This window comes from Roseateles microcysteis (assembly GCF_036880965.1).
In the GTDB taxonomy this organism is placed as follows: Bacteria; Pseudomonadota; Gammaproteobacteria; order Burkholderiales; family Burkholderiaceae_C; genus JAUASW01.
This window is the reverse complement of the sequence record NZ_JBAJMV010000002.1, coordinates 223695-336532: the sequence shown is the minus strand read 5'-3', so window position 1 is coordinate 336532 and position 112838 is coordinate 223695. Positions and strand designations below refer to the sequence as shown.

The 112838-nt window shown below is 66.3% G+C and carries 107 protein-coding genes and 1 riboswitch (2 of these 108 cut by a window edge); of the genes, 46 read left to right on the top strand and 61 right to left on the bottom strand.

Annotated elements, in window-relative coordinates; translation table 11 throughout:
* On the top strand, positions 1-447 hold the 3' portion of the coding sequence (ligA, locus tag V3596_RS06545; protein WP_334276880.1) for an NAD-dependent DNA ligase LigA. Its footprint begins 1602 nt before the window's first position; the window shows 447 of its 2049 coding nt (coding positions 1603-2049); its start codon lies beyond the left edge, outside the window; it ends in the stop codon at positions 445-447.
* A 22-nt stretch (positions 448-469) separates the two neighbouring features.
* Here ligA and V3596_RS06540 read toward each other — a convergent pair whose 3' ends face one another.
* The 6 genes from V3596_RS06540 to V3596_RS06515 are packed head-to-tail and all read right to left on the bottom strand — an operon-like array spanning position 470 to position 6037.
* Positions 470-1360 carry a DMT family transporter gene (locus tag V3596_RS06540; protein ID WP_334276879.1) on the bottom strand — a complete coding sequence of 297 codons (891 nt, stop codon included), beginning with the start codon at positions 1358-1360 and terminating at the stop codon, positions 470-472.
* The gene (locus tag V3596_RS06535; protein WP_334276878.1) at positions 1357-1836 is read right to left on the bottom strand and encodes a methylated-DNA--[protein]-cysteine S-methyltransferase; all 480 of its coding nucleotides are present in this window, start codon (positions 1834-1836) and stop codon (positions 1357-1359) included. The genes V3596_RS06540 and V3596_RS06535 overlap by 4 nt, the downstream gene beginning before the upstream one ends.
* A 17-nt stretch (positions 1837-1853) precedes the next feature.
* On the bottom strand, positions 1854-3299 hold the full coding sequence (locus tag V3596_RS06530) for a DNA-3-methyladenine glycosylase 2 family protein (RefSeq protein ID WP_334276877.1): 1446 nt from the start codon (positions 3297-3299) through the stop codon (positions 1854-1856).
* Between the two features lie 28 nt (positions 3300-3327).
* Positions 3328-4110, bottom strand: a complete 783-nt coding sequence (locus tag V3596_RS06525; RefSeq protein ID WP_334276876.1) for a substrate-binding periplasmic protein — start codon at positions 4108-4110, stop codon at positions 3328-3330.
* 26 nt (positions 4111-4136) lie between these two features.
* Positions 4137-4904 carry a LytR/AlgR family response regulator transcription factor gene (locus V3596_RS06520; protein WP_334276875.1) on the bottom strand — a complete coding sequence of 256 codons (768 nt, stop codon included), beginning with the start codon at positions 4902-4904 and terminating at the stop codon, positions 4137-4139.
* Positions 4901-6037 carry a sensor histidine kinase gene (locus V3596_RS06515; protein WP_334276874.1) on the bottom strand — a complete coding sequence of 379 codons (1137 nt, stop codon included), beginning with the start codon at positions 6035-6037 and terminating at the stop codon, positions 4901-4903. The genes V3596_RS06520 and V3596_RS06515 overlap by 4 nt, the downstream gene beginning before the upstream one ends.
* A 198-nt stretch (positions 6038-6235) precedes the next feature.
* On the opposite strand from V3596_RS06515, the gene V3596_RS06510 reads away from it, so the two are divergent.
* Both V3596_RS06510 and V3596_RS06505 read left to right on the top strand, forming a co-directional pair.
* Positions 6236-7624 (top strand): phosphomannomutase/phosphoglucomutase, encoded by a 1389-nt coding sequence (locus V3596_RS06510; RefSeq protein ID WP_334276873.1) that lies wholly within the window; start codon positions 6236-6238, stop codon positions 7622-7624.
* Entirely contained in the window at positions 7621-8889 is a 1269-nt protein-coding gene (locus V3596_RS06505; protein WP_334276872.1) for a 3-deoxy-D-manno-octulosonic acid transferase, read from the top strand. The genes V3596_RS06510 and V3596_RS06505 overlap by 4 nt, the downstream gene beginning before the upstream one ends.
* Positions 8890-8893: 4 nt before the next feature.
* On the opposite strand, the gene V3596_RS06500 is transcribed toward V3596_RS06505, so the two are convergent.
* Both V3596_RS06500 and V3596_RS06495 read right to left on the bottom strand, forming a co-directional pair.
* Positions 8894-10036 (bottom strand): sigma-54-dependent Fis family transcriptional regulator, encoded by a 1143-nt coding sequence (locus tag V3596_RS06500; protein WP_334276871.1) that lies wholly within the window; start codon positions 10034-10036, stop codon positions 8894-8896.
* A gap of 108 nt (positions 10037-10144) precedes the next feature.
* Positions 10145-12685 (bottom strand): GspE/PulE family protein, encoded by a 2541-nt coding sequence (locus V3596_RS06495; RefSeq protein WP_395386165.1) that lies wholly within the window; start codon positions 12683-12685, stop codon positions 10145-10147.
* A 152-nt stretch (positions 12686-12837) separates the two neighbouring features.
* Here V3596_RS06495 and V3596_RS06490 point away from each other — a divergent pair, with 152 nt between their 5' ends.
* Entirely contained in the window at positions 12838-16455 is a 3618-nt protein-coding gene (locus V3596_RS06490; RefSeq protein ID WP_334276870.1) for a hydantoinase B/oxoprolinase family protein, read from the top strand.
* Here the strand turns inward: V3596_RS06490 and V3596_RS06485 are convergent.
* Together V3596_RS06485 and V3596_RS06480 are read right to left on the bottom strand one after the other, a co-directional pair.
* On the bottom strand, positions 16428-16631 hold the full coding sequence (locus V3596_RS06485; protein ID WP_334276869.1) for an anti-sigma factor family protein: 204 nt from the start codon (positions 16629-16631) through the stop codon (positions 16428-16430). The genes V3596_RS06490 and V3596_RS06485 overlap by 28 nt on opposite strands.
* Positions 16628-17209, bottom strand: coding sequence for a sigma-70 family RNA polymerase sigma factor (locus V3596_RS06480; RefSeq protein WP_334276868.1), 582 nt, complete (start codon positions 17207-17209; stop codon positions 16628-16630). Before V3596_RS06480 ends, V3596_RS06485 begins: the two co-directional genes overlap by 4 nt.
* A gap of 93 nt (positions 17210-17302) precedes the next feature.
* On the opposite strand from V3596_RS06480, the gene V3596_RS06475 reads away from it, so the two are divergent.
* From V3596_RS06475 to V3596_RS06460, 4 genes are all read left to right on the top strand, one after another.
* A complete protein-coding gene (locus V3596_RS06475) occupies positions 17303-17596 on the top strand; it encodes a BufA1 family periplasmic bufferin-type metallophore (protein ID WP_334276867.1) in 294 nt (97 codons plus the stop codon).
* A gap of 12 nt (positions 17597-17608) precedes the next feature.
* Positions 17609-18457 (top strand): MNIO family bufferin maturase, encoded by an 849-nt coding sequence (bufB, locus tag V3596_RS06470; RefSeq protein ID WP_334276866.1) that lies wholly within the window; start codon positions 17609-17611, stop codon positions 18455-18457.
* The gene (locus V3596_RS06465; protein ID WP_334276865.1) at positions 18454-19137 is read left to right on the top strand and encodes an HvfC/BufC N-terminal domain-containing protein; all 684 of its coding nucleotides are present in this window, start codon (positions 18454-18456) and stop codon (positions 19135-19137) included. The genes bufB and V3596_RS06465 overlap by 4 nt, the downstream gene beginning before the upstream one ends.
* An 80-nt stretch (positions 19138-19217) precedes the next feature.
* Positions 19218-19622, top strand: coding sequence for a DoxX family protein (locus V3596_RS06460; RefSeq protein WP_334277357.1), 405 nt, complete (start codon positions 19218-19220; stop codon positions 19620-19622).
* 9 nt (positions 19623-19631) lie between these two features.
* On the opposite strand, the gene tolA is transcribed toward V3596_RS06460, so the two are convergent.
* The 18 genes from tolA to V3596_RS06370 form a co-directional block, all read right to left on the bottom strand.
* Positions 19632-20549, bottom strand: a complete 918-nt coding sequence (gene tolA / locus V3596_RS06455) for a cell envelope integrity protein TolA (protein ID WP_334276864.1) — start codon at positions 20547-20549, stop codon at positions 19632-19634.
* A 3-nt stretch (positions 20550-20552) separates the two neighbouring features.
* Positions 20553-20987: a protein TolR gene (tolR, locus tag V3596_RS06450; protein WP_334276863.1), complete on the bottom strand. Its 435-nt coding sequence runs from the start codon at positions 20985-20987 to the stop codon at positions 20553-20555.
* Between the two features lie 3 nt (positions 20988-20990).
* Complete coding sequence (tolQ, locus tag V3596_RS06445; RefSeq protein ID WP_334276862.1) at positions 20991-21677, bottom strand: protein TolQ; 687 nt, start codon at positions 21675-21677, stop codon at positions 20991-20993.
* A complete protein-coding gene (gene ybgC / locus V3596_RS06440) occupies positions 21674-22081 on the bottom strand; it encodes a tol-pal system-associated acyl-CoA thioesterase (RefSeq protein ID WP_334276861.1) in 408 nt (135 codons plus the stop codon). The genes tolQ and ybgC overlap by 4 nt, the downstream gene beginning before the upstream one ends.
* The gene (locus tag V3596_RS06435) at positions 22078-23262 is read right to left on the bottom strand and encodes a pyridoxal phosphate-dependent aminotransferase (protein WP_334276860.1); all 1185 of its coding nucleotides are present in this window, start codon (positions 23260-23262) and stop codon (positions 22078-22080) included. Before V3596_RS06435 ends, ybgC begins: the two co-directional genes overlap by 4 nt.
* Positions 23259-23741, bottom strand: a complete 483-nt coding sequence (gene nusB, locus V3596_RS06430; protein WP_334277356.1) for a transcription antitermination factor NusB — start codon at positions 23739-23741, stop codon at positions 23259-23261. The genes V3596_RS06435 and nusB overlap by 4 nt, the downstream gene beginning before the upstream one ends.
* A gap of 23 nt (positions 23742-23764) precedes the next feature.
* Positions 23765-24229: a 6,7-dimethyl-8-ribityllumazine synthase gene (gene ribH, locus V3596_RS06425; RefSeq protein ID WP_334276859.1), complete on the bottom strand. Its 465-nt coding sequence runs from the start codon at positions 24227-24229 to the stop codon at positions 23765-23767.
* Positions 24230-24235: 6 nt separating this feature from the next.
* The gene (gene ribBA / locus V3596_RS06420; RefSeq protein ID WP_334276858.1) at positions 24236-25327 is read right to left on the bottom strand and encodes a bifunctional 3,4-dihydroxy-2-butanone-4-phosphate synthase/GTP cyclohydrolase II; all 1092 of its coding nucleotides are present in this window, start codon (positions 25325-25327) and stop codon (positions 24236-24238) included.
* A 40-nt stretch (positions 25328-25367) separates the two neighbouring features.
* Positions 25368-26543 (bottom strand): bifunctional diaminohydroxyphosphoribosylaminopyrimidine deaminase/5-amino-6-(5-phosphoribosylamino)uracil reductase RibD, encoded by a 1176-nt coding sequence (ribD, locus tag V3596_RS06415; protein ID WP_334276857.1) that lies wholly within the window; start codon positions 26541-26543, stop codon positions 25368-25370.
* 25 nt (positions 26544-26568) lie between these two features.
* Entirely contained in the window at positions 26569-27765 is a 1197-nt protein-coding gene (locus V3596_RS06410) for a type IV pilus modification PilV family protein (RefSeq protein ID WP_334276856.1), read from the bottom strand.
* On the bottom strand, positions 27762-29081 hold the full coding sequence (locus tag V3596_RS06405; protein WP_334276855.1) for a pilus assembly PilX family protein: 1320 nt from the start codon (positions 29079-29081) through the stop codon (positions 27762-27764). The genes V3596_RS06410 and V3596_RS06405 overlap by 4 nt, the downstream gene beginning before the upstream one ends.
* Positions 29078-29779: a PilW family protein gene (locus V3596_RS06400; protein WP_334276854.1), complete on the bottom strand. Its 702-nt coding sequence runs from the start codon at positions 29777-29779 to the stop codon at positions 29078-29080. Before V3596_RS06400 ends, V3596_RS06405 begins: the two co-directional genes overlap by 4 nt.
* Positions 29779-30321, bottom strand: coding sequence for a GspH/FimT family pseudopilin (locus tag V3596_RS06395; RefSeq protein WP_334276853.1), 543 nt, complete (start codon positions 30319-30321; stop codon positions 29779-29781). The genes V3596_RS06400 and V3596_RS06395 overlap by 1 nt, the downstream gene beginning before the upstream one ends.
* A complete protein-coding gene (locus tag V3596_RS06390) occupies positions 30318-30797 on the bottom strand; it encodes a type IV pilin protein (RefSeq protein WP_334276852.1) in 480 nt (159 codons plus the stop codon). Before V3596_RS06390 ends, V3596_RS06395 begins: the two co-directional genes overlap by 4 nt.
* 126 nt (positions 30798-30923) lie before the next feature.
* On the bottom strand, positions 30924-31469 hold the full coding sequence (locus V3596_RS06385) for a GspH/FimT family pseudopilin (protein ID WP_334276851.1): 546 nt from the start codon (positions 31467-31469) through the stop codon (positions 30924-30926).
* A gap of 111 nt (positions 31470-31580) precedes the next feature.
* Positions 31581-32024 (bottom strand): transcriptional regulator NrdR, encoded by a 444-nt coding sequence (gene nrdR / locus V3596_RS06380; protein ID WP_334276850.1) that lies wholly within the window; start codon positions 32022-32024, stop codon positions 31581-31583.
* Between the two features lie 15 nt (positions 32025-32039).
* Positions 32040-33290 (bottom strand): serine hydroxymethyltransferase, encoded by a 1251-nt coding sequence (gene glyA / locus V3596_RS06375; RefSeq protein ID WP_334276849.1) that lies wholly within the window; start codon positions 33288-33290, stop codon positions 32040-32042.
* 62 nt (positions 33291-33352) lie between these two features.
* A riboswitch (ZMP/ZTP riboswitch) is annotated at positions 33353-33476 on the bottom strand.
* Positions 33477-33513: 37 nt separating this feature from the next.
* On the bottom strand, positions 33514-34329 hold the full coding sequence (locus V3596_RS06370) for a lytic transglycosylase domain-containing protein (protein WP_334276848.1): 816 nt from the start codon (positions 34327-34329) through the stop codon (positions 33514-33516).
* Positions 34330-34606: 277 nt separating this feature from the next.
* Here V3596_RS06370 and ubiD point away from each other — a divergent pair, with 277 nt between their 5' ends.
* Entirely contained in the window at positions 34607-36169 is a 1563-nt protein-coding gene (gene ubiD, locus V3596_RS06365) for a 4-hydroxy-3-polyprenylbenzoate decarboxylase (protein ID WP_334276847.1), read from the top strand.
* A 219-nt stretch (positions 36170-36388) separates the two neighbouring features.
* Here ubiD and V3596_RS06360 read toward each other — a convergent pair whose 3' ends face one another.
* Positions 36389-37183, bottom strand: coding sequence for a YdcF family protein (locus V3596_RS06360; protein ID WP_334276846.1), 795 nt, complete (start codon positions 37181-37183; stop codon positions 36389-36391).
* A 54-nt stretch (positions 37184-37237) separates the two neighbouring features.
* Here V3596_RS06360 and V3596_RS06355 point away from each other — a divergent pair, with 54 nt between their 5' ends.
* From V3596_RS06355 to V3596_RS06340, 4 genes are all read left to right on the top strand, one after another.
* On the top strand, positions 37238-40669 hold the full coding sequence (locus tag V3596_RS06355; protein ID WP_334276845.1) for a DUF748 domain-containing protein: 3432 nt from the start codon (positions 37238-37240) through the stop codon (positions 40667-40669).
* A gap of 52 nt (positions 40670-40721) precedes the next feature.
* Positions 40722-41264, top strand: a complete 543-nt coding sequence (gene msrA, locus V3596_RS06350) for a peptide-methionine (S)-S-oxide reductase MsrA (RefSeq protein ID WP_334276844.1) — start codon at positions 40722-40724, stop codon at positions 41262-41264.
* Positions 41265-41294: 30 nt separating this feature from the next.
* Positions 41295-41636 (top strand): hypothetical protein, encoded by a 342-nt coding sequence (locus V3596_RS06345; protein ID WP_334276843.1) that lies wholly within the window; start codon positions 41295-41297, stop codon positions 41634-41636.
* Positions 41637-41738: 102 nt separating this feature from the next.
* Positions 41739-43781, top strand: coding sequence for a TonB-dependent receptor (locus V3596_RS06340; protein ID WP_334276842.1), 2043 nt, complete (start codon positions 41739-41741; stop codon positions 43779-43781).
* Positions 43782-43791: 10 nt separating this feature from the next.
* On the opposite strand, the gene pdxH is transcribed toward V3596_RS06340, so the two are convergent.
* On the bottom strand, positions 43792-44457 hold the full coding sequence (gene pdxH / locus V3596_RS06335) for a pyridoxamine 5'-phosphate oxidase (protein WP_416383970.1): 666 nt from the start codon (positions 44455-44457) through the stop codon (positions 43792-43794).
* A 131-nt stretch (positions 44458-44588) separates the two neighbouring features.
* Between pdxH and V3596_RS06330 the strand changes: the two genes are divergently transcribed.
* The 3 genes from V3596_RS06330 to V3596_RS06320 all read left to right on the top strand — a co-directional run bounded on the left by V3596_RS06330 (position 44589) and on the right by V3596_RS06320 (position 47769).
* The gene (locus V3596_RS06330; RefSeq protein ID WP_334276840.1) at positions 44589-45218 is read left to right on the top strand and encodes a nucleotidyltransferase family protein; all 630 of its coding nucleotides are present in this window, start codon (positions 44589-44591) and stop codon (positions 45216-45218) included.
* 101 nt (positions 45219-45319) lie between these two features.
* Positions 45320-47137, top strand: coding sequence for a phosphogluconate dehydratase (gene edd, locus V3596_RS06325; RefSeq protein ID WP_334276839.1), 1818 nt, complete (start codon positions 45320-45322; stop codon positions 47135-47137).
* A 5-nt stretch (positions 47138-47142) separates the two neighbouring features.
* The gene (locus V3596_RS06320) at positions 47143-47769 is read left to right on the top strand and encodes a bifunctional 4-hydroxy-2-oxoglutarate aldolase/2-dehydro-3-deoxy-phosphogluconate aldolase (RefSeq protein WP_334276838.1); all 627 of its coding nucleotides are present in this window, start codon (positions 47143-47145) and stop codon (positions 47767-47769) included.
* On the opposite strand, the gene V3596_RS06315 is transcribed toward V3596_RS06320, so the two are convergent.
* The gene (locus tag V3596_RS06315) at positions 47755-48258 is read right to left on the bottom strand and encodes a PaaI family thioesterase (RefSeq protein WP_334277355.1); all 504 of its coding nucleotides are present in this window, start codon (positions 48256-48258) and stop codon (positions 47755-47757) included. The two genes, V3596_RS06320 and V3596_RS06315, sit on opposite strands and share 15 nt — an antisense overlap.
* A 93-nt stretch (positions 48259-48351) precedes the next feature.
* On the opposite strand from V3596_RS06315, the gene V3596_RS06310 reads away from it, so the two are divergent.
* Together V3596_RS06310 and V3596_RS06305 are read left to right on the top strand one after the other, a co-directional pair.
* A complete protein-coding gene (locus V3596_RS06310; protein ID WP_334276837.1) occupies positions 48352-48810 on the top strand; it encodes a MarR family winged helix-turn-helix transcriptional regulator in 459 nt (152 codons plus the stop codon).
* A gap of 4 nt (positions 48811-48814) precedes the next feature.
* Complete coding sequence (locus V3596_RS06305; RefSeq protein WP_334276836.1) at positions 48815-50128, top strand: NAD(P)/FAD-dependent oxidoreductase; 1314 nt, start codon at positions 48815-48817, stop codon at positions 50126-50128.
* On the opposite strand, the gene xth is transcribed toward V3596_RS06305, so the two are convergent.
* From xth to V3596_RS06260, 9 genes are all read right to left on the bottom strand, one after another.
* Positions 50129-50896, bottom strand: a complete 768-nt coding sequence (gene xth, locus V3596_RS06300) for an exodeoxyribonuclease III (RefSeq protein ID WP_334276835.1) — start codon at positions 50894-50896, stop codon at positions 50129-50131.
* 13 nt (positions 50897-50909) lie between these two features.
* A complete protein-coding gene (locus V3596_RS06295; RefSeq protein WP_334276834.1) occupies positions 50910-51488 on the bottom strand; it encodes a DUF4337 domain-containing protein in 579 nt (192 codons plus the stop codon).
* A 1-nt stretch (position 51489) separates the two neighbouring features.
* Positions 51490-52005, bottom strand: a complete 516-nt coding sequence (locus V3596_RS06290; RefSeq protein WP_334276833.1) for a dihydrofolate reductase — start codon at positions 52003-52005, stop codon at positions 51490-51492.
* A complete protein-coding gene (locus V3596_RS06285; RefSeq protein WP_334276832.1) occupies positions 52002-52808 on the bottom strand; it encodes a thymidylate synthase in 807 nt (268 codons plus the stop codon). The genes V3596_RS06290 and V3596_RS06285 overlap by 4 nt, the downstream gene beginning before the upstream one ends.
* A gap of 11 nt (positions 52809-52819) precedes the next feature.
* Positions 52820-53779 carry a DedA family protein/thiosulfate sulfurtransferase GlpE gene (locus V3596_RS06280; protein ID WP_334276831.1) on the bottom strand — a complete coding sequence of 320 codons (960 nt, stop codon included), beginning with the start codon at positions 53777-53779 and terminating at the stop codon, positions 52820-52822.
* Positions 53780-53843: 64 nt separating this feature from the next.
* Entirely contained in the window at positions 53844-54356 is a 513-nt protein-coding gene (gene yfiB, locus V3596_RS06275) for an outer membrane lipoprotein YfiB (RefSeq protein WP_334276830.1), read from the bottom strand.
* 48 nt (positions 54357-54404) lie between these two features.
* Positions 54405-55682: a diguanylate cyclase DgcN/YfiN gene (gene dgcN / locus V3596_RS06270; protein WP_334276829.1), complete on the bottom strand. Its 1278-nt coding sequence runs from the start codon at positions 55680-55682 to the stop codon at positions 54405-54407.
* Positions 55679-56209 (bottom strand): regulatory sequestration protein YfiR, encoded by a 531-nt coding sequence (gene yfiR, locus V3596_RS06265; protein WP_334276828.1) that lies wholly within the window; start codon positions 56207-56209, stop codon positions 55679-55681. Before yfiR ends, dgcN begins: the two co-directional genes overlap by 4 nt.
* 168 nt (positions 56210-56377) lie before the next feature.
* The gene (locus V3596_RS06260) at positions 56378-58162 is read right to left on the bottom strand and encodes an ABC transporter transmembrane domain-containing protein (protein WP_334276827.1); all 1785 of its coding nucleotides are present in this window, start codon (positions 58160-58162) and stop codon (positions 56378-56380) included.
* A 104-nt stretch (positions 58163-58266) separates the two neighbouring features.
* Between V3596_RS06260 and V3596_RS06255 the strand changes: the two genes are divergently transcribed.
* The 5 genes from V3596_RS06255 (at position 58267) to V3596_RS06235 (ending at position 64040) form a co-directional block, all read left to right on the top strand.
* On the top strand, positions 58267-58776 hold the full coding sequence (locus V3596_RS06255) for a MarR family winged helix-turn-helix transcriptional regulator (RefSeq protein WP_334276826.1): 510 nt from the start codon (positions 58267-58269) through the stop codon (positions 58774-58776).
* On the top strand, positions 58773-60176 hold the full coding sequence (locus V3596_RS06250; RefSeq protein ID WP_334276825.1) for an efflux transporter outer membrane subunit: 1404 nt from the start codon (positions 58773-58775) through the stop codon (positions 60174-60176). The genes V3596_RS06255 and V3596_RS06250 overlap by 4 nt, the downstream gene beginning before the upstream one ends.
* A gap of 18 nt (positions 60177-60194) precedes the next feature.
* The gene (locus V3596_RS06245; protein WP_334276824.1) at positions 60195-61469 is read left to right on the top strand and encodes an HlyD family secretion protein; all 1275 of its coding nucleotides are present in this window, start codon (positions 60195-60197) and stop codon (positions 61467-61469) included.
* Complete coding sequence (locus V3596_RS06240) at positions 61466-63121, top strand: DHA2 family efflux MFS transporter permease subunit (RefSeq protein ID WP_395386136.1); 1656 nt, start codon at positions 61466-61468, stop codon at positions 63119-63121. The genes V3596_RS06245 and V3596_RS06240 overlap by 4 nt, the downstream gene beginning before the upstream one ends.
* Positions 63122-63230: 109 nt before the next feature.
* On the top strand, positions 63231-64040 hold the full coding sequence (locus tag V3596_RS06235; RefSeq protein WP_334276822.1) for a GGDEF domain-containing protein: 810 nt from the start codon (positions 63231-63233) through the stop codon (positions 64038-64040).
* On the opposite strand, the gene V3596_RS06230 is transcribed toward V3596_RS06235, so the two are convergent.
* The 8 genes from V3596_RS06230 to V3596_RS06195 form a co-directional block, all read right to left on the bottom strand.
* Positions 64041-65075 (bottom strand): lipocalin-like domain-containing protein, encoded by a 1035-nt coding sequence (locus V3596_RS06230; RefSeq protein WP_334276821.1) that lies wholly within the window; start codon positions 65073-65075, stop codon positions 64041-64043.
* A complete protein-coding gene (locus tag V3596_RS06225) occupies positions 65075-67561 on the bottom strand; it encodes an FtsX-like permease family protein (protein ID WP_334276820.1) in 2487 nt (828 codons plus the stop codon). Before V3596_RS06225 ends, V3596_RS06230 begins: the two co-directional genes overlap by 1 nt.
* Positions 67558-68217 (bottom strand): ABC transporter ATP-binding protein, encoded by a 660-nt coding sequence (locus V3596_RS06220; RefSeq protein WP_334276819.1) that lies wholly within the window; start codon positions 68215-68217, stop codon positions 67558-67560. The genes V3596_RS06225 and V3596_RS06220 overlap by 4 nt, the downstream gene beginning before the upstream one ends.
* Positions 68201-69157, bottom strand: coding sequence for a tRNA (adenosine(37)-N6)-dimethylallyltransferase MiaA (gene miaA / locus V3596_RS06215; protein ID WP_334276818.1), 957 nt, complete (start codon positions 69155-69157; stop codon positions 68201-68203). Before miaA ends, V3596_RS06220 begins: the two co-directional genes overlap by 17 nt.
* 61 nt (positions 69158-69218) lie before the next feature.
* Positions 69219-70451, bottom strand: a complete 1233-nt coding sequence (locus tag V3596_RS06210) for a pseudouridine synthase (RefSeq protein ID WP_334276817.1) — start codon at positions 70449-70451, stop codon at positions 69219-69221.
* A 36-nt stretch (positions 70452-70487) separates the two neighbouring features.
* The gene (locus V3596_RS06205; protein WP_334276816.1) at positions 70488-71279 is read right to left on the bottom strand and encodes a substrate-binding periplasmic protein; all 792 of its coding nucleotides are present in this window, start codon (positions 71277-71279) and stop codon (positions 70488-70490) included.
* A 14-nt stretch (positions 71280-71293) separates the two neighbouring features.
* Positions 71294-73150, bottom strand: coding sequence for a DNA mismatch repair endonuclease MutL (mutL, locus tag V3596_RS06200; RefSeq protein ID WP_334276815.1), 1857 nt, complete (start codon positions 73148-73150; stop codon positions 71294-71296).
* 34 nt (positions 73151-73184) lie between these two features.
* Complete coding sequence (locus V3596_RS06195) at positions 73185-74006, bottom strand: alpha/beta fold hydrolase (RefSeq protein ID WP_334276814.1); 822 nt, start codon at positions 74004-74006, stop codon at positions 73185-73187.
* A gap of 135 nt (positions 74007-74141) precedes the next feature.
* Between V3596_RS06195 and V3596_RS06190 the strand changes: the two genes are divergently transcribed.
* Positions 74142-74798 (top strand): DedA family protein, encoded by a 657-nt coding sequence (locus tag V3596_RS06190; protein WP_334276813.1) that lies wholly within the window; start codon positions 74142-74144, stop codon positions 74796-74798.
* Positions 74798-78136 carry a S41 family peptidase gene (locus V3596_RS06185; protein ID WP_334276812.1) on the top strand — a complete coding sequence of 1113 codons (3339 nt, stop codon included), beginning with the start codon at positions 74798-74800 and terminating at the stop codon, positions 78134-78136. Before V3596_RS06190 ends, V3596_RS06185 begins: the two co-directional genes overlap by 1 nt.
* Positions 78137-78260: 124 nt before the next feature.
* Here the strand turns inward: V3596_RS06185 and V3596_RS06180 are convergent, their stop codons facing one another.
* A complete protein-coding gene (locus V3596_RS06180; RefSeq protein WP_334276811.1) occupies positions 78261-79658 on the bottom strand; it encodes an N-acetylmuramoyl-L-alanine amidase in 1398 nt (465 codons plus the stop codon).
* The gene (gene tsaE, locus V3596_RS06175; RefSeq protein WP_334276810.1) at positions 79655-80137 is read right to left on the bottom strand and encodes a tRNA (adenosine(37)-N6)-threonylcarbamoyltransferase complex ATPase subunit type 1 TsaE; all 483 of its coding nucleotides are present in this window, start codon (positions 80135-80137) and stop codon (positions 79655-79657) included. Before tsaE ends, V3596_RS06180 begins: the two co-directional genes overlap by 4 nt.
* On the opposite strand from tsaE, the gene queG reads away from it, so the two are divergent.
* The 4 genes from queG (at position 80138) to V3596_RS06155 (ending at position 85313) form a co-directional block, all read left to right on the top strand.
* Positions 80138-81241: a tRNA epoxyqueuosine(34) reductase QueG gene (queG, locus tag V3596_RS06170; protein ID WP_334276809.1), complete on the top strand. Its 1104-nt coding sequence runs from the start codon at positions 80138-80140 to the stop codon at positions 81239-81241. It begins immediately after the preceding gene.
* 49 nt (positions 81242-81290) lie between these two features.
* Positions 81291-81872 (top strand): chalcone isomerase family protein, encoded by a 582-nt coding sequence (locus V3596_RS06165; RefSeq protein ID WP_334276808.1) that lies wholly within the window; start codon positions 81291-81293, stop codon positions 81870-81872.
* On the top strand, positions 81872-82780 hold the full coding sequence (xerD, locus tag V3596_RS06160) for a site-specific tyrosine recombinase XerD (RefSeq protein WP_334276807.1): 909 nt from the start codon (positions 81872-81874) through the stop codon (positions 82778-82780). The genes V3596_RS06165 and xerD overlap by 1 nt, the downstream gene beginning before the upstream one ends.
* A 163-nt stretch (positions 82781-82943) precedes the next feature.
* Positions 82944-85313, top strand: a complete 2370-nt coding sequence (locus tag V3596_RS06155; protein WP_334276806.1) for a TonB-dependent receptor — start codon at positions 82944-82946, stop codon at positions 85311-85313.
* Positions 85314-85320: 7 nt separating this feature from the next.
* On the opposite strand, the gene V3596_RS06150 is transcribed toward V3596_RS06155, so the two are convergent.
* On the bottom strand, positions 85321-86784 hold the full coding sequence (locus V3596_RS06150; protein ID WP_334276805.1) for a GGDEF domain-containing protein: 1464 nt from the start codon (positions 86782-86784) through the stop codon (positions 85321-85323).
* A 128-nt stretch (positions 86785-86912) separates the two neighbouring features.
* On the opposite strand from V3596_RS06150, the gene V3596_RS06145 reads away from it, so the two are divergent.
* Positions 86913-87515 (top strand): MarC family protein, encoded by a 603-nt coding sequence (locus V3596_RS06145; RefSeq protein WP_334276804.1) that lies wholly within the window; start codon positions 86913-86915, stop codon positions 87513-87515.
* On the opposite strand, the gene V3596_RS06140 is transcribed toward V3596_RS06145, so the two are convergent.
* The gene (locus tag V3596_RS06140; protein WP_334276803.1) at positions 87494-88045 is read right to left on the bottom strand and encodes a GNAT family N-acetyltransferase; all 552 of its coding nucleotides are present in this window, start codon (positions 88043-88045) and stop codon (positions 87494-87496) included. The genes V3596_RS06145 and V3596_RS06140 overlap by 22 nt on opposite strands.
* Positions 88046-88449: 404 nt before the next feature.
* Between V3596_RS06140 and aceA the strand changes: the two genes are divergently transcribed.
* Complete coding sequence (aceA, locus tag V3596_RS06135; protein ID WP_395386122.1) at positions 88450-89748, top strand: isocitrate lyase; 1299 nt, start codon at positions 88450-88452, stop codon at positions 89746-89748.
* Between the two features lie 78 nt (positions 89749-89826).
* Here aceA and V3596_RS06130 read toward each other — a convergent pair whose 3' ends face one another.
* Positions 89827-90975: an iron-containing alcohol dehydrogenase gene (locus V3596_RS06130; protein WP_334276802.1), complete on the bottom strand. Its 1149-nt coding sequence runs from the start codon at positions 90973-90975 to the stop codon at positions 89827-89829.
* 91 nt (positions 90976-91066) lie between these two features.
* Here V3596_RS06130 and V3596_RS06125 point away from each other — a divergent pair, with 91 nt between their 5' ends.
* The gene (locus V3596_RS06125; protein WP_334277354.1) at positions 91067-91975 is read left to right on the top strand and encodes an alpha/beta hydrolase; all 909 of its coding nucleotides are present in this window, start codon (positions 91067-91069) and stop codon (positions 91973-91975) included.
* Positions 91972-92847 carry a YbgC/FadM family acyl-CoA thioesterase gene (locus V3596_RS06120; protein ID WP_334276801.1) on the top strand — a complete coding sequence of 292 codons (876 nt, stop codon included), beginning with the start codon at positions 91972-91974 and terminating at the stop codon, positions 92845-92847. The genes V3596_RS06125 and V3596_RS06120 overlap by 4 nt, the downstream gene beginning before the upstream one ends.
* Before the next feature lie 36 nt (positions 92848-92883).
* On the opposite strand, the gene V3596_RS06115 is transcribed toward V3596_RS06120, so the two are convergent.
* From V3596_RS06115 to ygfZ, 6 genes are all read right to left on the bottom strand, one after another.
* On the bottom strand, positions 92884-93324 hold the full coding sequence (locus V3596_RS06115) for an acyl-CoA thioesterase (protein WP_334276800.1): 441 nt from the start codon (positions 93322-93324) through the stop codon (positions 92884-92886).
* Positions 93325-93362: 38 nt separating this feature from the next.
* Entirely contained in the window at positions 93363-94961 is a 1599-nt protein-coding gene (locus V3596_RS06110; protein ID WP_334276799.1) for a ShlB/FhaC/HecB family hemolysin secretion/activation protein, read from the bottom strand.
* Positions 94958-98143, bottom strand: coding sequence for a two-partner secretion domain-containing protein (locus tag V3596_RS06105; protein WP_334276798.1), 3186 nt, complete (start codon positions 98141-98143; stop codon positions 94958-94960). The genes V3596_RS06110 and V3596_RS06105 overlap by 4 nt, the downstream gene beginning before the upstream one ends.
* Positions 98143-100314 (bottom strand): CHAT domain-containing protein, encoded by a 2172-nt coding sequence (locus tag V3596_RS06100; RefSeq protein ID WP_334276797.1) that lies wholly within the window; start codon positions 100312-100314, stop codon positions 98143-98145. Before V3596_RS06100 ends, V3596_RS06105 begins: the two co-directional genes overlap by 1 nt.
* A gap of 85 nt (positions 100315-100399) precedes the next feature.
* The gene (locus tag V3596_RS06095; RefSeq protein WP_334276796.1) at positions 100400-100651 is read right to left on the bottom strand and encodes a DUF4936 family protein; all 252 of its coding nucleotides are present in this window, start codon (positions 100649-100651) and stop codon (positions 100400-100402) included.
* 7 nt (positions 100652-100658) lie between these two features.
* The gene (ygfZ, locus tag V3596_RS06090; protein WP_334276795.1) at positions 100659-101606 is read right to left on the bottom strand and encodes a CAF17-like 4Fe-4S cluster assembly/insertion protein YgfZ; all 948 of its coding nucleotides are present in this window, start codon (positions 101604-101606) and stop codon (positions 100659-100661) included.
* A gap of 104 nt (positions 101607-101710) precedes the next feature.
* Between ygfZ and mltG the strand changes: the two genes are divergently transcribed.
* From mltG to V3596_RS06055, 7 genes are all read left to right on the top strand, one after another.
* Positions 101711-102694, top strand: a complete 984-nt coding sequence (gene mltG / locus V3596_RS06085; protein ID WP_416383969.1) for an endolytic transglycosylase MltG — start codon at positions 101711-101713, stop codon at positions 102692-102694.
* On the top strand, positions 102691-103326 hold the full coding sequence (gene tmk, locus V3596_RS06080) for a dTMP kinase (protein WP_334276794.1): 636 nt from the start codon (positions 102691-102693) through the stop codon (positions 103324-103326). The genes mltG and tmk overlap by 4 nt, the downstream gene beginning before the upstream one ends.
* Positions 103320-104336: a DNA polymerase III subunit delta' gene (gene holB, locus V3596_RS06075; protein ID WP_334276793.1), complete on the top strand. Its 1017-nt coding sequence runs from the start codon at positions 103320-103322 to the stop codon at positions 104334-104336. Before tmk ends, holB begins: the two co-directional genes overlap by 7 nt.
* Positions 104333-104710, top strand: a complete 378-nt coding sequence (locus V3596_RS06070; protein ID WP_334276792.1) for a PilZ domain-containing protein — start codon at positions 104333-104335, stop codon at positions 104708-104710. The genes holB and V3596_RS06070 overlap by 4 nt, the downstream gene beginning before the upstream one ends.
* A gap of 38 nt (positions 104711-104748) precedes the next feature.
* Positions 104749-105528, top strand: coding sequence for a TatD family hydrolase (locus V3596_RS06065; RefSeq protein WP_334276791.1), 780 nt, complete (start codon positions 104749-104751; stop codon positions 105526-105528).
* A complete protein-coding gene (locus V3596_RS06060; RefSeq protein WP_334276790.1) occupies positions 105525-106163 on the top strand; it encodes an ankyrin repeat domain-containing protein in 639 nt (212 codons plus the stop codon). Before V3596_RS06065 ends, V3596_RS06060 begins: the two co-directional genes overlap by 4 nt.
* A 186-nt stretch (positions 106164-106349) precedes the next feature.
* Entirely contained in the window at positions 106350-106562 is a 213-nt protein-coding gene (locus tag V3596_RS06055) for a hypothetical protein (RefSeq protein ID WP_334276789.1), read from the top strand.
* A gap of 21 nt (positions 106563-106583) precedes the next feature.
* Here V3596_RS06055 and V3596_RS06050 read toward each other — a convergent pair whose 3' ends face one another.
* Complete coding sequence (locus tag V3596_RS06050) at positions 106584-108011, bottom strand: aminotransferase-like domain-containing protein (protein ID WP_334277352.1); 1428 nt, start codon at positions 108009-108011, stop codon at positions 106584-106586.
* A 176-nt stretch (positions 108012-108187) separates the two neighbouring features.
* On the opposite strand from V3596_RS06050, the gene V3596_RS06045 reads away from it, so the two are divergent.
* A complete protein-coding gene (locus V3596_RS06045) occupies positions 108188-108913 on the top strand; it encodes a c-type cytochrome (protein WP_334276788.1) in 726 nt (241 codons plus the stop codon).
* A complete protein-coding gene (locus V3596_RS06040; RefSeq protein WP_334276787.1) occupies positions 108910-110187 on the top strand; it encodes a cytochrome c in 1278 nt (425 codons plus the stop codon). Before V3596_RS06045 ends, V3596_RS06040 begins: the two co-directional genes overlap by 4 nt.
* A gap of 208 nt (positions 110188-110395) precedes the next feature.
* On the opposite strand, the gene V3596_RS06035 is transcribed toward V3596_RS06040, so the two are convergent.
* Positions 110396-110692 (bottom strand): hypothetical protein, encoded by a 297-nt coding sequence (locus tag V3596_RS06035; protein ID WP_334276786.1) that lies wholly within the window; start codon positions 110690-110692, stop codon positions 110396-110398.
* Positions 110693-110976: 284 nt separating this feature from the next.
* Between V3596_RS06035 and V3596_RS06030 the strand changes: the two genes are divergently transcribed.
* The 4 genes from V3596_RS06030 to V3596_RS06015 all read left to right on the top strand — a co-directional run.
* Positions 110977-111171 (top strand): hypothetical protein, encoded by a 195-nt coding sequence (locus V3596_RS06030; protein WP_334276785.1) that lies wholly within the window; start codon positions 110977-110979, stop codon positions 111169-111171.
* Positions 111172-111174: 3 nt separating this feature from the next.
* On the top strand, positions 111175-111363 hold the full coding sequence (locus tag V3596_RS06025; protein WP_334276784.1) for a hypothetical protein: 189 nt from the start codon (positions 111175-111177) through the stop codon (positions 111361-111363).
* Entirely contained in the window at positions 111360-111701 is a 342-nt protein-coding gene (locus tag V3596_RS06020) for a hypothetical protein (protein ID WP_334276783.1), read from the top strand. Before V3596_RS06025 ends, V3596_RS06020 begins: the two co-directional genes overlap by 4 nt.
* A 198-nt stretch (positions 111702-111899) precedes the next feature.
* A protein-coding gene (locus V3596_RS06015) for a replication endonuclease (RefSeq protein ID WP_334276782.1) crosses the window boundary here: on the top strand, positions 111900-112838 show its start. The gene runs 1047 nt beyond the window's last position; 939 of the gene's 1986 nt are visible here — the first part of the coding sequence; the start codon lies at positions 111900-111902; its stop codon lies off the right edge, out of view.

Sequence of the window (112838 nt, the reverse complement as noted above, 5' to 3'; positions counted from 1 at the left end):
CTGGCCCGACATTTCGGCAATATCGATGCCTTGATGAATGCCTCCATCGAGCAGCTTCTGCAGGTGCGCGATGTGGGGCCCATCGTGGCCCAGAGCATCCACACCTTCTTCGCGCAGCCGCACAACCGCGAGGTCGTAGAACAGCTGCGCGCTGCCGGCGTGACTTGGCCCGAAGGCGAGGGTGCGGCAGCGGCGCAAGGGCCGCAGCCACTGCTGGGCAAGACGCTGGTGTTGACCGGCACGCTGCCTACGCTGGGTCGCGACGCGGCCAAGGACCTGATCGAGGCGGCAGGCGGCAAGGTCAGCGGCTCGGTCTCCAAGAAGACTCACTACGTCGTGGCCGGCGCGGAAGCGGGTTCCAAGCTCGACAAGGCGCGCGAGCTGGGCGTGCCGGTGCTGGATGAAGCCGCACTGCAAGCGCTGCTGGCCGGCGAAACAGCGCCATGACCTGAGGCGCGGCCGCCGCCCCTCAGGGGGCTGCCGTGCTGCCGCGCTGCGCCCGCTTGATCAGGCCCACGACCAACGCCGTGCCCAGAAACACGATGGCGCAGCCCGCCAGCATGTGCATCGTCAGGGCCTCGCCGAGGAAGAGCCCGCCCCACAAGAGCGCGAACACCGGGATCAGAAAGGTCACCGCCAGCGCATTGGTCGGGCCGACCCGCTGCAGCAGCCGGAAATAGAGGATGTAGGCCAGGCCCGAGCACAGCAGGGCCAGGCCGGCCACGCTGATCCAGGCACGGGTCTCAGGCATCTGGCTGGGCCAGAACCAGAGTGCAAACGGCATCAGCCAGACGGCGGCAGCGAGCTGGCTGCCCGCAGCCTGGGTCATCGCCGAAACGCCGCTCAGGTAGCGCTTGGTGAAGCTGGCCGACATGCCATAGCTCAGCGTGGCCGCCAGGCAAGCCAGGATGGCCCAGCCGCTGCCGCCGGGCTTGAACGAAGCCTGGTCCCAGGCCAGGAAGACCACGCCGCCGAAACCGATGAGCAGGCCCAGCACGCGCATCGCGTCCAGGCGTTGGCTCAGCCACACGAAGGCCACGAGCGCACCCCACAGCGGCGTCGTGGCGTTCAGGATGCTGGACAGGCCTGCCGAGATCGACAGGGCCGCGTAGGAAAACAGCACGAAAGGAATGGCGCTGGTCAAGAGGCCCAGGCCCAGCATCTGGCGCCAGCACCTGCGCAGCTCGCCCAGGCCCTGCTGGTGGACCAGGATGGGCAGCAGAAAGAGCGCGGCACCCAGCACGCGCAGGCCGGCCAGCGTCATCGGGCCAAAGGCCGGGGCGCCCCAGCGCAGGAACAAAAAGCTGGCGCCCCAGACGGCCGCCAGCAGCACCAGCTCGGCAAGGTCAGAGGCCTTCAAGGGCGGTGTCCTTCCAATCTCAGGAGCGCTTCCTTGCGCTCCAGGCCACCGGCGTAGCCGGTCAGCGAGCCATTGGCACCCAGTACGCGGTGGCAGGGAATCAGGATCGTGACCGGGTTGCGCCCGACGGCAGCACCCACGGCCCGAGCGCTGCCGGGCTTGCCCAGCTGCGCCGCCAGTTCTCCATAGCTGCGGCTCTCGCCAGCGGGAATGGCCAGCAGGGCCTGCCAGACGGCGCGCTGGAAGGGCGTGCCTTGCGGATCAAGAGGCAAGTCCCGAGGCAAGACCTGTCCCTTGAAATAGCCTTGCAGGCATTGCTCGATCTGGATGAAAAGCGGGTCCGCCTCGACTTCAGGCGCATCGAGCGTGCCGGGATGGTGCTTCTGGCCGTCGAACCACAGGCCCACGAGGCCCTCGTCATTGCGCAGGGCTGTCAGAGGCCCCAGCGGCGTGTTGATGCGTTGTTGTGCAAGCATGGTGCTTCCTTCATTCCTCACTTGGGTGCGGAGGCGGCTTCGCGCCACAGCTGCAGCACGGCATAGCTGCGGTAAGGCTGCCAGGCGGTGGTATCGGGCAACGGGTCTTTGCTGGCGAGCATTTTCTTCAGGACCACATCGCCCGGCGGAAATGCATCCGGCCAGCTCCAGCCGCGCATCAGCATGTAGCTGGCGGTCCAGGGGCCGATGCCGGGCAGGGCCTCCAGACCGGCCAGGGCCTCGGCCACCCCGCCTTCGCCCTGGGCAAACGCGAGCGTGGGCCAGGCCTGGCCGAGCGCAATCAAGGACTCGGCGCGGCGCCGGATGATGCCCAGCTCGGCGATGGATTCCACGCTCGCCTGGGCGATGCGTTCGGGCCTCGGGAACAAGCGGTCCATGCCGGGTGCCGCTTGCGCTTCGTCCAGCGGTTCGCCAAAGCGTTCGACAAAACGACCGCCTATGGTGCGCGCCGCCGCAACGGTGATCTGCTGCCCGAGCACGGCACGCACCGCGAGTTCGAAGCGGTCGGTGCAGCCTGGCAGGCGCAGCCCCGGCGCGCCTGCGGACAGCGGGCCCAGTTTTTCGTCGATGGCGGCGGGCTCGGCATCCAGGTCCAGCCAGCGGCGCACGATGGGTATCAAGGCTGCGACACCCGACCAGACCGATGAACAGGGCGAGAGCAGGACGACCGGCTGCTTGGCGTCGAAGCGCACGACGATGCGGCCAGCCAGGTCGCGGCCGCCATGGCGCAGTCTCAAGGTACGGCTGACTGTGCGCTCGGCAAAGTCCACGGTCTCGATACCCGGCAGAGCGCGGGCGGCGATGAACTGCAGGATCGCATCCACGGCGTAGGGCGGCCGGTAGCCCAGGCGCAAGGCGGGCTCGCCGCATGCCGAGACCGGCAATCCGCGCCGCAGGGAAGAGGGCTGCATGCGGTAGTGCTCGACAAAGGCGGCGTTGAAGCGGCGCAAGCTGCCAAAGCCCGAGGCGGCAGCCACTTCGGTGATGGGCATGCTGCTGTCGGCCAGCAGTTGCTTGGCCAGCAGCAGCCGGCGTGTCTGCAGGTATTGCAGGGGGCTCACGCCATGCTCGGCAGCGAAGATGCGTCGCAGGTGGCGGTCGGTGATGCCCAGGCGCTGGGCCAGGGCGTCTACGTTCTCCATCTCGCCTTTGTCCATCAGCTCGGCCGCCTGGCGCGCCAGGGTGCTGGAGGCATCCATCACGCTCCAGGCCTGCCCTGGCGCCAGCTCGGGCCGGCACTTCAGGCAGGGACGGAAGCGTTGGGCCTCGGCCTGGGCCGCGCTGGCGAAGAATCGGCAGTTGGCGGCCTTGGGCGTGCGCACCCGGCAGACCGGCCGGCAGTAGATGCCGGTGGACGTGACACCGACGAAGAAGCGGCCGTCAAAGCGCGCATCGCGGGCCAGGAGGGCGGGGTAGCAGTGCAAGGCGTCTAGCGTGGACATGCAGCCATCTTAGGCCGCTGCCGGGAACTTACTCGCCGTTTCCGGACATGTGCCCACCAGCTCGCGAGAGCTGATATTTCTTTTGCAGGCGGGCGACGATGCCGTCCTGCTCCAGGGTGCGGTAGGCCTCAATCCAGAGCTGCGCCTCGCCCAGGTCCAGGCGCAGCGAGGTGCCCATGTAGAGGTCGGCATTGCCCAGCGTGGCCACCAGCTTGTAGTCGCTCGCCTTGAAGCCGAACTCCTGCATGGCCGACTGCATCATCGGCGCGCCTGCGTAGGCCGCCACGACGACACCGATGCTGACCATGCGCAGCATGTCGCGGTAGTCCTTGGCCTCGATGATTTGGGTGAAGCCTTGCACCTGCAGGTTCTTGATGATGGGCGAGCCGCGCAGCACGACGATCTTTTGCGTACGCAATTGCTCCAGTCCCAGCGGCCCGGTGGTCGAGCTGGCGGCAAAGAAGCTGTAGTGCACATGGGCCAGCGGAATCAGCCAGCGGAATTGGGCCTCGCGGTCCGGCGTGCGGGCCAGCGGGAAAACGCCGTAGTTGTCGCCTTCGATGGTCTGCTTGACCGCGCGCGCCCAGGGGTAGAAGGCCACGTCGGGCTTGCGCCCCAGCTTTTGCGCCATCAGCGTCAGCAACTCATGGGCGTAGCCCTGGGGGCCGTTGCTGGACTGCCAGACAAAGGGCGGCAGGTCGCCGCCCAGCCAGCGCAGTCGCTCATTGCCCTGAGCCTGCGCAGAGCCGCCCAGTGACACGGCGGCGCAGAGGCCAGATACGGCGAGAACAGCAAGAATCGACCGGCGCATGGGCCAACTCTAGCAGCGCCGGCCGGCTACATGGCCTTGAACAGGTGGACGTAAGCCCGGCTGACCGGCAGTTCGCGATCAAAGCCCTTGATGCGCAGGAACAGGCGACTGGCTTCATCCCGCCGCGTGCCGGCCAGGTGGGCGAGGTTGATGACGGTGGAGCGATGGACCTGCCAGAACTCCTCCGGGTCGAGTTGCGACACCAGCTCGGCGATCGGCGTGCGGATCAGGTACTCGGCGTCGGCCGTCTGCACACAGGTGTACTTGTCGTCGGCATGGAAGAAACGCACCTCGCGCACATCGATCTGGTGCATCAGCTCGCCCTGGCTGGCGCGCACGTAGCGCAAGCGATTGACGCTGGGGGCAAGTGTGGCCGGCGTCGAGCTGAGCTTGCGCAAAGCCTCGGCCAGGCCGGCGTCGGGCTCGGGTTCGGGGGCTGCCAGCGCGGCGCGGACACGCTCCACGGTTTTGGCCAGGCGATCGGTCTTGATGGGCTTGAGAACATAGTCGAGTGCCGCATGCTCGAAGGCCTCGACCGCGTACTCGTCGAACGCGGTCACGAAGACCACCCGGGTCGGGCCCTCGATGCCTTCGGCTACCTCGAGACCGGTGAGACCTGGCATCTGGATGTCGAGGAAGGCAATGTCGGGGGACAGCTCTGCGATGCGGGCGGCGGCTTCGGTGCCGTTGCGGGCCAGTGCCACGACCTCGAGCTCGGGCCACAGGGCTTTCAGTTGCTGGCGCAGGTAGTCGGCCAGGTGAACTTCGTCGTCGGCAATCAGGGCGCGTGTCATGGGGTCTTCTTGTCGTCCAGGGGCAGGATGAGCTCGGCCACGCAGCCTTGCTCGCTCGGGGTGACGCTCAGACTGGCTTCCTCGCCATGGCGGGCAGCCAGTCGTTCACGGATGTTCTTGAGGGCGAGGCCATGGCCCGGTCGAGCGCGGCGTTGGCTGGCAGCGAGGCCGAGGCCGTCGTCGACGACGCGCAGGCGCAAGCAACCGTCCACCAGCGCGCCCTCGATGCGCACGTGACCGCCCTCGGCCTTGGCTTCGAGGCCGTGCATCACGGCGTTCTCGACCAGCGGCTGCAGCAGCAGCGGCGGCAGCTTCAGCTTTGCCAGAGCAGCCGGCACCTCGATGCTGAACTGCAGCCTTTCCTCGCCCATGCGGATCTGCATGAGCATGAGATAGCTCTGCACGGCCTGCAGTTCCTGCTCAAGCTGGCAGGTCTCCAGCCGCAGCGTGGCAAGGCTGGCGCGCAGGTAGTCGGTGAAGCATTCCAGCATCTGCTTGGCACGCTCTGGCGCCGGGTCGATCAGGCTTTGCACGGCGGCCAGGCTGTTGAAAAGGAAGTGCGGTTCGATCTGGGCCTGCAGGCGCAGCAACTGGGCCTCGGTGGCCTGCAGTTGCAGGGCCTTGCGCTTGTTGCTCTGCCAGGCCACATAGATGCTTGCCAGGGCGAACATCAGGCTGATGAACAAAAACTGGCTGGCCGCACGCACCGAGTCGAACGGCGATCCCCGGACCTCGATGTCGGCCACGACGCGCAGCAGCCAGGTGAAGACCGAGAAACTGAGCGCCATGATCACCATGGGCACGCCGGCAAAGAACAGGCTGCCGCCCCAGCCACCCGCGTTGAGCCGGGCCAGTCGCTTTTCCGAGGCCAGCAGTTCGACGGTGCGGTAGGCACCGTGGATCGAGAAGGCGATGAAGAAGCCGAGCAGGAAGGAGACCAGCACGGAGGCAAGGCTGAGCTGCGCCCGGCCGAACACCACGCCGAGGCTCATGAAGAAGCTGGGGAAAAACAGCGCAAAGGCACTGCTGATCAGCAAGCGGGCCCACAGCTTCTCGTCGCGGTGTTTATGCAACTTGAAGTAGCGGCTGCGGGCATAGCCGAAGTCCTGCAGCAGGGAGGTCAGAGGAGGCATGGCGCGAGAGTGTCCGTGTGACGATGGGCGAAGCCTAGAGGGATGGCCCCAGGGCAGAGGCGCCGTTGGCGACGAATCGACAGCCGGCCCGACGAATCGCCAGTTACCAGCCGGGCACAGAAGGGCTCGGTCGGCCTGCCTACAATCCGCGCCTGTCGTATTGTTCACGTCTGCGTTTCACGTCAGAGGAAAGCCTCCATGAAAGTTCAAGCGTCCGCCTTCAAGGCCTATGACATCCGCGGCATCGTCGGCGAGAGTCTGAACGAGGAAATGGCCGAGCACCTGGGCCGGGCCTTCGGCACCGAAGCCAAGCTGATCGGTGAAAAGGCGGTCGCGGTTGGCCGCGATGGTCGCCTGTCGGGCCCCTCCCTGGTGGCAGCCCTGATCCGCGGCCTGGCCTCGACCGGCCTGGACGTGGTAGACATCGGCGCGGTCACGACCCCGATGCTGTACTACGTGGCTGCCACGCGCGGCAAGCATGGCTGCAACTCCGGCATCATGGTCACCGGCAGCCACAACCCCAAGGACTACAACGGCTTCAAGATGGTGCTGGGCGGCGCGGCTGTCTATGGCGAGCAGATCCAGGGCATCCGCCGCCGCATCGAAGCCGAGGACTATGCGACAGGCAAAGGTCGGGTCGGAAAGATGGACGTCGGCGCCGAATACCAGCACCGCGTGGTCTCGGACTGCAAGCTTTCGCGCCCGATGAAGATCGTGGTCGACTCCGGCAACGGCATTCCCGGTGCCAATGCCCCCGCCATCCTGCGCGCGCTGGGTTGCGAGGTGATCGACATCTTCAGCAAGGTCGATGGCGACTTCCCCAACCACCATCCCGATCCTTCGCGGCCCGAGAACCTCGAAGACCTGAAGCGCATCGTGCACGCCTGTGACGCCGAGCTGGGCCTCGCCTTCGACGGCGATGGCGACCGTCTGGGCATTGTCACCAAGGACGGCAAGATGATCATGCCGGACCGCCAGATCATGCTGCTGGCCGCCGACATCCTCAAGCGCAACAAGGGCGCGCAGATCATCTTCGACGTGAAGTGCACGCAGCGCCTGGCGCCGTGGATCCGCGAGCACGGCGGCCAGCCGCTGATGTGGCTGACCGGCCACTCGCTGGCCAAGGCCAAGCTGAAGGAAACCGGCGCACCGATGGCTGGCGAGCTGTCGGGCCACATCTTCTTCAATGAGCGCTGGTATGGCTTCGACGATGCCATGTACACCGCCGGCCGCATGCTGGAGATCCTCTCGCGCTCCAAGGACCCGAGCGCCGTCTTGAACGGCCTGCCGGATAGCTTTGCCACGCCGGAGATCAACGTGCCTTGCGCCGAGGGCGAGCACCATGAGGTCGTGAAGAAGCTCAAGGAGATCGCCGAGTTCCCCGGCTCGCTCGAGGTGATCACCATCGATGGGCTGCGCGTCGAGTACGCCGACGGCTTCGGCCTGATCCGGCCGTCCAACACCACGCCGGTGCTGGTCTTGCGCTTCGAAGGCCACACGCCCGAAGCGCTGGAGCGCATCCAGCATGACGTGGTGGCGCAGCTCAAGCGCGTCAAGCCGGACGCTGTCTTCGCGGCGGGCCATTGAAAGAGCTGATCAGCCGCTGGCTCTATGAGAGCCTTCTGCGGCTGGCCACGCCGCTGTACCTGCTGCGCCTGTGGCGCCGCGGGGCGGCGGAGGCGCCTTACCGGCAACACCTGGGCGAGCGCCTGGGCTTGTACGACAAGGCGAGCGAAGCAGGGCGGGTTTGGGTGCATGCCGTGTCTCTCGGTGAGACGCTGGCAGCCAAGGCCCTGGTTTATGAGCTTCGCCTCCTGAAGCCCGGCCTTCGCCTGCTCCTGACCCACAGCACCGCCACCGGTCGCGAGGCCGGTGCGGCACTCCTGCAGGAAGGCGATGCGCAGGCCTGGCTGCCCTACGACACGCCAGGCGCCGTGCGCCGTTTCCTTCGTCATTGGCAGCCCTCGATGGGCGTGCTGATGGAGACCGAGATCTGGCCCGTGCTGCAGCATGAGTCCGCACGGGTCAGGTTGCCATTGGTGCTGGCCAATGCGCGGCTGTCCGAGAAAAGCTTCCGCCAGGGGCGGCGCCTGCGCTGGTTGATGGAACCGGCCGCTGCCGCGCTGAAGATGGCGCTGGCGCAGACCGAAGCCGATGCGCGCCGCTTGCGTGATAGCGGCGTGCGCAACGTCCAGGTCTGCGGCAACCTGAAGTTCGACCTGCATCCTGATGAGAGCTTGCTGGCCCGGGGGCGGGCCTGGCATGCGGCGCTGAAGCGACCGGTGCTGCTCTTCGCCGTCAGCCGTGAGGGCGAAGAGGCGATGCTCCTGAGCGCATTCACTGCACTGCCGCCAGCCAGCCGCCCGCTGCTCCTGATCGTGCCCCGCCATCCGCAGCGGTTTGACGAAGTGGCGGGCCTGATCGAAGCCGCCGGCCTGAAGCTTGCGCGACGCAGCAGCTTCGGTGGAGAGCCGACTGCAGAGGCCTTGTCAGCCGACGCATGGCTCGGCGACAGCCTGCGCGAGATGGCGCTCTATTACGGCATGGCCGACGCGGCGTTGCTGGGCGGCAGCTTCCTGCCGCTCGGCGGCCAGAACCTGATCGAGGCTGCCGCCTGCGGCTGCCCACTGCTGATGGGACCTCACACCTTCAACTTTGCCCAGGCGGCCGAGCTGGCGCTGGAGGCAGGTGCTGCGCTGAGAGTGGTCGACATGAGTGAGGGGCTCGGCCAGGCCCGGGCCCTGATTGCCGACGCCTCCCGACGCGAGGCCATGGCAGGGCGGGCCGAACTTTTCGCCGCAGTCCATCGCGGCGCGGCCAGGCGTATGGCTCAGGCCCTGATGAGTCGCTGAAGGCTCAGGCGTTCATCGCCCGCAGCTTGCGATACAGCGTGCTTCGGCCAATGCCCAGGGCCCGCGCGGCCAGTGAGAGGTTGCCGCCGCTGGCTTGCACGGCCGCCTGGATGGCCTGGCTTTCGGTCTGGCGCAGGCTGTGCAGGGCCACAGTGGGCGGTGCAATGAGCGGCCCGGACGGCATCAGGGGCTCGTTGCTGGTCTGGCGATGCATGCCCGGCTCGCTCAAGGCGGTGCGGTGGGACAAGGGCTGGTTCAGTTGCACGCTCAGCTTGGCATGCAGCACGCGTTCACCGCGCAGCACTTGCAAGGTGGCGTCGCCGCGCGAGCGGTCCACCGCGTCTGCATAAGCCAGGCCGAAGAGACTTGCCAGGTTTTCGCGCCTCAGCACCGTGGCGGGCAGGCCAAGCAGCTCCAGCGCGCGGCGGTTGGCGCCCAGCACATGGCCCTCTTCGTCGAGCGCCAGCTGGCCTTCGTTGAGTGTGCCCAGGCCGGCAATGCTGGTGTGGAACTGCAGGCGCGTGCTGTGGCGGAAGCGGTCGCCAAACCATTGGTCCTCGATCAGCCGTGCCGACATCGTGGCCAGCGCGAGCGTATGAGGATGGTAGGAGCGGCGGTCGCCCGAGACGTCGATGACGCCCAGCAGAGCGCCCTTGTGGTCAAAGATGGGCGCGGCCGAGCAGGTCAGGAACTGCATGCTGCGCAGGAAATGCTCCTGGCCGTGAACCACCGTCGGCGCCTCGGTCATCAGTGCGGTGCCGACGGCGTTCGTGCCCTTGTCGGCCTCGGACCACAGTGCACCCGGCGCCAGCGCGACATGCTGCGCGCGCTGCAGAAAGCCCGGGTCGCCCAGCGAATGCAGGATCACGCCACTGGCGTCGGTGAGCAGCACCATGCTTTGCGCATGGGTCAGTTGCTCATAGAGCATCTCCATCACCGGCAGGGCCTGGGCGCAGAGCCTGGCATTGCGGTGTTGCAGGTCTTGCAGGCCGGCGGTGGAGAGCAGGCCGAGGTCTGCCTCGGCGCTGGCATTCAGGCCGAAGGCGACGCAGCGCTCATGCGAGCTGGCGATGTCTTGCGCATGCTTGGCATCCGCCGTCGCGCGGGGCTGCCCCACCAAGCCCTGCAGACCCTGCGCTTGCGCCATCGAAACACTCCTGCTGCGTACTTAAGCAGCATCGACTATCGCCGATGACCGCGCTCGCGCAAGCAGGACAAGCCCCAGCGCCCGGGCACGGCCTCTGACAGCCTGGTGTCAGCTATTGCTGGTGGCGCGCACCTCGGCCATGTTGGTCACGCCGGCCAGCACCTTGGCAATGCCGTCCTGGCGCAGCGTGCGCAAGCCCTCGGCCAGGGCCGCATGCTGGATCTCTTCGGCGCGGGCGCCGGTCTGGATCAGGCGGCGCACATTGCGCGAGACCATCAAGAGTTCATGCAGGCCGGCGCGGCCCTTGAAACCGGTGTGCTCGCACTGACCGCAGCCAGGGCTGTGATAGTGCTGCAGCTGACCCTTGACGCCGTGCTGCGAGACCCATTCCTTCAGCAGCGTCGCGCGCGACAGGCGTTGATCAACCGGGAAGACATGCAGGTAGTCGTCCAGCCATTCCTGCTGGTCGGCTTCGCTCAAGGGCTCGGCAATCCGGCAGCTGGGGCAGAGGCGGCGCACCAGGCGCTGGGCCAGCACGGCCAGCAGCGAATCGGCGAAGTTGAACGGGTCGCAACCCATGTCCAGCAGGCGGGTGATCGTTTCTGCGGCGCTGTTGGTGTGCAGCGTGGACATCACCATGTGGCCGGTCAGCGAGGCCTCGATGGCGATCTGCGCCGTCTCCTGGTCGCGGATTTCGCCGACCATGATCACGTCCGGATCGGCGCGCAGGAAGGCGCGCAGGGCTTTCGCAAACGTCCAGTCGATCTTGGGGTTCACCTGCACCTGGCGCAGGCCGTTCTGGGTGATTTCGATCGGGTCCTCGGCAGTCCAGATCTTGCGCTCGGCGGTGTTGATGTGCGCCAGTGCCGAGTGCAGGGTGGTGGTCTTGCCGGAGCCTGTCGGGCCCACGCACAGCACCATGCCGTAGGGCCGCGCCACTGCTTCGCTCAGTTGGCTCAGATTGCTGGCCGAGAGGCCCAGCTTGGCCAGCGGAATCGGCTTTGCGGAAGACAGGATGCGCATCACCACATCCTCGAGACCATTGTTGGTCGGGATCGTGGCCACGCGCAGCTCCAGCCGGTGCTGGGCCGAGAAGCGCGCGAAATTGATCTTGCCGTCCTGGGGCTTGCGGCGCTCGGAGATGTCGAGGTCGCACATGATCTTGATGCGCGCGATCATGGCGTTGCGATAAGTGTGCGGAAGCTCCAGGTAAGGCCTCAGTTGCCCGTCCTTGCGGAAGCGGATCTTGAGCTTCTCGCGGCCAGGCAAGGTCTCGATATGGATGTCGGAGACGTTCTGGCTGTGCGCCTCGATGATCATGGTGTTGATCAGGCGCACCAGCGAGTTGTCGCTCTGCTCGATCTGCGATTCATCGTCGCGGCTGCTGCCACGCTCCAGGCCCTCGCGCTCCAGCGTCTCGATCAGCTTGTCGGCGTTGTCGAGCTCGAAGTCGGGCTGGAAGGAGGGCAGGTTCAGGTCGCCCCGCGGCACCGAGTCGCCACCGAAGCGGTCATAGACGCCGGGCAGCGCGAACTGCAGGCTGCCGACCTTGGCCAGCGTCGGCACCACCTTGACCTGGGTGATGAACTCGGCCTCGTCGATGGCGTCGCGCCGGGTCGGGTCTTCCATGGCCACGACCAGGCGACTCTCGCGCATCATCAGCGGCATCATTTCGAGCCGCTTGGCGATGGCGAACGGCAGCTTGCGCACCGCGTCGGGCTCGACCGGGAAGTTCTCCACATCCACCAGCGGATAGCCCATCTTGCGCGCCAGTGCCGATTGCAGGGCCTGGCGATTCACCACGCGCTTGCGCACCAGCAGTTCGCCCAGCGGCACCGAGCGGTCCTGGCGTTGCTGGATCAGCGCCTCCTCGAGCTGCTCGGGCGTGACCAGTTCCAGCGCCAGCAGTGCTTCGCCGATGCGCACCATCGGCATCTTGGCCTGCTGTTCGATGGCCAGCAGCAACTGTTCGGGCGTGACGATCTGCTTGGCGACCAGGATTTCGCCGACGCGGCGCGAGCGCAGGTCTTCCTGCTCGCGCGCAACGGCCTCGACCTGTTCCAGCGTGGCGGCCTGCGCGCTGACCAGCAGGTCGCCAATGCGCTCGCCGACGTCGAACTCCGCCAGCGCCTCGCGCGGCACAAAGAGGCGCTGCACCTCGTCGGTGTCCTCGCTCAGCGGGACGAACAGGAAAAGGCCCAGGCCGTCATGGTGATGGCCTATGGTCAGGCCGTTGAGGTCGCCGCCGCCAACGAACTGCAGGCGAAAGGGCGCGCGCGGCCGGTGGTCCAGCGACAGCGGGTTGTGTATCGAAGACGGGTCGCGCGGCGCGGCCGGCAGAGGCGCCAGCAACTTGAGCACCCGGAACTGGCCGAACTTCAAGGGCATGGCAGCGCGGGCCGGCGGCACCTTGATCTGCAGCAAGCGGTCGGCGCCGGAGAAGCGGATCAGATGGCCATTGCTGCGGCTGTTGTTGAGGCCCTGGATCTCGCAGGCCTCCGGCACCTTCTGCGGCACCGGCTGCGGATAGGCCGCATAAGGCGGCGTGGGCCAGATGAAGGGCGGTTGCGCCGAAGCGCTGGCCATCTCCTCAAGATCGGACCTGACCGTGTCGTGGGGCCAGGGAATCGAGGCGGACGGATCGGACATGCGAGGGGTCTCCAGCGGGCTACTACTTCTTTTGGCGGTAGGCTGAATGCTAAGCGCAAAGCGGGGCCAAGGCAGTTCGAATGAACGCCGGGCAGGTCGCTGATGAAAGCCACAATGGCGCCGAGCCAACACAAGAGCAAACGCGACAGGCAATGACCCCGGCACGCTGGCAGTTCTGGATCGATCGAGGCGGCACCTTCACCGACGTGGTGGCGCGTGCGCCCGATGGCGCTTTGCGTACGCTGAAGCTGCTCAGCGAATGTCCCGAACAGTACGAGGACGCGGCGCTGGCAGGCATGCGCCGCCTCTTGGGCCTGGGGCCGCAAGAGCGCATCACGCCGGCCCTGGTCGAGTGCGTGCGCATGGGCACGACGGTGGCCACCAATGCCTTGCTGGAGCGCAAGGGCGAGCCCTTGCTGCTGGTGACGACGCGCGGTTTTCGCGATGCGCTGCGCATTGCCTACCAGGCCCGGCCGCGGCTGTTCGACCGGGAGATCGTGCTGCCGGAGCAGCTCTATGCCCGGGTGATCGAGGCGCAGGAACGCATGGCGGCGGACGGCAGCCTGGTCGAGGCCCTGGACCTGCAGGCCCTGGAGGGCGAGATGCGCACGGCGTTGGCGAGCGGCTTGCGCGCCTGCGCCATCGTCTTCATCCACGGCTGGCGCTATCCAGCGCATGAGCTCGCGGCGGCGGCGCTGGCACGGCGCATCGGCTATACCCAGGTGTCGGTCTCGCATCAGGTCAGCCCCTTGATGAAGCTGGTCGGCCGCGGCGACACCACGGTGGTGGACGCCTACCTTTCGCCCATCCTGCGCCGTTATGTAGACCGGCTCTCACACCACATGCCCGGCGTGCCCTTGCTCTTCATGCAGTCCGGCGGCGGCCTGGCGGAGGGCGCTCGCTTCCAGGGCAAGGATGCGGTGCTCTCCGGCCCGGCCGGTGGCATTGTCGGCATGGCGCGAACCGGCGAAGCGTCGGGATGCAGCAAGCTGATCGGCTTCGACATGGGCGGTACCTCCACCGACGTCTCTCACTATGCCGGCGAGCTGGAGCGCCAGTTCGACACCCAGGTGGCCGGCGTGCGCCTGCGCGCGCCAATGCTGGCCATCCATACGGTGGCAGCCGGCGGTGGCTCCATCATCCGCTTCGATGGCGAGCGGCTGCGCGTGGGCCCCGAAAGCGCTGGCGCCAAGCCGGGGCCGGCCAGCTACCGGCGTGGCGGGCCCCTGACGGTGACCGATGCGAATGTGCTCCTCGGCCGCCTGTCACCGGCTCACTTCCCGCACCTGTTCGGGCCCGAAGGCAATCAGCCGCTGGACAAGTCGGTCGTCGAGGCAGGCTTTGTCGCACTGGCCCAGCAGGCCGGCATGGCTTCTGCGCAAGCGGCTGCCGAGGGCGTGCTGCAAATCGCCGTGGCCCACATGGCGCATGCCATCAAGAAGATCTCGGTGGCGCGTGGCCATGACCTGTCGAACTACACCTTGCAATGCTTTGGCGGCGCTGGCGGCCAGCATGCCTGCCAGGTGGCGGATGCGCTGGGCATGGACGAAGTGCTGATCCATCCGCTGGCAGGGCTCTTGAGCGCCTACGGCATGGGCCTGGCGGAACGCACCGCTTCGCGAGAGCGTGCGCTTGAAGCGGTGCTTGATGGGCAGGGCCTGTTGCAGGCAAGGGCTTGCCTGGGTGAACTCGCTGAAGCCGCGAGGCAGGAACTGATCGAGCAGGGCCTCCCGGCGCAAGCGCTGAGGCTCGAGCCCAGCCTGCAGCTGCGCTACCAGGGAAGCGACACCGCCCTGTCGCTGCCGTGCCCGCTGCAGCCGATGCTGGCCAATCTGCAAGCTGACTTCGAGGCCGCCTACCGCCGTCGCTTTGCGTTCCTGATGCCGGGCCGGCCTTTGGTGATCGAATCAGCCAGCGTGCAGGCCGTGGCAGCCGGAGCGGCCTTGCCCATGGCGCGGCCGGCTGGTGCAGTGCACCCGGCCGAGGCCGAGCAGTCAATGCCGCTCTACGCCGAGGGTCGCTGGCAGGACGCGGCGGTCTACCGGCGCGAGCGCCTGCAAAGCGGCGCCTGGCTGCAAGGCCCGGCCCTGATCACCGAGGCCAATGCCTGCACGGTGCTGGAGCCGGGCTGGCGCGCCAGCGTCGATGGCGACGGCTCTCTGCGCCTGCGTCGGTCCGAAGCTCGTTCAGCGGCCATTGAGGAGAGTGCAGGCGTGGACCCGGTGCGTCTGGAGCTCTACAACCGCCAGTTCATGAACATCGCCGAGCAGATGGGCCTGCGCCTGCAGAACACGGCGCATTCGGTGAACATCAAGGAGCGGCTGGACTTTTCCTGCGCGATCTTCGACGCCGAGGGCGCGCTGATCGCCAATGCGCCGCACATGCCGGTGCACCTGGGCTCGATGAGCGAGTCGATACGGACGGTGATCGAGCGAAATCCGGAGATGCGGCCGGGCGATGTGTTCATGCTCAATGATCCGTACCACGGCGGCACGCATCTGCCGGATGTGACCGTCACCACACCGGTCTTTCTTGGAGGCCACGCGCGGCCCGCATTCTTCGTGGCCTCACGGGGCCACCATGCCGACATCGGCGGCATCACGCCCGGTTCGATGCCGCCGTTCTCGCGGCACATCGAAGAGGAGGGTGTGCTGTTCGACAACTTCCTGCTTTGCCGTGACGGCCGGATGCACGAAGCCGAGCTGCGCGAATGCCTGGCTGAAGGACCCTGGCCGGCGCGCCAGCCAGACCAGAACATCGCCGACCTGCGGGCCCAAGTCGCAGCGAACGAAAAGGGTGCGCAGGAGCTGCAAGCCCTGGTGGCAGAGCGCGGACTGGCCGAAGTGCAGGCCTATATGGGCCATGTGCAGGCCAACGCGGAAAGCGCGGTGCGTCGCGCCATCGGGCAGCTGCGCGATGGCAGCTTCAGCCTCGACCTGGACAACGGCGCGCGCATCGAAGTGGCGGTGCGTGTGGATGCCGCGAGCCGCAGCGCGGTGATCGACTTCACGGGCAGCAGTGCGCAGCAGACGACGAACAACTTCAACGCGCCGCGTTCGGTGACGATGGCCGCCGTGCTCTATGTCTTTCGCACGCTGGTGGACGACGATATACCGCTCAATGCCGGCTGTCTGCGACCTTTGCAGCTCATCGTGCCCGAGGGCAGTCTATTGAATCCGCGGTCGCCGGCCGCCGTGGTGGCCGGCAATGTCGAGACATCCAGCTGCGTGACCAATGCGCTCTATGGCGCGCTGGGCGTGATGGCCGCCAGCCAGTGCACGATGAACAACCTCAGCTTTGGCAACGAATGCCACCAGTACTACGAGACGATCTCGGGCGGCTCGGGAGCCGGGCCGGGCTTCCATGGCACGGCCGTGGTGCAGACCCACATGACCAATTCGCGGCTGACCGATCCCGAGGTGCTGGAATGGCGCTTCCCGGTGCGGCTGGAGAGCTACGAGATCGCCGCTGGCACCGGTGGTTCCGGTCAATGGCGCGGCGGTGATGGCGGCCTGCGCCGCATCCGCTTTCTTGAGCCGATGAGCGCGAGCATCCTGAGCAATGGCCGCGCAGTCCCTGCCTTCGGGCTGGCCGGCGGCGAGGCTGGCGCACCGGGCCGGAACTGGCTGCAGCGAGCGGACGGCAGCGTCGAGACACTGGGCCATCTGGGCACGGTGCTGATGGCGCCAGGCGACCAGATCTGCATTCAGACGCCGGGCGGCGGCGGCTTTGGTGCCCGGGCTCAGTCGCCCGAAGAGTCGTCGCCGTAGTGGCGCCAGCGGGCCGTGGCCTGCCGCATCAGCCTGACCTGGGATGAGAAGCGGGTGCAGGCCGTGCAGGCCCACAGGTGCAGGCGCAGGGCCAGCTTTTCCTTGATCGGCAGTACTGTGTCCTCCGCCTGGAGGACCAGGTGGCTTGCCTGCTTGCAGGTTCGTCTCAGTATCAAGCCTTGCTCCCCGTCACCTTGTTGCCAACAAACCAGTTCAGCTCCAGACATTCGCGCAGCCGCAGCCGGGCGCGGTGCAACATCACCCAGAGGTTGGTCGGGCTGATCTCCAAAGTCTTACAGATTTCGTCCGTGTCCAGCTCCAGCCACTCACGCATCATGAAGAGGCGGCCCTGCTGACCGGGCAGCTTGTCTACACAGGCTTCGAGCACCTTCATGAACTCAAACTGGCGCAGCGTGTGCTCCGGGTCGCCCCAGTCGGGTGGGGCATCGCGCCAATGGCCGTCGGCCTGAAACAGATCGTCTTCGATGTTCTGCTCGTCGTCGTCCGTGGTGGTCGACAACTCCTTGCAGTTGCGTCGGATCTGGTCGACCAGCTTGTGCTTCAGGATGCCGATCAGCCAGGTCTTCAACTGACTTTGCCGGTTGAAGGCTTGCGGCTTTTCCAGGGCAGCGAGCAGGGTTTCAGAGACCGCATCCTCCGCCCAGGCGGCATTGCGGAGCTGCAAGAGCGCAAACTTGATCAGCTGCGGGCGCAGCTTCTCAAGGCTCGGGGCGATGTCGGATGCTTCAGTCATTTCGACGCGCAGTGTAAGGACTTGGCCAGGTCTTGCGACACTAGGGCTGTGGCGCCAACCGGCCCATAAGCAAACCCCTAGACGGAGCAAGCAATGCAGACCAAGCAAATCCTGTCCTCGGCCCTGGCCGCCGCCTTGAGCCTCGGCCTGGCTCAAACCGCCTCGGCCCATGATGCCAAGGACACCAAGACCAAGGAGAAGTGCTACGGCATCGCCAAGGCCGGCCAGAACGACTGTGCGAACCTGAGCGGCAGCCACTCCTGCGCCGGCCTGGCCAAGGCCGATGCTTCGACCGAGGAGTGGATCTACGTCGACAAGGGCAGTTGCAAGGGCAAGGGCGGCCTGAGCGCCGACGAGGCCAAGGCCAAGGTCAAGGGCAAGAAGTAATTCAAGCACCCGATGAAACCCGACGCCATCGGCATCGGCTGGCGCCAGCCGCACTATGCGAGCCTGATGGAGCGCCGGCCTGAGCTGGACTTCTTGGAGGTCCACTCGGAGAACTTCTTTGCCGATGGCGGCGCGGCCTTGCAACTGCTGGCTGAAGCCCGCGAGCATTACCCGATCAGCCTGCATGGCGTCGGGCTCTCGCTGGGCTCGGCCGCCGGGCTGGATGCCTGGCATCTGGACCGGCTGGCTCGGCTGGTCGAACGGGTCGATCCGGTGCTGGTGTCGGACCACGCCAGCTTTGCGCGTGCGCCGACGCCGGGTGGCGTGCTCATGCATGCGAACGATCTGCTGCCGGTCGCCTTCAACGAGGCCAGTCTCGCCTTGATGGTGGCCCATGTGCAGCGGGTGCAGGAGCGGCTCAAGCGCGCCATCGCGGTCGAAAACCTCAGCGCCTATCTGGGCTGGCAGGGCCAGGCCGGCGACCTGGCCGAACCAGAGTTCCTGATGGAACTCTGCCGTCGCAGCGGCTGTTCGCTGCTGCTGGACGTGAACAACCTGATGGTCAACGCCTTGAACAGCGAAGCGGATGAATCTGCAGCGCTGGAGCAGGCGATTGACTGGATCCGCAGCATCGCGCCGGGCCAGGTGGCCGAGATCCATCTGGCCGGGCATGCGGACCTGGGCGACATCGTCATCGACGACCATGGCAGCCGCGTCAGCCCGACGGTCTGGCGTCTGTATGAAGAGGCCCTGAACCACTGCGGCCCGGTGCCGACGCTGATCGAATGGGACACCGACATTCCGGCACTCGACGTGCTGCTGGACGAGGCCGCGCAAGCCCGTGCGCGGATGCGGCAATGAGCGAGCTGGAACGCCAAACGGCGCTGCTGCAATCGCTGATCAGTGGCGCACCCGCCGAGGGCCTTGCGGCCGCAACACATGGCGTGGCGCGCGGCTTGCAGGCCTACCGGGTCAACGCCCAGGCCGTCGCTGAGCGCGCCTTGGCAGCGGTCTATGCGCCGCTGCAGGATGAATTGGGCGAAGCGCAGTTTGCCGCCATGGCCTGGGCCTTCTGGCGCCGCCATCCACCCGAACGTGGCGATCTGGCTTGCTGGGGCGCAGGGCTGCCGGACTTCATGGCAGATCAGGCGCAGATGCCGCGCAGCCTCATCGAGCTGGCCCGTCTGCAATGGGCGCTGCATGAGGCTGAACGTGCGGCCGACGCAGCGCTGGATGCCGATTCCTTGCAACTGCTCGATGGCCGGCATGACGCCGCCTTGCTTTCGCTTCGGCTGATGCCGGGCCTGAGCCTCGTGAGTGCAGGGACTGACGTGATTGCCGTGTGGCGCAATGGCTGGCGTGCCGTCAGCGAACCACTGGCGGAGGACTGGGCCTTCTTCATGGCCGCACTGCTCAATGGGCAGGCACTTGGTCCGGCGCTTGAAGCCAGCCTGGCAAGACACCCGAGCTTTGATTTTTCTGCCTGGTTGCAGCGCGCCTTGCGCGAGCCCTGGCTGCAATCCGCAGGAGTGATCCGATGAACATCCCGACACCGGTCCGCACGCTGCTGTGCTTCTTGAGCGACCCCGGCCAGCCGCCCACAGGAGCCGCCTGGTATCAAATGCCGCTGGGCTGGCTGCAGTCGCTGGCCCTGTTGGCCGCGCGCCTGTATGTGGCCCAGGTGTTCTTCCAGTCGGGCCTGAGCAAATTGCGGGACTGGTCCAGCACGCTGGCCCTGTTCCAGGACGAGTACCACGTGCCGCTGTTGCCGCCCGAGCTGGCCGCCTACATGGGCACAGGCGGCGAGCTGGTGTTGCCCGTGCTGTTGGTCCTGGGTCTCGGTGGGCGCTTCGCAGCGTTGGGCCTCACGATGGTGAACATCATGGCGGTGCTGAGCCTCGAAGAAATCGCGCCGGCCGCCCTGGCGGGCCATCAGCTCTGGGGCGCGCTGCTGGTGCTGGTGGCGCTTTGGGGCGCCGGCAGCTTGTCGGCCGACGCCTGGTGGCGCCGGCGGTCCTCGCGCTGAGGCTTCAGGCTACTCGCGAGGCCTGAGGCTCAACACGATCACCGGAGGCACGCTGCCGTCGGTATCGCGGGGCAGGCGTTCGGTCTTGTCGATGGCGCGCTCCACCGCACGGTCCCAATCCGCGTCGCCGCTGGACTTGAGCAGTCGCTTGGAGATGATCCGGCCATCGGGTGCCAGGCGCACCTCGATCTCGGCCACCGGGTTGGTGGCACCGACCTCGAAGATGATGTTGGGCCGGATCTGCGCCTTGATGCGGCCGGCGTATCCGGCAGAGGGACCGCTGCTCTTGAGCGCCGTGCCGGTGGACTCGGCGCTGCCGCTGCCGCCCGCCAGGCCCTGGAGGCGCTTCAAGGCGTCCTTGCGGGCATTCTCCTGCCGTGCCTGGGCTTCCCGGGCGGCCTTGTCCTTCTGCGCCTTGTCCTGTTTCTCCTGCTGCCTGACCTTGTCGAGCTTGTCCTGCTTTTCCTTCTCGGCCTTCTCGGCTTTTTCCTTGGCCAGCTGCTTGTCGCGTTCGATCTTTTCCTTCAGCTGTTTGATCTTGAGTTCCTTCTCGCGGATCTCGGCCAGCCGCAGCTCTTCCTTCTTTTCTTCGGCCCGCTTCTTGGCCCGGGCGATAGCGATGTCGGCCTCGCGCTGGGCCTGCAACTCCTCGGCACTGGGCTGCGGCGGCTGTGGCTTCTCCTCGACCACCGGCTTCGGAGCTTCCGGTTCCGGCTCGACAGCCGCGGGCGCCGCGGCCTGAGGCACGGCTGACCACAGCTCGGCCTCGAATGCCTCCGGTGTGGCGCTGTGCCACTGCACATTGAGCGTGAGGGCCACCAGCAGCAGGGCGTGCGCCAACAGGGCCACGGCAAAGCCACGGCCCATGGCTATCGGTTGCGGCGGTCGCAGCGAAAGACCGGGCATCTGCAGCGTGCTGTTCTGCATCGATCAGTTCTCGCTCGTAGATCCTTGGCGCACCGCCAGGCCCACGCGCTGCACGCCGGCGGCCTGCAGCTTGTCCATGGCCTTGACCACAGCCTCGTAGCGCACCGCCTTGTCGGCCGAAATCACGACCGGTGTCTTCGGGTCACCATCCTGGGCCTGCTTGACGCGCTCTGCGAGCCCACTCAGCGAGATGGGTTGCGGCTCCTGGCTGTCGACACGGACCTTCAGTTTCTCGTCGGCACCGACGATCACATGCACCACATGCTGCGGCTGCTGGCTGGAGCGGCCGACACTGGGCAGGTCCACGACGCCCGTGGTTATCAGCGGCGCGCTGACCATGAAGATGATCAGGAGCACCAGCATCACGTCAATGAAGGGCACCATATTGATCTCGTTGATCGTGCGGCGGCGGCCGCCACGCGAGCTCATCGCGGGCATGGCTTACTTCCCCGCGACCGGCTGGCCGGCATTGCGCTGCAGGATGTTGGAGAACTCCTCGATGAAGGTCTCCAGCGTGATCGCGCTGCGGTCGATCTGGCGCGCGAAACGGTTGTAGGCCAGCACGGCAGGGATGGCGGCGAACAGGCCGATGGCCGTGGCGACCAGTGCTTCGGCAATGCCGGGGGCGACGGTGGCCAGCGTCACCTGCGTGAGGTTGGAGAGGCCGACGAAGGCATGCATGATCCCCCAGATCGTGCCGAACAGGCCCACATAGGGCGAGACCGAACCGACCGAGGCCAGAAAGCTCAAGTGCGATTCCATCGCGTCGAGCTCGCGCTGGAAGCTGGCCCGCATCGCGCGGCGGGCGCCGTCCAGCAGCGCGCTGGGCTCGGCCACACGGCGCTCGCGCAGCTTCAGGAACTCGCGCATGCCGGCCACGAAGATGCGCTCCAGCGGCGCGCCGTTCTGCTTGGCCGAGACGGTGGAGAAGAGCTCGTTCAGGTTCTTGCCCGACCAGAACTCCTGCTCGAAGGCTTCATTGCTGGTCTTGATCTTGGACAGCGAGATCAGCTTGCTGAAGATGACGCTCCAGCTGGCCAGCGAGACCGCCAGCAAGGCCGCGATCACCAGCTTGACCGTGAAGCTGGCGTGGAGGATCAGGGAGACGATGGACAGGTCTTGATTCATTGCTTTTGCAGGGCCTGCAGGAGGAAAGAAGGAATTCTTGAGGGACGGAAAGTGGCGGCATCCACGCAGCCGATGCGGATCTCACCTTCGGCCAGCAACCGCTCGCCACAGCGCGCCTGCTGGAACAACGTCATGCTGGCGCGGCCGCTCTCGCGCAGCTCGACCGACACGTCGAGCCAGTCATCAAGACGGGCAGGCGAGAGGTAGCGGATGCGTGTTTCGCTGACGACGAAGATCAGCCCTTGCTCGTCGCGCAGCGCCTGCTGCTCCATGCCCAGCTTGCGCAGCCATTCGGTGCGCGCGCGTTCGAAGAACTTCAGGTAGTTCGCATAGAAGACGATACCGCCGGCATCGGTGTCTTCCCAGTAGATGCGCAGGCCGAGCTGAAACAATGTGTCTCTCATGGTCTGAGCAGCGCCTTCAGTCGCGCCAGCGCTTCGCGCAGGTCGGCCTCGCTGCTGGCGAACGAGAGGCGCAGCCAGCGCTCGGGGTCGGCGCGGCCGAAGTCGCGACCCGGCGTCAGCGCCACTTGTGCCTCGCGCATCAGGCGGTGGGCGAAGTCCCAGCTGTCTGCGGAGTACGCCGAGCAATCGATCCAGGCGTAGAAGGCGCCATCGGGTTCGACCGGCACCGTGAGGCCCATGTCGTTCAATGCCGGGACCACGAAGTCGCGGCGGGCCTTGAAGGCCGCGCGGCGGCGCTCGTATTCATCAATCGCGGCCGGCTCGAAGCAGGCGAGCGCCGCGTGCTGGGCCACTGTTGAGGCGCAGATGAAGAGGTTCTGCGCGAGCTTTTCAACCGCACCCACCATGGCGGGCGGCAGTACCAGCCAACCCAGGCGCCAGCCGGTCATGCCGAAGTACTTGCTGAAGCTGTTGACCGAGATGACGTCGTCGCCACAGGCCAGCGCGCTGTGGCCATAGCGCGCCTCGAAGCTCAGCCCCAGATAGATCTCGTCCACGATGCTGACGCCGCCGCGGGTGCGCACGGTCTCGACCAGCGCCTGCATCTCGGCAGGGTCGATCGAGGTGCCCGTCGGGTTGCTTGGGGAAGCCAGCACGATGCCACGGGTGTGCTCGTTCCAGGCCGCGGCCACTTGAGCCGCGGTGAGCTGATAGCGGCTCGCCGCGTCGGTGGTCAAGAGCACGGCTTGCGCATCCGCTGCCGCCACGAAATGGCGGTTGCAGGGGTAGCTGGGATCAGGCATCAGCACCTGGTCGCCGCGCTGGAACAAGGCCAGGCAGGCCAGTTGCAAGGCTGCCGAAGCGCCCGCCGTGATGACGATGCGCTCCGGTGCAATCTCGAGGCCGAAGCGCTGCTGATACCAGCCACTCAGCTTCTGTCGCAGCGCGAGCAGGCCGGTGGCTTGCGTGTACTGCGTGCGGCCGCTTTCGATGCAGGCTTGCGCCGCCTGCTGCACCGCGGCCGGCGCCACGAAGTCGGGTTCGCCGATGTTCAGGTAGATCATGCGCCGACCGCCAGCGGCCGGGTCGCACAACGGGCCACGGGCGATTTCGTCCGCGGCCTTGGCGCATTCCATGACGTAGAAGGGCTCGATGTGATCGAGCCGATCAGCGAGTCTCATCGTGCGGCGCGCACCGCCGTGACTTCGGTGGGGCGCAGGTCCACGGCAGCGCGGTCCAGCACGCCGTTGACGTACTTGTGGCCGTCGGTGCCGCCGAAGCCCTTGGCCAGTTCAACGGCTTCGTTGATGGCGACCTTGTAGGGAATGTCGACGCAGTGCTTGAGCTCGTAGGCGCCGATCATCAGCACGGCATGCTCGATGGGCGAGAGCTCGGTGGTTTCGCGGTCCACATGGCGGGAGAGCACGGCGTCCAGGTCGGCGGCTTCAAGAATGCAGCCATGCAGCAAGGCGTCGTAGTGTGCGCGGTCGGCCTTGTCGAAGCCGTCCTGCTCGCGCATGTGGGCGTCGATGGCGCCGGCGTCATCGCCGGTCAGCAGCCATTGATACAGGCCCTGCAAGGCGGCCTCGCGCGAGCGGCGGCGAGCCGACTTGGCACCCGGCTTCTTGACCAGGTTCTTCGGCTTGCCCGGCTTGGGCAGAGGTTTTTCGTTGCTGGGGGTGCTCACTGCAGTTCTTTCAAAAGTAGGGCCATCTCGACGGCCACACGGCCGGCATCGCGGCCTTTTTCTTCAGCACGGGCCCAGGCCTGGGCCTCGTTCTCAACGGTCAGGATCGCGTTGGCGATGGGGATCTGGTGGTCCAGCGAGATGCGCGTCACGCCAGCGCCGCTCTCGTTGGCGACCAGCTCGAAGTGATAGGTCTCGCCGCGGATGATGCAGCCCAGCGCCACCAGCGCTTCGTAGTCGCCGCTGTCGGCCATCGCTTGCAAGGCGATGGGCACTTCCAGCGCGCCAGGCACGGTGACGTGGCGGATGTGGCGTTCGGTCACCCCCAGCGCCAGCAGCTCGGTCTTGCAGGATTCAGCCAGCTTGTCGGTCAGCGCCGCGTTGAAGCGTGCCTGCACGATGCCCACCCGCAGATGGGTGCCGTCCAGCTTCAGCTCGGTGCCCTTGTCAGCGTCTTGCATCTGCTCTTACTCCTTGGCGGCCACGAAGCCGGTGACTTCAAGGCCATAGCCGGTCATGCTGGGCATGCGGCGCGGGCTGCCCAGCAGCTTCATCTTGTGGATGCCGAGCTCGCGCAGGATCTGGGCACCAACGCCGTAGGTGCGCAGGTCCATGGCCGAGGCCGGCGGTGTGTTGCGCTCGCCTTGCAGGCGGCCCAGCAGCGCTTCGGCTTCTTCACCGCAGTTCAGGAGGAGCAGGGCGCCGTGCGACTCGGCCTTGATCGCGGCCAGGGCCGAGGGCAGGGGCCAGGAATGGCTGCAGGGGCCGGCATCAAGAAGGTCGAGCACCGACAACGGCTCGTGCACGCGCACCAGCACTTCGTCGCTCGGGCTCCAACGGCCATGGCTCAGCGCCAGATGCACGGCACCGGTACGGTCGCGGAACACGCGGCAATCGAATTCACCTTGCGCCGTGTTGAGCTTGCGCTCGGCCACTTGCTTGACCAGTGATTCATTGCGGCTGCGGTACTCGATCAGGTCGGCGATGGTGCCGATCTTCAGGCCGTGCTCCTGGGCGAAGAGCTCCAGGTCCGGCAAGCGCGCCATGGTGCCGTCGTCCTTCATGATCTCGCAGATCACGGAGGCCGGGCTCAGGCCGGCCATCTGCGACAGGTCGCAGCCAGCTTCGGTATGGCCTGCGCGCATCAGCACGCCGCCGTCCTGCGCCTGCAAGGGGAAGATGTGGCCTGGCTGGACGAGGTCGCTGGACTTGGCGCCCTTGGCGACAGCAGCCTGAACGGTGCGCGCACGGTCTGCCGCCGAGATGCCGGTGGTGACGCCAGTGGCAGCCTCGATGGAGACGGTGAAGGCCGTGCCGTGCTTGGTGCCGTTGCGCGGCGCCATGGGCGGCAGTTGCAAGGCTTCGCAGCGCTCGCGAGTGAGGGTCAGGCAGATCAGTCCACGGCCGAACTTGGCCATGAAATTGATTGCTTCGGGCGTCACGTGGTCGGCGGCCAGGACGAGGTCACCCTCGTTCTCACGATCTTCTTCGTCAACCAGGATGACCATGCGGCCGGCGGCCAGCTCGGCGACCAGCTCGGGAACAGGAGATATGGGCATGGGCGCGATTGTAGGCGGGCAGGGCCCACCCTCGAACCGCTCAGGCCTTGTCGGAAGGCAACCAGGAGCCCAGTCGGCCCTGGGGCCTCGCACGCAGGCGCAGGTCGGCGCCCATTGGCACGTGGTCCAGCCAGTCGAGCTGCACCGCCTGGTCCAGGCTTGCCAGCGGGCCGAACGTGGCGATCTCGCGGCCCAGGCCCAGCAGCTTGGGCGCCAGGTAGAGCAGCAGTTCGTCGACCAGGCCCTCGCGAATGAAGGAACCGTTGAGCTTGTGGCCGGCCTCGACGTGCAGTTCATTGATGCCGCGCCGGCCCAGGTCGTCCAGTACCGCAGCCAGGTCCACCTTGCCGTCCGGGTTGGGCAGCAGGGCGATCTCCGCACCCTTCTGGCGCAGTGCGGCGGCCTTGGTCTCGTCGGCTTGGGCCGCATAGATGAGAACCTGGCCGGGTGGCTGCAAGAGCTTGGCGCCAGGTGGCGTTTGAAGGCGCGAATCGATCACGACGCGCAGCGGCTGCATCGCCGTATCGACCAGGCGCACATCAAGGCGCGGATCATCGTCCAGCAAGGTGCCGATGCCGGTCAACACTGCACCAGAGCGCTTGCGCCAGGCGTGGCCATCGCGGCGGGCTGCCTCGGCCGTGATCCATTGGCTGCTGCCATCGGGCAGGGCGGTGCGGCCGTCCAGCGAGGCGGCAGCCTTCATTCGCACATAGGGCCGGCCGCGCAGCATGCGGGAGAAAAAGCCGATATTCAGTTCCCGGGCCTGATCACCGAGACCACCAGAATCGAGGAGCTCGGCCTTGATGCCCGCGGCACGCAGGCGCGCCAGGCCTTGGCCGCTGACGACAGGGTTGGGGTCCACACAGGCCGCCACGACGCGCGCGATGCCCGCGGCGATCAAGGCTTCGCAGCAGGGGGGCGTCCGGCCATGGTGGGAGCAGGGCTCCAGCGTCACGTAAGCGGTGGCGCCCTGTACCTGCTCGCCGTGTTCAGCCGCATCACGCAAGGCCATGACCTCGGCGTGAGCCTGGCCGGCGGCTTGCGTGTGGCCCCGGCCCAGCAGCCTGCCGTTGGCATCAACGATCACGCAGCCGACGCGGGGGTTGGGGTCGCACAGGCCGACGGCGAAATGCGCCAGATCAAGCGCCCGGCGCATCGCGCTCAAGTCATCTGTAAAGGGCTCGGTGGCCAGGGGCCGGGCAGGCAGTGCAGGCATGGCAGCAGTCTAGCCGCCTGTCTCATCACGGCAGGGGCTGATGCAGAACGGTGGCCGTGTTCGTGAACACACCGGTGCTGGGCGATGCCGCGTGGCCGGCCGGGCAACTGTCGATTGCACGAATCACCAGGAAGTTCTGCCGGGTCAGGGCACCGCCCACCTTGGTGTAGCTGGCAGGATGTTCGCCATTGGAGATGCTGCCATTGCCGTCGTAGTCGGCTGAATAGCGGCAGACCTTGTAGGAGGACAACGAGATGCCGCTCAGCTCCAGGCGCCCGCCCCAGGTGTTGAGCGGCCGACTCGTGGCGTCGCCTGTGCTGCTGCGGGGGTAGACGACGCAGTAGTAGCTACCCACGGTAGCGGTGGGCAAGCGGCTGAAGCATTGGTAGGTGGGGGTGAGCAGGTACTCGGCCGCAACGTCAACCGTCAGGTCCAGGCCAAAGCTCAGGGCGCCGCTGCTCGGCAGGTCAGGGTCGGGTGGCGAGGCCAATGAGTAACGGACATAGCCGCTCAAGAGATAGCCCTTGGCAAGGCCGCAGGCGCTGATGTCGATGTCGGCCACCGGCGTCGCGGCCAACAGGCCCGTGCAGATGTTCGCGATCTCGCCGGTGATGTTGTTGAACACCCAGGCCACGGTACCGCTGGGGTCGGGCTTGAATACGCTCTTGCCTGTGCCCGTGTCCGTCGCAATGACCGGAATGGCAGGGTTGCGGCCTTGCGGGCGTCGGCTGGAAATGCCGTCCGGCGGCGGAATCATCAGGGAGCCGCTGAGCCCCGGATCAACCTTGGCGATGAAGGTCGCCAGGCGCACCACCTGCGATTCACCGGCGCGATCCAGCCACTCCAGGGAGAGATCGACCGCGCTCATCGGCGGGTTGTCGATGGCGAGCACCCGGCGGGTCAGGGCAAAGGTGGCATTGCTGTCGGTGCGGCCGGCGCTGTTGACCGATGCGGCCGCGAGCGCATCAAAGGCAGTCACACCGACGGGCGCACTGGCCGTCTCCAGGGCAGCAAATGCCCGCGATCCTTCCATATTGACTTGTGCCAGCTTGGTGGCTTCGCTGCGCTGCTTGGCCACGTCTGCACTGCGGCGCAGGTTGGCCTGCAGGCCGACCAGGGCCAGCATGCCGAAGGACATGATCAGCAAGGCGACCATGGCTTCGACCAGGGTCACCCCGCGGGCACGAAGCCGGGCTTGGCGGGAGACGTGACGGCGGCTCATCGCGCCTGATCCCATGCACTGCCGGGCACGCGCACGAAGCTGCCCCGCTGGTTGTTCAAGATCTGCATCAAGGTCGCGTCATAGACCATATTGATCGCGCCCGTGCCGCTCGCCATAACATTGCCCTCGACCACGACGGCGCCGGTCACTGTCGCTGGCAAGGCGCTGCCGTTGCTCCAGCTCAGGTTGCCGCGGACATAGAGCAGGCCATAGATCTGAATGGGTTCGCTGATGGTCAGGTCGCCGTTGACGATGATGACCACCGGATTGGTCGGGCCACCCAGGTTCACGTTGGCGGCAAACGTGGCCGGAGCGTCCAGCCAGAACATCTGTCCGCCAGCAGCCAACTTCTCTACCAGTGGCACCGTGCAGTCGCCGCCACAGCTGGCGGCAACGTCAATCTTGCGCATCTTGGGCTGGCCACGGTAGTAATCACTGTTCATGCCGAAAAAGCTGGCAAAGAACAGTTCGGCCGCCTGGCTGCGAATCGTGGTGTCGTCGGCAATGACATGGTCGCTGGCCAGGCTGCCGGGCAGTCCTTCGGCGTGGGCCAGGTCTGCAATTGCCAGCGCATGGCCGGTTTGGGCGAGCAGGCCGGAACCGGACGGCGCCGTGTTGAACAGGCCCAGCGCGGCCGGACTTCCAGGCGACACCGTGCCCCTGGCCACCAGCGGGCTGACGGGAGGCATCTTCAGCGCGCTGACCAAGGCGATATCGACGGCGCGGTCAACCCTGCTCAGCGAGTTGGCTGCAGCAATGAAGTTGTTTCCGCATTCATTGAGGTTGAGGCCGGTGCAGCCGGACACTGTCAGCCGTGCAGTGCCGGGTCGACCGCCGACCTTGAAGCCGACGCTGAACGTCGGCTGCAAGCCGACGCCCGCCACCGCCGCGGGAATCACAAACGTGCTGGCACTTGTGGGGTGGGGCGTCGGGCATTGGCATGCCCAGCTGTTGGCACCATTGTTGAAGCAGGCGAGCATTGCCGATTCGCTGGTCGAAGCCTTGGTGACCACGCGGGTGCTCTGGTTGATGCGCAGGTAGCGGTCGCGCAAACTGGTGCCTGCGCTGCTGTTCTGGCAAGCGGCATCGACATTGTCTCCGTTGACCATGGCCAGCGCCCATTCGACACCCGCCTCTGCCGCTTCATAGGCTACTCCTGTGCGGTAGTAGTTGCTGGCGATGCGTTGCTCATAGACCATGTTCCGGCTGGCGAATGCCGCCAGCATGGCCACGATCAGGAACAGGGACATCACGACCACGAGGGTGGCCGCGCCAGCTTGCCGCTGCCGCAGTGAAGTGTGCATGCGATGCGTCATGCGCAGCTCCCGACGATGCGGTCATTGCGCAGGCGGGTGCTGACCTCCACATTGCGAACGACAACGGGCTTGCTTACCGATTCGCCGGTGATCGAAACCACGATCCGACGCACTTCCTGCACCGGGCAGGTGCCTGCCACGCAGGGCACGTTGCAGAAGCTGTCCAAGGGCACGCTCTGCACCAGAAGCTTCACCTTGAAGTCGGTGATCTTCAGCGAGTTGGGGTCAGTCAGGGGCTGCGCTGCGACATCAGCGTCAGCGGTCAGGCGGTAATAAAGCGTAGTGCCGGACAAGAAGAAACTGCGCTCCTCGGCGGCGCTGACGATGTTGTCTTCTGCTGGCGAAACGCCCCGACCTGCTGCAGTGACCTGATAGGTGATGGTCGTGCTGTCGCCAGCGGCCGCCGGGGTCAGGTTGGAATAGGGGTTGCTGGCCGGCGCTGCCGCGCCTGGAGCCCATACGCTGTTGTTCGCTTGTTCCCAGGTGCCAGCGCGACGGAGCTCCGTCAGGACCAGGTCGCCCGCGGCTCGCAGGTCCTGCTGGACTTGGGTTTCCATCATCAGCCGACGATGCTCGGTGATCTGAGCCGTCACCAGCAGGGTGGCACCGGCCACGACGATCAGGCCCACGGTAATGCCAACCATGGCCTCGACGAGGCTCAGGCCGCGCTGACGACGGCGCGGGTTCAGTGGGGGCATCAGCATCGCACGTACCCCGAGATCGAACCGTCAGGACTGCAGCTCGAGATGCGGCCCACCGCGTTCAGACTGACCCTGATCTGGCCGACGCGGTTGCTGACAGTGATGGAGGGGTTGGCCGGCGTGACGGTCATGCTCGGCGAGACGAATGTGACCACAGCATTGGTATAGGAGAGGGTCACCCCCGTGGAACTGGGGACCGCGACCGTCTTGATCTCGGTGCCGCTCGCGTCCGGATCAGAACAGGCATTGCCTGCGCCCAGGGCGCAATTGCAAGCGCCACCGCCACCCCAGTAGACGAGGCTGTAGCAGCTGCCGCCGCCACCAAAGAATACAAGCACGCTGCTGGGTCGCGAGCCTGCTTCGGATCTTGCATAGGCCAGCGAAGTTGCCAGTTCTGCGGCGACCATCTCGACACGGCGCTTGGCCATCATGTCGGCAAGCGACGGCGCCGCTACGGCCAGGATGACGCCCAGAATGCCGACCACGATCAGCATTTCGACCAAGGTGACACCACGGGATAGGAGCGACAGCTTCTTCATTTGGCCCAGCATTTGTCGTTGGTGGTGCTCAAGTCGGACTTGTAGCCGGCATAGGTCGTATTGCCGGAGAGCATCTTCAGCTCGAATTTGCGGCAGTCCGTGTCCCGGTCTTGCGGGCTCGAGCTGTTCGCCAAAGCCGTGAGGGTGTAACCCGTCTCACCAGAGGCAGCGATGGCGATCGTGTAGTGGCCTTGCGGCGAGGTCGAGGAGCCAACGCCCAAGGTGGACATGCTCGCCGCGTAGCTGGGCTGATTGGCCCGGTACCGTTCCTGGGCAAGCTGCAAGCTGTTCAAGGCACTGGTGGCGTCGGCCCGGCGGCTGCGAAACATGTATTGCTGGTAGGACGGCAGGGCAATGGCCGCCAGGATGCCGATCACGACCAGGGTGATCAGCAATTCGATCAGCGTGAACCCACGAAGGCCTAGCAAGCGGCCGGCACTTTGGGAACCGTCGATGGGCACGAATGGCATCGTCATGCGCAATTATTGGCACTTCCTTGCTGGTCTTAAGCCCGGAAATACCACTCATCGGCACCCAGACACCGCTTGTCAGTCAGCCCCTCGAACATGGGAGCAAGCCTCATGGACGGGTTCGGGAGCGGTTCAGGAACAGGCGTTCAGCCGCCTGAAACTGCCGTCGGGAGTACAGCTGCGCACCCGACCGGCGAGGCTGACCACGTGGCGGATCGTCGCTTTCCGGTCGGTGGCCGCGATGTCGATGCTGCCAGTCGGGCTGACCGTGCCGCGGTAGCCTGAAAAGGCCATGCTGGGAACATTGGCCTTGACGCTGGCGCGAAGCTCCAGCGGTATCCAATGAAGCTTGAGCGACTGAGCCTCGGCGCTGCACACGGCAAGCCCGTCGCTGTTGCAGGCACATGCGCCGCTGGCACCGGTGTGAAGCAGATAGCAGGTGCCCGTGGCGTGCACATTGAATCGCACATGGACCGCCTCGCCGAGCCGGATCGACTCGCCACGGGCCAGCATCACGTCCGTCCTGACGGTTTCGGCCAGGCCCTGGATGCGCTGTCGCAGCCTGAGTTCCTGCATGGCAGGCAGGGCCTTGCCGAGCAGGATGCCGAGAATCGCGCAATACATCAGGCATTCGACCAGGCCAAGGCCTTGCATCCCTTTCGGTGCAAGCTTGCTCATGACGCTCCTCCCTCAGGCTCATCGCTCTTTGTGCAAGCAATGTAGAAAAGCCGGCTCGTGCCGGCTTCATTCCTGGAGAGGAGGGTGTCCCCAGCTGGGGGGAGGCGAAGCTCAGATGTCCCGGATCAGCTGCCGGAATTCGTCCACATCCTCGAAGCTGCGATAGACCGAGGCGAAGCGCACATAGGCCACCTTGTCGATGCGCTTGAGTTCGCGCATCACCAGCTCGCCGAGCTTGGTGGAAGGCATTTCGCGCGCGCCGCTGGCGAGCAGCTTCTCTTCGATGCGGGCCAGCGCAGCATCGATCTGCTCGATGCTCACCGGCCGCTTGCGCAAGGCCAGCTGCATCGAAGCCCGCAGCTTGGCTGGTTCGAAGTCAGCCCGGGTGCCGTCCTTCTTGACCACGGCGGGCAGGGCGATTTCGGCCCGCTCATAGGTGGTGAAGCGCTTGTCGCAGCTCAGGCAACGGCGGCGACGCCGAATGACGTCGCCTTCGTCCGATTCACGGGTCTCGGCAACCTGGGTATCGGTGTGGCTGCAAAAAGGACAGCGCATCGGGCCTCTTGAGAATCAGCGGTAGACCGGAAAGTCGCGCGTCAGCGCGGCCACCTTGGCGCGCACTGCCTCGAGCACGGCCTCGTCGTTCGGCTTGTCCAGCACGTCGGCGATCAGGTGGGCCGTGGCGCGGACCTGCTCTTCCTTGAAACCGCGCGTGGTCATGGCCGGCGTACCCAGGCGGATGCCGCTGGTGACCATGGGTTTTTGCGGGTCGTTCGGAATACCGTTCTTGTTGCAGGTCATGTGGGCCTTGCCCAGCAGCGCTTCGGCTTCCTTGCCGGTCAGGCCCTTGGGTCGCAGGTCCACCAGCATCACATGGCTCTCGGTACCGCCGGAGACGATGCGCAGGCCCCGCTCGATCAGCGTGTCGGCCAGCACCTTGGCGTTCTTGACCACCTGCTGCTGGTAGGCCTTGAACTCAGGCGTCAGCGCTTCCTTGAAGGCCACGGCCTTGCCGGCGATGACGTGCATCAACGGTCCGCCCTGGATGCCGGGAAAAATGGCGCTGTTGATCTTCTTGGCAATCGCCTCGTCGTTCATCAGGATGATGCCGCCGCGCGGGCCGCGCAGACTCTTGTGCGTGGTCGAGGTGACCACGTCGGCATAGGGCATCGGGTTCGGGTAGACGCCAGCAGCAATCAGGCCGGCGTAGTGGGCCATGTCCACCATGAAGTAGGCGCCGATTTCCTTGGCGATCTTGCCAAAGCGCTCGAAATCGATGCGCAGGCTGTAGGCCGAAGCGCCAGCGATGATCAGCTTGGGCTTCTTCTCGCGGGCCAGGGCTTCCATCGCGTCGTAGTCGATCTCTTCCTTCTCGTTGAGACCGTAACTGACCACGTTGAACCACTTGCCGCTCATGTTCAGTGCCATGCCGTGGGTCAGGTGACCGCCTTCGGCCAGGCTCATGCCCATGATGGTGTCGCCCGGCTGCAGCAACGCAAAGAACACGCCCTGGTTGGCTTGCGAGCCCGAGTTGGCCTGCACATTGGCGAAATTGGCACCGTAGAGCTGCTTCAGGCGGTCAATGGCGAGTTGCTCGACCACGTCCACGTACTCGCAGCCACCGTAGTAGCGCTTGCCGGGATAGCCCTCGGCGTACTTGTTGGTCAGCTGGCTGCCCTGCGCCTGCATCACGGCCGGCGAGGTGTAGTTTTCCGAGGCGATCAGCTCGATGTGATCTTCCTGGCGCTGGTTTTCCTGCTGGATGGCTGCCCACAAATCAGGGTCGACATTGGCGAGAGTGGATTGGCTGCGATCAAACATGGTGGCTGATGGGTTTGTTCAAGAGGTGGCGCCACGCACGGCTCCACGCATGCGCGGAAACGCGGGGCTGCCCAGGCGAACGGCTGATACGGACGGGCTTTGCAACAGCCTCGGCCGCTCGCGCTCCACGGTGTATCCACCTCGGGCCGAGAGCTCGGCCCTGATCGCCAGTCGCGCGAAGCCGCAGTGTAGCGCCTGCCATCGCGGCAGGCGCTCGTTCGAGTCATCGCAAAAGAGCGACTTGCTCTTCGACAGGCTTGGGGGCTGCCGGCTTCGGGGCAGGCTTGCCGTTGGCGATGGCCTTCATCTGCTCATGCTCGGCCAAGACGCGGGTCGCGTAGCCGGAGTCGTCCGGCAGGTTGGCCGCGCCGACATAGTGGCGCAAGCCTTCTTCCACACTGCCGGCGCGCTGGATGCAGTCACGCAGCACCTGCACGCCGACGCGCAGGTTCGTGATCGGGTCAAAGGCCGCCAGATTGCCGCCGAAGGCCTCGTACTTGTCGTCGTGAACGCGGGTCAGCACCTGCATCAGGCCCTGGGCGCCTACGCTGCTCTGGGCAAACGGATTGAAGCCGGATTCGACGGCCATCACGGCCAGGATCAAGGTCGGCTCGACATGGGCGCGCTGGCCGATCGACCAAGCTTCCTGCACGAGGCGGCTGATGGGCTCCGGAGCGACCTTGTACTTGCGAGCCAGCCACAGTGCGACCGCAGCTTGCTGACGCGGCAGGTCCTTCGGGTCGGCAGCCGTGGCGCGATTCACAGCCTCGGGTTCACTCAAATGAACCAGCAGGCGGCCTTCAGCTTCCGCACGCGCTTCACTGCGGGCATTGAGCCAGCCCAGCGCCACGGTCTCGAACTTGTGGCGCAGGTCGGCTTGCGAGAGAACCATCAGGAGAATGGTCACCACAGCCAGGCCAACCAGGGCCAGCGTGTTGTGGCTCACGACCAGGAGGCCCTGGCCGATGTCCTTGAAAAACAGGGACAAGGCTGCGTTGGCCTTGTCGCTCAGGGATTGCAGATCACGACGCGCTGTCATGTGACTCCTTTCTTCTCCGCACCTTGGCCGTCGCCCGCCTTGAGAGGCCGGTGACTGCATCGGGTGACAGTGATAATGGGCCGCGCTTGTCTGAGCCAGAGGCGCAAGCAGTAAAGCTCGAGCCCAGCCCAGGACGGCGTCCATCGGCAGCGGCATGCTCCATCCCTCCCGAAAAGTTGGAGCACGGGTTAACCCTGCACTTGGCAAGGCGTGCGAATTTTACGGTCCAAAAATAACCGGTCAAGGTCATAAGGCCTTTTCTAAATTACGGATAGTTATGAAATACAAGGACCTGCGGGACTTCATCGGGGCTCTGGAACGCATGGGCGAGCTGCGCCGGATTGCCCAACCCGTGTCTCCGGTCCTGGAGATGACGGCCTTGAGCGACCGGGTGCTGCGTGCCGAAGGCCCGGCCTTGCTGTTCGAACAGCCAGCCGGCTTCAAGACGCCCGCACTTACAAATCTGTTCGGCACGACCCGCCGGGTGGCCCTGGGCATGGGGGCGGAGAACCTGCAGGAGTTGCGGGAGGTCGGCCAGGTTCTGGCCAGCCTGAAGGAGCCGGAGCCGCCCAAGGGTTTGAAGGACGCCGGCCGGCTGTTCCAGATGGCCAAGTCGCTGTGGGACATGAAACCCAGTGTCGTGCGCAAGGCCTCCTGCCAGCAAGAATGCTTCGAAGGCCCCGAAGTCGACCTGAAACGCCTGCCTGTCCAGACTTGCTGGCCGGGCGACGTGGCGCCCTTGATCACCTGGGGCCTGGTGGTGACCCGCGGCCCGCAGTCGGTACCGCAGCCGCGCCTGCGCCAGAACCTGGGCATCTATCGCCAGCAGATCATTGCCAGCAACCAGGTGATCATGCGCTGGCTTGCCCACCGCGGCGGCGCGCTGGATTTCCGCTCATTCGCCCAGGCCAACCCGGGCCAGCCTTTCCCGATAGCGGTGGCGCTTGGCGCGGATCCGGCCACCATCCTCGGCGCGGTGACACCGGTGCCGGACAGCCTGTCCGAATATCAGTTCGCCGGGCTTTTGCGGGGCTCGCGCACCGAACTGGTTGACACGAACGTCGGCGAGGCAGGCCGCATGTTGCAGGTGCCGGCCAGCGCCGAGATCGTGCTGGAAGGGCATATCCCGACGGCCGAGCGCGGCTTCAATGGCCACAGCGAAGACGGCGTGCCCGTGAAGGAAGTGGGTGGCTATCTCCACGCGCTCGAAGGTCCATACGGCGATCACACCGGCTACTACAACGAACAGGACTGGTTCCCGGTGTTCGAAGTCCGCCGCCTGACGCAGCGCGAGAGCCCGATCTACCACTCGACCTATACCGGCAAGCCGCCCGACGAGCCAGCCATCCTCGGTGTCGCCTTGAACGAGGTCTTCGTGCCCATCCTGCAGAAGCAGTTCAGCGAGATCGTGGACTTCTATCTGCCACCCGAGGGTTGCAGCTACCGCATGGCGGTCATCTCGATCAAGAAGGCCTATCCGGGCCATGCCAAGCGCCTGATGTTCGGCCTGTGGAGCTTTCTGCGCCAGTTCATGTACACCAAGTTCATCGTGGTGGTGGACGAGGACATCAACATCCGCGACTGGAAGGAAGTGGTCTGGGCGATCACGACGCGCATGGACCCGGTGCGCGACACGACACTGGTCGAGAACACGCCGATCGACTACCTGGACTTCGCCTCGCCGGTCAGCGGACTCGGCGGCAAGATGGGCTTGGACGCTACCAACAAGTGGCCGGGCGAGACGCCGCGCGAATGGGGTCGCACGATTGCGATGGAGCCGCAGGTGCAGCAGCGCGCCGACGCGCTGTTCGAACAACTTTTCGGCCGCTCTGGCAACTAGGGTTTGCAGCCGCGCCGCTTGCTTGAATTGGCCGTGGGCCTCACCTACTGTTGAATAGCCTGTTCGCAGGTTCAACCTCTGGCGCAATCTTTGCGCGCCAGGAGCCCTGGAGCAAATCGCTCTGGAGCCCCAATGACGGCGTGTCCGTCCGCCCCACCCCGACAGGGGTGGGGTTTGTCATTTCTGGGCCCCGTTCCTCAGCGCTGAGCGGCCTTTGGCTCAATGACCAGACAGCAAGCCCAGGAATTCGGTCCAGACGTAGCGGTTCTTGTGGAAGCCGGTTGCAGCAGGCAGAAAGTCGCCCCAGCTCCATGGGCCCTCGGCGCGGTAGTCGATGCCGGCCGGAATCAACTCCATGTCCACGGGCGCCACCGACTTGAAGGCGCGCAGCGCGCGAGGCACATGCATTGCATGCGTCACCAGCAGCACATGCTTCACGCCATCGGCCTTCAGCAGAGGCACGCTCAGCCGGGCGTTTTCACGGGTGTCTCTCGAGCCACTTTCAACCCAGCGCAGCGGCAGGCCAAACTGGTCACTCGCGATTCTTTGCGCCAGCACACCTTCGGGCATGCGGCCCGGCGCGCCGAGGCTGGAAATCCCGCCACTGAAGCCCAGCGGTGCCTGCAGGCGCCGGGCCAACCACACGCCGTAGCGCAGGCGCTCGTGGGAGAGCGGGCTCAAATCCGGCGCGAACTCGTACTCGGGTACGCGCGCCGTGCTGCCGCCGCCCAGAACGAAAACCGCGGTCCCGGACCGCTGGGCCAATGCCACCATCTGCGCTGAACTCAGCGCTGGCGGCGGATTGAGCAGCAAGCTCTGAAGCTGGATCGCAAACCAATCGGTGCAGCTCAACCAGCAATAGAGCAGACCGGCCACCAGAACTCCGCGGCCCAGCTTCCTCTGTCTCAGCCAGAGGCCGCCAAGGGCGATCAGCAGCAAGCCCGGCGTGGGCGGAAGCAGCAGCGCCAGGAGCAAGGGCTTCAGCAGGTAGAGCACATGGTCGGGTGTCAGCATGGGCGCTATCGTAGGGGTCCCACAATATCCGTCCGAGCTCTCGTTCCCCTATCGATGCGTCTTCCCACTTTTCGTCGCCATTGGCTGCTACTGCCCGCTCTGTTCCTGGTCCTGCCTTTGCTCACGGCCTGGCTGCTGCTGCCGCGCTGGATCGAGGGCCGTGGCATGGCCCTTGCCAGCGAGGCCCTGGGACGTCCGGTCTCGGTGATGTCGGCCAGCTTCCAGCCGTGGCGCCTGGGCCTCACGCTGGATCAGTTCCGCATCGGCGCTGCGCAGGCCGGGGGTGAAGAGCTCCTGCAGATCCAGCGCCTCGATGCGAGCTTGTCCTGGCGCTCCCTTCTCCACCTGAGCCCCGTCCTTGCCTCACTGACGATCGAGCAGCCCATGCTGCGCCTGGCGCGGCTGGATGACGAGCGCACCAGCATCGATGACCTGGTCCTGCGCTTCACCGCCAAGCCCGGTCAGGCCGCCAGCAAGGAGCCTGATTTCGCGCTCTACAACATCCGCCTGCTTGGTGGCCAGGTGCTGTTCGACGACAAGGCCGTCGGCCGCCAGCACAAGGTGGAACAACTGGACCTGGAGCTGCCTTTCATTTCCAGCCTCGACACCCACGAGCAGGTGCAAGTTCGGCCGCGTCTGCAGGGCAGGTTCAACGGCGTGAGCTTTGGCAGCGAGGCTTCTCTGCGGCCTTTTGACGCCAGCCACGACGACACGCTGGACTTCAAGCTGGCCGAGACCGATCTCCAGCCTTACCTGGTCTACCTGCCCAAGGACCTGCCCTTGCAATTGCAGCGTGGCAAGCTCGGCATCGAGCTGAAGCTGAGCTTTGCCAGGCCAGACAAGAAGACGCCGAAGCTGATGCTCAGCGGCAAGCTGACAGCAAAGGACTGGGCCTTGAGACAGGGCGGCAAGGACATTGTTGCCTGGCAAGGCCTGCAAGTGACGATGGCCGACAGTCAGCCCCTGCAGCGCAAGCTGCGCTTTGCCGCCATCACCTTCGACGGCCTGGCCTTGCAGCTTGGGCGAGATGCCCAAGGCCGCCTGCAATTGCCCGTCAGCAAGCAGGAGAAAGCCGCGTCGGCGCCAAGCCCAGCATGGCAATTCGCCATTGAGCAGCTGGGCCTGCGCCGATCGAAGCTGGCATGGTCTGATGCGGCGCCAGTGGCCCAGCTGAAGCTGGACGACATCGAATTCAAAGCGAACGGCATGCAATGGCCGCTGGCTGAACAGGCCGCCAGCTACGAGTTGTCGACCCGCCTGAAAGACGCCCGGCTGGTGCTCAAAGGGCAAGTCTCCATACTGGCCTTGCGGGCTGAAGCGGAGCTGCGGTCGCTGGCACTGGAGAGCTTCACGCCCTATCTCGCTTCACTCAGCCCTTTGGCCGTGCGGGGCAATTTGTCCAGCCGCGCGGAGCTTCATTGGGACAAACCGATGGAGCCGAGCAGCCTGCCAATGCTGCGCTTGAGTGAGCTGACACTGGAAAAACTCCAAGCCGGCACCGAGTTGAGCCTGGCGCGCATCACGCTGGACCAGGCCGAGCTGTCGCTCGCCAAGCACCAGGTCCAGTTGGGGCAAATGCGCCTGCAGCAAGCCAGGCTGGCGGTGAGCCGAGCCGGTGAGGGCGGCTGGAACTTCGAGCAATGGCTTGCCAAGGCAAGCGAAGAAAAGAGTGCGGAAGCGGGCAAGCCTTGGCAGGTTCAGCTGGCAGGCTTGTCGCTGGATCAAGGCCACGTGGAGCTGCAGGACGCCAGCACGCCGCGCCCAGTGCACCTGGTGGCCAGCGAGATTTCCGCCAAGTTGTCGGATGTGGCCTGGGGCAAGCCCGGCACGAGCGCGATGCAGCTCAGCATGAAGCTGGGCGCGGTGCGCGACGGCCGCGCCAAGGTGGATGAATACGGCAAGCTGCGCTGGACCGGCCGTCTGAGCCTGCCCGAGCCCCAGCTCTCAGGGCGATTGGTCGTCGAGCATCTGCCGCTTGGCGGTATCAGCCCTTACATCGAGCAGCAGCTCGGCGTGCGGCTGCAGCGGGCCGATGCGAACTGGCAGGGCGAGGTGGAAATCGCCGGCCCGAACTTGAAGCTCGCTGGTGACTTGCAAGTCGCCGACTTGCTCCTGCGCATGGCGCGAGGCGAAAGCCGCGAGGAGCTCTTGAGCTGGAAAGGTTTGAGCCTCCGCGGCTTCACGATCGCAATGGCACCAAGAGAAGCGAGCCGGCTGGCCGTGGCTGAGACAAAGCTTGACGAATTCTTCGCCCGCCTAGATATCGCACCGGACGGCCAGTTCAATCTGCGCGGCCTGACGCTGCCGGCGCCAGCGGCTTCCGCTTCGCCTGCCGAGCCGCCGGCCAAGCCGGTTCAGTACCAACTGGGCCCAACCTACCTGACAGGTGGTCGTGTCGATTTCAGTGACCGCTTCGTGCGTCCCAACTACAACGCCCGCCTGAGCGAGCTGAACGGCAGCATCGGCGCGCTTTCCAGCGACATGGCCGATATGGCCACCGTCGAGCTGCACGGCAAGGTGGCGGGTACCGGCAAGCTGGAGATCGGCGGCAAGCTCAAGCCCAGCCCCTTGGCACTGGACATCCAGGCGCGTGCCAGCGAGATCGAGCTGGCGCCGCTGTCGCCCTACGCGGGCAAATACGCCGGCTATGCCATCGATCGGGGCAAGCTCTCGACCCGGCTTGCCTACAAGATCGAGCCGGGCGGGAAACTGCAGGCTGAAAACCAGGTGATCCTGAACCAGCTGCAGTTCGGCGAGCGGGTGGACAGCCCCGACGCTACCTCGCTGCCGGTCAAGTTCGCGCTGTCGCTGCTGGAAGATCGAGATGGCGTCATCGACATCAACCTGCCGATCTCGGGCTCGATCGACGACCCGGAGTTCAGCGTCGGCGGCCTGGTCTGGCGGCTTTTCCTCAACCTCATCGGCAAGGCGCTGACCTCGCCCTTCAGCCTGTTGGCCGGTGGTGGCCATGAGGACAGCAGCAGCCTGACGATGGCGCCCGGTGCCAACGAGCTGGGCAGCGACGGCATGGCCAAACTCGACAAGTTGGCCCAGGCGCTTATTGATCGACCCCGTCTGCGCTTGAGCATCACCGGTTCGGCTTCGCTGGAAGCCGAACGTGCCGCCTTGCTCGATCAGCGTCTGCAGCAGGCCCTGAATGCCGAGCGCCAGCGTGCGCTGCGTCGCGATGCGAAGACCCAGCCCAGCCGCGAACAGGTGCTGCGCAGGCTCTACCAGCGCACCGACCTGAAGACGCGGCCGCGCACCGTGATCGGCCTCCTGAAGGACGTGCCGCCGGCTGAGATGGAGAGGCTTTTGATGTCGTCCTACGCGGTGGATGCTGAAGCGGCCCGCCAGCTGGCATTGGCGCGAGCCGTACTCGTTCGCGACGCCCTGATCGCTCGCGGCGTGCCCAATGAACGCCTGTTCCTGGCAGCCCCCAAGACCAGCGGCCCACAGGTGGAACTGAGTCTCGACGCTCCATGAAGTCGGGCCCTGGGCTATGCTGCCCGCCCCAGCTGTCAATGGAAGGCCTGTCATGAACACGCTCGAACGCATCACCCTGGCCGGCGGCTGCTTCTGGTGCACCGAGGCCGTCTATGAACAGGTGCGCGGCGTGCAAGCGCTGGAGTCGGGCTATGCCATGGGGCATGTGAAAGATCCGAACTATGAGCAGGTCTGCTCGGGCAACACCGGCCATGCGGAAGTGCTGCGCATCGACTTCGACCCGCAGCAGGTCAGCCTGCGCGAGCTGCTCGAGGTCTTTTTCGTGATCCACGACCCGACCACCTTGAACCGGCAGGGCGCCGACGTTGGCACGCAGTACCGCTCGGGCATCTATTTCCACACGCCGGAGCAGGAGGCGCAGTGCCGGGCGGTGCTCGATGAAGTGCAGCAGGCCAACACCGGCAAGGTGGTCACGGAATTGGCCCCGATTCGCGACTACTGGCCGGCCGAGCCCTATCACCAGCACTACTACGCCCGCCATCCAGACCAGGGCTATTGCGCCTTTGTCGTGGCAGGCAAGGTCGAGAAGTTCCGCAAGACCTTCGCACGGCTCATGCGGAACGACACTGAGTAAGACCGCCGGCCCCGGCATAATCGCACCGCCATGCAAGTCTCGCTCCACCGTCTGCGCCAACGCACCCGCCGCCTCGGCTGGCTGGTGCTATGGCTGGCCGCGACGGTGCTGGCCACCCAGGCCCTAGGCCAATGGCACGGCCTGGTTCACGGCCAGAAGCTGGAACTGAAAGAGCAGGCCCTGGGCCACGATGTCGGCAGCAAGGACTGCCAGCTGTTCGACCAGCTCAACCAGCAGCTCGGCTTCGACTGTGCGCCACCGGCCTGGCAGGGGATCGGCACCGCACATGCGGCGCCACAGGCCCTGCCTGCTGGCTTGACCGAGACCGCGCCAGCGGTCATCCGGGCCCGCGGCCCTCCCTCCCAGGCCTGAACTCCATCAGGCGCCTTGCGTCGGCCGTTCGGGTCGGTGCGGGGCTGAGGTGCATTCGCGCCCGGCTCGTTCGAGCCTGGGCGCCCGCTGAGTCTTCCATCCATGTTCAAGTCCCAAAACCCCAAGCTGTTTACGTTGAGCGCGCTGGCCCTGGCCTGCCTCCCCCATGTCGCCCAGGCCGACAACGCCCCCGCCGCAGCGCCCGCCGCCAGCGGCGCAGCCGCGAATTCCACCGAGAAGCTCGGCACCGTCGTCGTGACCGGCAATCCGCTGCGCAGCAGCGAAGCTCCGGGCCAATTGCGCAGCCTGGCCGGCGACGAGCTGACACTCCAACGTGGTACCTCGCTGGGCGACACGCTCGGCGGTCTGTCCGGCGTCAGCTCGACCTACTTCGGCCCCAACGCCAACCGGCCGACCATCCGCGGCCTCGACGGTGATCGCATCCGTCTGCTGAGCAACTCGGGCGCCTCGGTCGATGCCTCGACCCTCAGCTTCGACCATGCCGTGCCCATGGACCCGCTGGTGATCGAGCGGGTCGAGGTGCTGCGTGGCGCCTCTGCGTTGCTCTACGGTGGAAATGCCCTTGGCGGCGTGGTCAATACGCTGGACAACCGCATCCCGCGCCAGCGCCAGACCTCGCTCAGCGGTGTCTCCGAATTCCGTCTGGGTGGCGCCAATGGCGAGCGCAGCGCCGCTGCGGTGCTGGACGGCGGCTCGGGTGACTGGGCCTGGCATGCCGACCTGGCCGGCCGCCGCACCGATGACCTGCGCGTGCCGCGATTCACGGACCCTGAGGGCGTGACCGGCAGCCGCGTTCGCAACTCGGCCAGCGACAGCAAGGGCGGCGCGCTGGGTGGTTCGCGCCAGTTCAGCAATGGCTATGTGGGCCTCTCGTTGGACAGCCATCAAACCGACTACGGCGTGACCGTAGAACCCGACATCAAGATCAAGATGCAGCGCGAGCGCGTGGCCAATGCCGGTGAATTCCGCTGGAACGACGGGCCCTTGCGCCGCCTGCAATGGCAGGCCTCCAGCAGCCGCTATGAGCACCGCGAGCTGGAGGGCGACGGCGCCGTGGGCACCATCTTCAACAGCCGGGGCAAGGACCTGCGCATCGAGGCCGAGCACGCGCCCATCGGGCTGCTGCGCGGCGTCGTGGGCACACAGATCGAGCGCAGCGACTTCTCGGCCCTCGGTGAGGAGGCGCTGGTGCCGACGACCCGGACGCGCAGCGCCGCAGTCTTTCTGCTTGAGCAGCTGCAGCTCGGCGACTGGCACCTGAGCGCCGGCGGCCGACGCGAGCAGGTCCGCGTCAATTCGGATGGTGACAGCGCCGATGCCGAGTCACCGCGTTTCGGCGCGCCGGACCAGCGCCGCTTCAAGCCCGGCAGCCTCTCGCTCAGCGCGAACTGGCACCTTTCTTCGCAGTGGGAACTGTCACTCAACCTGAACCGGAGCGAGCGAGCCCCGACCTTCGCTGAGCTCTACGCCAATGGCGCGCATGTGGCCAGTGGCGCCTTCGAGATTGGTGATAACCAACTGGGCCTGGAGAAGGCGCGCGGCTCGGAGCTGAGCCTCGACTGGGAGCAGGGCGGTGCTGGCGTGCGCTTGAGCCTCTATCGGACCCGGTTCTCGAACTACATCACCCTGCAAGCCACCGGCGAGCAAGAGGAGGAGCAACCGGTTTACGCGTACCGTGGCGTACGCGCGCAGATGCAGGGCTTCGAGGTCGAAGCCCACCAGGAGTGGAAACTGGCTGCCGGCAGCTTGCGTCTGAACGCTTCACTTGACAGCGTGCGCGGCATCGAACTGGCCACCGGCGAGGCCTTGCCGCGCCTGGCGCCGATGAAGGCCGTCCTGTCGGCCGAATGGCGCCAGGGGCCCTGGTCCAGCCGCGTCGAATGGCGCGGCGTGGCTCGCCAGGACCGCGTGCCGGCGCTGGACCAGGCAACGCCGGGCTATGGCATGGTGCGTCTGGCACTGGCGCGGCAGTTCCGCATCGGCGAGAGCGATGCGCTCTGGTATCTGCGCCTTGACAACATCAGCAACCAGCTGGCCTACAGCGCCAGCAGCCCACTCACCATTCGTGGCTATGCGCCGCTGCCGGGCCGCGCGGCGCAGACCGGGGTGCAGATCCGCTTCTGAAAATGCAGGTTCAGGGGGCCAGTCGCTCGCGCAGCCACTGGCCGTCTGGCTGCAAGCGGTAGCACAAGCGGTCATGCAGCCGCGAGCGGCGGCCCTGCCAGAACTCCCAGTACTCGGGCACCAGGCGGTAGCCGCCCCAGTTCGGCGGGCGCGAAGGATTCAAGCCATGCTGGACCGCGGCCTTGGCCGCGTTGGCGACGAGCACCGCGCGCGAGCTGATCACCTGCGACTGGGGCGATGCCCAGGCGCCGAGGCGCGAGTCGAGCGGTCGGGACTTGTAGTACTCGTCGGACTGCTCGCTCTCGACCTTCTCGACACGGCCCTCGATGCGCACCACCCGCTCCAGCTCCACCCAGTGAAATTGCAGGGCGGCGAAGGGATGTACGGCCAGTTCCTGGCCCTTGCGGCTGTCGTAGTTGGTGTACCAGACCAGACCACGGGCGTCGAAGTCCTTGACCAGCACGATGCGGGTCGAGGGACGACCGTTTGTGCCCACAGTGGCCACGGTCATCGCGTTGGGCTCGGAGACATCGACCTTCACCGCCTCATCGAACCAGGCCTGGAACTGGGCCAGGGGCTCGCCTGCAGCGGCTTCGGCGTCGAGTTCGGCGCGCTCGTAGCTCTTGCGCATGTCAGAGAGTTTGCTCATGGGTGGAAGTATGCCCCTCCCCAATATTCCAGCCTCCTAATGGAGACCTTCCCTTAAGTGCAGGCCCCTATGGTTCGTGCGCTGCTCGCACGTCATGCTTCAACCCATCGGCAACCGGCGGCCCTGCTGGCCGTCTGCCGCAGACCAAGGAAGTACCGATGATGAAACGACGACCCGTTGTCGTCGTCCTCGCCGCAGGACGCGGCCTGCGCTTTCGCGGCAACGGGCACAAGCTCGAACAAAGTCTGGGCACGGGCACGCTGCTCTCTCGCACCGTTGCCCATGCGCTCGAAACCAAGTTGCGCGTGGTCGTGGTCAGCAGCGAGAAGCTTGCGCCCATGGTTGCCGGCCTGATAGGTGCGGGTGACGTGATCAAGGTGCCGGAGCTGACGAGCAGTGGCCGCCCCAATCCTTTGGGCATGGGTTTCTCGATAGCGGCGGGCGTGGCCGCGACAGGCGATGCCGAGGGCTGGCTGATCGTCCCGGGTGACATGCCCCTCTTGAGGCCCGAGACACTGCTGGCCGTGGCTGAAGCCATCGAGCAATATCCTGTCGCGTTTGCCCAGTACCGCGGCATGCGCGGGCATCCAGTCGGTTTCAGCGCCGAGCTCTATTCCGAGCTGGTGGCACTGGAAGGCGATGAAGGCGCACGCCGCCTGCTGGCCCGCTATCCGGCCCAGGCCGTCGAGGTGGAAGACGCTGGCGTGCTCGTGGACGTCGATACCGTCGAGGACCTGGCTCGCTTGCGCGGGGAGCAGGCCCGCGAGAGACTCAGTTCAGGCAGCTGAGCGCAAGGCACGACGTACCCGGTCTGTAACCTGGAGCTGCCCTGGCTCCTGTAATATGGTTACTTGATTTCACCCGGGCGAGTTACATCGTCGCGTGCTGCATGACTCACAAGACATTGACCGAAGTGACGGAGCGCATCCGTCAGCGCAGCGCTGCCATGCGCAAACGCTATCTTGATGGCATCGACAAACTCGCTGGCCGCAAGCGTGGCGTCGAGCGCATGGGCTGCGCCAACGTGGCCCACGCCGTGGCCGCCATGCCAGCCAACGACAAGCTTCGAATCGTCGCCGAGAAGGCGCCGCACCTGGCCATCGTCACGGCCTACAACGACATGCTCTCGGCCCACCAGCCCTATGAGGGCTATCCGGCGCTGATCCGCGACGAAGCGGCAAAGCAGGGCGCCACGGTGCAGGTGGCCGGTGGCGTGCCGGCGATGTGCGACGGCGTGACGCAAGGCCTGCCGGGCATGGAGCTGAGCCTGTTCTCGCGCGACACCATCGCGATGAGCACGGCCATCGCGCTGTCGCACGATGTGTTCGATGCCGCGCTCCTGCTGGGCATCTGCGACAAGATCGTCCCCGGCCTCCTGATCGGCGCCTTGCACTTCGGTCATCTGCCCTGTGTCTTTGTGCCGGCCGGCCCGATGAGTTCGGGCCTCTCGAACAACGACAAGGCCAAGGTGCGCGAGCTTTATGCGCAGGGCAAGGTCGGCCGCGAGGAGCTGCTGAAGGCTGAGTCGGCCGCCTATCACGGTGCCGGTACCTGCACCTTCTACGGCACGGCCAACAGCAACCAGATGCTGCTCGAGGCCATGGGCCTGCATGTGCCCGGCGCAGCCTTCGTCCATCCGCATGACCCGTTGCGCGAACGCCTGAGCCGCGAAGCCGTGCGCACCGCCCTGCGCATCACCCCGAAGAACGACTACACGCCCATCGGCCATCTGGTCGATGAGCGCGTGATCGTCAATGCGATGGTGGCCTTGCTGGCCACCGGCGGCTCGACCAATCACCTGATCCACTGGGTGGCCGTGGCGCGTTCGGCCGGCATCCTGATCGACTGGAGCGACTTCTCCGAGCTGTCCGGCGTTGTGCCGCTGCTCTCTCGCGTGTACCCCAATGGCTCGGCCGACGTGAACCAGTTCCAGGCCGCGGGCGGCCCGGGCTTCGTGATCCGCGAGCTGCTGGATGCAGGGCTGATGCACGAGGATGTCCTGAGCGTTGCGGGCAAGTCGTTGCGCCCCTTCACCCGCCTGCCGGTTGCGAGCGAGCAGGGCGTGGGTTGGGAGGACCTGCCAGCGGCGAGCAAGGATGATTCGGTCGTGCGCACGGCTGCCGCGCCTTTCAGCGCCACGGGCGGCTTGAAGCTGCTGGCGGGCAATCTGGGCCGCGCGGTGATCAAGGTCTCGGCGGTGCCGGAAGACCGCCACATCGTGGAGGCACCGGCGCGCATCTTCACGGACCAGGAAAGCATGCTGAACGCCTTCAAGGAAGGCGAGCTGGAGCGCGACGTCATCGTCGTCGTGCGTTTCCAGGGCCCGCAAGCCAATGGCATGCCCGAGCTGCACAAGCTGACGCCGCCGCTGGCCGTCCTGCAGGGCAAGGGCTACAAGGTGGCGCTAGTCACCGACGGTCGCATGAGTGGCGCATCGGGCAAGGTGCCAGCGGCCATCCATGTGTCGCCTGAAGCCCTGGCCGGCGGGCCACTGGGCAAGCTGCGCGATGGCGATCTGGTGCGGCTCGATGCCACGACCGGCGAGCTGCTGGCGCTGGTTTCCGTTGCCGAATGGGCTGCCCGCGAGCAAGCGCAGATCAGCGCCGAGCAAGCCGACGAAAACGCCCATGGCCTTGGCCGCGAACTGTTCGGCGGCATGCGCCGCAATGTCAAGACTGCCGAAGAAGGCGCCATCACCTGGCTGTGAAAGCAATGAGCACAAACACCCTCAGCCTGGCCAGCCACGGCCCCGTCATCCCCGTCATCGTGATCCAGAAGCTGGAGCATGCCGTGCCCCTGGCGCAAGCCCTGGTGGCCGGTGGCGTGCGCGTGCTTGAAGTGACGCTGCGTACGCCGGTCGCATTGGAAGCAATGGAAGCGATGGCCCGCGCGGTGCCTGATGCCATCGTCGGCGCCGGCACCTTGCGTACGCCGGCCGATGTGCAGGCAGCCAAGAATGCCGGCTGCCAGTTCGGCGTCAGCCCCGGCTACACCGACGCACTGGCCGCAGCCTGCAAGGAATTTGGCCTGCCATTGCTGCCGGGCGTCTCAACCGCCAGCGAAGTGATGCAGGCCAGCAGCGCCGGCTTCCAGTTCCTGAAGCTGTTCCCCGCTGTGGCGGTGGGCGGCGTGAATCTGCTCAAGGCCTTGTCGGGCCCGTTCCCGGACATCGCGTTCTGCCCGACTGGCGGCATTACGCCAGAGACGGCGCCGCAGTTCCTCTCGCTGCCGAACGTCAAAGTCTGCGGTGGCTCGTGGCTCACGCCGCAGGACGCGATGGATGCGGGCGACTGGGGCCGCATCACCGCGCTGGCCAAGGCCGCTTCAGCCTTGCGGTAAGTCGAACACCAGGCAGGTGGTGCTCGCGTGCGCATACAGGCGCCCGTCATGCCCCACCAGGTCCGCCTCGGCCGTGGCCACCTGCTTGCCGCCATGCACCACGCGACCGATGGCGCGCACCAGCGGCACTTTCTCGTTGAGCGCACGCACGAGGTTCACCTTGAACTCCAGCGTCGTGTAGCCGCGGCCGATCGGCATGGTCGTGTGCACCGCGCAGCCCAGCGCTGAATCGAGCAGGGTGGCGTACCAGCCGCCATGCACGCTGCCCATCGGGTTGTAGTGGCGGCGCTGCGGCTTGCCCTGGAAAATCGCCTCGCCGAAGGCCACTGAGACCAGGCCGAAGTCCAGCGTCTCCGCAATCGGCGGCGGCGGCAGGTCGCCGGCCAGCATCGCTTCCATCATCTGCAGGCCGGTGCGGCCGCGCACCTGGTCGGGGCGAGAAACACCGCTAGGCTGGATGCGAGCGCGGATGACCGCCTCATCAGCCATCCATTGCTGCAGCACTTGATCGTGATTGACGGGCTGGTCCATGCCGGGCTCCAAAACGGTTGCAGCTGCAATTATTGTAGATACAATGAAACGATGGCAAGCCGCACCGAGAAGCCCGCGAGTCCGCAGGGTTGCACCAACTTCAAGCTGCGCCAGCTGACGCGGCTGGTGTCTCAGCATTGCGAGCCCTATTTCAGCGAAACCGGGCTCAAGACCACGCAGTACTCACTGCTCTCGCACATCGACCATCTCGGCCCCTTGGCGCCAGGCCAGTTGGCAAGGCGCATGGGGCTCGATGCCTCGACGCTCAGCCGCAACCTGCAACCCCTGGTCAATGCCGGCTTGGTGGAGCAACTGCCCGGCGAGGATGCGCGCAGCCTGCTTGTTCAGGTAACGACCGCCGGCCGCGCCAAGCGCGCCGAGATGAAGGCAGACTGGAAGCGGGCGCAGCTCTCGGTGAATGCGACCCTCGGAGATGAGCGCGTGCGGCGCTTGCATGCCTTGCTTGATGAATGCCTGGCCCTGATGCGCGAGGAAGCGGCGGCAGAATAGCTGCATGCCTTTTGCCACCGACTCAAAGCACGCCAGCTACTACGCCGCCACCGCTCCGCAGATCAACTTTTCGCCCCTTTCCAGCGCAGGCGCTCATGTCGAGGTTGCTGTCGTCGGCGGCGGCTTTGCCGGCCTCGCCACCGCGAGAGGATTGCAGGAACGCGGCACGCGCAACGTCGCGGTGCTTGAAGCCAGGAGCATCGGCCACGGTGCCTCCGGCCGCAACGGCGGCTTCGTGTTCGGTGGCTACAGCCGCGATGCGCGTGAACTGCTCATGGACCTCGGCCCTGGCCCGGCCCGCGAGCTCTACGCCCTGAGCCGATCGGCCGTCGGCCTGATACGCGAGCGCATCGAGCGGCACGCCATTGCCTGCGACCGCGTCGAGGGCGGGGCGCTGCTCGTGAACTGGTTCCGCGGCAGCGCGCGCGCAGAGGCCGAGATGCAGGCGCAGCGCGAATTCCTGCAGGAGCATTTCGGCACGATCTGGGACGAGATCGATGGCACGCAAGTGCGCGCATGGCTGGACAGCGAGCGCTACGGCAGCGGCCTGATGGAGCGGGACGCGTTTCACTTCCATCCACTGAAGTACGCCTTGGGCCTGGCGCAGGCCATCGAGGCCGAGGGCGGCGGAGTTCATGAGCACAGTGCGCTGGCGCGCATCGAGCCGCAGGCCGGCGGAGGCTTTCGACTCTGGACCGAGAACGGCGCCAGCCTCGATGCGCAGCAAGTCGTTATCGCCGGTGGCGGATATCTGCAAGGCCTGCTGCCCGAGCTCACGGGCGCACGCCTGCCGATCGCCACCTATGTCATGGCCACCGAGCCGCTGTCTGAAGCGCTGAATCCGATCCGCACGCCCGCGGCGCTTTACGACAACCGCTTCGCCTTCGACTACTACCGCCTGATGCCCGACCGCCGCTTGCTGTGGGGTGGCCGCATCTCGACGCTGGAGCGAGCGCCGGAGCGCATCGCCGAGCTGCTGCGTGCCGACATGCTGAAGGTCTATCCGCAATTGGCCGGCGTGCCTATCGAGCATGCCTGGAGCGGCCTGATGAGCTATGCCCGCCACAAGATGCCGCAGATAGGCGAGCTGGCGCCGGGTCTGTGGTTTGCCCAGGCGTTTGGCGGCCATGGCGTGGCACCGACGACGGTGGCCGGCGAACTGCTGGCCGATGCCATTCAAGGCCGCAAAGCCTTGCCTGTTGCCCTGAACCGCTATGGCCTGACGCCGGTCTTCGGCAAGCTCGGCCTGCTGGCCGCGCAGGCCAGCTACAGCTGGGCCGAGCTGCGCGATGCCCTCAGGGCGCGGACGGCGGGCTGATCAGACGTCGATCTCGACGATCACCGGCGCATGGTCGCTCGGTCGCTCGTTCTTGCGCGGCAGCTTGTCGATCACGCAGGACTTGACCGACTCTTGCATGGCCTTGGAAACCAGGATGTGGTCGATGCGCAGGCCCTGGTTCTTGCGGAACGCGAGGTTGCGGTAGTCCCACCAGCTCCAGCTCTTGGGGGGCTGCTCGAAGAGCCGGAAGGCGTCCACCATGCCCATCTCGATCAGACCCTGGAAATGCGCCCGCTCTTCGGGTGTGCAGTGGATCTGGCCGGCCCAGGCCACGGGGTCGTAGACATCGCGATCGTCCGGCGTGATGTTGAAGTCGCCCATCAGCACCAGCTTCTCGTGCGTCTTCAGCTCGTCAGCCAGCCAGGCGCGCAGGCCATTGAGCCAGGCCATCTTGTAGACGAACTTCTCGCTGTCGGGGGCCTGACCATTCGGGAAGTAGCCGCCGATTACGCGCACGCCATCGACGGTGCCAGCGATCACGCGGGCCTGCTCGTCGGCAAAGCCCGGGATGTTCTTCACCACGGCGTCCGCCGGCTTCTTGCTGATCAGTGCCACGCCGTTGTAGGTCTTCTGGCCGAACCACTGCACCTGGTAGCCGGCTGCGCCGATTTCCATGGTCGGGAACTTGTCGTCAGTCAGCTTGGTTTCCTGCAGCACCAGCGCATCGACCGGATTGGCGGCCAGCCAGTCCAGCACCTGCGGCAGGCGCACGGCCAGCGAATTGACATTCCAGGTCGCGAACTTCATCTGCAGGTCCTTGTCAGAGGTGGAACCAGGCCACGCCGCCCAGCGCGATGCCGACCAGACCCATGGCGATGGTGGCCACTTCCATCCAGCGCTTCTTGGTCAGCAGCGCGATGGCGGCCAGGGCGATGGAGACCGACAGCGCGGTGGTGGCCTGTGCCCAGCGGTGATGCTGATGCAGTTGCTCGGCACTCTTGTGGTCCCATTCGGCCGATTCGGCTTCCAGCTTCTCGGCTTCGGCCTTGATCTGGTTCTTCTCGCTTTCGTAGCGCTCGATCTTGCTCCGGTACCTGGCCTTCTGCTCTTCCGTGGGCGCCAGGTCCATGGCGATCTCGGTCAGGTTCTGCTTGCCGCTCTTGGCCTGGAAGTAGGCCCACTTGTTGGCGGCCTCGGTCTTCTTGATCGCCGCGTCGTTCTTGTAGAGGCCGGCATTGGCCTGGGTGGCGCCGCCCATGTAGGAGAACATCGCGCCCACCGTGGCCAGGATGGCCGTGATCACTGCCAGCTGGCCGGCAAGGCCCTTGGGCTCGTGCTGGGCCGCATGTTCCAGCTCATGGTCATGCGGGCCGTGCACATGGAATCCGTGTCCGGACATCTCAGATTTCCTTCTTGTTCTTGTCTTGGCGCTCGTAGCGCACGAAATGGAAGACCAGGCCCGCAGCGTTGGCATGGCGCTCGCGTGATACCTCGTTGAAAACCTGCCGATCCCAGACCGGGAAATGCGCGTCGGCGTCGGCGTACTCGGCCTCGACCTCGGTCAGCTCCAGGCTGTCAGCCAGGGGCAGGGCGGCTGCATAGACTTGCGAACCGCCGATGATGAAGACCTGCGGAGCTTCGCTGCAGGCCTGCAAGGCGCCATCCAGCCCGGCATGGACTTCCGCGCCGCTCAGCGACAGACCCGCTTGCCGGCTCAAGACGAGGTTGCGGCGCCCCGGCAGCGGCCGGAAGCGCTCGGGCAGCGAATCCCAGGTCTTGCGACCCATGATGACCGGATGGCCCAGCGTCAAGGCCTTGAAGTGAGCCATGTCCTCAGGCAAGCGCCACAGCAATTCGTTGTTGCGGCCGATGGCGCCATCGCTGGCCACGCCAGCGATCAATGTGACCTCGGTCATACAGCAACAGGCGCCTTGATCGCTGGATGCGATTCATAGCCCAGCAGCTCGAAGTCCTCGAACTCGTAGTCGAAGATCGAAGCCGGGCGGCGCTTGATGTTCATCGTCGGGTAGGGCAGCGGCGTGCGCGACAACTGCGTCTGAACCTGCTCGAAATGGTTGCTGTAGATGTGGCAGTCGCCGCCGGTCCAGATGAAGTCACCCAGCTCCAGGTCGCACTGCTGCGCCAGCATCTGCGTGAGCAGCGCATAGCTCGCGATATTGAAGGGCACACCCAGGAAGATGTCGGCGCTGCGTTGATACAGCTGGCACGAAAGCCTGCCGTCCGCCACATAGAACTGGAAGAACGCGTGGCAGGGCATCAGCGCCATCTGGTCCAGCTCGGCCACGTTCCAGGCGCTCACGATGATGCGGCGCGAATCGGGGTTGGTCTTGAGCTGCTTCACCACCTCGGCGATCTGGTCCACATGGCTGCCGTCTGCCTTGGGCCAGCTGCGCCACTGAACGCCGTACACCGGGCCCAGCGAGCCGTCCTCGCGCGCCCATTCGTTCCAGATCGTGCAGCCGCGCTCCTGCAGCCACTTCACGTTCGAGTCACCGCGCAGGAACCACAGCAGCTCCAGGATGATGGACTTCAGGTGCACCTTCTTGGTGGTCACCAGCGGGAAGCCCTTGGCAAGGTCGAAGCGCATCTGATGGCCGAACACGCTCCGCGTGCCGGTGCCGGTGCGGTCACTCTTGGACACGCCATGCTCGTAGACATGGCGCATGAAGTCTTCGTACTGGGAGGAGGTGGGCTGCATGGAGGTGGATTCTATTCAGCGGCGACAGCGGTGGTGCCCGCCAAAGGGCGGCCGGCTCTTTCCCAGCCATCCAGGCCGCCGGTCAATGCGCGGACACGGGTGAAGCCCTGGCTGAGCAGGGTATTGGCCGCAATGGCGGCAGTCACCTCGTTGGGGCAATTGCAGTAGAGAACGACCTCGGTATCCACCGAGAACCCGAGCCCCTGCTCACGCCGGATGCGGAGCTGATCGAGCGACAGCGCCCCAGGAATGTGGCGCGGGTCGGCAGCCCGGCTGGCCTCGCCACGCACGTCGACAAAGATCGGCTCCCGGCCTTGCTGGATCAGGGCAAAGGCGTCGCTGACCGAGATGCGCGGCGACTCCACATCGCGCAGAAAGCGGCGTCGCCGCCACCAGCGGCGCAACACCAGCGCCACGATGATCATCGCGATGACTGCTGCCGCCGCCATGCCCGCGTTGGCCAGCATGTCCAAGGTCTGCTGGATCTGCTCGCTCAAGAGCAGGCCCAGCCCAAGGAAGATGCCGCTCCACAGCAGCGCGGCCAAGAGGTCGAAGCCCAGAAAGCGCAGAAAGCTCATGCCCAGCGCGCCAGCCATGGGCGCAGCCACGACAGAAATGCCGGGGAGGAACTTCGCCGCCAGCAGCGAGCTGCCGCCCCAGCGCGCGATCATCGATTCGCTCTGCCGCACACAGGAGTCCGGCGACAGCGAGATGCGGCACAGGAGCTTCATCACCCGGTAACCGTAGGCGCGGCCGGCCTGGAACCAGACCGCGTCGCCCAGCAGATTGGCCGCCATGGCCGCAGCCAAAGCGGCCGGCCAGGAGATGTCGCCGGTCGCTGCCAGCCCTCCGGCCACCACGAGCAGGGGAGCCGCCGGCACCGGCAGGCCGACCCGTGCTGCAAAGGTAACGAGGAAAACCAGCAGCATGCCATGCTGGACCAGCAGTTCGACAAGGGTGCGCATGGTCATGGCGGCGATTCTGACGCAGTGCGGCCACGCGCGCGTTGCTGCGCAGGGTCTCGGCTCTGCCCGCCTAGAGCGAGGGGGCGATCAGCACCACGCGGCGGTTCTGCGCCCGGCCGGATTCGTTGCCGTTGTCGGCAATTGGCTTGGCGCTACCAAAGCCCTGCGTCGGCAAATGGGCTCGATCCAGGCCTGCACTGGCCAGGACCTGCGCGACGGAGACGGCGCGACGCAAGGACAGCCGCTTGTTGTAGTCGGCGTCGCCGACGTTGTCGCTGTGGCCCTCCACACGAAGGCCCAGCAGACCAACCTGGGCAAGGGTGCGGCCGATGCGCTCAAGTTGCTGTTTCTGCAAAGCGCGAACCTGATCGGAGTCGAAATCGAACAGCACGCTGGCCGCCAGGTTCAGTGACCAGTCGTCGCCCACCGGCTCAAAGCCCAGCTCTCGCAGCACACGCGCCTGAGGCGTCGTCAGGGGCTGACGGCGCGAGGCCTCAGGGGCCTGCAGAGGCGCCTGCTGGCAGGCCGCGGCGAAGACCGACAGGGGCAGGCAGAGAAGGCTTCGGCGTGGGATCAACTTCATGGGCTTGTGGAGGCAAATGGGCCGAGCCGGGTCCTTGCAAATACGAGCTCAGTCTTTCGAGACGTCGCTCACAGCCGGCTCGGCAAGGTTGAGCCGGCGCACGCGCTTGCGTCGGTACATGGATTCATCCGCGTGCCTGAGCAGGGCTTCAGCGCTGCGCCCATGTTCAGGATAGAGGGACAGGCCGACGCTGACGCCAGGCGTGATCTCGATGGTGCCCGCCACTGTCGGCAGGGCCAGTGGGCGCGCCACCAGCGCCTCGATTTGCTGCGTCACACGCGGAGCATCGTCGGCATGGCGCAAGGGCTCGATCAGGACCACGAACTCGTCGCCCCCCAAACGTGCCACCAGATCGTGCTCGCGCACGGCGCTGCGAACACGTTGCGCCAGCGCGATGAGCACCTGATCGCCCGCTTCATGGCCATGCTGGTCGTTGATCTGCTTGAACCTGTCGGCATCGATGAACAAGAGCGCCAGCCGCGTGCCGCCTGCCTCGGCCCGCGCCAGCGCCTCGTCCAGCCGGCGCTCGAAATGCGCGCGGTTGGCCACACCGGTCAGCGAGTCGCGGCTGGCACGTTCCGCGAGGTCGGCATGGTCGGACTGCAAGGCTTCGTGCCGGTGGAGCAGCTCAGCCTCGTGCGCCTGAACCTCGTCCAGCAGCGCGTTCAAGTCGTTGGCGAGCGCGTCAATCTCCCGAATGGAAGCGCCCTGGACCCGGGTCCCGTAGGCCCTGGCCTCGCGAACGTAGCGGGACTGCGCTGCCAGATCGATCAGGGGTGCCTCGATCATCTGCGTGAGGCGCCGGGTCATCAGCATGACAGCCTCCCCGCTCAACAGCATCCCTAGTGCAGCGGCGGCGAGCGACCAGCCCAGGGCCACCAGAAGCGGGGCAACATCGCCACGTAGCTGCAGACGACCCACCACTTGCGACTGGAAGCGTATTTCGGCCTCGGCATGCAGCGGCAACAAGGTGTCGACCACGGCCTCGAGCCTCGGCCAGCGCGTCTGCCGCTGCCATTGTGCAAGCGTCGCGCCCGAAGCGAGCACGATGCGTGCACCCGCGAGCTCGTCGCGCGCTCCGGCATCGGCCAGCAGCTCGGTGGCCGAGTGCGCGTCCCGGAATACCACGGTGGCCTCGCTCGTGTAGGCGAGCGACTGGGCCGCGAGGTTCAAGTGCTTGAGCTGGTTGAGCCGCAAGGACACCAGCATCCCGACGATCAGCACCGAGCCGACCACCAGCAGGGTCAGGAAGGCAACCCGCAGCTGGGCACGCCGCAGCACCGACGCCACCGAGGGCAGTGGGGACGAGCGCAGGTCCGTGTTCATCCGACTCCCCCTTGCGGCCGGGGGCGCGCGAGGCGCAGTACCTGCGGATGAACCCGCAGCCCACTGCGCGACACCGCATCGAGGTTGACCTCGAATCGCAGCCCTGCGCGATCCGGCGTCAGGCAGAACAACCCGCCATCACTACAGAATTCGCTGCCTTGGCCGATGCTGAGCACGGGACGCCCCGCCAGGCTGCGCAAGGCTTGCCGCTGCGGCAGCGCTTGCCAACCCTCGAAGATGATCACGTCACAGGGAGCGGGTGGCGGCTCGTCCGGCTCTATGGTGCGGCCCGACACCGGCCAGCGCAGGCGCAGGAGCTTGGCATGGGCAAGGATGGCCTCAGCGTCCACAGCGCCACGGCTGACACAGAGTAGCAGTCCGTTGCGATCCGGTTCGATCCAGACCGTGTACCCCAGGATGGCGTTCACCAGTTCGGCTGTCGTCAAGCCGGTCTGGGCCTGCGCAAGCGTGCGCGGCGCCTCTGCGGCGGCGGCCGGCCTGACCAACAGCCCGACAGCGACGCACATGCAGGCCAGGATTCGGCAGGGCTGGGCAGCGAGGGGGGGGAAGGAACCAGGACGCATGGGGCAGGCAAGGGGACGCCCTGAGTTTAAGGGCCCCAAGCGCGGCGAGCAGCGAACACATCCCCGAACCCAGGGGGCACCCTGGCTGCAAGGCGCCCGCTCGCTCCTTGCTCAGCCCTGAAACTGCAGCGCCGCCAGCCGTGCGTACACGCCACCGGCCTGCACCAGCTCCTCATGCCGGCCTTGTTCGACGATGCGGCCCTGGTCCAGCACGACGATGCGGTCTGCCCGCTGAACCGTGGCCAGGCGGTGGGCGATCACGAGGGTCGTGCGGTCTCGCATGGCGACTTCCAGTGCCGCCTGCACCATGCGCTCGCTTTCAGCATCCAGCGCGCTGGTGGCTTCGTCCAGCAGCAGCAGCGGCGGGTTCTTCAGCATCGCGCGGGCAATGCTGATGCGTTGGCGCTGGCCGCCTGAAAGCCGCACACCGCGTTCGCCAAGGAAGGTCTGGTAACCCTCGGGCAGCTTGCGGATGAAGTCGTCGGCAAAGGCGGCCTTGGCCGCGGCCATCACTTCTTCGTCCGTGGCTCCTGGCTTGCCGTAGCGGATGTTCTCCATCGCATTCGCGGAGAAGATCACGCTGTCCTGCGGGACCAGGCCGATGCGAGCGCGCAACTCGCTCAGCGGCAGGTCGCGGATTGGGATGCCGTCGAGCCGGACCTGGCCGGACTGGGCGTCGTAGAAGCGCAGAAGCAATTGGAAGACGGTGCTCTTGCCGGCGCCGCTCGGGCCGACCAGGGCCACGGTCTGGCCGGGTGCGATGTCCAGCGATACCTCATCCAGCGCGGGGTGAAGAGGCCGCGAGGGATAGTTGAATCGCAGGCCTTCGATCTGCACCGAAGAGCCGCCGCTCGCGGGCGGCAGAGCCAGTGGCTTGACCGGCTCGCGGACCGGGCTTTGGGTGTTGAGCAGTTCGACCAGGCGCTCGGTGGCGCCGGCGGCGCGCAGCATGTCACCCCAGACCTCCGAAAGCACGGCCACGCTCGACACCAGCAGCGTGACGTAGACCACCGTCTGGCCCAGGTGCCCAGCCGTGATCTTGCCGGCAATCACCGCCTGCGTGCCCTGATAGAGCCCCCAGATCAGGGAGCCAAAGGTGGCGGTGATGATGAATGCGACCAGCAGCGAACGCACGCGGGTGCGCTTGCGAGCAGTGTCGAAGGCGCTCTCGCTGGCGCTGGCGAAGCGCTCGGCCTCGCGGCGCTCGGCCGTGTAGCTCTGGACCACGGTCACCGCATTGAGCACCTCGGCGGCGATGGCGCTGGTGTCGGCCACGCGGTCCTGGCTGGCCCGACTGAGCTTGCGCACGCGGCGACCGAAATAGATCGCCGGCAGCACCACGAGCACGAGGATGCCCAGTACCTGCGTCATCACATAGGGGTTGGTGGCGACCAGCATCACCATCGCGCCAATGCCCATCACCGTATTGCGCAGGCCCATCGACAGGCTGGAGCCGACCAGGGTCTGCACGACCGTGGTGTCGGTGGTGATGCGGCTCAGGACTTCACCGGTCTGTGTGGTCTCGAAGAATTCAGGGCTCTGCTTCAGCACATGGGAATAGACGGCGGTTCGCAGGTCCGCCGTCACGCGCTCGCCCAGCCAGGTCACGGAATAGAAGCGCAGGGCAGAGAAGATGCCGAGCAGGGCACCTACGCCGAACAGCGCCAGGAAGTGCTCGCGCAAGGCCATGATGCGCGCGCCCTGGTCTGCGGCAACCAGACCCTGGTCGATCAGACCCTTCAGCGCCAGCGGGAAGGCCAGCGTGGTCAGCGCCGCCAGCACCAGGAAAAGCACGGCGGCAATGATGCGGCCGCGATAGGGGCGAAGAAAAGGCAGGAGGCCGCGCAAGGCGCTCGGCGCGGCCTTGCTGAGTTCGTGTCGGGAGGCGTCGGTCATGGCGGGTCCAGGTGGGGCGAGTCGGGCGCAAAGCAAGCCTGCCGGGCATTGTCAGCGATTAATTGCCTTGACAATCATTGCCTAGGCAATTAAATTCTTCGCCCATGGCACCCAAACCCGTCAAGTTCTACAGCGCCGAGAGCTACCGCCGTGAGGAGAGCCTGGGCTGGCTGATCAAGCGCATCACCGGCTCCATCGTCAGCATGGCCGATCGCCACATGGGTCCGCTTGGTCTGACTCACGCCCAGTGGGCGCCCTTGCTGCACCTGCGGCTGCAAGGCCCAGGCCCGGTGGCCACGTTGGCAACCGAGCTGAACATCGACCCTGGCGCGCTGACCCGGCTGCTGGACCGCCTGGAGGCCAAGGGCCTGGTGCGTCGCGAGCGCAGCAACGAAGACCGCCGTGTGGTCATCGTCACCATGACCGAGCAGGGCCAGCAGGCCACGGCCGAGGTGCCCGCCGTGCTGTCCGACATCTTCAACCAGCTGCTCGCCGGCTTCACGCGCGAGGAATGGCGCAGCCTGGTTTCCATGCTGCAGCGTCTTGCCATCAACGGCGACGCGCTGCGCGCCGCCGAAGGCAGCAACATCGAATCAACTGACAAGCAACCATGATCCACTCCCGTACCCTCGTGGCGCTTGCGGCCGCTGCAATGCTGGCCGCCTGTGCCCAGATTCCGGCGCTGCCCAAGCCCGCAGCGCCGCTGGCCGCTGACAAGGTCGGCCTGAGCGAGAGCAGCAAGGCCGCCTTCGACCAGCAATGGTGGGCCGCCTTCCGGGACCCGCAGCTGAACACGCTGATCGAGCGTGCGCTGGCGGAGTCGCCCAATCTGGCCCTGGTCCAGGCGCGCATGAACAAGGCGGCGGCGATGGTTGAAGCTGCAGTTGCTGCAGACAAGCCCGTCGTCGGCCTCGGCCTCGACGCCAGCCGCCAGCGCTACACCGAGCATGGCCTGATCCCGCCCCCCATTGCTGGCACCATCCGAACCACGGCCACCTTGCAGGCAGGCATCAGCCATGAATGGGATTTCTTTGGCAAGCATGCCGCGGCGCTGAACGCAGCGCTGGGCCAGCACAAGGCCAGCCAGGCTGACATGGCCGCAGCCCGCCTCGTGCTCGCCACCCAGATCAGCCGCGCCTATCTTTCGCTGGCTCAGGTGCAGGCCCAAGCCGAGTTGCTGGACCGCATGACGGGCGAGCGCCAGGCGGCGCTTGCCCTGGTGCGCCAGCGCAGCGAAGCCGGTCTCGACGGCGCGCAAGAGCTTCGCAATGCCGAGCTGCCGCTGCCCGAGCTGCGCCGCCAGCGCCTGATCCTGAACGCGCAGGCCACGATCCTGCGCCACCAGCTGGCTGCGCTGACGGTCCAGGCACCGCAGACGCTGGACAGCCTGCTAGCCAAGCTGCCCGCTGCGCAACCCTGGCCGGCCGATGTGGCACCGGGACTCGATCTGCTGGGCCGCCGCCCCGAGTTGGTGGCGGCGCGATGGCGCGTTGAAGCCGCCACGCAGCAGGTCAAGGAATCGCGTGCCCAGTTCTATCCGAATGTGACGCTGAGCGCCTTCGCCGGGTTCAGCTCGATCGGCCTGGACAACCTGATCAATGCCGGCAGCCGCCAGTACGGCTTCGGCCCTTCCTTGCGCTTGCCGATCTTCGATACCGGTCGCCTGCGCGCCCAGTTGACGGGCTCGGCGGCTGAGGCCGATGCTGCGGTTGCCTCGTACAACGCTGCGTTGCTGGACGCCGTTCGCGATGCCAGCGATCAGTACACCGGCCTGCAATCGCTGCGCGCCCAGACGGCCGAGCAGGCCGAGTCGCTGGCGCAGTCGCAAAGGCTGCTGGACCTGGCGCAGCAACGCCGCAGCGCCGGCCTCAGCAGCCAGTTGGCCGTGCTCAATGCGCGCCTGTCGCTGCTGCAGCAGGAGCGCCAGGCGCTGGACCTGCGCGCCCAGGCCCTCCTTGGCCAAGTGAACCTGGCCCGCAGCCTCGGCGGCGGCTGGAACGACACCACGAACTGATTCAGCAAGAAAATCACCATGAACGACAGCAATCAAACGACTCCCGCCGCCGCAGTCAACGGCAACGGCAACGGCAATCGCAACGGCAAGCGCAACAAGGCGCTGACCTTACTCACCGTGGCCGTGCTGCTCGCCTTCGGCGGCTATATGGCCTACGAGAAGCTGATCGGCAGCAAGGTCGAGAGCACCGACAACGCCTATGTGCAGGCCAATGTCGTGCAGATCACGCCGCTGGTGGGCGGCACCGTGCGTGCCATCCATGCAGATGACACGGATTACGTGAAGGCCGGCCAGACCCTGCTGAGCCTGGACCCGGCGGATGCCAAGGTCGCGCTGGAGCAGGCTGAAAGCCAGCTGGCCCAGACCGTCCGCGAAGTGCGCACGCTGTACGCCAACAACAGCACCCTGGCTGCCCAGATCAAGCTGCGCGAAGCCGATGTGCAGCGCGCGCAAAGCGAAGTTGCTCGCCTGCAGGCGGACGCCAAGCGCCGTGCGCCGCTGGTGGAGACCGGCGCCATCGGCCGCGAAGAATACGAGCACGTGCTCTCGCAGATCACCACCGCCAACAGCAGTGTGGCCGCCGCCCAATCGGCACTGTCGGCCGCTCGCGAGCAGCTCTCCAGCAATCAGGTGCTGACCGATGGCGTGCCGGCCGAGCAGCATCCGAATGTGCAGCGCGCTGCGGCCCGTGTGCGTGAAGCCTTCCTGGCCATGCAGCGCACCGAGCTGCCTGCGCCAGTGGACGGCTGGGTGGCTCGTCGCAGCGTGCAACTGGGCCAGCGCGTGGCCGCCGGCGCGCCGCTGATGGCCGTGGTCGGCCTGCAGCAGGTCTGGGTCGACGCCAATTTCAAGGAAGGCCAGTTGAATCATCTGCGCATCGGCCAGCCGGCCAAGCTGGTGGCCGACGTCTACGGCAAGAAGGTCGAGTTCAACGGCAAGATCGTCGGCCTGTCGGCCGGCACTGGCGCGGCCTTTGCGCTGCTGCCGGCGCAGAACGCCACCGGCAACTGGATCAAGGTCGTGCAGCGCGTGCCGGTGCGCATCGCGCTCGACGCCAGGCAGGTCGCCGAGCATCCGCTGCGCGTGGGTTTGTCGATGAATGTGGACGTCGATGTGTCGGACCAGAGCGGCAAGTCGCTGGTCGATGCCACGCGCCCCGCAGCCAGCATCGAGACCAAGGTGCATGAGCGTTCGGAAGCTGCCGCAGATGCCGACGTGGATCGCATCATCAGGGCCAACCTCGGCCGCGCCATCAAGTCTGCTCCGATGGCGAGCCGCAAGGTGCAGGGATGAGCAGCCCTGGCGCAGAAGCACCGCCGGGCCGAGCGCAGGGCCGCTCCCAAGCCGGCCCGGATCCCCTGGGGGGATCGGACGGCGTACCCGCGGGCCGAGGGGCTCCAGTGAATCTGCCGGCGCCGCTGCATGGTTCCAGCCTGATTCTCGGGACGCTGGCGCTGTCGCTGGCGACCTTCATGAACGTGCTGGACTCGTCCATCGCCAACGTGTCGCTGCCCGCGATTGCCGGTGACCTTGGCGTGAGCCCGGTGCAGGGAACCTGGGTCATCACCAGCTTCGGTGTGGCGAATGCGATTTCGGTGCCGCTGACCGGCTGGCTGACCCGCCGCTTTGGCGCGGTGCGCCTGTTCACGACCAGCGTGCTGCTGTTCGTCCTGGCCTCCTGGCTCTGCGGCTTCGCCCATTCGCTCGAGATGCTGGTGGCCTGCCGCGTGCTGCAAGGCCTGGTGGCGGGGCCGATGATCCCGCTGTCGCAAACGCTGTTGCTGTCCAGCTATCCGCGCGAGAAAGCGGGGACGGCCCTGGCCTTGTGGGGGGTGACCACGCTGGTAGCCCCGGTGGTCGGTCCGCTCCTGGGCGGCTGGATCACCGACAACATTTCCTGGCCCTGGATCTTCTACATCAACGTGCCGGTCGGCTTGTTCGCAGCCTTCCTGACCTGGACGATCTATCACAAGCGCGAAACACCAACAGCCAAGCTGCCCATCGACGGCGTGGGCCTGGCCTTGCTGGTGATCTGGGTCGGCGCGATGCAGTTGATGCTGGACAAGGGCAAGGAACTCGACTGGTTCGCCAGCGGCGAGATCCAGATCCTCGCGGTCACCGCGGTGGTCGGCTTCCTGTTCTTCCTGATCTGGGAGCTCTACAACGAGCATCCGGTGGTGGACCTGCGGCTCTTCGCCGGGCGGAACTTCGCGGTTGGTGCAGGCACCTTGTCGGTGGCCTACGGCTTGTTCTTCGGCAACGTGGTGCTCCTGCCGCTGTGGTTGCAGCAGTGGATGGGTTACACCGCAACGGACGCCGGCATGGCGCTGGCACCGGTCGGTCTGCTGGCCATTCTGCTGTCTCCGGTCGTGGGCAAGAACGTCAGCCGCTTCGATCCGCGGGCCATGGGCACGTTTGCCTTCGTGATGTTCGCGGTCGTGCTGATCATGCGTTCCAACTTCACCACGCAGACCGACTTCGCCACCATCATGGTGCCGACGATTCTGCAGGGCGCGGCGCTGGCCTTCTTCTTCATCCCCTTGACCACGCTGACCCTGGCTGGCGTTTCGCAAGACCGCCTGCCGGCGGCGGCGGGCTTGTCGAACTTCGTGCGAATCACGGCAGGCGCCATGGGCACCTCGATCGCCACCACGCTGTGGGAGAACCGGGCGGCCTTGCACCACCAGCACATGGTCGAGAACCTTGGCCAGGGCAGCACGGTGGCAGCGGAAGCGGTGGCCAGGATGACCAGCGGCGGCATGTCGGTCGAACAGGCCTGGGCGCAGATCAACCGGCAGATCGACCAGCAGGCCTTTACCCGGGCGGCGGACGACATCTTCCTGGTCTCGGCCGTGCTGTTCCTCGTCCTGATTGCCTTCATCTGGATGACCCGCCGGCCGCCCAAGTTGGTAGCGGCGGCGGTGGATGCGGGTGGCGCTCACTGAGTGCTTGAGCGCGGTCACACCGTGTCACTGATATGAGGGGTGCGGGGTGCGTTGCAGCACCCCGCAATGTGTTTGAATAGGCGCGTACCCCCGGGTCACGCGCCGCCCCATGTCGTCCCACATCACGCCCGACCATCCGCGCTGGCTGCAGAAGCTGGCCGAGTTGCGGCGCCGCTACGGCGCGGGCCTGGTCTGGGCTGTCCTGTTCGCTGCACTGTGGCTGCCAGGCATGGGCCTGACGCTCTTGTTGAGCGTGCCGCTCGGTGTGGCGCCGGGCACCGCCGCCTTGCTGGGTGGCGTGGGTTCGCTGCTCTGCGCTATGGCTGCCAGCGCCCTGGTGCTTGGTCTGGCCGACCCGCTGGACAGGGCCATGCGCCTGCTGGGCCGGCAAGGAACGCTGGACCCGGCAACAGGCGTGTGCGACCGCCGCCACTTCCTGCATGCGGCCGAGCGTGAAATGTCGGCTGCGCGGCGCTACCAAAGGCCGTGCGCGCTGGTGCTCCTGCAGCTGGACCATTTCGCCCAGATCCAGGGCCGCTTCGGCCAGCGCTGCGGCGAGCTGCTCCTGCGCAGCCTGGCCGAGAGTGCGCAGGCCCAGTTGCGTCAACCCGACCTGCTGGCTCGCTTTGACGATGACCGCTTCATCGTGCTGTTGCCCGACACCGACCCCCTGGGCGCACTTGATGTCGCCGAGCGGATGCGCGAGCGCACCGAGCGCCTCGGTTTTGAATGGCAGGGCCAGATACTGCAGTGCACCGGCAGCCTCGGCGTGGCGGCCCTGCAGGAGCAGCACGTCGCTTTGCAGCAACTGGTGCAGGCCACCGAAGCCGCTTTGCGCGAGGCGATGAGCGCCGGCCGCAACTGCGTGCGCGCCGATGCCGATCTGCTGCCTTCGCGGCCGCGCGTCATCAAGGGCTGATCACAGCCGCATCTTGCCGGCGTAGCCGGTCATTTCCAGGTAGCCCAGGCCCAACTGGCGGCCCTGGCGATCACTCAAGCGAGCCGCGCCTTCCCAATAGACCATGCCGGTGCTGCGCCGTGCGTCGACTTCCTGCGCGTCGAACAGACCAGCCAAGCTCAGTTCGCCGAGCGGCGAGTCGATCTGCCACAGGACCGGATAGCGCGCATTGCTGAGATCGCTGCGCCAGTGGCGGGCCGGCGTGAAGCGCAACTCGCCGCTCGTGAAATTGCGCAGCCTGCCGTCGGCGCTGCGCCAGCTGCCGCCGCTCCAAAGCGTGCTGCCGTCGGCGCGGCGCAGGCGAAATGCGGTGAGCGCGCCACCGTCCTCCAGATTGATGCCCAGCCAATCCCAGCCGACGGCTTCGCTCGGCAGCAGCTGCCCGCTCCATTCATGGTCCAGCCAGGAACGGCCTTGCAGCGCCAGCTTGCGCCCTTCAATCTGCAGATGTCCGCGCGTTTGCAGTTGCACCTGGCTGTAGTAGTGGCTGAAGGTCTGCTCCGACTTGCGAGACAGGCCTTGTTCGCCTTGTTGCAGCGGCGCCTGCGTTGTTCGCAGATCGAGTGCCAGGCTGAATCCTGCCGTGGCGCTGGCGAAGCGGGCCTGGTAGCCCTCGTCACCGCGCTTCAGTGTCCAGTCGCTCAGTTGCAGGTCGCTGTCGCCAGCGCTCGCTCGCACATGCTCGAAGCCGACGCGGGCCAGCCGCTGGTCATGCTGCAGGCGCTTGGCCTTCAGATCGCTCAAGGCGGCGTGCGCCAGCAGAAGTTGATGCGCCGCAAACGGGCTGGCATGCGCCTCATGCACGGGACCGCGGATGCGGAAAAACGTCAGCTGATAGCCATAGTCCGGCGCCTTCGGGTCAGCGCCGACCAAGCCGGTGAGGTACCACCATTCGATCGCCTCGTCAGGATGCGAGCCATGGTCACGCGGGTACTGAAGGCCCGAGGCCTGGCCCGGCAATGCGGCCAGCAGGAGGGCACGGCGACCGATCATCATCACCAGTCCTCCTTGACCGATTGCACTGCATCCGCCGACAGCGCCTGCCGCCCGGCCAGCAATGCGGCCGCAATCGCTGTCAAGAACACGGCGGCCAGCAGGCCGAGCAGTCGCAGCCAGGGGATGTGCATCTCCATGCTCCAGTGAAAGCTCTGCGGGTTCAGGACCCACACGAGCACGGCGCTTATGGCGAGCCCCAATAGCAGGCCCAGCGCGGTGCCGCAGGCGGCCAGCAAGGCCGCTTCGCGCAGCAGCAGGCGCAGGATGTCGCCACGCGCCAGGCCCAGGTGGCGCAGGAGGCCGAACTCGCGCCGCCGAGCCAGGGTCTGGGCCGACTGGCTGGCGGCAATCCCGAACAGGCCGATGGCCAGCGCCACGGCCTGCAAGCCGTGTGTCAACACGAAGCTGCGGTCGAAGATGCGCAGGGACAGCGAGCGCAGGTCGGAGGCGCTCGCAATCTCGATGTCTTCAGCCTGAGGTGCCAGCGAACGCAGATGCTCGGTCACCTTTTCTGCGCCAGGCTTGGGCCAGAGCAGCAGCTCACTGACCGCCAGATCGCCGCTGACGCGGCGGTAGTCACTCAGAGGCAGGAGCAGCGCCGGTGTCTGCCGGCTGTAGTCGCGCCAGATGCCGGCCACCCGGCCGTCCAGCCGTGCGCCACCCATCAAGCGCAGGCTGATGCCCTGGCCCGCTTGCAGGCGCCACTCATCGCGCATGGCCTCGTTGATGTAGACGGCCGTCCTGTCCACCTTCTGCCATGCGCCGACCAGGGGCAGGGCGGCTGGATCGAACGCTCGGGCCTGCAGCGCGACCTCTTGCCCGGTGTCGGCATGCCAGGCACGCGCGCTTCGCTGCGGCTCGTTGCGTTCGATCAAAGGGCTCTGCTGGATCGCTGCCACCAGTTCCGGCGTCAGCACGGCGCCGCCTCGCAGGCCGCTGCGCAGATAGAGCTCGGCCGGCAGCATCTGCGTCAGCCATTGCTGCAGGGATTCACGGAAGCTGCCCACCATCACCAGCATCGCCACCGACAAGGCCAGCGCCACCAGCACGCCAGAGAGAGTCTGCAGCGCGTCGCCGCTGTGCTCGCGCAGCCGTGCCCTGGCCAGCTGTGCCAGCGCACGGCCACCTGGTCGCTTCAGCAGGAGCGCCAAGGCCTGCGGCAGGCTCAGCATGCCGCCCAGCAAGAGCAAGAGCATGGCGGCATAGGCGCCGAGCGACATCTCGTGCCACGGCGGTGCCAGGGCCAGCGGCAGGGCGAGCAGCAGGAGCCCGGGGCCCAGCCAGAACGGCCAGTGCCGCAAGGGCGCGCCGCCCAGGCCCTTGAGCACCTGGGCCACCGGCATTTCGCGCACGGCCAGGGCCGGCGCTGCGGCTGCGAGCAGGCAGACGATGAAGCCGAGCAGGCCGAAGACCAGCAGAGGCAACTGCTCAAGTTGGGCGCCGCGAACACGGCTGATGCCCAGGGTCGCACCGAGGTCGCCGCCCAGCAGCTTCAATACGGTGGCATGCAGCTCCCAACCCAGCAACAAACCCAGACCGCTGCCCAGCAGGCCCAGCAGCGCGGCTTCTGCCATCACGAGGCCCGCTCGTTCGCGTCCGGACAGGCCCAGCACACCCAGCAAGGCCAATTGGGGCTGACGCTGCGCCACCGACAACGAGACGACAGCGAACACCAGGAAGCTGCCGGTGAACAGGGCCATCAATGAGAGCACGCCGAGATTGACGCGGTAGGCCTGCGTCATGCTGGCGAGGCGGGCGCCGGCATCGCTGGGCGGCACCGCGCGAACCCCGCTTGGCAGGGTTGCCTGCGTCAGGAATTGCTCGGCCGTCACACCCGCCTGCAGGCGCAAGGCCATCTGATCCAGCGTCATGCGGCCCAGCAGGACTTGCGCGCCAGCGATGTCGATCACCGCCAACGGTCCGCCACCGGCCTCGACCTGCCCGCCGCGCTGCAGGCGAGTTGTCTGCAGTTGCAAGCCCTGCGTGTGCCGCAGTTCGATCAGGGCCTGCTGCTCATCAAGCAGCTGCGCCGCAGCGCGGTTCAGGTGCAGGCGCTGCGGATCGAGCCACAGCTGCAAGGGCGATTCATCCGCAGGTGGGCGGGCCAGCAGGTCGGGGCTCAGGGTCGTGGCGGCCAGGGCGTCGATGCCCAGCAGCCGCAGGCCATGCACCTTGCCGTCGGCGCCGCGCATCTGCACCGCGGCCTCGACCTGCGGCGCCGCCACCAGCACCTCGGGCATGGCGGCGATACGCTCGAACAAGGCGAGGTCCAGCGTGCCGCCCTGGCGGCTCAGGATCAGGTCGGGCTGGCCTTCGATGCTGCGCGCCGCAGCGGCAAATTCGCCCAAGGCAGCGGCATTGATCAGATGGACGGCATAGGGCAGGGCGACACCCAGCATTACGGCCAGCAAGGCGAGCAGCTGCCGCCCGGCCTGGTGGCGCAGCGCCGGCAGCGAGAGTTGTCGCAACCAGCGCAGCCAGGTCACAGGAGTGCTTCCAGACCGGCCTCGCCAAGCTGCAGGCGACGGTCCGCCAATGCGGCGGCGCGCTCGGAATGCGTCACCAGCAGGCAAGCCGCTCCTTGTTCACGGCATTGCTGGCGCAGCAGCTCCAGCACGCCGTCGGCATGCCGGGGGTCGAGATTGCCGGTCGGCTCATCGGCCAGCACCAGGGCCGGCCTGTGAATCAAGGCACGGGCAATGGCAACGCGCTGCAATTGACCACCGGAGAGCTGGCGCGGCATGCGTGAGGCGAGGTCCAGGAGGCCGACGGCCGCGAGCATCTCGGCCAATCGAGTCGGATCTTCCTTGCCCTGCAGAAGCAGGGGCAGACCGACATTGCCGGCCACATCCAGATGCGGCAAGACATGAAAGGCCTGGAACACGAAGCCCAGGCGCTCGCGCCGCAGCCTGGCCTGCGCTGGCTCGCTCAGTTCGTGGATATCAATGCCTTCCAACAAGACCTGACCCGCGTCCGGCCTGTCCAGGCCGGCCAGGCAGTTCAGCAATGTTGACTTGCCGCAGCCCGATTCACCCAGCAGCGCCACCAGTTCACCTGGAGCCAGCCGCAGAGACAGACCGCTGAACACGGGCGTCTCGCCATAGCTCCTGGAAAGGCCTCGGGCTTCAAGCAGGGCTGGCATCGAGAAGCTTTTGCAGGGCGGCCAGCACATGCAGGGCCGCGTCGGGATGCTGGCAGTCGATTACCTGGCGTTGCGGCATGCTGCGCAGCCAGGTGACCTGTCGCTTGGCCAGCTGCCGCGTGGCAGCGCTGCCCCGGGCGCTGAGGTCCTTGAAGTCGCCGCTGTCCAGCGCTTCCCAGGTCTGGCGGTAGCCGACGCAGCGCATCGAGGGCAGGTCCAAAGACAGGTCACCGCGCCCTCGCAAGGCCTTGACCTCGTCGATCAGGCCATCGGCCAGCATCTGCTCAAAGCGCTGGTCCAGCCGCTTGTGCAGCCAGCCGCGATCTTGGGGCTCCAGCGAGAGCAAGGGCCAGTCGACACCGGCGCTGCGCTGCGGTTCGGCGTGCAGGGCCGACATGGTCTTGCCGCTCAAATGCCAGACCTCCAGAGCGCGCTGGATGCGTTGCGCATCGTTCGGCGCGAGGCGTGCGGCGGTTGCGGGGTCGATGGCCGCCAGCTTGGCATGCATCGCCGGCCAGCCGATCTGCGCGGCCTCTTCGTCCAGCTGTATACGCAGCTCGGCATCGGCCTGGGGCAGCGCCGAGAGCCCATCGAACAAGGCCTTGAAATAGAGCATGGTGCCGCCCACCATCAATGGCAGCTTGCCGCGAGCGATGATCTCGTCGGCCAATTGCTTGGCACTGCTCGCAAACTCGGCGGCCGAATAGGACTCCAGCGGGTCGAGAATGTCGATCAGGTGATGCGGCACGGCCGCCAGCTCGGCCGGGGTCGGCTTGGCTGTGCCGATGTCCATGCCTCGATACACCAGGGCCGAATCGACGCTGATGATCTCGACGGGCAGGTACTGGGCAATCTTCAGCGCTGCAGCTGTCTTGCCGCAGCCGGTGGGGCCGGCCAGGCAAACGGGTTGAAGTGAACGCCGGGCCGCTCCCAAGTTCACTTCGCGCCCCCGCGGGGGGCCTGGCGCGAGGCGACAGGTCTGGGGGCTCCACCCTTGTTCATCAGAACCGTTCCCAAGGCGTCAGGTAGCGCCATTCACCGACCGGCAACTTGCCGAGCGGAATGCGCCCAATGCGCACGCGCTTCAGGCCCACGACCTTGAGACCGACCAGCTCGCACATGCGGCGGATCTGGCGCTTGCGGCCCTCGCGCAGCACGAAGCGCAGCTGGTCTTCATTGGCCCAGCTGACGTTGGCCGGTTTCAACTGCACGCCGTCGAGCTCCAGGCCATGGCGCAAGAGGGCCAGGTCTTGCTCGCTGAAGCCTTCGGCGCTCTTCACGCCGTTGCGGCCGATGTATTCGACCCGTACCAGGTACTCCTTCTCGACCAGCGAGTCCTCGCCGATCAGCGCCTTGGCGATGCGGCCGTCCTGCGTCAGCACCAGGAGACCGGTTGAGTCGATGTCCAGGCGGCCGGCGGGTGCCAGGCCACGCAATTGGCCGGGGTGGAACTTGATGCCCGAGGTGTCTTCGCCCCAATGGGTTTCCTGCTTGACGAGCACGGAGGCCGGCTCGTAGCCATCTTCAGCCTGGCCTGACACATAACCGATGGGCTTGTGCAGCAGGATTGTCACGCGCGTGGCCTGCTGCTGATGCGCGGCCTCGTCGATTTCGATCTTGGCGTCGGGCAGCACGCGCTGACCCAGGTGGGCCATCTTGCCGTCCACGCGCACCCAGCCGGCTTCGATCCATTCGTCGGCTTCGCGGCGCGAGGCCAGCCCCAATTCGCCCATGCGCTTGGACAGGCGTTCGCCCTCGGGCGGCGGCTCGACAGCTTCGCGACGCTGGCGCGGTGGGGGCGTTTGCTGGCCGATTAGCTTGCCATAGGGCTGGCCGGGCGGCTGGTCAATGCGCGGGCCCGTGTTGCGGCGCTGGTCGCGACGAGCCGGCGGTGCATCGCCACGTGGCGCCGGCCGACCATCATTGCGATGCTGCCCTTGCTGCTCTTCGCGGCGGAAGCCGCCGGAAGGCTTGGGTGCCCGGTCAGCCGAACGTGCCGGGCGCTCACCGGGCGCAGCCGCTCGGGGTGGCCGGGCGGCACGCGCCGGCTCGCGTTCTTCGCCGGGGCCCCGTTCTTCCGCGCGGCGCTGCTCGAAGGCCTTGCGCTCGGCTTGCACCTGTTCGAGGGTCTGGCGGGGGCGCGACACGCCCTTGCCGCGCAGCGGTGCGCGCTTCTCACCTTCCGCATTGGTCTTGCGTGGGGCGGGCTTCTTGTTCAGTTTCAGGGTGGCCATTCGGACTCTCTTGTGAGACCGTATTGGATCATGCCCTCAGGGCTTGCGTGGATTTACGGGCATCCATTTGCGACGTCGGTAGTCATCCTCGATGGCCTGAGATGAGCCGTCTGACGCCATGCGGCGCAATTGCTCATCGAGCCGTTGCCGCACACCAGCCAGATCGGGTCGGCGTGCGAGTGCAATATAGAACGGCTGCACAAACAGCGCTGGCTCCAGGACCTGCAGGTGCGCAGTCAGGCCTTCTGCAGCAATGATCTGCAGGCCGGCAAGTTTGGGCACTGCCGCGAAATCCACACGTCCGACGTCGACCATGCGAAGGGCTGCGGCAAAGCTGAGGGCCTCTTCGCAATGCAGGCGTCCTTCCTGGACCGCGCGGTCGAACTCCGGCGCGAACAGGGCACCCTTCAATCTGACAAAGCGGTAGGACAACAGCTCGGACAGCTTGCCACTGAAGCCCGCAGGCATCTTTCCAATCGAACCAAAAAGCGCCATCTCTGAACGATAGATTGGCTCGGACGGAAAGTCGAAGAGCGCTTCTCGCTCTGAAGAGCGAATAGTCGGAATCAGGGCGTCGCAGTCGCCGCTCTTGAGGGCGGCGAAGCCGCGCGCCCATGGAACGACCTCGACAGTCGCCCGAAGCTCTGCACGCTGGCAAGCCTGCAGGACGATGTCAGTGACGACACCGGTTGAACCGTAAGGCGTGGCCATGATCAGCGGCGGCAGCTCAACGCCACATATCCGAATGGTCCGCTCCGGCGTGGCAGCAGCCCATCCCGTCATGCTGCAGGCAATTCCAGCAAGGCTTAACGCTCTGCGGCGGATCATTGCGCCTCCCGCGATCAACGGCCGCGCAGGAATAGCGCGTCCAGTTCGCGCATTGTGAGCTGCCGCCAGGTCGGCCGTCCATGGTTGCATTGGTCGGCCCGCTCGGTGCGCTCCATGTCGCGCAGCAATGCATTCATTTCGTCCAGGGTGAGCTGCCGATTGGCGCGAACAGCGCCATGGCAGGCCATGGTGGCGAGGATCTCGTGCTGGGCGCGCTCAATGGCCTGGCTCGCGTCGAACTGGGCCAGTTCGGCCAGCACGCCTCGCGTCAGTTCGACAACGTCGCCGCCCGCCAGCGCGGCCGGGCGGGCACGCACTGCGAGCACCTTGCTGGACAGCGGCGCCACGTCCAGCCCCAGGCGCAGCAGGCCTTCGGCCTGCGCTTCGGCCGTGGCGATTTCCTGCGCCGTGGCGGCAAAAGTGACCGGAATCAGCAAGGGTTGCGACTCGATGGCCGCCGCGCCGAGCGAGGCCTTGAGCCGCTCATAGACCACGCGCTCATGAGCCGCGTGCATGTCGACAATGATCAGGCCCTGGGCGTTCTCGGCCAGGATGTAGACGCCCTGGATCTGCGCCACCGCGCGGCCCAGCGGCCAGTCGTGCGAGGGCAGGGCGCTGGGCGCCGAAGCAGCAGGTGCCGTCGGCAACGGTGTTTCGGGCGCATAGAGCGCCTGCGCCTCGGCCAGGCCCAGGGAGACCTGTGTGTTGCTGCGCCAGCTTGGCATGTAGGCGGGTGCAGGAGCCTCCGAGGCGGTTTTCGCAGCTCCGAACCAGGCTGGCGGATTGCCTGGCGAAGGGCGGAAGCCCGGCGCATCGGCCGCCGCTTGCTGAGCGGCCTGGATCGAGTTTGCCGTCACAGCCTCTGCCGCACGCGACACCGCCAGCGCATCCTGCACCGCATAGCGAACGCGCTGATGCAGCTCGCGGCCATCGCGGAAGCGCACCTCGATCTTGGTCGGGTGCACGTTCACGTCCACCAGGCTGGGGTCGATTTCCAGGAAGAGCAAATAGCAGGGCTGGCGATGGCCATGCAGCACATCCTCGTAGGCCGAGCGGACGCCGTGATTGATCAGCTTGTCGCGCACGAAGCGTCCGTTGACGTAGACGTACTGCATGTCGGCGCGGCTGCGCGAGGCCTCAGGCAGGCCGGCGCGGCCATGGATGCGCAGAGGCCCAGCGCCGCCAGCCACCTCGCGGCTCTCGGCGACGAACTCCTGACCCAGCACATCGGCTACGCGCTGTTCGGCGGTGCCGGCGCGCCATTGCTCGACCAACTTGCCCTCGTGCCAGACCGCAAAGCCCACGTCCGGTCGCGCCAAGGCATGGCGGCGCACCGCTTCCACGCAATGAGCCAGCTCGGTGGCATCGGTCTTCAGGAACTTGCGGCGTGCCGGCGTGCTGAAGAACAGCTCGCGCACCTCGACACTGGTGCCGCGCGCCCGCGCGGCCGGTGCCAGCTCGCCGGAGCGGGCATCGATGCGATGGGCATGGGCCGCGCCTTCGCTGCGGCTGGCAATTGCCATCTCGGAGACCGAAGCGATGGCCGCCAGCGCCTCGCCGCGAAAACCCATGGTGCCGACCGCCTCCAGCTCCTCGAGACTTCGGATCTTGCTCGTCGCATGCCGCCGCAGTGCCAGCGGCAGCTCTTCGGACGGAATGCCCAGGCCATCGTCTTCGACCACGATGGCGCGCACGCCGCCTGCCATCAACTTGACCTGGATCTGCGTGGCGCCGGCGTCCAGCGCGTTGTCCACCAGCTCTCGCACCACCGAGGCAGGGCGCTCCACCACCTCACCGGCGGCGATCTGGCTGATCAGTTCATCGGGAAGTTCGCGGATCGCGCGGCGCGGTGCAGGAGAAGACAAATCCATGGGGCCGCATTGTAGGAAGGCGGCCGCCGTAGCTTCACAAGCTCGCCAAAAAGCCCGCCAGCGCCGCATTGAAGGCCGGTGCGGCCTCCAGCGAGGGCAGGTGCGCAACGCCGCGCATCACCGTGCGGCTGGCATCGGGAATCCGGGCCACCATGGCTTCGCAGCGGGGCTTGAAGTAGGCCAGGTCCAGGTCACCCCAGAGCACTTGCGTGGGCGCCTGCACCTGCTCCAGGCGGGGCCAGATCGCTGGTGCCTCGATGGCCGTGCCAGGCTTGGCAGCGCGCAGCATCAGCTCGTCCATGTCCAGAAACAGCTCGCGGGCCGCGCCGCCGACGCGGCCTGCGGGGCTGGTCGGCCCATCAAGCCAGAGTGCCGCCAGCGCTTCATTGGTGCGCTTCAGGTCGCACGAGGCTTCGGCCGCATCGATGTCTTCATCCAGGCGGGTTTCGGTTTCGGTCAGCTCGGGCGCCGGGCCGCCGGTCATGGCCGGCGCTACCAGGAAAAGCCCGGCAACCCGGGCCGGCCGATCCAGGGCCGCTTCCAGTGCGAGGCGGCCGCCAAGCGAACAGCCCACGAGCACGGCCTGCTCGATGTCCAGGCCATCCATCACCGCCCACAGGTCTTGCAGGTGAGAGAAGGGGCCGGACAACTCGATCTCGGCCCGGCCGTAGCCGCGGCGGTCGTAGGCCAGCACGGTGCGCTCGGCAGCGAAAGCGGCCAGTTGCTCCTGCCACAACCGGTGGTCGGTCACACCGGCGTGCAGGAAGACCAGCGGCGGCAAGGTCGAGCTGGCATGGCGCAGCAGCACGCAGGGCAGGCGGGCGCCGGGAACTTGGATCCAGGAGAAGGCGTTCATGGGGGCTTCTTGCAGGGGCGGGAGGGCTGGGCTGTGATTGCCAGCTCATTGTGGCGGTCGGATGCGCCCATGCCATTCGATTGTTTTCAGGTCCGGCATGCCGCTGGCCCGGGGCCGCCCGCATAATGCGCCGCCATGGAATTCATTGCCCTGCTGATCGATTTCGTTGTCCATGTGGACAAGCATCTCGCCACCTTCGTGGCCGCCCATGGCGTCTGGATTTATGCGCTGCTGTTCCTGATCATCTTCGTCGAGACCGGCGTGGTGGTGATGCCCTTCCTCCCGGGCGACTCGCTGCTCTTCATCGTTGGCGCCATGTGCGGCACGGGCCTCATGGACCTCGGCCTCTCGATCGGGCTGATGAGCGTTGCCGCAGTGGCCGGCAACCAGAGCAACTATGCGCTGGGACGCTACTTCGGCCCCAAGGTCTTCCAGTGGGAAGACTCACGCTTCTTCAACCGCAAGGCCTTCGACCGGGCTCATGAGTTCTACGAGCGGCATGGCGGCATCACCATCGTGATTGCGCGCTTCATGCCCTTCGTGCGCACTTTCGCGCCCTTCGTGGCCGGCGTGGCGCAGATGACGCGCAGCAAGTTCACCTTCTACGACATCAGCGGCGGCCTGCTCTGGGTGGTCAGCCTGACGATGGCCGGCTATCTCTTCGGCAATGTGCCGTGGGTGCAGGCCAACCTCGAGAAAATCATCTGGGCCATGATCATCCTTCCTGGCCTGATTGCAATCGGCGGCGGCTTGAGATCCAAGCTGCGCAGCCCCAACAAGGAGACTGCATGATGTTCCGTCTTTCCGCACTGGCAGCCGCGCTGACCCTGGCCGGCGCAGCATCCGCTGCGCATGCCGCCGACGAATCGACCCGGCTCTTGCGCCAGCCTGCCATCTCTGCCACGCAACTGGCCTTCGTCTATGCAGGCGACCTGTGGATTGCAGCCCGCGACGGCGGCAACCCGCGCCGCCTGACCACGCATGCCGCGGCCGAGTTCTCGCCGCATTTCTCGCCGGACGGCAAGAGCATCGCCTTCTCGGCCAGCTACGACGGCAATACCGACGTCTATGTGATGTCGACCGAAGGCGGCCAGCCACAGCGCCTGACCTGGCATCCGTCGGCCGACGTCGTCAGCGGCTGGAGCAGGGACGGCAAGCGCGTGCTTTTCGCATCCCCGCGCGAAGTGGCCAACAACCGCAGCAACCAGCTGTTCGAGATCGACGCCCATGGCGGCTTCGAGCGCAAGCTGATGGAGGCTGTGGCCTTTGAAGGCAACTGGTCGCCGGATGGCAAGAAGCTGGCCTATCGCCCCTACCGCCAGGCCTATGTCGGCACGGCCGGCTGGCGCCAGAGCCGTGGCGGCACGACGCCGCCGGTTTGGATCATCGACCCCGCCACCAACCAGTGGGAACAGATTCCGCACGTCAACGCCAGCGACACCAACCCGGTCTGGGCCGGTGACGAGGTGGTTTTCATCTCCGACCGCAACGACGGCGCCGCCAATCTGTTCGCCTACAACTCGAAGACCAAGGCCTTGCGCCAGCTGACCAAGGAAACCGTCTGGGACGTGAAGAGCGTCGAATCCCATGGCCGCACGGTCGTCTATGAAGTCGGTGGCCGCCTCAAGGAACTGAACCTGGACGGCGGTGCTGCCCGCGACATCAACGTCAGCATCAACAGCGGTTCGGTACAGGCCCGCACGCAGTGGAAGGATGCCGGCCGCAACCTCACCTCCGCGCAGCTCTCCGCCACCGGCAAGCGTGTGGTGGTCAGTGCCCGTGGCGATGTGTTCACCGTGCCGGTCAAGGACGGCTCGGTGCGCAACCTGACCGAAACGTCGGGCGTGCGCGAGAAAGACGCGCTGTGGAGCCCCGACGGCCTGCGTGTGGCCTACATCTCCGATGCGCCGGGCATGCAGCACCAGATCGTGCTGCAAAGCCAGACCGGCGCCGGCAAGCCCGAGGTGCTGCCGCTGCCCAAGAGCGGCTACTTCTCGCTGCGCGACTGGTCGCCCAATGGCCAGACGCTGGTCATCGAAGACAACCATCTGAACCTGTACACGGTGTCGCTGGCGGAGGGGCCCAAGCGTGGCCAGCTGAACAAGATCGACAGCAGCCTGCGCCGCCGCGGCAGCTTCAATGCCGTGTTCTCGCCGGACAGCCGCTACCTGGCCTACGCCGTGACGATTGCCAACGCCTTCAGCCAGGTGCGCATCGCCGACCTGCAGACCGGCAAGCAGATCCCGGTCAGCGACGGCCTGAGCCATGCGGACGACCCGGCTTTTTCGAGCAAGGGCGACTACCTCTACTTCACGGCTTCGATCAACGCCGGCCCGACGCTGGTCGGCCTGGACATGTCGACGCAGGAACGCTCGGTGCGCTCGGGCATCTATGCCGCCGTGCTGGCCAGCGATGGCAAGTCGCCGCTGCCTCCCAAGGCGGGCGATGAAGAAGGCAAGAAGGACGAGCCCAAGAAGGCCGAGCCTGCGGCCTCCGTTCCCGCTGCCAAGCCGGGCGACAAGAAAGACGACAAGAAGGATGAAAAACCGGCCGAGAAGCTCAAGCCGGTTCGCATCGACGTCGAAGGCCTGCAGCAGCGCATCGTGGCGCTGCCCGTGGCCGAGCGCGCCTACGACAGCCTGGCTGTCGCAGCCGACGGCGCGCTGTTCTACATGGAGCGCCGCCAGCCCGGCATCAGCAACGAGCTGCCGGCCGCGCAGGGCGATGCCAACAGCGAGCTCTATCGCTTCGACTTCGAGGAGCGCAAGGCCGTGTCGGTACGCACCGGCCTCAACGGCTACAGCCTGAGCGCCGACGGCAAGAAAATCCTGCTGCAAGGCTCGCGCGGCAAGCTAGACATCTCGGACGCCAAGGAGAAGCTGGATCCCAAGCCCATCGACCTGTCGGGCCTGCGCACCAAGGTCGACCTGCGCGCCGAATGGAAGCAGATCTTCGATGAAACCTGGTGGATGGAGAAGGAGTACTTCTACGACGCCGGCCTGCACGGGCTGGACTGGGACGCCATCTATAAACGCTACCTGCCGCAGCTCTCGCATGTGCAACGCCGCGAAGACCTGAATGATCTGCTGGTCGAGATGATCGGCGAGCTGCAGGTGGCGCACAACCGCGTTGGCGGTGGTGACCAGCATTCGGAGCCGACGGTCAGCGTGGGCTTGCTGGGCGCCGATTTCGCGGTGGAGAACGGCCGCTACAAGGTCACCAAGGTGCTGGCGGGCGACCGCTGGAGCCCCTTCATGAAGGCGCCGCTGGCGATGCCGGGCGTGAGCGTGAAGGCGGGCGAGTTCATCCTGGCCGTCAACGGCCACCCGGTGGATGCCAAGCAGAACCTGTACTCGCGCCTGGAGAACCTGGTCGGCAAGCAGGTGAGCCTGACGGTGGCCAGCGACGCCAGCGGCAAGGGCAGCCGCGACGTGGTGGTGGAGCCCATAGCCAATGAAGCCGCGCTGCGCCAGTGGGACTGGATCGAGCGCAACCAGCAGTACGTGCAGCAGAAATCGGGCGGCAAGGTGGCCTATGTCTACATGCCCGACACCGGCACCGGTGGCTTCCGCTCGTTCAACCGCATGTTCTTTGCGCAAGTGGACAAGCAGGCGTTGATCGTCGACGACCGTCGCAACGGCGGCGGCCAGGCGGCCAACTACGTGACCGAGCTCCTGAGCCGGCCCTACCTGTCGAGCTGGAAGGACCGCGACGGCATGGTCTTCGACACGCCCGGCGGCGCCATCTACGGCCCCAAGGCCATGCTGATCGACCAGGATGCCGGCTCCGGCGGTGACTTCATGCCCTACGCCTTCAAGCGCGTGGGCCTGGGGCCGCTGATCGGCAAGCGCACCTGGGGCGGCCTGATCGGCATCTCGATCAATCCGAACCTGATCGACGGTGGCTCGCTGGTAGTGCCGTACTTCCGCTTCTACACGCCGGAAGGTGAATGGCGGATCGAGAACGAAGGCGTGGCACCGGACATCGAGGTCGAACTGGACCCGGCAGCCGTCAACAAGGGCCAGGACACCCAACTGGACGCGGCGATTGCCAACGTCATGAAGCGCCTGGAAAGCTGGAAGCCGATCCAGCGCCATGTGCCGCCCGCACCGGCGACATTGGGCAAGTGACCTGACGCGCGCCTGAGATCAGATCGGGCGCAACATCCGAGCGGTTCGGCGAGAACGGCCCGGCTGGCTGCAGAGCCGGTCGGGCCGCTTTTCTTGGCAGCTTTCCTTGGCCGCTTGCCCCGTCCTACGAGAGGGCCCGATGCCTGGCGAGCGGCGGGTTCTTGGCGAAGTAGCGCGCAATGCCGGTGGCCAGGGCCTCGACGAGCTTGTCCTGGTACGCAGGGTCGCGCAGCTTGGCTTCCTCTTCGGGGTTGGAGATGAAGGCGGTCTCGACCAGGATGGACGGGATGTCGGGCGCCTTCAAGACCACGAAGCCCGCCTGTTCGACCTGCTTCTTGTGCAGGCGGCCGACCCGGCCGATCTGGCCCAGCACCTCGGAGCCGAGTCGCATGCTGTCCTTGATCTGGGCCGTGGTGCTCATGTCCAGCAGGGCCCGCAGCACCGCAGAGTCCTTGACCTTGCCGACATTGATGCCACCGATCTGGTCGGAGGAGTTCTCCTTGGCGGCCATCCAGCGCGCGGCCGTGCTGCTGGCAGCGCCGTCGCTCAGCGCAAAGACCGAGGCGCCGCGCGCCTGCGGTGTGAAGAAGGCATCGGCATGGATGGAGACGAACAGATCGGCTTGCACGCGCCGTGCCTTGCGAACACGGTCCTGCAGGGGCACGAAGAAGTCGGCATCTCGGGTCAGCATGACGCGGATGTTGCGATTGGCATGCAGCCGTTCGCGCAGCTTCAGGGCCACGGCCAGCACCACGTCCTTTTCCTTCAGGCCGCTCGGGCCGACCGCACCTGGGTCTTCGCCGCCGTGGCCGGGGTCGAGTGCGATCACGGTCAGCCGGTCGAGCTGGCGCTGGGTGGGCAGGGGCAGCACAGCGGAGGCCGAGGGAATTGCAGCGCTTGCGGCGGGAGTGGGCGGTGTCGGCGGCGCCGATGCTGCGGCTCGCAACGCACTGGCCGCCAGCTCGGGCCTGCGCGGCAACTCGGGCGGCCGCTCGATCTTGCGCAGCAATTCGCCCAGTGCATCGTTCACCGCCTCCGCCGCCTTGGCCTCGGCCTGTTCCTTCTCGCGCACCAGGGCCAGCAAAGGGTCGGGCTCCTCGGCAGGATGCAGGTCGAACACCAGACGGTGCTGGTAGGGCGCGACCGGCTTCAGGGTGAAAATCTGCGGCGCCGCCGGCTGCTTCAGGTCCAGCACGATGCGCACCACGGTCGGCTGGTTCTGCCCGACCCGAACGCCGGCGATGTAGGGATCATCCGCTCGCACCTTCTTGATCAGCTCGCGCAGGCCCGGGCTCAGCTCCAGGCCGTCAATGTCGATCACCAGGCGGTCGGGCTTGTCGACGGTGAAATGGCGGACCGACAGCGGCTTGTCCGATTCCAGCGTGACCCGCGTGTATTCCTCGGCCGGCCAGACGCGCACGGCCACGATGCTGGCCCCGTTCGGCATGGCACGCAGCAGCTGCGGCGCCTGCAGAAGCAGCACCAGGCTGCCGGCTCCGCGCAAGAGTTTGCGGCGGGTCACGCAGACGGCTCCAGCGTCTTCAGGATCGCCTGACCCAGAGGCGTGCCCGCCTCCAGGCGCACGCTGCGGCTCTCGTCATCCTCGCTCTTCAAGTGGATGCAGAGGTCGGCCGGCGGCAACATGCCCGCGGCCTTCTCCGGCCATTCGCTGAGCTTCAGGCCCGGCGTCATGAAGACATCGCGAAAGCCGGCATCCGCCCATTCGCGCGGGTCGCTGAAGCGGTAGAAGTCGAAATGGCTGACGGTTCCACGGTCCAGCTCGTAGCTCTCCAGCACGGCGTAGCTCGGGCTCTTGATGCGGCCCTGGACGCCCAGCGCGCGCAGCAGATGCCGCACCAGCGTGGTCTTGCCGGCGCCGAGCGTGCCGTGCAGCTCGATGCTCGCAAGCAGCAGCTCGGGCGAGCGCGCCAGGGCTTGTGCGAATTGCTGGCAGGCGGCTTCGTCCTGCCAGCGCAGTTCACGGCTTTCTAGAATGGACAAATGTCTTCGACTCCGGGTGAACAACAAAACACGGGCTTCGATGGCCCGGCCTTGCTTGAACAATTGCGCGGCTGGGGCAGCGCGCTGGGATTCTCACAGATTGGCGTGGCCGATATCGATCTCGCCAGCGCCGAGGCCGGCCTGCTCGCCTGGCTGGAAGCCGGCCACCATGGCCGGATGAACTACATGGCGGCCCACGGTCTCAAGCGCGCCCGGCCGGCCGAGCTGCTGCCGGGCACGCTGCGCGTGATCACCGCCCGCATGGACTATCTGCCGGCTGATACCCCCGAGGGCTGGCAGGCCATCGAATGGCAGGGGCTGGGCAAGCCCTCGCAGGCCCAGGTGTCGATCTATGCCCGCGGCCGCGACTATCACAAGGTCTTGCGCCACCGCCTGCAACAGCTCGCCAGCAAACTGGAGCAGGCGATCGGCCCGCTGGGCTATCGCGTCTTCACTGATTCAGCGCCGGTGCTGGAGGTGGAGCTGGCCACACGCTCGGGCCTGGGCTGGCGCGGCAAACACACCTTGACGCTGGACCGCGAAGCCGGCTCGATGTTCTTCCTGGGCGAAATCCTGGTCGATCTGTCGCTGCCCCTGACCCCGCCGACCAGCGCGCATTGCGGCCAGTGCAGCGCCTGCATCGACGTCTGCCCCACGCAGGCCATCATTGCGCCGTACCGGGTCGATGCAAGGCGCTGCATCTCTTACCTGACCATCGAAAGCGATGAACCGATTCCACTCGCACTGCGGCCCTTGATCGGCAACCGCATCTACGGCTGCGATGACTGCCAGCTGGCCTGCCCCTGGAACAAGTTCGCCCGCCGCAGCACGCTCACAGACTTCGATGCCCGCCCGGCCCTGCAGGCGCCGACGCTGCTGGAGCTCTGGCGCTGGGATGAAAGCGAATTCCTGCGCCGCACCGAGGGCTCGGCCATCCGTCGCATCGGCTTCGAGCGCTGGCGGCGCAATCTGGCCGTGGCCTTGGGCAACGCCTTGCGCGCCGCCGATAGCGCTGCGCTGCGCGCGGCCCTGCTGGCAGCCCGACCCCAGGCCTCGGCCCTGGTGGGGGAGCACATCGACTGGGCGCTGAGCGAAAGTCTGTAGTCGGCGGGCCCTGGCGAGGCGTTAGGCTAGCGTCCCGAACGGAGAAACCATGAAGTTGACGAGACGGGCACTGCTGCTGGGCAGCGCCGCCATCGCTTGCCCGAGCTGGGCCAAGCGCTATGAAGACCAGGAATTCGACGACACGATTCAGCTCGGCGGCAGCACGCTGGTACTGAACGGCACGGGCATCCGCGCCGTGGCGGTGTTCAAGGGCTATCTGGCTGCGCTCTACCTCACGCGCAAAGGCACGACGCCCGAGGCGGTCTTTGCCACACCCGGCGCCAAGCGTATCCAGGTGCGCTTGTTGATGGGTGTGGGCGTCGAGGAGTTCACCAAGGCCATTCGCAAGGGCGTTGCCCGCAACTGCACGCCCGAAGAGCAGCAGCAGTTTGCGGACAAGCTGGAAGTGCTGATCAAGAACATCGACCTGCTCGGCAAGCTCAGGAAGGGCGATGTGGTCAACCTGGACTACGTGCCGCAACAGGGCACGCAAGTGACCCTGAACAACAAGCCCGTCGGCACGCCCGCGCCCGGCAACGAGCCGATGCTGGCCCTGCTCAAGGTCTTCCTGGGCGAGAAGCCGACCGACAAGCGGCTGAAGGCCGGTCTGCTGGACCAAGCCACTTCCTGATGGACCGGGCCGCTCGCGAGCAGAGCCAGCTGGGCATCGAGCGCTTTCTCGAGGCGCTGTGGATCGAGGACGGCCTCTCCAGCAATACGCTGGCTGCCTACAAGCGCGATCTGCAATTGCTGGCCGACTGGCTGGCTGGCGAGCCGGGTCGGACACTCGACGCTTGCACCGAGCTCGACCTGCTCGGCTATCAGAGCAAACGCCATGCATCGAGCAAGGCCACCAGCGCCAACCGGCGACTGAGTGTCTTCAAGCGCTACTTCCGCTGGGGCCTGAGGGAAGGGCGGCTGCGCGAGGACCCCAGCCTGCGGCTGCACAACGCCAAGCAGGCGCTGCGCGTGCCCAAGACCCTCAGCCAGGCCCAGGTCGAGGCGCTTCTGCATGCGCCGGACACCGATACCGCGCTCGGCCTGCGCGACCGCGCGATGCTGGAGCTCATGTATGCGAGCGGCCTGCGCGTCAGCGAGCTGGTCACCTTGAAAAGCGTGCATGTCGGCCTGAAGGAAGCAGCGCTGCGCGTGACCGGCAAGGGCGACAAGGAAAGGCTGGTTCCCTTTGGCGAAGAAGCCCACGGCTGGCTGCTGCGCTATCTCGCCGAGTCGCGCGCCTCGTTGCTGGCGGGCCAGCGCTGCGATGAGCTCTTCGTCACCATCCGCGGCGCCGGCATGACGCGGCAGATGTTCTGGAACCTGGTCAAGAAGTACGCGCTGCTGGCCGGCATCCGCAGCCCGATCTCGCCGCACACCTTGCGGCATGCCTTCGCCACCCACCTCTTGAACCACGGCGCCGACCTGCGCGCGGTGCAATTGCTGCTCGGCCATGCCGACCTCTCGACCACGCAGATCTATACCCATGTGGCGCGCGAACGGCTGCGCCAAATCCATGCGCTGCACCATCCGCGTGCCTAGGTCTCGCCCATACCAGTGGAAGCCCTAGCTGGGGAGAGCCCCCTAGGTGGTTCGATACCAACAACTGAAACATTTGCGTCATCTCAAGGCTTGCCGAGCCGGCCAAGCCTCTTCAGCATTGCGGCTTCGCAAAACAACAGCCGCCCTTCGAGGAGCCTTAGTGATGAACTTCAAGCTCAACCTTCTTGCCGCCGCCAGCCTGGCCGCTCTTGCCGCACCCGCGCTGGCCCAGCAAGCGCCGGCCGCACCGGCTGCCGACCGCCAGGTGCTGGAAACCGTGGTGGTCACGTCGCAAAAGCGCGTGGAGGACGCGCGCAAGGTGCCGCTCAGCGTCACCGCCATCGGTGGCGAGGCCTTGAAGGAAGGCCAGATCCTGGATTTCGCCGACCTGACCCGCAACCTGCCCAATGTCTCGTTCAGCAGCCAGGGCGGCGCCGGTCTCTCGACCATTGAAATCCGCGGCGTCAGCTCGCAGGCCGGTTCGGCCACCGTGGGCGTCTATCTCGACGACGTGTCGCTGACCACGCGCAATCTCTACAGCCAAGGCACGGCCGAGCCGCGTTTCTTCGACCTGGAGCGCGTGGAAGTGCTGCGCGGCCCGCAAGGCACGCTCTATGGCGCCGGCTCCATGGGCGGCACGCTGCGCTTCATCAGCAAGCAGCCGGACCTGAAGCGTTTCAGCGGTGATGTGCTGGCCGAAGTCAGCAGCACCAGCCACGGCGGCGCCAACTACATGGCGCAAGGCGTGATCAACGTGCCGCTGCAGCCCGGCGTTGCCGCGCTGCGCATCGGCGTGCAGGCCGGCCATGACGCAGGCTATATCGACCAGGTCAGCCCCAAGACGCTGCAGGTGATCGACAAGGGCATCAACGACGTGGACTGGACCGTCCTGAAGCTGTCGGCCAAGTTCAAGTTCAACGAGTCCTGGAGCCTGACGCCGGCGCTGTTCTACCAGCACAGCAAGAGCAAGGACATCGACGCTTCCTACCTCGCCGTGGGCAGCTACCAGGAGTTCAACGCCGACAAGCCACTGGCCTTGTTCCAGACTTCCAAGATCATGCGCGAGCCGGGCGACGACAAGCTGACCGTGCCCTCGCTGACTCTGAATGGCGACCTCGGCTTTGCCGACTTCACGGCCATCGCCAACACCTACCAGCGCAAGTTCAATCGCACGCAGGATGGCACCAGCATCAACTCCAGCTACATCGGCAGCCTGATCTCCAATCCGGCTGTGTCCAGCATCGTCACCTACCTGCCGTCGGCCGTCTACCTGGACAACAAGATCGACCAGCGCTCGCTGGAGCTGCGCCTGGCGTCCAAGGACTACCAGGACGGCGGCGTGCCTATCACCTGGGTGGCCGGCCTTTACAGCGCCTCGACCAAGACCGACGTGGCCGACAACGAGCCGGTGTTCGGCATCACCCAGGCCTTCACCAAGAACGGCGTCAACATCTATGACCCGAACCAGTGGGTGGAAGACTCGGGCATCTACACCGGCGCATTCACGGGCGACAACAGCTACTTCAGCGCCCGCCACTACAACACCAAGCAGAACTCGGTGTTCGGCGAGATGACCTATCACTTCGGCAAGACGCTGCGCGCCACCGTCGGCATACGCTACCTGCGCTCCAGCGAAGGTTTCAAGCGCGAAGGCGACTTCTTCTTCGCCGGCGGCCCATCCACCACAGGCATCGACACCAAGGCCAACAAGAGCACGCCGCGCTTTGCCCTGACCTGGGATGTGGATGCCGACACCAGCCTCTACGCCAACGTGGCCGATGGCTTCCGCCTGGGCGGCGCCAACCGTCCGATCCCGGCCATCGCCGCCAATATCAGCGATCTGGCCAAGCTCGGAATGAGCTTCGCGCAGACCGCCGCCTTCGGCCCGGACAGCCTGCGCAGCTACGAGGTCGGCAGCAAGTCGCGCCTGATGGGCGGCAAGGTGATGCTGAACCTGGCGGCCTATCACATCGACTGGAAGAACATCCAGCAGGACGTCTACCTGCCCACCGCCGGCTTCGACTTCGAGACCAATGTCGGCAAGGCCACCAGCGACGGCCTCGAGTTCGAGCTGAAGGCGCGCGTCACGCCCAACTTCACGCTCACCAGTGGCGGCGGCTACAACAAGGCGGTGTTCGCCGAGGACGTGCCTTCGCTGGGCACGGGCGACGATGGCCTGCCCAATGTGCGCAAGGGCGACAGCATCCAGGGCGTGCCCAAGTACAGCTTCAAGCTGGGCGGCGAGTACCTGTTCAAGCTCGGCGAGCTTGACAACGTGTTCCGCCTCAACGCGCAATGGACCGGCGCCAGCCACGGCTCCCTGGTTCGCGGCGAGCCCGACTACGACCGCCCGGCCTACATGACGGTGGACGCGAGCTGGGGCATCAACTTCGACAAGTGGGATCTGAACTTCTCGATCAAGAACGCCGGCAACAACCACAAGGTCTTGCAGCAGCCCAACATCCAGTCGGTGCGGCAGGCTTACTACATGAAGCCGCGCACCATCGGCGTTTCGCTGAGCGGCACGTTCTAAGCTGGGCTCAGGCCGCAACCCGGTTGCGGCCTGCCGCCTTGGCGGCATAGAGGGCCTGATCGGCAGCGCTGATCAGAGCGTGCATCCCGGCCGGGCTGCCGGCCAGTCCGCTGGCGCAGCCAATGCTGATCGTGACGTGGCCATCCTGGCTGCCAGGATGTGGGATCGCCAGCGCCTCAACGGCCTGGCGAGCCCGCTCCGCCACCTGCATCGCACCCTCGACATCGCTGCCCTGGAGCAGCGCGATGAACTCCTCGCCGCCATAGCGGGCCAGCAGGTCGCCTGGGCGAGCCAGCGACAAGCGCAAGGCACTCGCCACCTGGCGCAGGCATTCATCACCGCTGGCATGGCCCAAGGTGTCATTGAGGCGCTTGAAGTGGTCGATATCCAGCATCAGCACCGCCAGCGTACGGGGCGGCGCATCAGCCTGCGCAGTGGCTTCGCTCAGCACATGGTCGAGGTAGTGGCGGTTGGCCACGCCGGTCAGGGCATCGGTCCAGGCCAGGGTCTGCAGCTCGACGCGTTGCCTGTGCAGCGTGTCGCCACGCTCCAACTGGCGCACCTGGGTCAGCACCGAGCGCAGGCCGTAGCCCACCACGCCCAGCACCACGCCCGCCGCGCCCATGGCGTAGTCGATGCGGATCAGGACCAGGGACACGACGACCAGGGTGCAGGCAATCAGGATGGGGCTGGCACTGCGCACCAGGCGCTGGCGCGGCAGGTCGATCGGACGCTGCGCAGCCTCGGCGCGTGGCTTGGTCACCTTCAGTGCGCGCCAGGCCAGCAAGGCAAAAGCCAAGGTCACGACCGAGCTGTGCTCGGGGCCGAACTCCGGCCGCCCGGCGACATAGTGGTCGTTGATGCCGGCGATCAGGAGATAGGCCACTTCATACCAGGCCACGGCGGCGAACAGGTCGCGCTCCGAACGGTCTTGCGCTACCCAGCAGCGCACCAGGGCACCGGCGCTCAGGAACAGGTTCTGCGCATCGATCAGCCAGATCAGCGCATGGACGCCGGCCTCGTCCGGCGCGCCGCGCGCGGTGAGCATGCCCCAGGTGACCTGGAAGAACAGATAGCCCAGCCCCAGGGCCAGCACGGCATCGATCAGGCGCACCAGGTGGCGGCGGCCACTTCGCGGCTCGCTGGCGAGCAGGTAGACCACGGGCACGCCGGCCAGCTGAAAGGCCAGCATCGCCTCGCGGTACATCTCGTTGACGCGGCCCTGTATCCACTCATGCCACAGATTGCCCATGGCGCCCAAGGACCAGATCAGCACGCCCAGCGCCAGGACCCACCAGAGCTTGCGCTCCCGCCGGCCTTTCTCGCGCCGGGAGCGCCAGTACAGCGCCAACGCGGCCAGCAGCGGTGCCGCCACCATGGCGATATAGGCAACCGGCCCGCGCTGCTGGGGCAGCAGGAAGAGCAGGGCGGCTTGGAGCAGGAGCAGGGAGAACGGCAGCAGAATGGGCATTTGCGAAAGCGACAGAATCGGCAGAATCAGCAGCAGGGGTCAGGTCATGTCCAGACGGCCGGCCGATTTTGCAGGCGATTGCAGACTACCCCCCGCACCTCGGTGCGCACAACAGACAATAGGCGCCCATGGACCACAGTTTCCTCTCCGCCCTGATCCTCTTGCTGCTGGTGCTGGATCCGCTGGGCAGCCTGCCCATCTTCATCCCCATCATGCGGGAGGTGCCGAAAGCGCGGCGGACTCGGGTGGCCATCCGCGAGGTGGGCATCGCCTTCTGCGTGCTGCTCGCCTTCATGTTCTTCGGCGAAACCTTTCTGCGGGTCATGCACCTGTCCGAGCGTTCGCTGGAAGTAGCCGGTGGCGTGATCCTGGTGATCATCGCGATCCGCATGATCTTCGGCAGCAGCGGTGATTCGTCCTATGGGCTGGAGCCCGGCAAGGAGCCGGTGATCTTTCCGCTGGCCGTGCCGCTCCTGGCCGGCCCCTCGGCCATGGCCACGGTGCTGCTGCTGGCCTCGCGCCAACCCGACCGCATCTGGGAATGGATTGGCGCATTGGCCACGGCCATGGTCATCTCTTTCCTGACGCTCCTGCTGTGCGACCGCATCCGCAAGCTGCTGGGCGATTCAGTGGTCTCTGCGATCGAGAAGCTGATGGGCCTGGTGCTGACCGCCATCGCGGTGGAAATGGTGCTGGCCGGCTTGAAGCGCTATTTCGTCGGCGGGCTCTGACCCGCGGCCTTGCGCGCGGCCCAATCCGCTGCGCTCATGTCGTAGTAGGCCATGTCCCGCTCATAGAAGTGGCCCATGCGGCGAAACTGCATGCCCATGCGCTGCATGACGGTGGATGAGGGCGTGTTCTCGACCATGCACACGGCACACAACAGAGGCGCATTCAGCGTCTCGAAGGCGAAGGTGCCCATGGCATGGGCGGCTTCCGAGGCGAAGCCCTTGCCCCAACGGTCCTGACGCAGGCGCCAGCCGGTTTCGAGCGGGCCAGCCGGGTCGCGGTTCAGATGCTGCACGCAGCCGGCGCCGATGATCTCGCCGCCGCTGAGCTCGACGAAGCTCCACCACGAGTAGCCGAACTCAGCCCAGCGCGCCTTGACGCGGTCGATCATGTCCTGCGTATCGGCCAGCGTGTCCGGCTTGCCGGTGATGTAGCGCATCACCAGCGGGTCGCTGTTGAGCTTGTGCAGGCCAGCCAGATGCGCATCGCTGCAGGGTTCCAGACGCAGGCGGGCGGTGGTCAGAAGGGGCATCGTGAGCGCGGTGCGAGAGACCGTTGGCAATACTGAGATGCGACCAAGTCTAGGCCCCGCCTCAACCCCTGCCATTCGTCCGAGCCTCTGGCGTGCGATGTCCTGGGCGGCTGGCGCTGGGGCATGGCAGAGGCATGCCCCTCCACTTCCCACAATACGGAAACCAGATTTCACATCGCAAGATTCCACATTGGTGCACTGCCGCAATTTTTCTCATCATGGTGAAAGTGATTTCACGATCCAATATCAATGCGCTAAGTGCTTGTTTTTGTTGATGAAGATTTTTAGTCTTATATAAGACATAAGTCTTCCGCTGGTCACGAGAGAGGAATAGATTTGAGCCCATCAAGTCAGCACGCATTCTTGTCTCTCTACCAACCTCACTTGCCAAGCAGGAGCACACCATGACGACATTGACCCGCGAACAGCAGATCGCCGCCCTCGAGAAGGACTGGGCCGAGAACCCGCGTTGGAAGGGCATCAAGCGCGGCTACACCGCCGCCGACGTGGTGCGCCTGCGCGGTTCGCTGCAGATCGAGCACACGCTGGCCAAGCGCGGCGCCGAGAAGCTCTGGGGCCTGGTGAACACCGAGCCCTTCATCAATGCCCTGGGCGCGCTCACCGGCAACCAGGCCATGCAGCAGGTCAAGGCAGGCCTGAAGGCCATCTACCTGTCTGGCTGGCAAGTGGCCGGCGACGCCAACAGCAATGGCGAGATGTACCCCGACCAGTCGCTGTATTCGGTGGACTCGGTGCCCAAGGTCGTCAAGAAGATCAATGCCACCTTCAAGCGCGCTGACGAAATCCAGTGGAGCGAAGGCAAGAACGACACCGACTATTTCGCGCCCATCGTGGCCGATGCCGAAGCTGGCTTCGGCGGCGTCTTGAATGCCTTCGAGTTGATGAAGTCCATGATCGAGGCGGGCGCCGCCGGCGTGCACTTCGAAGACCAGCTGGCCGCCGCCAAGAAGTGCGGCCACATGGGCGGCAAGGTGCTGGTGCCGACCCGCGAAGCCGTCGCCAAGCTCAACGCTGCCCGACTGGCTGCCGACGTGATGGGCACGCCCACCGTGCTGCTGGCCCGCACCGACGCCGAAGCCGGCGACCTGGTCACGAGCGACATCGACGACAACGACAAGCCTTTCTGCACCGGCGAGCGCACTGTCGAAGGCTTCTTCCGCACCCGCAACGGCCTTGATCAGGCGATCAGCCGCGGCCTGGCCTATGCCGAATACGCCGACATGATCTGGTGCGAAACCGGCAAGCCCGACCTGGCTTTCGCCAAGGCATTCGCCGACGCCATCCATGCGAAGTTCCCTGGCAAGCTCCTGGCCTACAACTGCTCGCCGTCCTTCAACTGGAAGAAGAACCTGGACGACGCCACCATCGCCAAGTTCCAGCGCGAGCTGGGCGCCATGGGCTACAAGTTCCAGTTCATCACGCTGGCCGGCTTCCACAGCCTGAACTACTCGATGTTCAACCTGGCCTACGGCTACGCCCGCAACAACATGAGCGCCTTCGTGGAGCTGCAGGAAGCCGAGTTCGCCGCTGCCGAGAAGGGCTTCACCGCCGTCAAGCATCAGCGTGAAGTGGGCACGGGTTACTTCGACGCCGTCACCACCACCATCGAGCGCGAGGCCTCCACCGCGGCCTTGAAGGGCTCGACCGAAGACGAACAGTTCTTCGACAAGAAGCACGGCTGATCACAGCCAGGCGGGCCTCGGTTGAGGCCATCCCGAGAGCCCGGCGATCCCGGGCTCTTTCTCATTTCAGGGCCAGGCCTACATCGAATCGCGCAGCATCTGCCGGTAGTCCTCGGCGCTGGCCAGGCGCGGATTGGTCTTGTGGCAGTGGTCGAGCAGGGCATGCTCGATCACCGCATCGAACAGGCTCTCCGTGACGCCCATCGCAGCGAGGCCCGAAGCGAGACCCAGGCGGGCATTCATGGCCTTGATGGCCTCAGCCACTGCATGACCCGCCGCATCGCTGCCTTCGAGCCCCATGGCTTGCGCCATGCGCTGCAGCCGACCTTCGTTTTGCAGGCTCGGGTGTGCCGCATTGAATCGCACCACGGCCGGCAGGAACATGGCGTTCAAAGTGCCGTGATGCAGACGCGGGTTCACGCCGCCCAGCGAATGGCTCAGCGAATGCACACAGCCCAGCCCCTTCTGGAATGCCATCGCGCCCTGCATGCTGGCGCTCATCATGTTCATGCGCGCTTCTCGATCGCTCCCGTCGCGCGTGGCCCGCTCGATATGCCCCCAGCCGCGGCGCAAGCCTTCCAGCGCAATGCCATCGGCCGGCGGATTGAAGGCGGCCGACATGAAGGTCTCCATGCAATGCGCGATCGCGTCCATGCCGGTGGCGGCGGTCAGGAGCGGGGGCAGTGCGAGCGTGAGTTCGGGGTCGCAGATCGAAGCCTTGGGCATCAGCTCCCAGTTATGGAATCCGAGCTTGCGGCCATCGTCCACGATGATGATGGCGCCGCGCGCCACTTCGCTCCCGGTGCCGGCCGTGGTGGGCACAGCGATCACCGGCGCCACCGCCGACGTGATCCTGGTGCTGCCGCCTTCGATGGTGGCGTAGGTCTTCAAAGGCCCCGGATGCGTGGCGACAATCGCCACGCCCTTGGCCAGGTCAAGACTGGATCCGCCGCCAATGGCGACAAGGCCGTCGCAGCCGGCGCTCCGGTACTGCTCCACGGCCAGGCGCACCGCAGCCTCGGTTGGGTTGCTGGGTGTGGCGTCGAAGATGGCCATCGCCTCGCCGCCGAAAGCCGCCAGCGCCTTGTCGAGCACGCCGGCCGCACGCACGCCAGCGTCGGTCACGATCAGGGGCTTCTTGATGCCGACCCGCGCGCATTCCTGCGGCAAGAGGGCGGCCGCACCGAAGTCGAGCTGGATCTGGGTGAGGTACTGGATCAGGGCCATGCAACGCCTCTCTGACAAAATCGCGTTTCGATTGATGGGGCGAGCCTAAGCCCTGGAGCCCTTCTTGAGTAGCACCTTGTTGACACCGCGCATGGCCGGTGTTCTGGAGCGCATCCACCGCGCCCACCGTCCCGCCTTCCACAGCCTCACACCGAAGCAGGCGCGCATCGCCTACCTGATGGGCGCTGAGATTCTCGACCTGCCGCGCGCGCCGCTGCCCCGGGTCGAGAACCTGACCGTGCCGGGTGCCGAAGGCGGACTCTCTGCGCGGCTCTATGCGCCGAGCGATGCCAAGCTGCCGGTCCTGCTGTACTTTCACGGCGGCGGCTTCACCATCGGCAGCATCGAGACGCACGACAGCCTGTGTCGCCAGCTTGCGCTGCGCTCGGGTGCGGCCGTGATCTCGCTGGACTACCGGCTGGCGCCCGAGCACAGGTTCCCGGCGGCGGTGGACGATTGCTGGGCCGTGATGAAGTGGCTGGCCAGCGCCGCTGAATCACTGGGTCTGGATGGCACACGCATCGCCGTGGGTGGCGACAGCGCCGGCGGCACGCTGGCCGCGGTCAGCGCCCTGCATGCGCGGGACATCGGCTTGAAGCTCGCGCTGCAACTGCTGATCACACCGGGCACCACAGCCCATGCCGACACGCCATCGCACAAGCTGTTTGCCAATGGCTTCCTGCTCGACGCCGCGTCCATCGCCTGGTTTTTCGACCACTACATTGCTCACAACCACAAGCGTGACTGGCGCTTCGCCCCGCTGGAGGCGGACGACCATGGCGATCTGGCCCCAGCCTGCGTGCTGCTGGCCGAATGCGACCCGCTGGTCGACGAAGGCCTCGCCTATGCTGACCTCCTGCGCGCCAACGGCAATGAGGTCGAGTTGGAGCTGGTGCGCGGCGTGACCCATGACTTCATCAAGATGGGCCGCTCCATTCCCGAAGCCATCACCGCGCTGGAGACCTGCGCGCAAGCGATCAAGAGGGCACTGAATCCATGAGTACGACGAGCAGCATCCAGCGCCGGGACTTCCGCCACTTCGAGCGCCTGCGGGTGCGCTGGGCGGAGATCGATGCGCAGAAGATCGTCTTCAACGGCCACTACCTGGCCTATGTCGACACCGCCGTCGGGGGCTACTGGCGCGCGCTGGCCTTGCCGTACGCAGAGACCATGGAGCAACTCGGTGGCGACCTGTTCGTGCGCAAGTCCACGCTCGAATACCTGGGGTCGGCCCGCTATGACGACCAACTCGACATCGGCGTGCGCACGCTGAAGATCGGCAACAGTTCGATGACCATTCAGGCCGCCGTGTTCCGCGGCGAGGAGCTGCTGGTGCACGGCGAGCTGGTCTATGTGTTTGCCGACGCCGCGAGCCAGGTGCCCAAGGCCGTGCCGCAGGCCTTGCGCGCCGCCATCGAGGCCTTCGAGGCCGGCGAAGCGATGGTGACGGTCAAGCTCGGTGAATGGTCAGCCCTGGGCGGCGATGCCCAGCGAATCCGGCAGCAAGTTTTTGTCGACGAGCAGAAGATTCCGGCCGAGATGGAATGGGATGCCGCCGATGAAGGCTGCCTGCACGCCGTGGCCTACAACCGCTTCGGCCGCGCCCTGGCCACCGGGCGGCTGCTGGAGCACGTACCCGGCGTTGCAAAGGTCGGCCGCATGGCCGTGCTGCGCGGCATGCGCAGCGGCCGCATTGGCAGAGAGGTGCTGGACGCATTGATGCGCGAGGGCCGGGTGCGCGGCTATCGCGAAGTGCTCCTCCATGCGCAGCTGTCGGCGCTGAACTTCTATCTGCGTGCCGGCTTTGTGGAGCGCGGGGAGCGATTCGAGGAGGCTGGCATTGGGCATGTGGAGATGGTTCGGGGGCTGTGAGCCCTTGCGAGACCAACGGCGAAATCAGGCAGAAGGTCAGCTTCCTGCCTGAGCAAGCGCCGCGCCGTAGACCTCGACGAACTCCGCCGGCATCCGCTTTGGCTTGCCGCTGCTCATCTCGATGCAGATCAGCTCCCAGCGGCCACGCATCAGCGTCACGCCGTCGGCTGCGCGCTTCAATTCGAAGCGCCGCTCCATCGCCAGCTTGCCGTCGCTGCCGGTGAGCCAGGTGCCCAGCAGCAGCGCTTCGCCGAGCAGCGAGGGCAGCAAGTAGTCGTACTCGCCGCGGCGGATCGCCATCGCGCGGTCCAGGCGCTGGTAGTCAGCCAGGCTCAGGCCCAGATATTCAGAGTGCGCCCAGGCGACTTTCTCGCACCACTGCACATAGACGGCGTTGTTGGTGTGATTGAGCCCGTCGATGTCCGCAGGCTGCGGCTGTACGGCCAAGGTAAAAGGCGCTTCAAGGTCCCATTCCATGGCCGCCAGCTTAGCAGCGGCATCTGCTGCCATCCGCACTACAGCTTGTAGGCCAGCTGGATCAAGACGCCCTGGTCCTGCAGCGTAGAACCCAGGCGCCTGCCGCCGACACCGTGCGCCAGCACCAGGTCGAGGGTCATGCCTTGCCATTGGGCTCTGCTGACGAGGCCCCAGGATGAGAGTGTGGTGGCGGACTCGCCGATATTGCTGGCGCGGCCGCGGTCGTAGAAGGGCGTGAGCGTGAGGCCGTAGCCATCGTTCGCTTCGCGCCTCAAGGGATATTCGAACTCGACATTGAGAAAAGCGCCGCGGTCGCGCACCAGTTGGTTCTGGCGCCAACCGCGCACGGTACCCAGCCCCCCCAGCGCCAGCCCGTCCAGCGCTATCAGGCGGTCGGCGCTGTGCTGCCAGGTCAGCTTCACGACGGCCTGAGCGCCGTTCTCCAGCACTTGCTGGGTGTAGTGTGCCTGCGCCGTCCAGAGCTCGAAGCGCTTGGCCGGCATGGGAACGGGCGGCAGCGCGGGAATGTCCGTCAGGTTGTTGTGCCCGCGGCTGTAGGTGCCGCGCAATGCCAGCACCTGGCGCTCGCTGCGCCAGGCGCCGCCGAGCCAGAAGCGCCCCAGGGCTTCGCGGACTTCGCCGTCCGGTGCGCCGGGCGTGAAGGAAAAGGGCTCGCCGAGCAGGCGGGTGCGATTCTCCCGGCTCAGCCAGGTCGCGCCCAGGTTGATCTTGCGGCCCAGCGTCTCCTGCAAGGTGTGGCTGATGCCCAGCTCGCGACTGTCCAGCCGGCTGCGGATGTCGAGTTGCTCGACCGGTTCCTCGATCACCGAGGAACTGCCGTGCTCCAGGCCGAGTGAAACGGTGGTGTCGGGCAGGCCCCAGGTGACCAGCGGCAGCTGCCAGTCCAAGCGCCCGTGGCCGCCCTGACCCCCATGTTTCAGCGGTGCTTGCAGGCTCATTTCGACGATGTCGCCCCTCCCGCTCAGGTTCTTCCAATGGCCCGCCACGCCTGCTGCGACCGAGCCGATGGAGGCCGGGCGGTAGTTGTTGGCAAAAAAGCTCAAGCCCCAGGGACGCGAGCGATGGACGTCTATCTCCATCAGCGCCTCACCCTGCGCCTGGCCGGGAACCAGGCGGGCGTTCAGGCGCTCGATCAGCGGGTCGGATTGCAGCAGCAGGAAGCGCTCGCGCAGCAGGTTCATGTCCAGCACGCGGTCTTCGCGGCGCTGCAGGCGAGCGCTGACATAACGGTCGTCAAGCGCTTCCATGCCCCGCAGCCGCAGGCCACTCAAGCGTCCTTCGACGACCTCCATTTGCAGCACGCCGCCGCTCACCCGCCTTGGCAGCAGCAGGCCTGAATTGACATAGCCGCGCTCGACATAGAGCCTTGTCAGGCGCTGCCGCAGCGCCTCCAGTTCGTCCACCGTGTTGACCCGGCCGGTATGCGGTGCAGCCACCGCTTGCAGCTCCGCCGTGCCGATGACGGTGTTGCCGCGGAATTCGATGCGCTCGACACTGACCTGCGCAGGCTGTGCAACGGCGGCCGGAACCGGCGGCACAGGCAAATGGAAGCTCGGTGCATCAGCGGCCAGCGCAGGGCCGGCAAGGGCCAGCAGCGGAATCAGCAGCCGATTCATCGGCAGCCTCCCGCAGCAGGACCAAGCTTTGCGAGCGTTCGCGGCGGCGCGGCCAACACCTCACCCGCAGCCATGCCATCGCCGCCCAGCAGGCCCCGCGCCGATGCGGGCAAGCCACCGCGGCCAGCCTGACTCAGGGAGCTGCCTTCGCGGGTCTGGCAGGGGTTGCGGCCGAGGCCGCCCGTGTCTATCGGCCGGGCTTCCAGGACGCTCAGACTGCCGGAGAGATCGAGCACCGGACTGGTGATCGCGATCACACCGCTGACGCCCGTAGGCGCCGCCGCCTGGATCACGTTGAAGCCAAACACCCCGGCCTTGGGCTCCAGCGGCAGTTCGCCACCGACGAACAGGCTGTTGCCACTGGCCACCAGGCCATTCACGTTGATGGCCACCAGGCCGCCGCTGGCCAGCGCGGCTGTTGTGTTGGCCTGCACGAAGCCGGTCTTCATCAGCATCAAGTCCGCGCCGATGGAGACATTGCCGCCGTTGCCCTGGCTGCCGAACACCGAGGTGGTCAGCAAGCTGTTGTCCAGCACCAGCAGGCGGCCGGCCTGCAGGCTGATGGCGCCACCATTGCCTTCATTGGCGCTGGTGCCGATGCCGCTGTTCTGGAGTCGTGTGGCGTCGCTGGTGGCGATGGCTATCCGGTTGGCGGCGACATTGCCGAAAGAGGAGGTGCTGATTTCCCCACCTTGCATCGCGAGCTCACGGGCCGTGACTGAAAGTACCGTGGGCTGCAAGCCGGTCGGGTTGCTGACCTCACCATTGTTATTGGCAGTGAGCGATGCACCATTCAGGAGGCTAACTCTGCCGCTGGCCCGGATGTCGATGCCGCCGACCTGGCCACCGGAGCTCGCGGTTGCAGAAGCCGAGACGCCGGTGAGCAGGCCTTCGAAGACCATGTCGCGAGCGCGCAATTGAACAGCGCCGCCAGCGCCACTGCCATAGGTGGTGGCGCTGATGAAGCTCCCTGCAACAGCGATCAATTGGCCCGTGACATCAAGCTCGATATTGCCGCCCGCTCCGCGGCTGCCCGGCAGTGCCAGGCTCAACAGGCTGGAATGGTCCAGCAGCAGGTCTGACGCCGAGATCGAGATCGAGCCGCCACGGGCTGTGGAACTGGTGCTGGTGCTGATCAGGCTGTCCTGGCTCAGGCTGACCTTGCCGCTGGCTTGCAGGTTGATGCTGCCGCCCAGGCCCTTGCCTGCGGGCAGCAGGCTGCGGCTGGCTATGCCGCTGCCGGTGAACTCGATGCTGCCAGCGCCGATCACAATATTGCCGGCATTGCCGAGCAAGGAACTGCTGCTGCTGTCGATGAGGCTGCCGCCGCTCATGCTCAGGCGGGTAGGGGCACTGATCTCGATCTGGCCCGCGTTGCCGAGGCTGCCAAGGCCGGCGGTCGTGTAGATAGATGCCTTGCTGTCCAGGCTGATGAGGGGCGCGGCCACGCGCACACGGCCGCCATTGCCGTTCGTCAGCGTTGCCGAACCGAGCGACGAGGAGCCCGACATCTCGATCCGCTGTGTTGCCTCGACATCGATATTGCCCGCGTTGCCACCGTTCTCAAATGCGGTGCTGTTGAGCTGGGCGCCGTTGCTCATCAAGAGCGACTGAGCACGCAGGGTGATGGCGCCTCCGTTGCGATCGGAATAAGTGTTGGAACTGATGTAGGAGTCGTGATTCAGCGAGAGCGTGCCACTGGCGGTCAGCGAGACATTGCCGGACGAGGCATCGTCGTACAAGGCACTGGTGCTGACGAAGCTGTTGCCATCGAGGCTCATGTGGCGTGCTGTCAGCGCGATATTGCCCGAGTTGCCGCCCGACAGGCCGGTGGCAAAGAACTGGCTGCGACCATTCATCATGAGGTCGCCACCCAGGTTCATCTCGATATCGCCGCCCTGGACGCCGCTGCCGGAAGCGAGGTTGCGGACCATGGCGCCGCTGTCCATCTTCAGCCCGCCGCTGGCCTGCAGCTTGATCGCACCAGCGCGACCAAGCAGCGCGACATTGGTGATGCTGGCATCGCCCGCCATGTCGATGGATTCAGCAGTCAGCGAAATGTTGCCGCCCGCGCCGCTGCCCCGCACGCCATAGCTGATCGTTGCCTCCGAGTCCAGGGTCAGGCCTTGCCGGGCAAGCAACTGAACGGTGCCACCTCGGCCCGTGCTGCCGGTCAGGCTGCCACCTTCGATGTAGCCACCGAGCTCCAGGCGGATGCCATTGCCCTCGACATTGATGTCGCCGGCATCGCCGGCACCTGCCGCTGTCGAGTAGAGATTCGCGCCATCGCTGATCAAGACATTGCCGGCCGCGCGCAGGCTGATAGCCGCGCCCTTGCCGCTTGTTGCCGCACGCGCATAGCTGCTGATGCTGGACAGGCCGCTGAGCGTGATCGAGCCGGCATCGAGCATGATGCGGCCGGCGTCCAGGCTGCCCAGGTTGGCGCTGCCTATCAACGCCTCGTTGCGCAGAATGATCTGCCCCGACAAGGCCGGTGGCGCGCCCGTCAAGGGCAGGTCCAGCGCCTGCTTGCCTACGGCAGCCAGCCGGATATCGGCGCTGCCGACCAGGATGGCGTTGTCGACCAGCAGGTCGCCGCCCTGCAGGTTCATGGACTGGCCGGCATTGGTTGCCAGGACCGCGCCGTCATACACCACCACAGGCTGGCTCTGCGCCCCCAGGAAACCAAACGCTTCAGGGGCTGCGGACGAGAAGCTGCTGGTCTTGCTCAGGTCCACCTGCAGGCGCGTGCCATCGGCAAACTTCAGCGAATCTGCCGTGCTCACGTGGAAGGCGCCAGGCACGTCGATGCTCGCGCCGGCGCCAAAGACGACGCCGGCCGGGTTGATGAAAAAGAAGGCCGGCTTGCCACTGGCCGCCAGCAGCGAGACCTGGCCGTTGATCCACGAGGCCTCGCCACCGGTGACGCGGCTGATCACGTTCGTGATGCCTGCCGTGCTGGTGGTGAACGTGGCACTCTCGCCGCTCGCGATATTGAAAGTCTGGAAGCTGTGGAAAAGGTTGCTGCCCGACAGCTTGCCCAGGTTCTGGCCGATCAGGAAATTGGGGCCGACGAGGCTTTGCGCGGCCTGGCCCAGGCTGGCGTCGGTGCGGATTTGCGCGAGCGCGGGCAGGGCGCCCAGCAAGGCCAGTGCCAACGCAGTTTTCAAGGGAGTTTTCATCACAGCCAATTCCCGATCAGCGAGAAGGGCGCCCAGAAGAAGGGGTGGGCGAAAGGCCGCTCGGCCAGCAGCTCGCGCTGGGCCTGGCGCAAGGCCTGGGCCTTGCTGACCCTGCCGTCGGCTATCAGCTGATAGAAGCGCTCCATCACGCGGACGGCGGCTTCGTCATCCACCGGCCACAGTGTGCCCAGCACGCTCTTGGCACGAGCCCGGATGGCGGCGCCGGAGATGCCCAGCGGCGCGCGTTCATTGCCCTCCGCGGTTTCACAGGCCGACAGCGTGAGCAGCTCGAGCGAATGGCGGCGCAAGGCTTCGGCACCGAGCACCTCCTGCAGGTTGCCGAGGGTCAAGAGGTCGTCATAGGCCAGCATGAAGCTGGAGCGGGCATCGCCACCGAACACGCCATGCGTGGCCACATGCACGATGCGGTAGCGGCCCGAGCGCGCGGCGCGGCTGAAGGCCTCGACCGTGAAGCGCTCGTCGAGCAGGCGGTCGCCGGGCAGGATCTTGCCCAGCGCGCCGATCTCGCGGGTCACGCCGGGCAGGGCCAGCGACTCGCGCAGCGAGCGTTCGGTGCCGCCGGCGGTGTTGGCCATCAGGCCCCGGCCTGCGTCGCTCAACACCAGCTTGCTGACCACCGGACCGAAATTGGCAACGCCGGCCATCAGCGAGAGCGCCTGTGATTCATGGCTGGCGTTGGTGTTGGTCATCGAGAGACCGGAGACCGTGCTCAGCGCAAACTTGTCGATGGCAAAGCGGCTGCCGTCATGTAGCGCAGCAAATGGCACCAGGCGCAGCGCGCCGTCTGGCACCACTACAAGGGTGTCGAGCTGTTGTGCCGTGACCAGACCTTCCAGCGGGCGCAGCAGGCGGTCATAGAGCTGGCGAGCCTGCGCCATGAAGGCCGGATCGCTGCTGCGCAAAGCCCTGGCAAAGCGGCTCGCCTGCGCCCGCAATTCATCGCTGGCGATGCGCTCGGTGAATCGGCTGATGCCGCTGCGAGTTTCGACCAGCAGCTCCAGCCGTTCCGGCAGGAGCACGGTGTAGACGACCGCCGTGCCGGCCGGAATGACCGTGGCGCTGCCGCCCTTGACCGCATCGACGGCACAGCGGTCGCCCAGGAAGTCCTGCATCTCGGTCTGCTTGATGAGTTCCACCGCATCGCGCGCACGGCGCAGGTGCTCGGCGCGTTGGTCGGGCAGCAGCTTGTCCGAGGCGTCGATCAGTGCTTCTGCCAGGCCGAGGTAGACCGGCTCGAACAGCCGCGCAAACGAGGAGCTGCCATCGTCCATCTCGATGGGAATATCGGCGCGCAGGGCTTCGATGCGGTCCACCGCGCGCTGATAGGCTGCAAGCGACTGGGGCGGCTGGCCCAGGGCCTTGTGCAAGCGTGCATCGCGCCATTCCAGCGCAATGGCCAGCTCGCCCAGGGCGCCCTGTGGCAGGGGTCGTAGTTGGGTCAGGGCGGCCTGGTCCAGGGCCAGGCTGTCGGCGTGGCGGCCCTGGTCTTCATAGAGCTGAGCCAGCGCATCCAGCGCCTCGATCTGCAGCCGGCTGCCGGCCGCAGCCTGGCTGTGCGCCTGTTCGATGCTGCGCCAGGCCAGCTCGGTGGCACCCAGCTCACGGGCCTGATGGCCGAGATTCAAGGACAGCGCCGGCTCGCCCATGCGGCTGATGTCTGCACTCAGCGCCAGCAAGGCCGGCAGCCGCTCCGACTTCTGCAGCGTGCGGGCCAGATTCAGGCTGGCTGCCAGCCGCAGGCGTTGGTCACTGCTGCGGCGTGCCTCCTCGAAGTAGCGACTGGCAGTGGCTTGATCGCGGGCTTGCGCGGCCAGCAGACCCAGCTCCAGCGCATAGGCCGGGCGGGCGGCCTCGGTTGCGAGCTGGTAGGCGCGGGTAAGCAGCACCCGCGCTTCGTCAGTGCGACGCGCCTGCGCCAGGGCCATGCCGAACTCGCCGGCGGCGCGCATTCGTTCTTCATCGCCATGGGCAAGAGACTGGGCTGCGCTGAGCAGGGCCAAGGCCTCGTTGAGCTGACCGGCGCGGCGCAATTGCATGCCTTCGCGCAGCTGGCTTTCAAAGCTGGCCGCCGACCACGCGCAACCCAGGCACAGCAGCCAAGCGCCGCAGGCGCGTAAAAGCAGAACCCTTGCGCCCAGCAGATATCTCATGCCGTTTGCCCGCTCCAAAAGCCGGGACCGAGATTAACGCTTGCGGCCTTGCAATGCGAGCCCGGAATCAGGGGCCCCGGCGGCTTCAACTCAACGGTGCGAATCTCTCGACGTGCCGGCCGCCCTGGGCAAACGCCTGCATCGCCCGCGCAATGACAGGCTCGAACGCAGTGTCACTGGCGGTGTAGATTTCCATCCAGGTCAAGAGCTGCCCCTCATCCACACGCTGCATGAGCCGGATGTGTGCCGAGCCGCGCGCCGCCTCGAACGCGGCACGGGCCGTCGGCCCATCCTCAGGCCGCAGCTTGTAGTAGACGTAGAGCTCGCCCGGCGTCACTGCGACTTCACTGCGGCTCGGCGATGGCGTAGGGCAGGGCGCGCGGCGCCAGCAGCGGGCCGCTCGCGCTACCCAGGTGCAGGCTGCCTTCCTCGATCGCCGCCAGCTTCACCTCGGCCAGCAACAGGACCTGGCCTTCATGCTTGCCCACGCCGGCCACCAGGCCGGCCGGTTGCTCGGGGTCGGCGCTGTGGAATATCTCCTGGCCGATCTGCGCTTCACCTTCGACGAGCGCGAAGGGCAGGGTGCGCCGCTTGATCGTGCCGCGGTACTGGCTGCGCGCCACGACTTCCTGGCCGGGATAGCAGCCCTTCTGAAAATTGACACCACCCAGCAGCTCCAGGTTGATCATCTGCGGCACGAACTGCTCGATCGTTGCGCTTCGCACCCAGGCCTGGCCGGCCTGCACTTCCAGCCATTGCCAGCTTTCGGCGCCGAGCGCTGGCAGGCCTGGAGCCTGCGCGTCGGTGGCTTGCACCAGCAGGTAGCGGGGCATGCTTGCATCGTCCAGCCGCGCGTCCGGCAGGCGCATGGCCAGCGCATCACCGACGGCAGCGACAGCCCAGGTGTCGGCCAGTGCCGCATCGCCGAGCCAGGCCCGGGCGGCTTCGCCCGCCAGGCCCCAGACAGCCAGTTCGGCCGAAGCGTCGCTCAGCTTGCACTTGGCACGCATGACGAACATCGAGAGCCGCTTGAGCGTGGCCGGCAGCAATTCCGCGGGCAGGGCCAGCAGCAGTTCGTCAGGGCTGCGCTTGAAGGCCAGCATCAAGGCCAGCAGGCGACCCTTGGCCGAGCAATAGCCGGCCAGGCGGCCTTGGCTCGATGTCTGAAGGACGGTGTCCTGGGTCAATTGGCCATGGAGGAACTTGGCGGCTTCCTCGCCTTGGGCCCGCATCAGGCCCCAGTCTGTCAGGCGCACGGCGCCGCCGGTGGTCGCAAGAGAGGTGTCGGTCATGGGCTTGATTATCATCAGCGGCCACAAACACCATAGGTTGTCGGGTCTTGAGCAGTCGTCAGCGCAAGCTAAAAAGAATCAAGGGTGCCAGCCGGCTCGGCTGGCTGGCTGGCCTTCTTTTGCTGGTCGTGATGGTCGCAGGCGCGGCGGGCGGCGCAGCCTGGTGGTGGCTGCAGGCGCCTCTGGCGCTGGACAAGCCGGCCGTCGAGCTGTCCATCGAGCCCGGCACCGCGCCACGCGACGTGGCCGAGGCCTGGGTGGGCGCTGGTGTGCAAACCGATGCCCGCCTGCTGTATCAATGGTTCCGCTGGTCTGGCCAGTCACGCCAGATCCGCGCCGGCAGCTACGAGGTTCATGCCGGCATCACGCCGCGGCAGCTGCTTGCCAAGATGGTGCGCGGCGACCAGGTGATGGAGCAGGTGCGCCTGATCGAAGGCTGGAACCTGCGCCAGTTGCGCGCCGCGCTGGCCAAGGCGCCATCGCTCAAGCCCACGACCGCCGCGATGAGCGAGGGCGAGCTGATGGCCGCCATCGGCGCGGCAGGCAGCTCGGCGGAAGGCCGCTTCTATCCTGACACCTATGCCTACAGCCGCGGAGTCAGCGACTTGGCCGTGCTCAAACGCGCGCATGCGGCCATGCAGCGCAGGCTGGAGTCTGCCTGGTCTCAGCGTGAGCCGGGCCTGCCCTTGAAGAACATCGACGAGGCCTTGATTCTGGCTTCCATCGTCGAGAAGGAAACTGGCACCGCCAGCGACCGCAGCCTGGTGGCCGCCGTCTTCATCAACCGGCTGAAGCTGGGCATGCCTTTGCAGACCGACCCGACAGTGATCTACGGCCTGGGCGAAGCCTTCGACGGCAATCTGCGCAAGCGCGACCTGTTGGCCGACACGCCCTTCAACACCTACACCCGCGGCGGCCTGCCGCCCACCCCCATCGCCATGCCCGGCGCAGCGTCCCTGCATGCGGCGCTGCATCCGGCGCCGAGCCGGGCTTTGTATTTCGTGGCTCGGGGCGATGGCTCGAGCGAATTCAGCGAAGACCTCGCCGCGCATAATCGCGCCGTCAACAAATATCAGCGTGGTCATTGAGCGTGGTTTCCAGCGGCAGATTCATCAGCATTGAAGGCATCGACGGGGCGGGCAAGTCCACCCACCTGCAAAGCATGGTCGAGCGCTTCGCGAGGTCCGGTGCCACCGTCGTGCAGACCCGTGAGCCCGGTGGCACCGAGTTGGCCGAGGCGCTTCGCGGCCTCTTTCTGCACGCCGGCATGGACGGCCTGACCGAGGCCTTGCTGGTCTTCGCCGGCCGGCGCGACCATCTGCTGCGCGTGATCGAGCCGGCGCTGGCGCGCGGCGATACCGTCGTCTGCGACCGTTTTGCCGATGCCAGCTTTGCCTACCAGGGCCATGGCCGCGGCATGGACCTGCAGCAGCTCGCCACCCTCGAGCAATGGGTGCTGGAGGGCCGCCAGCCCGACCTGACCCTGTGGTTTGACCTGGACCCGGCCATCGCAGCACAGCGCCGCGTGGGTCGTGAGGTGGGCGCGCGCGAGGCAGATCGTTTCGAGCAGCAGGATCTGGAGTTCTTCACCCGGGTGCGCGCGGGCTATGCCGCCCGGGCCGCCGCGGCACCGCAGCGCTTTGTGCGCATCGATGCCGGTGTTTCCGTCGCAGAAGTGGCGGCGCAGGTCGCTGCGGCCCTGGAGTCGCGCGGATGGTGAGCGAGACCGGCATCAGCCTGCCCTGGCTGCGCGAGCCTCTGCAGGCCTCGCTCGGCCTGCGTTCGCACGCCTTGCTGATGCAAGGGCCGAATGGCGTCGGCCAGTTCGAGCTGGCGATGGAACTGGCTGCTGCCTGGCTGTGCGAAGCCAGCCAAGGCTTGGCGCCGGCCTGCGGCCAATGCGCCAGCTGCAAGCTGCTGCAGTCGCGCACCCATCCGGACTTTCAGCTGCTGGTGCCCGAGGCGCTGCGCGAAAGCCTGGGGCTGGCCGACGAGTCGGTCGAGTCCGAAACCAAGGCTAGCAAGACCAAGCCCAGCCGCGAGATCAAGATCGACGCCGTGCGCGCCACGCTGGCATTTGCCCAGGCCACCTCGGCCCGCGGACGCGCCAAGGTGGTGGTGATCTACCCGGCCGAGGCCCTCAACACGGTCGCCGCCAATGCGCTCTTGAAAACGCTGGAGGAGCCCTCGGGCGTCTTGCGCTTCGTGCTGGCCAGCGACGCGCCGGAAGACCTCTTGCCGACCATTCGCAGCCGCTGCCAGGCGGTGAGCCTGGCGCTGCCGCCGCATGCGCTGGCGGTGCGCTGGCTGAGCGAGCAGGGCATGGACCAGGCCGAGGTGCTCTTGAAGGCCGCCGGTGGCCGCCCGAGGCTGGCCCAGGCCTGGGCGCAGGACGGCCTGACGGCCGCGGCCTGGCTGGCCTTGCCCAAAAGGCTGGCCCGGGGCGAGGTGGCGGCGGTGTCGGACTGGCCCGTGCCCCGCGCCATCGATGTCTTGCAACGCCTGAACCACGATCTGGTGCGCATGGCCCATGGCGCCGGCCCCAGCTATTTCCCGGCCGAGGCCCTGCCCAAGCTGCGCCAGGCCGCGCCGCTTCAGGCCTGGGGTCAGGTCTTGCAACGTGCGATGCGGCATGCCGAGCATCCGCTGAATGCCGGCCTGCTGCTCGAGTCCCTGGTCGGCCAGGGGCAGAGCGCAATGGCCGAAGCCATGGGTACACTGCGCGCATGAGCGACACACCCGCAGCAGCACCGGCGCCGCAGGGCGCCCGGCCCGGCGTCATCCAGCTGGTGTTCAAGGAAAAAGGCGCGCTCTATGCCGCCTACATGCCGATGTTCACCGACGGCGGCCTGTTCGTGCCCACCAACCGCGAGTACCGGCTGGGCGACGACATCTACCTGCTGCTGTCCATGCCAGACGATCCGCAGCGTTACCCGGTGGCCGGCAAGGTTGCCTGGATCACGCCGGCCAATGCATCCGGTGGCCGCACACAGGGCGTTGGTGTGCGCTTCCCGTCGGACGAGAAGACCCGGGTGATCAAGCTCAAGATCGAGGAGATGCTGGGCACCTCGATTTCCTCGTCCAAGCCGACGCAGACGATCTAAGCCCGCTTGCTGTTTTTCGGGCCGTGGAGGCCCTTGCGATGTTCATCGATTCCCACTGCCACCTGAGCTTCCCCGAACTGCGCGCCCAGCTGCCGCAAATCCTGGAGGCGATGCAAGCCGCCCAGGTCGACCAGGCGATCTGCATCTGCACGACGATGGAAGAATTCCCTGCCGTGCTGGCGCTGGCCGAGGAGCATCCGCAGCTCTGGGCCACGGTGGGCGTGCATCCGGACAATGAAGGCATCCATGAACCCACGGTGGCCGAACTGGTCGAAGCCGCCCGGCATCCGAAAGTGCTGGCCATCGGCGAGACAGGCCTCGACTACTACCGCCTGAACGGCCGCTCGCTGGCCGACATGGAATGGCAACGCGAGCGCTTCCGCAATCACATCCGCGCCGCCAAGATCGCGAAGAAACCGATGGTGATCCACACCCGCAGCAGTGCTGCCGATACCTTGCGGCTCTTGCAGGAAGAGGGCGGCGAAGAGGCTGGCGGCGTGTTCCATTGCTTCACCGAAGACCTGGCCGTGGCCCAGGCCGCGGTGGCGGCGGGCTTCTACATCTCCTTCTCCGGCATCCTGACCTTCAAGAACGCGCAGGACCTGCGCGACGTAGCCCACAGCCTGCCTCTTGAGCGCCTGCTCATCGAAACCGACAGCCCCTATCTGGCGCCGGTGCCGTATCGCGGCAAGCTCAACAGCCCCGCCTATGTGCCGCATGTGGCGGCGCAACTGGCGGCGATCAAGCAAATGCCGGTGGAGCAGGTCGCGGCGCAGACCACGGCCAACTGCCGGGCCCTGTTCGGACTGCCCGCATGAGCAAGCTCCAAGCATTGATTGCGGGCGCGCTGTTTGCGCTTTCCAGCGCCTCGCTGGCGATCACGCCGGATGAGCGAGACCTGCAGGTCTCGGCTGATCGCGATCACATGAGTTCGCTCAACAAGCTGCTGCAACGCGGTGTTGATCCAAACGTGGGCGACAAGGACGGCAACAGCGCGCTGATGATTGCGTTGCGCGGCGAGTCCTACCAGGCCGTCGAGCGTTTGATTGCCCACGCTGCCACCGATGTGAACAAGGCCAATGTGGCCAACGAAACGCCACTGATGTTTGCCGCGCTGCGGGGCCGGCTGGACCTGGTGAAGAAGCTGGTGGAGCGGGGCGCCAAAGTCAACCGCGAGGGTTGGACGCCGCTGCACTACGCCAGCAGCGGCCCGGACAACGGCGTGGCCGCCTGGTTGCTGGAGCAGGGCGCCGAGATCGACGCGCGTGCGCCCAATGGCTCGACGCCGCTGATGATGGCCGTGCGCTATGCACCCATCGCCACCGCCGAGCTCTTGCTCGCCAAGGGAGCCAATGTGCGGCTCTCCCATGAGAACGGCAACACGGCTGCCGACTTTGCCGCCAGCGCCGGACGCGATGCCCTGGCCGCGAAGGTCCTTGCAGCGGCTCGCTAGGAGCGGCTGAGGCCGCAATCCGACGTGCCGCGTGGGGTCGTCTGCCTGATTCGTGAGCCAGTTCACGAGCGGCGTGCAAGTACCTAGGAAGAAATCCGACAAGGCATTTGGCGACGGTCCGACTGTGAGGACGAGGCCCGAGTGCCTAAAGTGACCCCATCAAATCACTGATCAATGGAGTCCCTCATGATCGACACCGCCCAATCCGCTGCCAATCCTTTCGCCATGCTGCTGGACCTGGAGCGCGTGGTGCGCGAGGTCGAATGCTCGGAGCGCCTGAACCGCCTGCGCCGCCGCGTGTTCCGCCCGCTGGACAAACCGGTGATTGCGAAGACGCATGACGACGCCTTCGACTTCGACCACCAGATCGAGGCTGCCAACGACGACAGCGCTTACTGAAGATTGCACTTGCAGCCCCGGCTAGCGCGCTTCGCCCTCGGCCAGGCTGCGGGCAATCTGCCCCAGGGTCTTGATCGCCTGCTCGCTGCGCCGGTCGCCGGGATGGCCGCAGTTGAGCCGTAGGAAGCTGGCGAAACGCTGGTCGGCCGAGAACAGCTGGCCAGGTGCCACGCTGATCTGTTGCGACAAGGCCAGCCTGTGCAACTGCAAGGCGTTGATTGAGCCGGGCAGCTCGACCCATAGAAAGTAGCCGCCTTCGGGCTGCGTGACCCGTGTGCCCGGCGGAAAGTGCTTGGCAATGGCACGCAACACCTTGGCCTGATGCATGGACAAGGTGTGGCGCAGCTGGCGCAAATGGCGGTCATAACCGCCCTGCTGCAAATAGTCTGAAATGCCTTCCTGCGAGGGCAGGGCCGTTGCCAGCGAACTCATCAGCTTGCGCCGCGCTATCTCGCCAGCGAACCGGCCCGCCGCCGTCCAGCCCACCCGGTAGCCCGGTGCGAGCGACTTGGAGAAGGAGCCGCAATGCAGCACCAGCCCGCGCTGGTCGAAAGCCTTGGCCGGCAGCGGCCGGTGGCGGCCGAAATACAGCTCCGCGTAGACGTCGTCCTCGATGAGCGGAATGCCGCGTTCGGCGAGTATCGCCACCAGCTCGCGCTTGCGTTCCTCCGGCATCAGGCTGCCCAGCGGGTTCTGGAAATTGGGCATGAACCAGCAGGCCTTCACCGGGTAGCGCGCCAGCACCGCACGCAATGAGGCCAAGTCCACACCGGAGCGCGGATTCGTGGCCACCTCCACTGCACGCAAGCCACGGCGCTCCAGCGCCTGCAAGGCCGCATAGAAGCAGGGCGCTTCGATGGCCACCAGGTCGCCAGGCTGGGTCAGCGCTTCAAGGCACAGGTTCAGCGCTTCCATGGCGCCGTTGGTGATGACGATCTCCGTCGCATCCACACTGCTGCCAGCGGCCAGGTAGCGCAAGGCGATCTGGCGCCGCAGCGTCTCGCTGCCGGGCGACAGGTCTTCCACCGTCCGCCACGGGTCGAGCCGCCGCAAGGCACGACCCACCGAGCGCGCCAGCGGCGCCAACGGGAACAATGCCGGGCTCGCAAAGGCCGAGCCCAGCGGCACCAGGTCTTGCTGACGCGCATGCCCGAGCACCTGGAACACCAGCTCACTCACGGCCACGGACTGTGCCTGCTCGGCGGCGGCGTTGGCAGCAGGTTCGGCACGCGGCTTGGCGGTGCGCGCCGTGACGAAGTAGCCCGAGCGTGGCCGCGCCTCGATCAGGCCACGCGCCTCCAGCAGGTAATAGGCCTTGAACACGGTGGAGGGGCTCACACGGCGGCTGGCGCTGACCTCTCGCACCGAAGGCAGGCGCTCACCCGCGCGCAAGCTGCCATTGCGCACCTGTTCACCCATTTCGTCGGCCAGCTGTTCGTAGCGCTTCATGTCGTGCCAGGGCAATCTGCTACCGTTCATTCATCATTTGTTGCCACTGTACTGATCTGGAAGAACGACCCATGAAAGTCCAGATCGCCAGGCATCTGATCCGCTCATTTTTCAAGCATCTGAGTCTTTTGTTGTGCGGCCGGTTTGGGCACAGTGCGGGCAAGGATTCCAAGCCCATGCCCGCACAAAAGAAGTTCACCGCTGCAGCGCTGCTGCTGAGCCTCGCTGGCTTGTCGAGCCTCTGTGGGCCGGCCCTGGCCCAGCCCGCCGCAACGCCGCAAGACACCATGGCCCAGCGCATGCAGGCCTGCACTGTCTGCCATGGCAAGGAAGGGCGCGCGAGCAACAGCGGCTACTTCCCACGCATTGCAGGCAAGCCGGCTGGCTATCTGTTCCACCAGCTGCTCAACTTCCGCGATGGGCGCCGCCACAACGTCGCCATGAACCACCTGGTCGAGCATCTGAGCGACGACTACCTGCGCGAGATTGCCGGCTACTTTGCCGCCCTGGAACTGCCCTATCCGCCTGGACAGCCAAGCACTGCGCCCGGCCCCTTGCTGGCACGGGGCGAACAACTGGTGCGCAAGGGCGATGCCAGCCTGTCGGTGCCCGCCTGCGTTGCCTGTCATGGCGAGCGCATGACGGGTGCCCTGCCCACGATTCCGGGTCTGCTGGGCCTGCCGCGCGACTACCTGATCGGCCAGATGGGAGCCTGGCGCACCGGGCTGCGGCGCGCCCATGCGCCAGACTGCATGTCGGCCATTGCCAAGCGCCTCAGCGCGTCCGATGTGGCCGCCGTGGCCACCTGGCTGTCTGCGCAGACACCACCAGTCGATACGCGGCCAGCAGCGAGCATCCAGCGGCCCTTGCCACTTGAATGCGGAAGCGACGTGCAGCCATGAAACTCGCTGTCCGACTGCTCCTTTGCGTTGTCGCCACGACCTTGATGCTGGCCGGCCTGGTGGCCTGGCTCAATGTACGTGGCGAGGCGCCGTTGCCACCTGCATCAGTGGCCGCATCGTCGTCTGTTCCCGGTTCGCCCCCCGGGGCTGCAGACGCCGCAACCCTTGCGCGCGGCGCCTATCTCGCCAAGGCCGGCAATTGCGCCGCCTGCCACGGCACGAGTTATGCGGGTGGCCGTGGCATTGCCACGCCCTTCGGCAGCGTCTTCAGCTCCAACCTGACGCCCGACGCTGCAACAGGCATAGGCAACTGGTCCTCGGCCGAGTTTTGGCGCGCGATGCATCACGGCCGTTCCAAGGATGGGCGCTTGCTCTACCCGGCATTTCCGTACACGAGCTACACGCTGGTGACGCGGGAAGACTCCGATGCAATTCACGCATTCCTGCGCAGCCTGCCGCCGGTGCAGCAGGCCAATCGCCGGCATGAATTGCGCTTTCCTTACCAGTACCAGGCGTCGCTGGCGGTATGGCGCGCGCTCTACTTTCGACCGGCCAGCTTTGAGCCGGACGAAAAGCAGTCGGCCGAGGTGAACCGCGGCGGCTATCTGGTGCGCGGCCTGGGTCATTGCATGGCCTGCCACAGCGGCCGCAACGCGCTAGGCGGGTCCAACGAAGACGGCAGTGGCGGCCTGATCGCAGTGCAGAACTGGTACGCACCTTCGCTGAGTTCGGCTCGTGAAGCCGGTGTTGCCGCATGGTCGACTGCCGACGTCGTGAGCCTGCTGAAAACCGGTCGTTCGCCACAAGGGACGGTCACAGGGCCCATGGCGGAAGTCGTGTTCCGCAGCACCCAGCACCTGGCCGTCGAAGACCTGCAAGCGATGGCCAAATATCTGCAGAGCTTGCCGCCGAGCACATCGCGCCCGGTGGGCAACAAGCTCGCTGATCCGGCGGTGCGAACACTGGGCGCCAAGGTCTACGAGCAGCACTGCGCCAGTTGCCACGGCAAGCAAGGCGAGGGCGCTCACGCCCTCTATCCACCGCTGGCCGGCAACCGCGCGGTGTCCCTCGATTCGCCGGTCAACCTGATCCAGATGGTCCTGCAGGGAGGATTCGCGCCCAGCACTGCCGGCAATCCGCGTCCTTTCGGCATGCCTCCGTTCCGGCAGACGCTCTCGGACTCCGAGGTTGCGGCCGTGGTCAGCCATCTGCGCCAATCTTGGGGCCACAAGGCCTCAGCGGTCAGCGCGTTGGAGGTCTTGCGGGTGCGGTGATGGATGGACCTGCAAACGTCTGGTTCGGGTGAGCGAGAAGCCGCGCGCGGTCGATGCTGAAGATGTCGAATTTCATGGGAGGGAGATCTGTGAAGACGCCATCTAAAATATCGACAATGTGTATTACTGCCCACGGCAGCAAAACGCACCTAAACCCCTGTCAGCATTGACCTTTTACGCCTCCCGGCGTGCGGACAAAATGTCCGTTTCAGGCGGCCAAAGGTAGGTCGCGGCTGGACTCCACCCGATTGAGCAGCAGGCGCCACAATTTGGCGTCTTCATCGGTGCTGGCGCGCTCCAAATTGACCCATGCAACGACCTCAAGCGGATCAAGGCCTGCAAGCTCGCCGAGCCGCATGGCTATTGAGTTTGCGGGCCGTGAGCGGCCAACTCGGTAGTTGGAAACGGTAGTGGGCGGGACGCCCAAAAGCTTCGCCAAGCGGTAGTCGGACACATCGCCCTGACGGTGTTTGGCGACCTCTAGAAGATCGGATGTAGAAAGCACTGAAACCCCCCGGTTTCGTCGCCTGGAAGCGACAGGAGGCAACCTTACGCCGACTACTCCAAGGGGTCAATAATCCATGCGCTTGGAGTATTCCTAGACCTTGGACTACCGTTAGCCTCGCTGGCCGGTTCCTTCATAGGTGATCGCCCCCCGGTCCTTGACCGGCCAGCCCCGCAAGGGTCAGCGGCTGGTCGCGTTGGAACATGAACGCAACTCAACCTCCGAAGAAGCCGGCCGGCTGCTGACCCTTGCGACCGCTGGGGGCGCCATCGAACGGGGGTTCCATGCGTTTCACAGTCAAGACGACGGCACAACTGCCGGTCAACGTCCAGGCCGAGGCCGGCCGCGTCTCCATCAATGGCCTGTCCCTGCTGCCTCATGAGGCCGCCATGGTGGGCGATGCCCTGAACCGCTGCGCCGACCGCGCAGAGACCCTGGCCGCTGAAGAGTCGGCCAACCTGCAACCCGTCGAAGCCTGACCCATGCGGCGCGAATTCAAGGCGTCACTGGGCACGCTGACCGTGGGAGCGGGAGAGCCGCAAGCCAGGGCCGGCGAAGTCCGTATCGAGGGCAGGGCGGGGCTTTTCACTCACGCCATGTACATCACGGCAGAGCAGGCGCGAGAGATTGCGCAGGCCCTGATTGAGGCGGCGGCCGAGGCCACGAAATGAGGCGCGGCTTTGCATCGCTCGCCCTGGTGTCGGCCATGCTGGCGGCGCCGCAGCTGGGCCAGCAGTCGGCCATGCGCATGCTGCCTGGATCGGGCATCAGCTACCGCAGCAAGCCAAAGCCCAAGCGCAAGCCGGCCTACTCGGCAGAGCGCATCCAGACCGCCGAGGCCAAGCGCCAGCGAAAGAACGCCAAGCGGCTGCGCGACTTCGCGGCATCTGAGGCGGGCTATCACTGGTGGGCGCAGAAGTTCGAGTGCGGGCGCAGGCCTGGAGGCTACCGCTGTCGCTTGCCCAAGGGCACCCGCTGCCCGGACTGCTCATCTGCTGGGCTGTGCTGACCATGGCGCGAGCGTTCGAGAACGAGGACGGGCCCGAGGACATGGGCAGCGCGCCGACATGTGGCACGAACGGCAGCTTTAAGCCCTACGTGCCAGTCCATCACACCGGCAACAGGGCGCCGACTGACATTGCGGAAAAGCTCGCGCAGCAGCGCTTGCGCTTCGCCTGCCAGGGCGCGGCGAGGCCTCGGGCCTGACATGCTGAGCAGCATCCCGGCCAAGCGTGCCGCGCAGCTTGCAGCCCACAGAGAGGGCAGGGATTCGGCTTGGTCGAGAGGCCTAGTCGAGACCATGCCCATTGCCTGGGCTGAAAAGCTCCTGGAGCGATGGCGCGGCCGGCGTGCGCTGAACTCGGCCGGCGCCAACCTTGAACACCTGAACCGCTGCCGCGCCATCAACGCGGCGCACCATGCTGGCGTTCCTGCGGATGCCAACGACGGGCGCATTTGTCAGGAGGCGGCAGAGCTGGCCCGCGACACATCGCGCAGGCTGGATCACATCGACCGCATTGCAGCCGTGGAGCTGGCCGACCGCGAGCCCGAGCAGCGCGAGCGGCTGCTTATGCTGGGGCGGACCCTGGAGGCAATGCACTGGCTCGGGCTGCGCCAGGTGCAGGCCGGTTTCATGCGGCATGCCTCGCGCAGCATCCCGGCCGCCCTCAAGCGCCTGGGCTGCGAACGCTGGTGGCGCGCAGTGCTTCGCGGGCTCCATGCTCGGGCGGTAGAGTCCACCGCCCGAGCAATTGGGCTCGTTCACAAGCGGGCCGGCTGCTACGTGTCAGACGACACGCTGAAGCGGCGCCAGGGCCAGCGTGCGCGCAATGCGAGGGCGCTGGAGAGCGTCCGCGCTGTGAACGAGCACGGGCAGGATTACACGCTGGCCGAGCTGGCAGCCAAGGGGCCGGCAAACCGCGAAATTCGGCGCCATGAGCTGATGACGCGCATTGCCGGCTTTGAACTGATCGCCAAGGAATGCGGGCACGCGGCCTATTTTGTGACAGTCACATGCCCGAGCAGGATGCACGCCTGGCGGACCAAGGCGGGGCAGAGCTGGGCCGTGGGAGAGAACCCGAGGCATGACGGCACGCTGCCAGACGCGGCACAAGCCTATTTGTGCCAGCAGTGGCGCCGCTTCAGG

Coding starts and splice junctions, on each gene's coding strand:
- V3596_RS06230 (WP_334276821.1), bottom strand. CDS start 65,075: ATGATGATCGGTCGCCGTGCCCTCCTGCTGGCCGCATTGCCGGGCCAG.
- V3596_RS06360 (WP_334276846.1), bottom strand. CDS start 37,183: ATGCTGACACCCGACCATGTGCTCTACCTGCTGAAGCCCTTGCTCCTG.
- V3596_RS06405 (WP_334276855.1), bottom strand. CDS start 29,081: ATGACGCATCGCATGCACACTTCACTGCGGCAGCGGCAAGCTGGCGCG.
- edd (WP_334276839.1), top strand. CDS start 45,320: ATGACTCACAAGACATTGACCGAAGTGACGGAGCGCATCCGTCAGCGC.
- ubiD (WP_334276847.1), top strand. CDS start 34,607: ATGAAATACAAGGACCTGCGGGACTTCATCGGGGCTCTGGAACGCATG.
- V3596_RS06040 (WP_334276787.1), top strand. CDS start 108,910: ATGAAACTCGCTGTCCGACTGCTCCTTTGCGTTGTCGCCACGACCTTG.
- holB (WP_334276793.1), top strand. CDS start 103,320: ATGGTGAGCGAGACCGGCATCAGCCTGCCCTGGCTGCGCGAGCCTCTG.
- yfiR (WP_334276828.1), bottom strand. CDS start 56,209: ATGTGCGTCGCTGTCGGGCTGTTGGTCAGGCCGGCCGCCGCCGCAGAG.
- V3596_RS06520 (WP_334276875.1), bottom strand. CDS start 4,904: ATGACACGCGCCCTGATTGCCGACGACGAAGTTCACCTGGCCGACTAC.
- V3596_RS06210 (WP_334276817.1), bottom strand. CDS start 70,451: ATGGCCACCCTGAAACTGAACAAGAAGCCCGCCCCACGCAAGACCAAT.
- V3596_RS06355 (WP_334276845.1), top strand. CDS start 37,238: ATGCGTCTTCCCACTTTTCGTCGCCATTGGCTGCTACTGCCCGCTCTG.
- V3596_RS06340 (WP_334276842.1), top strand. CDS start 41,739: ATGTTCAAGTCCCAAAACCCCAAGCTGTTTACGTTGAGCGCGCTGGCC.
- V3596_RS06530 (WP_334276877.1), bottom strand. CDS start 3,299: ATGTCCACGCTAGACGCCTTGCACTGCTACCCCGCCCTCCTGGCCCGC.
- V3596_RS06310 (WP_334276837.1), top strand. CDS start 48,352: ATGGCAAGCCGCACCGAGAAGCCCGCGAGTCCGCAGGGTTGCACCAAC.
- V3596_RS06315 (WP_334277355.1), bottom strand. CDS start 48,258: ATGGCTGATGAGGCGGTCATCCGCGCTCGCATCCAGCCTAGCGGTGTT.
- xth (WP_334276835.1), bottom strand. CDS start 50,896: ATGAAGTTCGCGACCTGGAATGTCAATTCGCTGGCCGTGCGCCTGCCG.
- V3596_RS06525 (WP_334276876.1), bottom strand. CDS start 4,110: ATGCGCCGGTCGATTCTTGCTGTTCTCGCCGTATCTGGCCTCTGCGCC.
- V3596_RS06195 (WP_334276814.1), bottom strand. CDS start 74,006: ATGAACGCCTTCTCCTGGATCCAAGTTCCCGGCGCCCGCCTGCCCTGC.
- V3596_RS06060 (WP_334276790.1), top strand. CDS start 105,525: ATGAGCAAGCTCCAAGCATTGATTGCGGGCGCGCTGTTTGCGCTTTCC.
- V3596_RS06410 (WP_334276856.1), bottom strand. CDS start 27,765: ATGAGCCGCCGTCACGTCTCCCGCCAAGCCCGGCTTCGTGCCCGCGGG.
- V3596_RS06435 (WP_334276860.1), bottom strand. CDS start 23,262: ATGAGACTCGCTGATCGGCTCGATCACATCGAGCCCTTCTACGTCATG.
- ygfZ (WP_334276795.1), bottom strand. CDS start 101,606: ATGACCGACACCTCTCTTGCGACCACCGGCGGCGCCGTGCGCCTGACA.
- V3596_RS06465 (WP_334276865.1), top strand. CDS start 18,454: ATGAGCGAGCTGGAACGCCAAACGGCGCTGCTGCAATCGCTGATCAGT.
- V3596_RS06320 (WP_334276838.1), top strand. CDS start 47,143: ATGAGCACAAACACCCTCAGCCTGGCCAGCCACGGCCCCGTCATCCCC.
- tolA (WP_334276864.1), bottom strand. CDS start 20,549: ATGCAGAACAGCACGCTGCAGATGCCCGGTCTTTCGCTGCGACCGCCG.
- V3596_RS06140 (WP_334276803.1), bottom strand. CDS start 88,045: ATGCCCCTTCTGACCACCGCCCGCCTGCGTCTGGAACCCTGCAGCGAT.
- V3596_RS06120 (WP_334276801.1), top strand. CDS start 91,972: ATGAGTACGACGAGCAGCATCCAGCGCCGGGACTTCCGCCACTTCGAG.
- V3596_RS06055 (WP_334276789.1), top strand. CDS start 106,350: ATGATCGACACCGCCCAATCCGCTGCCAATCCTTTCGCCATGCTGCTG.
- V3596_RS06295 (WP_334276834.1), bottom strand. CDS start 51,488: ATGTCCGGACACGGATTCCATGTGCACGGCCCGCATGACCATGAGCTG.
- V3596_RS06155 (WP_334276806.1), top strand. CDS start 82,944: ATGAACTTCAAGCTCAACCTTCTTGCCGCCGCCAGCCTGGCCGCTCTT.
- V3596_RS06280 (WP_334276831.1), bottom strand. CDS start 53,779: ATGACCATGCGCACCCTTGTCGAACTGCTGGTCCAGCATGGCATGCTG.
- aceA (WP_395386122.1), top strand. CDS start 88,450: ATGACGACATTGACCCGCGAACAGCAGATCGCCGCCCTCGAGAAGGAC.
- V3596_RS06345 (WP_334276843.1), top strand. CDS start 41,295: ATGCAAGTCTCGCTCCACCGTCTGCGCCAACGCACCCGCCGCCTCGGC.
- mutL (WP_334276815.1), bottom strand. CDS start 73,150: ATGGATTTGTCTTCTCCTGCACCGCGCCGCGCGATCCGCGAACTTCCC.
- V3596_RS06045 (WP_334276788.1), top strand. CDS start 108,188: ATGCCCGCACAAAAGAAGTTCACCGCTGCAGCGCTGCTGCTGAGCCTC.
- V3596_RS06190 (WP_334276813.1), top strand. CDS start 74,142: ATGGAATTCATTGCCCTGCTGATCGATTTCGTTGTCCATGTGGACAAG.
- V3596_RS06285 (WP_334276832.1), bottom strand. CDS start 52,808: ATGCAGCCCACCTCCTCCCAGTACGAAGACTTCATGCGCCATGTCTAC.
- V3596_RS06020 (WP_334276783.1), top strand. CDS start 111,360: ATGAGGCGCGGCTTTGCATCGCTCGCCCTGGTGTCGGCCATGCTGGCG.
- V3596_RS06245 (WP_334276824.1), top strand. CDS start 60,195: ATGAACGACAGCAATCAAACGACTCCCGCCGCCGCAGTCAACGGCAAC.
- V3596_RS06130 (WP_334276802.1), bottom strand. CDS start 90,975: ATGGCCCTGATCCAGTACCTCACCCAGATCCAGCTCGACTTCGGTGCG.
- dgcN (WP_334276829.1), bottom strand. CDS start 55,682: ATGAACACGGACCTGCGCTCGTCCCCACTGCCCTCGGTGGCGTCGGTG.
- V3596_RS06145 (WP_334276804.1), top strand. CDS start 86,913: ATGGACCACAGTTTCCTCTCCGCCCTGATCCTCTTGCTGCTGGTGCTG.
- nrdR (WP_334276850.1), bottom strand. CDS start 32,024: ATGCGCTGTCCTTTTTGCAGCCACACCGATACCCAGGTTGCCGAGACC.
- V3596_RS06205 (WP_334276816.1), bottom strand. CDS start 71,279: ATGATCCGCCGCAGAGCGTTAAGCCTTGCTGGAATTGCCTGCAGCATG.
- V3596_RS06480 (WP_334276868.1), bottom strand. CDS start 17,209: ATGACTGAAGCATCCGACATCGCCCCGAGCCTTGAGAAGCTGCGCCCG.
- ribBA (WP_334276858.1), bottom strand. CDS start 25,327: ATGCCCATATCTCCTGTTCCCGAGCTGGTCGCCGAGCTGGCCGCCGGC.
- ribH (WP_334276859.1), bottom strand. CDS start 24,229: ATGCAAGACGCTGACAAGGGCACCGAGCTGAAGCTGGACGGCACCCAT.
- V3596_RS06070 (WP_334276792.1), top strand. CDS start 104,333: ATGAGCGACACACCCGCAGCAGCACCGGCGCCGCAGGGCGCCCGGCCC.
- V3596_RS06385 (WP_334276851.1), bottom strand. CDS start 31,469: ATGAGCAAGCTTGCACCGAAAGGGATGCAAGGCCTTGGCCTGGTCGAA.
- glyA (WP_334276849.1), bottom strand. CDS start 33,290: ATGTTTGATCGCAGCCAATCCACTCTCGCCAATGTCGACCCTGATTTG.
- V3596_RS06165 (WP_334276808.1), top strand. CDS start 81,291: ATGAAGTTGACGAGACGGGCACTGCTGCTGGGCAGCGCCGCCATCGCT.
- V3596_RS06100 (WP_334276797.1), bottom strand. CDS start 100,314: ATGAGATATCTGCTGGGCGCAAGGGTTCTGCTTTTACGCGCCTGCGGC.
- V3596_RS06030 (WP_334276785.1), top strand. CDS start 110,977: ATGCGTTTCACAGTCAAGACGACGGCACAACTGCCGGTCAACGTCCAG.
- V3596_RS06115 (WP_334276800.1), bottom strand. CDS start 93,324: ATGGAATGGGACCTTGAAGCGCCTTTTACCTTGGCCGTACAGCCGCAG.
- V3596_RS06150 (WP_334276805.1), bottom strand. CDS start 86,784: ATGCCCATTCTGCTGCCGTTCTCCCTGCTCCTGCTCCAAGCCGCCCTG.
- ybgC (WP_334276861.1), bottom strand. CDS start 22,081: ATGAGAGACACATTGTTTCAGCTCGGCCTGCGCATCTACTGGGAAGAC.
- V3596_RS06460 (WP_334277357.1), top strand. CDS start 19,218: ATGCCGCTGGGCTGGCTGCAGTCGCTGGCCCTGTTGGCCGCGCGCCTG.
- V3596_RS06495 (WP_395386165.1), bottom strand. CDS start 12,685: ATGTCCGATCCGTCCGCCTCGATTCCCTGGCCCCACGACACGGTCAGG.
- V3596_RS06050 (WP_334277352.1), bottom strand. CDS start 108,011: ATGAAGCGCTACGAACAGCTGGCCGACGAAATGGGTGAACAGGTGCGC.
- msrA (WP_334276844.1), top strand. CDS start 40,722: ATGAACACGCTCGAACGCATCACCCTGGCCGGCGGCTGCTTCTGGTGC.
- V3596_RS06475 (WP_334276867.1), top strand. CDS start 17,303: ATGCAGACCAAGCAAATCCTGTCCTCGGCCCTGGCCGCCGCCTTGAGC.
- V3596_RS06290 (WP_334276833.1), bottom strand. CDS start 52,005: ATGACCGAGGTCACATTGATCGCTGGCGTGGCCAGCGATGGCGCCATC.
- V3596_RS06250 (WP_334276825.1), top strand. CDS start 58,773: ATGATCCACTCCCGTACCCTCGTGGCGCTTGCGGCCGCTGCAATGCTG.
- V3596_RS06235 (WP_334276822.1), top strand. CDS start 63,231: ATGTCGTCCCACATCACGCCCGACCATCCGCGCTGGCTGCAGAAGCTG.
- yfiB (WP_334276830.1), bottom strand. CDS start 54,356: ATGAAGTTGATCCCACGCCGAAGCCTTCTCTGCCTGCCCCTGTCGGTC.
- V3596_RS06255 (WP_334276826.1), top strand. CDS start 58,267: ATGGCACCCAAACCCGTCAAGTTCTACAGCGCCGAGAGCTACCGCCGT.
- tolR (WP_334276863.1), bottom strand. CDS start 20,987: ATGCCCGCGATGAGCTCGCGTGGCGGCCGCCGCCGCACGATCAACGAG.
- V3596_RS06330 (WP_334276840.1), top strand. CDS start 44,589: ATGATGAAACGACGACCCGTTGTCGTCGTCCTCGCCGCAGGACGCGGC.
- V3596_RS06065 (WP_334276791.1), top strand. CDS start 104,749: ATGTTCATCGATTCCCACTGCCACCTGAGCTTCCCCGAACTGCGCGCC.
- V3596_RS06260 (WP_334276827.1), bottom strand. CDS start 58,162: ATGACCGACGCCTCCCGACACGAACTCAGCAAGGCCGCGCCGAGCGCC.
- tolQ (WP_334276862.1), bottom strand. CDS start 21,677: ATGAATCAAGACCTGTCCATCGTCTCCCTGATCCTCCACGCCAGCTTC.
- V3596_RS06490 (WP_334276870.1), top strand. CDS start 12,838: ATGACCCCGGCACGCTGGCAGTTCTGGATCGATCGAGGCGGCACCTTC.
- V3596_RS06400 (WP_334276854.1), bottom strand. CDS start 29,779: ATGCCCCCACTGAACCCGCGCCGTCGTCAGCGCGGCCTGAGCCTCGTC.
- V3596_RS06370 (WP_334276848.1), bottom strand. CDS start 34,329: ATGACAGCGCGTCGTGATCTGCAATCCCTGAGCGACAAGGCCAACGCA.
- V3596_RS06025 (WP_334276784.1), top strand. CDS start 111,175: ATGCGGCGCGAATTCAAGGCGTCACTGGGCACGCTGACCGTGGGAGCG.
- V3596_RS06185 (WP_334276812.1), top strand. CDS start 74,798: ATGTTCCGTCTTTCCGCACTGGCAGCCGCGCTGACCCTGGCCGGCGCA.
- V3596_RS06110 (WP_334276799.1), bottom strand. CDS start 94,961: ATGAATCGGCTGCTGATTCCGCTGCTGGCCCTTGCCGGCCCTGCGCTG.
- V3596_RS06510 (WP_334276873.1), top strand. CDS start 6,236: ATGAAAGTTCAAGCGTCCGCCTTCAAGGCCTATGACATCCGCGGCATC.
- V3596_RS06220 (WP_334276819.1), bottom strand. CDS start 68,217: ATGCCAGCCCTGCTTGAAGCCCGAGGCCTTTCCAGGAGCTATGGCGAG.
- V3596_RS06105 (WP_334276798.1), bottom strand. CDS start 98,143: ATGAAAACTCCCTTGAAAACTGCGTTGGCACTGGCCTTGCTGGGCGCC.
- V3596_RS06535 (WP_334276878.1), bottom strand. CDS start 1,836: ATGCTTGCACAACAACGCATCAACACGCCGCTGGGGCCTCTGACAGCC.
- ribD (WP_334276857.1), bottom strand. CDS start 26,543: ATGCCTGCACTGCCTGCCCGGCCCCTGGCCACCGAGCCCTTTACAGAT.
- V3596_RS06125 (WP_334277354.1), top strand. CDS start 91,067: ATGGCCGGTGTTCTGGAGCGCATCCACCGCGCCCACCGTCCCGCCTTC.
- V3596_RS06240 (WP_395386136.1), top strand. CDS start 61,466: ATGAGCAGCCCTGGCGCAGAAGCACCGCCGGGCCGAGCGCAGGGCCGC.
- xerD (WP_334276807.1), top strand. CDS start 81,872: ATGGACCGGGCCGCTCGCGAGCAGAGCCAGCTGGGCATCGAGCGCTTT.
- V3596_RS06395 (WP_334276853.1), bottom strand. CDS start 30,321: ATGAAGAAGCTGTCGCTCCTATCCCGTGGTGTCACCTTGGTCGAAATG.
- V3596_RS06305 (WP_334276836.1), top strand. CDS start 48,815: ATGCCTTTTGCCACCGACTCAAAGCACGCCAGCTACTACGCCGCCACC.
- V3596_RS06515 (WP_334276874.1), bottom strand. CDS start 6,037: ATGCCTCCTCTGACCTCCCTGCTGCAGGACTTCGGCTATGCCCGCAGC.
- V3596_RS06500 (WP_334276871.1), bottom strand. CDS start 10,036: ATGGCGCAAGCGCAGGGTCTGCAGGGCTTGGTGGGGCAGCCCCGCGCG.
- bufB (WP_334276866.1), top strand. CDS start 17,609: ATGAAACCCGACGCCATCGGCATCGGCTGGCGCCAGCCGCACTATGCG.
- V3596_RS06390 (WP_334276852.1), bottom strand. CDS start 30,797: ATGACGATGCCATTCGTGCCCATCGACGGTTCCCAAAGTGCCGGCCGC.
- queG (WP_334276809.1), top strand. CDS start 80,138: ATGTCTTCGACTCCGGGTGAACAACAAAACACGGGCTTCGATGGCCCG.